The 115,343-nt window shown below is 58.1% G+C and carries 84 protein-coding genes, 4 pseudogenes and 1 riboswitch (2 of these 89 cut by a window edge); of the genes and pseudogenes, 48 read left to right on the top strand and 40 right to left on the bottom strand.

Translation table 11 applies throughout. The features are described 5' to 3' along the window. From ACYQ01_RS10765 to ACYQ01_RS10745, 5 genes are all read right to left on the bottom strand, one after another. Window positions 1–465, bottom strand: the 5' end (the start) of a protein-coding gene (locus ACYQ01_RS10765; RefSeq protein ID WP_459933842.1) for a DUF4910 domain-containing protein. The gene continues 1,638 nt to the left of window position 1, outside the view; only the first 465 of its 2,103 coding nucleotides appear in the window; its start codon is at window positions 463–465; its stop codon lies beyond the left edge, outside the window. Between the two features lie 3 nt (window positions 466–468). Beyond that, window positions 469–696 carry an acyl carrier protein gene (locus ACYQ01_RS10760; RefSeq protein ID WP_459933841.1) on the bottom strand — a complete coding sequence of 76 codons (228 nt, stop codon included), beginning with the start codon at window positions 694–696 and terminating at the stop codon, window positions 469–471. A 7-nt stretch (window positions 697–703) separates the two neighbouring features. Next, on the bottom strand, window positions 704–2,494 hold the full coding sequence (locus tag ACYQ01_RS10755; RefSeq protein WP_459933840.1) for an HAD-IIIC family phosphatase: 1,791 nt from the start codon (window positions 2,492–2,494) through the stop codon (window positions 704–706). A gap of 61 nt (window positions 2,495–2,555) precedes the next feature. Then, on the bottom strand, window positions 2,556–3,746 hold the full coding sequence (locus ACYQ01_RS10750) for an SDR family oxidoreductase (RefSeq protein WP_459933839.1): 1,191 nt from the start codon (window positions 3,744–3,746) through the stop codon (window positions 2,556–2,558). Between the two features lie 150 nt (window positions 3,747–3,896). After that, a complete protein-coding gene (locus tag ACYQ01_RS10745; protein ID WP_459933838.1) occupies window positions 3,897–4,802 on the bottom strand; it encodes a class I SAM-dependent methyltransferase in 906 nt (301 codons plus the stop codon). A gap of 444 nt (window positions 4,803–5,246) precedes the next feature. Here ACYQ01_RS10745 and ACYQ01_RS10740 point away from each other — a divergent pair, with 444 nt between their 5' ends. The 16 genes from ACYQ01_RS10740 to ACYQ01_RS10665 all read left to right on the top strand — a co-directional run bounded on the left by ACYQ01_RS10740 (window position 5,247) and on the right by ACYQ01_RS10665 (window position 25,033). Beyond that, on the top strand, window positions 5,247–6,854 hold the full coding sequence (locus ACYQ01_RS10740; RefSeq protein WP_459933837.1) for a sigma 54-interacting transcriptional regulator: 1,608 nt from the start codon (window positions 5,247–5,249) through the stop codon (window positions 6,852–6,854). A gap of 385 nt (window positions 6,855–7,239) precedes the next feature. Next, entirely contained in the window at window positions 7,240–8,082 is an 843-nt protein-coding gene (locus tag ACYQ01_RS10735; RefSeq protein WP_459933836.1) for an alpha/beta fold hydrolase, read from the top strand. Between the two features lie 511 nt (window positions 8,083–8,593). Continuing rightward, on the top strand, window positions 8,594–9,421 hold the full coding sequence (nifH, locus tag ACYQ01_RS10730) for a nitrogenase iron protein (RefSeq protein ID WP_459933835.1): 828 nt from the start codon (window positions 8,594–8,596) through the stop codon (window positions 9,419–9,421). A 25-nt stretch (window positions 9,422–9,446) separates the two neighbouring features. Further along, entirely contained in the window at window positions 9,447–9,764 is a 318-nt protein-coding gene (locus ACYQ01_RS10725; RefSeq protein ID WP_459933834.1) for a P-II family nitrogen regulator, read from the top strand. A 12-nt stretch (window positions 9,765–9,776) separates the two neighbouring features. Beyond that, window positions 9,777–10,142, top strand: coding sequence for a P-II family nitrogen regulator (locus tag ACYQ01_RS10720; protein ID WP_459933833.1), 366 nt, complete (start codon window positions 9,777–9,779; stop codon window positions 10,140–10,142). A gap of 19 nt (window positions 10,143–10,161) precedes the next feature. Next, a complete protein-coding gene (anfD, locus tag ACYQ01_RS10715; RefSeq protein WP_459933832.1) occupies window positions 10,162–11,730 on the top strand; it encodes a nitrogenase iron-iron protein, alpha chain in 1,569 nt (522 codons plus the stop codon). Between the two features lie 14 nt (window positions 11,731–11,744). Continuing rightward, window positions 11,745–12,095 carry a Fe-only nitrogenase subunit delta gene (gene anfG / locus ACYQ01_RS10710; RefSeq protein WP_459933831.1) on the top strand — a complete coding sequence of 117 codons (351 nt, stop codon included), beginning with the start codon at window positions 11,745–11,747 and terminating at the stop codon, window positions 12,093–12,095. A gap of 13 nt (window positions 12,096–12,108) precedes the next feature. Beyond that, the gene (gene anfK, locus ACYQ01_RS10705; RefSeq protein WP_459933830.1) at window positions 12,109–13,497 is read left to right on the top strand and encodes a Fe-only nitrogenase subunit beta; all 1,389 of its coding nucleotides are present in this window, start codon (window positions 12,109–12,111) and stop codon (window positions 13,495–13,497) included. 78 nt (window positions 13,498–13,575) lie between these two features. Beyond that, window positions 13,576–14,187, top strand: a complete 612-nt coding sequence (locus tag ACYQ01_RS10700; RefSeq protein WP_459933829.1) for a gamma-glutamylcyclotransferase family protein — start codon at window positions 13,576–13,578, stop codon at window positions 14,185–14,187. A gap of 219 nt (window positions 14,188–14,406) precedes the next feature. Continuing rightward, window positions 14,407–14,898 carry a pyridoxamine 5'-phosphate oxidase family protein gene (locus tag ACYQ01_RS10695; RefSeq protein ID WP_459933828.1) on the top strand — a complete coding sequence of 164 codons (492 nt, stop codon included), beginning with the start codon at window positions 14,407–14,409 and terminating at the stop codon, window positions 14,896–14,898. 131 nt (window positions 14,899–15,029) lie between these two features. Beyond that, window positions 15,030–15,782: a Fe-only nitrogenase accessory protein AnfO gene (gene anfO, locus ACYQ01_RS10690; RefSeq protein WP_459933827.1), complete on the top strand. Its 753-nt coding sequence runs from the start codon at window positions 15,030–15,032 to the stop codon at window positions 15,780–15,782. Between the two features lie 699 nt (window positions 15,783–16,481). Further along, a complete protein-coding gene (locus ACYQ01_RS10685; protein ID WP_459933826.1) occupies window positions 16,482–20,072 on the top strand; it encodes a response regulator in 3,591 nt (1,196 codons plus the stop codon). Further along, on the top strand, window positions 20,056–20,388 hold the full coding sequence (locus ACYQ01_RS10680; RefSeq protein ID WP_459933825.1) for an HD-GYP domain-containing protein: 333 nt from the start codon (window positions 20,056–20,058) through the stop codon (window positions 20,386–20,388). The genes ACYQ01_RS10685 and ACYQ01_RS10680 overlap by 17 nt, the downstream gene beginning before the upstream one ends. A gap of 11 nt (window positions 20,389–20,399) precedes the next feature. Beyond that, the gene (locus ACYQ01_RS10675) at window positions 20,400–21,602 is read left to right on the top strand and encodes a hybrid sensor histidine kinase/response regulator (RefSeq protein ID WP_459933824.1); all 1,203 of its coding nucleotides are present in this window, start codon (window positions 20,400–20,402) and stop codon (window positions 21,600–21,602) included. Window positions 21,603–22,283: 681 nt separating this feature from the next. Continuing rightward, the gene (locus ACYQ01_RS10670) at window positions 22,284–23,669 is read left to right on the top strand and encodes a diguanylate cyclase (RefSeq protein WP_459933823.1); all 1,386 of its coding nucleotides are present in this window, start codon (window positions 22,284–22,286) and stop codon (window positions 23,667–23,669) included. Between the two features lie 155 nt (window positions 23,670–23,824). Beyond that, complete coding sequence (locus tag ACYQ01_RS10665) at window positions 23,825–25,033, top strand: MFS transporter (protein ID WP_459933822.1); 1,209 nt, start codon at window positions 23,825–23,827, stop codon at window positions 25,031–25,033. A 225-nt stretch (window positions 25,034–25,258) separates the two neighbouring features. On the opposite strand, the gene ACYQ01_RS10660 is transcribed toward ACYQ01_RS10665, so the two are convergent. Then, a complete protein-coding gene (locus ACYQ01_RS10660) occupies window positions 25,259–25,795 on the bottom strand; it encodes a MotE family protein (RefSeq protein ID WP_459933821.1) in 537 nt (178 codons plus the stop codon). 619 nt (window positions 25,796–26,414) lie between these two features. Between ACYQ01_RS10660 and ACYQ01_RS10655 the strand changes: the two genes are divergently transcribed. From ACYQ01_RS10655 to ACYQ01_RS10610, 10 genes are all read left to right on the top strand, one after another. Beyond that, the gene (locus tag ACYQ01_RS10655; protein ID WP_459933820.1) at window positions 26,415–26,837 is read left to right on the top strand and encodes a hypothetical protein; all 423 of its coding nucleotides are present in this window, start codon (window positions 26,415–26,417) and stop codon (window positions 26,835–26,837) included. Window positions 26,838–26,940: 103 nt separating this feature from the next. After that, window positions 26,941–27,789: a hypothetical protein gene (locus ACYQ01_RS10650; RefSeq protein WP_459933819.1), complete on the top strand. Its 849-nt coding sequence runs from the start codon at window positions 26,941–26,943 to the stop codon at window positions 27,787–27,789. 61 nt (window positions 27,790–27,850) lie between these two features. Beyond that, a complete protein-coding gene (locus ACYQ01_RS10645; protein ID WP_459933818.1) occupies window positions 27,851–28,876 on the top strand; it encodes a hypothetical protein in 1,026 nt (341 codons plus the stop codon). A 38-nt stretch (window positions 28,877–28,914) separates the two neighbouring features. Then, window positions 28,915–29,553: a hypothetical protein gene (locus ACYQ01_RS10640; protein ID WP_459933817.1), complete on the top strand. Its 639-nt coding sequence runs from the start codon at window positions 28,915–28,917 to the stop codon at window positions 29,551–29,553. 63 nt (window positions 29,554–29,616) lie between these two features. Next, a complete protein-coding gene (locus ACYQ01_RS10635) occupies window positions 29,617–30,681 on the top strand; it encodes a hypothetical protein (protein ID WP_459933816.1) in 1,065 nt (354 codons plus the stop codon). After that, window positions 30,678–31,313 (top strand): hypothetical protein, encoded by a 636-nt coding sequence (locus ACYQ01_RS10630; protein WP_459933815.1) that lies wholly within the window; start codon window positions 30,678–30,680, stop codon window positions 31,311–31,313. The genes ACYQ01_RS10635 and ACYQ01_RS10630 overlap by 4 nt, the downstream gene beginning before the upstream one ends. Window positions 31,314–31,374: 61 nt before the next feature. Further along, on the top strand, window positions 31,375–32,436 hold the full coding sequence (locus ACYQ01_RS10625) for a hypothetical protein (protein ID WP_459933814.1): 1,062 nt from the start codon (window positions 31,375–31,377) through the stop codon (window positions 32,434–32,436). A gap of 149 nt (window positions 32,437–32,585) precedes the next feature. Further along, on the top strand, window positions 32,586–33,200 hold the full coding sequence (locus tag ACYQ01_RS10620) for a hypothetical protein (protein WP_459933813.1): 615 nt from the start codon (window positions 32,586–32,588) through the stop codon (window positions 33,198–33,200). 91 nt (window positions 33,201–33,291) lie between these two features. Next, window positions 33,292–34,314, top strand: coding sequence for a hypothetical protein (locus tag ACYQ01_RS10615; protein WP_459933812.1), 1,023 nt, complete (start codon window positions 33,292–33,294; stop codon window positions 34,312–34,314). A gap of 41 nt (window positions 34,315–34,355) precedes the next feature. Next, window positions 34,356–34,673 (top strand): hypothetical protein, encoded by a 318-nt coding sequence (locus ACYQ01_RS10610; protein ID WP_459933811.1) that lies wholly within the window; start codon window positions 34,356–34,358, stop codon window positions 34,671–34,673. A gap of 180 nt (window positions 34,674–34,853) precedes the next feature. On the opposite strand, the gene ACYQ01_RS10605 is transcribed toward ACYQ01_RS10610, so the two are convergent. Beyond that, entirely contained in the window at window positions 34,854–35,816 is a 963-nt protein-coding gene (locus tag ACYQ01_RS10605; protein WP_459933810.1) for a LysR family transcriptional regulator, read from the bottom strand. 78 nt (window positions 35,817–35,894) lie between these two features. Between ACYQ01_RS10605 and ACYQ01_RS10600 the strand changes: the two genes are divergently transcribed. After that, entirely contained in the window at window positions 35,895–36,740 is an 846-nt protein-coding gene (locus tag ACYQ01_RS10600) for a DUF169 domain-containing protein (protein WP_459933809.1), read from the top strand. 169 nt (window positions 36,741–36,909) lie between these two features. On the opposite strand, the gene ACYQ01_RS10595 is transcribed toward ACYQ01_RS10600, so the two are convergent. From ACYQ01_RS10595 to ACYQ01_RS10570, 6 genes are all read right to left on the bottom strand, one after another. Then, entirely contained in the window at window positions 36,910–37,371 is a 462-nt protein-coding gene (locus ACYQ01_RS10595; RefSeq protein WP_459933808.1) for a cyclophilin-like fold protein, read from the bottom strand. 10 nt (window positions 37,372–37,381) lie between these two features. Continuing rightward, window positions 37,382–37,609: a tautomerase family protein gene (locus ACYQ01_RS10590; protein ID WP_459933807.1), complete on the bottom strand. Its 228-nt coding sequence runs from the start codon at window positions 37,607–37,609 to the stop codon at window positions 37,382–37,384. Window positions 37,610–37,844: 235 nt separating this feature from the next. Beyond that, complete coding sequence (locus ACYQ01_RS10585) at window positions 37,845–38,258, bottom strand: cupin domain-containing protein (RefSeq protein ID WP_459933806.1); 414 nt, start codon at window positions 38,256–38,258, stop codon at window positions 37,845–37,847. A 41-nt stretch (window positions 38,259–38,299) separates the two neighbouring features. Next, on the bottom strand, window positions 38,300–38,836 hold the full coding sequence (locus ACYQ01_RS10580; RefSeq protein WP_459933805.1) for a flavodoxin family protein: 537 nt from the start codon (window positions 38,834–38,836) through the stop codon (window positions 38,300–38,302). Window positions 38,837–38,955: 119 nt separating this feature from the next. Continuing rightward, window positions 38,956–39,693 carry a carboxymuconolactone decarboxylase family protein gene (locus tag ACYQ01_RS10575; protein ID WP_459933804.1) on the bottom strand — a complete coding sequence of 246 codons (738 nt, stop codon included), beginning with the start codon at window positions 39,691–39,693 and terminating at the stop codon, window positions 38,956–38,958. A 328-nt stretch (window positions 39,694–40,021) separates the two neighbouring features. Beyond that, entirely contained in the window at window positions 40,022–41,044 is a 1,023-nt protein-coding gene (locus tag ACYQ01_RS10570; RefSeq protein ID WP_459933914.1) for an alpha/beta hydrolase, read from the bottom strand. Between the two features lie 172 nt (window positions 41,045–41,216). Here ACYQ01_RS10570 and ACYQ01_RS10565 point away from each other — a divergent pair, with 172 nt between their 5' ends. Then, window positions 41,217–41,717: an AraC family transcriptional regulator gene (locus ACYQ01_RS10565; protein WP_459933803.1), complete on the top strand. Its 501-nt coding sequence runs from the start codon at window positions 41,217–41,219 to the stop codon at window positions 41,715–41,717. Window positions 41,718–41,970: 253 nt separating this feature from the next. Here the strand turns inward: ACYQ01_RS10565 and ACYQ01_RS10560 are convergent, their stop codons facing one another. The 14 genes from ACYQ01_RS10560 to ACYQ01_RS10495 all read right to left on the bottom strand — a co-directional run bounded on the left by ACYQ01_RS10560 (window position 41,971) and on the right by ACYQ01_RS10495 (window position 64,422). Next, complete coding sequence (locus ACYQ01_RS10560; protein WP_459933802.1) at window positions 41,971–44,889, bottom strand: serine/threonine protein kinase; 2,919 nt, start codon at window positions 44,887–44,889, stop codon at window positions 41,971–41,973. Between the two features lie 49 nt (window positions 44,890–44,938). Then, window positions 44,939–45,694 (bottom strand): PP2C family protein-serine/threonine phosphatase, encoded by a 756-nt coding sequence (locus tag ACYQ01_RS10555; protein ID WP_459933801.1) that lies wholly within the window; start codon window positions 45,692–45,694, stop codon window positions 44,939–44,941. Beyond that, a complete protein-coding gene (locus tag ACYQ01_RS10550; protein ID WP_459933800.1) occupies window positions 45,691–46,224 on the bottom strand; it encodes an FHA domain-containing protein in 534 nt (177 codons plus the stop codon). Before ACYQ01_RS10550 ends, ACYQ01_RS10555 begins: the two co-directional genes overlap by 4 nt. Before the next feature lie 80 nt (window positions 46,225–46,304). Next, the gene (locus ACYQ01_RS10545; RefSeq protein WP_459933799.1) at window positions 46,305–46,949 is read right to left on the bottom strand and encodes a 4Fe-4S single cluster domain-containing protein; all 645 of its coding nucleotides are present in this window, start codon (window positions 46,947–46,949) and stop codon (window positions 46,305–46,307) included. Beyond that, entirely contained in the window at window positions 46,946–48,865 is a 1,920-nt protein-coding gene (locus tag ACYQ01_RS10540) for an AAA family ATPase (protein WP_459933798.1), read from the bottom strand. Before ACYQ01_RS10540 ends, ACYQ01_RS10545 begins: the two co-directional genes overlap by 4 nt. Before the next feature lie 24 nt (window positions 48,866–48,889). Beyond that, on the bottom strand, window positions 48,890–50,083 hold the full coding sequence (locus ACYQ01_RS10535; protein WP_459933797.1) for a hypothetical protein: 1,194 nt from the start codon (window positions 50,081–50,083) through the stop codon (window positions 48,890–48,892). A gap of 3 nt (window positions 50,084–50,086) precedes the next feature. Continuing rightward, a complete protein-coding gene (locus ACYQ01_RS10530) occupies window positions 50,087–53,398 on the bottom strand; it encodes an SEL1-like repeat-containing protein kinase family protein (protein ID WP_459933796.1) in 3,312 nt (1,103 codons plus the stop codon). A gap of 523 nt (window positions 53,399–53,921) precedes the next feature. Continuing rightward, entirely contained in the window at window positions 53,922–54,962 is a 1,041-nt protein-coding gene (locus ACYQ01_RS10525; protein ID WP_459933913.1) for an ABC transporter substrate-binding protein, read from the bottom strand. 121 nt (window positions 54,963–55,083) lie between these two features. Further along, the gene (locus ACYQ01_RS10520) at window positions 55,084–57,957 is read right to left on the bottom strand and encodes an NHLP bacteriocin export ABC transporter permease/ATPase subunit (RefSeq protein WP_459933795.1); all 2,874 of its coding nucleotides are present in this window, start codon (window positions 57,955–57,957) and stop codon (window positions 55,084–55,086) included. Between the two features lie 5 nt (window positions 57,958–57,962). Beyond that, window positions 57,963–60,140, bottom strand: a complete 2,178-nt coding sequence (locus ACYQ01_RS10515) for an NHLP family bacteriocin export ABC transporter peptidase/permease/ATPase subunit (protein ID WP_459933794.1) — start codon at window positions 60,138–60,140, stop codon at window positions 57,963–57,965. After that, a complete protein-coding gene (locus tag ACYQ01_RS10510) occupies window positions 60,137–61,426 on the bottom strand; it encodes an NHLP bacteriocin system secretion protein (RefSeq protein ID WP_459933793.1) in 1,290 nt (429 codons plus the stop codon). The genes ACYQ01_RS10515 and ACYQ01_RS10510 overlap by 4 nt, the downstream gene beginning before the upstream one ends. A 445-nt stretch (window positions 61,427–61,871) precedes the next feature. Then, a complete protein-coding gene (locus tag ACYQ01_RS10505; RefSeq protein ID WP_459933792.1) occupies window positions 61,872–62,210 on the bottom strand; it encodes an NHLP leader peptide family RiPP precursor in 339 nt (112 codons plus the stop codon). Between the two features lie 27 nt (window positions 62,211–62,237). Continuing rightward, a complete protein-coding gene (locus ACYQ01_RS10500; protein ID WP_459933791.1) occupies window positions 62,238–63,758 on the bottom strand; it encodes a radical SAM protein in 1,521 nt (506 codons plus the stop codon). Window positions 63,759–63,975: 217 nt separating this feature from the next. Continuing rightward, window positions 63,976–64,422 (bottom strand): sigma 54-interacting transcriptional regulator, encoded by a 447-nt coding sequence (locus ACYQ01_RS10495; protein ID WP_459933790.1) that lies wholly within the window; start codon window positions 64,420–64,422, stop codon window positions 63,976–63,978. Between the two features lie 173 nt (window positions 64,423–64,595). Between ACYQ01_RS10495 and ACYQ01_RS10490 the strand changes: the two are divergent. Then, a pseudogene (locus tag ACYQ01_RS10490) lies at window positions 64,596–65,159 on the top strand (transposase); the annotation flags it as partial. Between the two features lie 42 nt (window positions 65,160–65,201). Here ACYQ01_RS10490 and ACYQ01_RS10485 read toward each other — a convergent pair. Continuing rightward, the gene (locus tag ACYQ01_RS10485; protein ID WP_459933789.1) at window positions 65,202–66,548 is read right to left on the bottom strand and encodes an L-serine ammonia-lyase, iron-sulfur-dependent, subunit alpha; all 1,347 of its coding nucleotides are present in this window, start codon (window positions 66,546–66,548) and stop codon (window positions 65,202–65,204) included. Window positions 66,549–66,851: 303 nt separating this feature from the next. Here ACYQ01_RS10485 and ACYQ01_RS10480 point away from each other — a divergent pair, with 303 nt between their 5' ends. After that, window positions 66,852–67,124, top strand: coding sequence for a hypothetical protein (locus tag ACYQ01_RS10480; protein WP_459933788.1), 273 nt, complete (start codon window positions 66,852–66,854; stop codon window positions 67,122–67,124). A gap of 88 nt (window positions 67,125–67,212) precedes the next feature. On the opposite strand, the gene ACYQ01_RS10475 is transcribed toward ACYQ01_RS10480, so the two are convergent. After that, window positions 67,213–67,728: a DUF4405 domain-containing protein gene (locus ACYQ01_RS10475; RefSeq protein ID WP_459933787.1), complete on the bottom strand. Its 516-nt coding sequence runs from the start codon at window positions 67,726–67,728 to the stop codon at window positions 67,213–67,215. Between the two features lie 780 nt (window positions 67,729–68,508). Continuing rightward, window positions 68,509–68,638, top strand: a riboswitch (cyclic di-AMP (ydaO/yuaA leader). Window positions 68,639–68,683: 45 nt separating this feature from the next. Between ACYQ01_RS10475 and ACYQ01_RS10470 the strand changes: the two genes are divergently transcribed. Next, complete coding sequence (locus ACYQ01_RS10470; protein WP_459933786.1) at window positions 68,684–70,603, top strand: potassium transporter Kup; 1,920 nt, start codon at window positions 68,684–68,686, stop codon at window positions 70,601–70,603. A gap of 29 nt (window positions 70,604–70,632) precedes the next feature. Here the strand turns inward: ACYQ01_RS10470 and ACYQ01_RS10465 are convergent. Continuing rightward, window positions 70,633–71,277, bottom strand: a pseudogene (locus ACYQ01_RS10465) (IS630 family transposase); the annotation flags it as partial. Between the two features lie 558 nt (window positions 71,278–71,835). Here ACYQ01_RS10465 and ACYQ01_RS10460 point away from each other — a divergent pair. The 4 genes from ACYQ01_RS10460 to ACYQ01_RS10445 all read left to right on the top strand — a co-directional run bounded on the left by ACYQ01_RS10460 (window position 71,836) and on the right by ACYQ01_RS10445 (window position 83,343). Further along, on the top strand, window positions 71,836–77,508 hold the full coding sequence (locus ACYQ01_RS10460) for a transporter substrate-binding domain-containing protein (protein ID WP_459933785.1): 5,673 nt from the start codon (window positions 71,836–71,838) through the stop codon (window positions 77,506–77,508). A 104-nt stretch (window positions 77,509–77,612) separates the two neighbouring features. After that, window positions 77,613–78,467 carry a PhnD/SsuA/transferrin family substrate-binding protein gene (locus tag ACYQ01_RS10455; RefSeq protein ID WP_459933784.1) on the top strand — a complete coding sequence of 285 codons (855 nt, stop codon included), beginning with the start codon at window positions 77,613–77,615 and terminating at the stop codon, window positions 78,465–78,467. Continuing rightward, entirely contained in the window at window positions 78,467–82,300 is a 3,834-nt protein-coding gene (locus ACYQ01_RS10450; protein ID WP_459933783.1) for a response regulator, read from the top strand. Before ACYQ01_RS10455 ends, ACYQ01_RS10450 begins: the two co-directional genes overlap by 1 nt. A gap of 20 nt (window positions 82,301–82,320) precedes the next feature. Beyond that, the gene (locus ACYQ01_RS10445) at window positions 82,321–83,343 is read left to right on the top strand and encodes an HD domain-containing phosphohydrolase (RefSeq protein WP_459933782.1); all 1,023 of its coding nucleotides are present in this window, start codon (window positions 82,321–82,323) and stop codon (window positions 83,341–83,343) included. 578 nt (window positions 83,344–83,921) lie between these two features. Here ACYQ01_RS10445 and ACYQ01_RS10440 read toward each other — a convergent pair. The 5 genes and pseudogenes from ACYQ01_RS10440 to ACYQ01_RS10420 form a co-directional block, all read right to left on the bottom strand. Further along, window positions 83,922–85,109 (bottom strand): methyl-accepting chemotaxis protein, encoded by a 1,188-nt coding sequence (locus ACYQ01_RS10440; RefSeq protein WP_459933912.1) that lies wholly within the window; start codon window positions 85,107–85,109, stop codon window positions 83,922–83,924. Between the two features lie 123 nt (window positions 85,110–85,232). After that, window positions 85,233–85,499 (bottom strand): annotated as a pseudogene (locus ACYQ01_RS10435) (PAS domain-containing protein); the annotation flags it as partial. Window positions 85,500–85,952: 453 nt separating this feature from the next. Then, entirely contained in the window at window positions 85,953–86,636 is a 684-nt protein-coding gene (locus ACYQ01_RS10430; protein WP_459933781.1) for a 4'-phosphopantetheinyl transferase family protein, read from the bottom strand. A gap of 134 nt (window positions 86,637–86,770) precedes the next feature. Continuing rightward, on the bottom strand, window positions 86,771–90,721 hold the full coding sequence (locus ACYQ01_RS10425; protein ID WP_459933780.1) for a Pls/PosA family non-ribosomal peptide synthetase: 3,951 nt from the start codon (window positions 90,719–90,721) through the stop codon (window positions 86,771–86,773). Between the two features lie 660 nt (window positions 90,722–91,381). Beyond that, a complete protein-coding gene (locus tag ACYQ01_RS10420) occupies window positions 91,382–91,555 on the bottom strand; it encodes a hypothetical protein (protein ID WP_459933779.1) in 174 nt (57 codons plus the stop codon). A 659-nt stretch (window positions 91,556–92,214) separates the two neighbouring features. Between ACYQ01_RS10420 and ACYQ01_RS10415 the strand changes: the two genes are divergently transcribed. Further along, a complete protein-coding gene (locus ACYQ01_RS10415) occupies window positions 92,215–93,708 on the top strand; it encodes a GNAT family N-acetyltransferase (RefSeq protein ID WP_459933778.1) in 1,494 nt (497 codons plus the stop codon). Window positions 93,709–94,178: 470 nt separating this feature from the next. Further along, window positions 94,179–96,137 (top strand): DUF4387 family protein, encoded by a 1,959-nt coding sequence (locus ACYQ01_RS10410; RefSeq protein ID WP_459933777.1) that lies wholly within the window; start codon window positions 94,179–94,181, stop codon window positions 96,135–96,137. 420 nt (window positions 96,138–96,557) lie between these two features. Here the strand turns inward: ACYQ01_RS10410 and ACYQ01_RS10405 are convergent, their stop codons facing one another. The 3 genes from ACYQ01_RS10405 to ACYQ01_RS10395 all read right to left on the bottom strand — a co-directional run bounded on the left by ACYQ01_RS10405 (window position 96,558) and on the right by ACYQ01_RS10395 (window position 99,474). Then, window positions 96,558–97,862 carry a PAS domain-containing sensor histidine kinase gene (locus tag ACYQ01_RS10405; RefSeq protein WP_459933776.1) on the bottom strand — a complete coding sequence of 435 codons (1,305 nt, stop codon included), beginning with the start codon at window positions 97,860–97,862 and terminating at the stop codon, window positions 96,558–96,560. A gap of 648 nt (window positions 97,863–98,510) precedes the next feature. Continuing rightward, entirely contained in the window at window positions 98,511–98,837 is a 327-nt protein-coding gene (locus ACYQ01_RS10400; RefSeq protein WP_459933775.1) for a DUF1987 domain-containing protein, read from the bottom strand. A 346-nt stretch (window positions 98,838–99,183) separates the two neighbouring features. Continuing rightward, window positions 99,184–99,474 carry a hypothetical protein gene (locus tag ACYQ01_RS10395; RefSeq protein WP_459933774.1) on the bottom strand — a complete coding sequence of 97 codons (291 nt, stop codon included), beginning with the start codon at window positions 99,472–99,474 and terminating at the stop codon, window positions 99,184–99,186. A 671-nt stretch (window positions 99,475–100,145) separates the two neighbouring features. On the opposite strand from ACYQ01_RS10395, the pseudogene ACYQ01_RS10390 reads away from it, so the two are divergent. Continuing rightward, window positions 100,146–100,499: pseudogene (locus ACYQ01_RS10390) on the top strand (helix-turn-helix domain-containing protein); the annotation flags it as partial. Here ACYQ01_RS10390 and ACYQ01_RS10385 read toward each other — a convergent pair. Both ACYQ01_RS10385 and ACYQ01_RS10380 read right to left on the bottom strand, forming a co-directional pair. Continuing rightward, complete coding sequence (locus ACYQ01_RS10385) at window positions 100,496–100,894, bottom strand: nuclear transport factor 2 family protein (protein ID WP_459933773.1); 399 nt, start codon at window positions 100,892–100,894, stop codon at window positions 100,496–100,498. The pseudogene ACYQ01_RS10390 and the gene ACYQ01_RS10385 sit on opposite strands and share 4 nt — an antisense overlap. Continuing rightward, on the bottom strand, window positions 100,887–102,254 hold the full coding sequence (locus tag ACYQ01_RS10380) for an MmgE/PrpD family protein (RefSeq protein WP_459933772.1): 1,368 nt from the start codon (window positions 102,252–102,254) through the stop codon (window positions 100,887–100,889). Before ACYQ01_RS10380 ends, ACYQ01_RS10385 begins: the two co-directional genes overlap by 8 nt. Before the next feature lie 375 nt (window positions 102,255–102,629). Between ACYQ01_RS10380 and ACYQ01_RS10375 the strand changes: the two genes are divergently transcribed. The 10 genes from ACYQ01_RS10375 to yedE form a co-directional block, all read left to right on the top strand. Then, window positions 102,630–103,319 (top strand): isochorismatase family protein, encoded by a 690-nt coding sequence (locus ACYQ01_RS10375; protein WP_459933771.1) that lies wholly within the window; start codon window positions 102,630–102,632, stop codon window positions 103,317–103,319. A gap of 166 nt (window positions 103,320–103,485) precedes the next feature. Next, window positions 103,486–104,514, top strand: a complete 1,029-nt coding sequence (locus ACYQ01_RS10370; protein ID WP_459933770.1) for an ABC transporter substrate-binding protein — start codon at window positions 103,486–103,488, stop codon at window positions 104,512–104,514. A 482-nt stretch (window positions 104,515–104,996) separates the two neighbouring features. Beyond that, complete coding sequence (locus ACYQ01_RS10365; protein ID WP_459933769.1) at window positions 104,997–106,466, top strand: outer membrane homotrimeric porin; 1,470 nt, start codon at window positions 104,997–104,999, stop codon at window positions 106,464–106,466. Window positions 106,467–106,795: 329 nt separating this feature from the next. Further along, window positions 106,796–108,109 (top strand): hypothetical protein, encoded by a 1,314-nt coding sequence (locus tag ACYQ01_RS10360; protein WP_459933768.1) that lies wholly within the window; start codon window positions 106,796–106,798, stop codon window positions 108,107–108,109. After that, on the top strand, window positions 108,096–109,202 hold the full coding sequence (gene hisC / locus ACYQ01_RS10355) for a histidinol-phosphate transaminase (RefSeq protein ID WP_459933767.1): 1,107 nt from the start codon (window positions 108,096–108,098) through the stop codon (window positions 109,200–109,202). The genes ACYQ01_RS10360 and hisC overlap by 14 nt, the downstream gene beginning before the upstream one ends. A gap of 141 nt (window positions 109,203–109,343) precedes the next feature. Continuing rightward, window positions 109,344–110,816: an adenine nucleotide alpha hydrolase family protein gene (locus ACYQ01_RS10350; RefSeq protein ID WP_459933766.1), complete on the top strand. Its 1,473-nt coding sequence runs from the start codon at window positions 109,344–109,346 to the stop codon at window positions 110,814–110,816. Next, on the top strand, window positions 110,813–111,619 hold the full coding sequence (locus tag ACYQ01_RS10345) for a ThiF family adenylyltransferase (RefSeq protein ID WP_459933765.1): 807 nt from the start codon (window positions 110,813–110,815) through the stop codon (window positions 111,617–111,619). Before ACYQ01_RS10350 ends, ACYQ01_RS10345 begins: the two co-directional genes overlap by 4 nt. Window positions 111,620–111,764: 145 nt before the next feature. Further along, complete coding sequence (locus ACYQ01_RS10340; protein ID WP_459933911.1) at window positions 111,765–112,757, top strand: GNAT family N-acetyltransferase; 993 nt, start codon at window positions 111,765–111,767, stop codon at window positions 112,755–112,757. A gap of 45 nt (window positions 112,758–112,802) precedes the next feature. Next, window positions 112,803–114,017 (top strand): MFS transporter, encoded by a 1,215-nt coding sequence (locus tag ACYQ01_RS10335; protein WP_459933764.1) that lies wholly within the window; start codon window positions 112,803–112,805, stop codon window positions 114,015–114,017. A 445-nt stretch (window positions 114,018–114,462) separates the two neighbouring features. Then, a protein-coding gene (gene yedE / locus ACYQ01_RS10330; RefSeq protein ID WP_459933763.1) for a YedE family putative selenium transporter crosses the window boundary here: on the top strand, window positions 114,463–115,343 show its 5' portion. The gene runs 202 nt beyond the window's last position; 881 of the gene's 1,083 nt are visible here — the first part of the coding sequence; it begins with the start codon at window positions 114,463–114,465; its stop codon lies off the right edge, out of view.

Here is a 115,343-nt window from a genome sequence, read left to right as displayed (position 1 = left end):
ATATATGTCAAGCCCAATCTGGCACAACTTAGCGCCCGCCGTTTCCAAACGAGCGTATAGACAATCGGGCCCAAAACAGTCATTGGGAAGATCGCGAAAGAGCTCATCAACTGCAGGACCTATTCCGGCTACCGAAAATATTGGGTCCGATGAACGCTTCACACCCTGCAATTTACGGAAACGGTTGCCAAAAGGACCCACTTCAGACGGCGTGTTGACTGGATCATATGGGGCCCTTGCGCAGAAGCTGTACGAATATGTCGGCGTGAAAAACGATCCCTCCGGGCCAAGAACGTCAAGCATGGCTGAGAGGACTACATCAAAGGAGTCCTTCCCTTGATACGCTTCCTCGGGGATGCCAAGCGGGAGAAGCGATATGTGGCTGAAGACAATATCACCACGCTTGATACCACAACTCTGAAGAGCGCGAACAACGTCATGGTAAGTATAATGAAAGCGAGGCATTCGTTAGCCCAAAACTTCCTTGATATTTTCTACAATAAGCTCGACAGAAACCATGGTCGTAATCTGTTCGTCACTGAATTGGACATCAAATTCCTGTTCTAGAGCAAGAACTATATTGATATGTTTCAGTGAATCCCATGCCTCAATCGTATCGGGAGAAGAAGCCTCCGTAATCTGCTCGACAGGAATCTTGAGGACAGATGCAATAATTTCACGCACTTTATCAATCATGGCGTACTCAACCCTCGCTGGTAATATTTGACGTTATGGAGTTAAAAAAATCCGGTTTCCCTGGAATATCCCGCGTCAGGTCAAAAGCGAATGCCACCCCCCCAGGATCAAGGGTCATTGAAAGCCTATAAAATCCGTTGTTTTCATAAAAGCTCTCGACCTGCGCGTTTTTGCGGGTAGGGATATACACACCAACCGCTTTTGTAAATCCTTTCCCCTGAGCCAAAGCAAGAGCTTCGTGTAGCAAAACGCGCTCAACTCCCCGACCGAGGACCCTGCACGAGAGCAGAAACGAATCAAACACTGCGTAGTCTTCCGTATAGTTCAGCACACAAACGCCAACGATCCCCAACCCACCAAACCTATCTGCCAATTTGACACAAAAAACATCATGAGAACTTGCAGCGGAGAACCTCTCAATATCTACTTCGCTGTAGCGCCTCGTTGTAAGGTTAAACTGATTTGTCTTTTGTGTTAGCTGGGATATCCTCGGAATGGAAAACGCTTCCGCAAAAGTTATCTCGATATCCATACACAGAGACTTGTAGTAGGACTCCATGTCGACAGATTTTATATGCAGAGACTTTCTTTGAATATCTGCCCTATACATGGCCCCGCGCTGTTTGTCTTCTTCAGATATCGATAGCGAGTCGAAGAGACCGCATCCGGACAAAATCCTTTTATAAGATCCAGGAGTTGATTTCGGAAGGGGTATGGTTTCCACTTCCGGCAGAGCTGCCCGGACAAGATTGATTTCAAATTCGGAATCATCCACAAAGACCATACTCTCCAAACCAATGTTCAGAGTGTTGGCCAGACGCATTAGATTGGACGCCTTGTCCTCCCAATTAATTTCCCAGGCAGCTATATGCTCTCTCTTAAGCACCATATCCGTATGTTTATCGAAAACCTCCCACACATCCGCTTCATTGTTTTTTGAGCAAAGCGCCAAGATTATACCTCGGTTATACAAATTCACTATTTCATTTTGAAACTCAACATAATAAGATCCAGGAAATGTTTGGCCAAGTTTAATATTTTGGAGTTTATCTTCCCCAATGATCCCTCCCCAGAGGGTGTTGTCACAATCCAGAACCAGACATTTTTTATTTTTTCCCTTATACGCCCGGACAAAACGAAAGACTTCAAAGCCAATTTCCGTGAGCGCTGCTCGGCTGTAGGGAGCACGCCCCAAATGCCACAACCGCTGATCAAGATATGTTGACCACCCTAGACGTCCAGAGAGTACAGCTAGGTCAAAATAATAAGCATTCAAAGTACTTCGACATGCGTGACGAATCAGCTCGTTCAGATGACGGATTGTGTTTGCTTGCCCATGTTCGTTCTGGGCATCCCATATGCCCATCGCAGGATGGGGTGGAATTTCGAATCCGCAAAATAAAACAAGTCCATCTGTTTTTCCCCGAATCCCTGAAACCAACTCACGAAAATATTTCCCCAGACGCTCCACTTCGGCTTGCAAGGCCGCCTCGCCAAGAGAGGAAAACCGTAAAGCGATATCGGGCGACAATGTTTCGAGATATAAAAAGACCAGCACGCAATCTGTTTCATTATTAATCAGGGCAGTGCTTTCCCCGAACACTTCCTGATACACATTGTCATATTCACCAAAGACCACCTTCGTATCAAAGTGCATTTGCAAGCCATAAAACTGCAGGATCGGAACAATCGCTTCAATCGTTATATTTCGCAATACAGCAATGTTGAGCGGCGTAAATTCGCTAAAGTCAGTCGAATTGACGATCTTTTGCATCTCTGAATATGACGTGTTACTCATAAATTTCCTTCATTCGCTCCAAGTCCAGTCTCCCGCTTCTCCCCATTTCGAATTTGGCAGGCTACTCCATTACAGACCCACCGCTTACCCTAAAATTCTGACCGGTTAGGAATGACGCCCCGGGACTGAAGAGAAACGCTACAAGGCTTGCGATATCCTCAGGAACCGCAAGGCGACGCAACGGTGTTTGCATCTTTGCGACCATTTTGGCTTTTTCTGGCATCCCTGCAATCATTGTGGTCTGGGTCATGGAAGGTGAAACCGTCATGGCGCGAATTCCTTTGGGACCATACTCCACGGCAATGCATCGCGTAAAAGCGGCCAGGGCGGCCTTCGCTGAAGCGTAGTGAGCGAACTGCGTGGGTGGAACGCTATCTGCGGAAGTACTCCCTATGGTCAGGAACAATCCAGCTTTCCCCTCGACGAGGTAAGGCAACAGGCTTGAACACAGATTAAAGGCACCTTTTAGCATAATATCAAGGTGCGTCTGAATCTGATCCCATTTCATATCGGCGAACAAGGTCGGGATGATCCTGCTGGACGCATTATGAACACACCCCGCGAAATGATCATACCGGGCCTTGGTCTCTTCCACCATGGCCAATACCTGCTCCGGGTCACGAACATCCGCCTGGTACGCAATCGCTTCGCCACCGCCAGAGAGGATCTCGGAAACGACCTCCCGGGCCTGATCTATGCTCGAAGAGCAATTGACCACGATAGGGTGCCCCGCTTTGGCCAGCGCGAGCGCTATTGCCGCCCCGATGCCTCGACTGGCCCCGGTTACAATGACAGCCCCTTTTTCGATACCGTTCATTTTCCTCTCCTCCATGACTTTCGGCTTCAGCACCTTCACTTTTGCCTCGCCTTCCAGAACGCGATCCCCGGCTTCCCCGAGAATGATTGTCTCCAAGACAAGAATCCGCTGTGACAAGCTCTTTTGCAGAACGGTCACCCGTACAGTGATGACTTCATCAAGGCGCACCGGACGCAAAAAGTGAATAGACTGCTCAAACCACAAGGCCCCTTTGCCGGGGAGCTTCGTACCAATAATCGTTGAAAGGAAAGACGCGGTCAGCATCCCGTGCACCACTCGCTTGCCGAACCCCGTGTCCTGGGCAAAGGCGTCATCCATATGCAAAGGATTGTTGTCTCCCGTCAGATCGCAAAACGTCTGGACATCTTGAATAGAAATCTTATGGTTCAACTCCGCTTGGTCACCGACTTGAATAGTCTCGAAATCATCCACCATATATGTACTCTTTCACTTTTTGCTAGAAGAATTGACCGTTTCCGCAATTCATAAAATCCTGTCCATGAGGACAATTATCCATGCAATTTGCAAAAAACAAAAATAATTTATTATAGCATCCCACTACCAGCTGGAATTTTCAACGAGCAGCTAGCGGACAAGCACGGCTGCATAGTTGATCTCAGCCTTCTGCACATCCCACTCGGACTCCGGTATATCACCAACGCCAAGCACAAGCTCTCTCTCTATGGAAAAACCAGCAGCCCTGAGCTCATTGCGGATGTGCCCAACGCTGTCGTAAAGATAGGTATGGTCAACTGCAGGACAGTTTGCACATGTCGTTATGAAAACACGACCATTTTCAGCAGTCATTGAATACAATTTCTCAAGCAACGGGATAGTTTCGTCCAGGTGCTCCAGCACCTCGCACATGCATAGAAAGTCATACGCTTCCCCTGAAAAGTTCCGCACATCGTTCACGATGAAATCGCATTCTTTCCCCCGCGTAAAGTGGTCAACGACCTCCTTTGAAATACGCAGAGAGACAGGACTGATGTCCACAGCAGAAAAAGCTGTATTTTTGAAAATATTCATTGCTTCGGCAAGATAGACCCCATGTCCCGGGCCGATCTCAAGATACCGGGTCGCGTTTGAATGCAGCCGACACGTTTGCTTAAAGAACTTGAAAATTGCATAGTGATTTGGCCAGAGAAACTGCGAGAGGGCCAATCCGTACATGTACGACGCCATTTCCGTCTCGGAACTGTACACATTTTCAAAAGCATGCTTTGAATCTGTACAGCTATATACCCCGGCACGCTTGAAAAGCATCTGCTGACGCAACATGTCCTTGCATATTTTGAGGTAGGCATCGGCCACATACGCCGGAGACAATCCCTTCGCATCGAGAAGGGACAGCATGTTGTCTGCAAAAGCATTGGCATCCTGCCAATACGCCCGATCTTGCCGAGAAAGAAATGCATTTATGGCTTTTTTCTGAAGCGGACTTTGACCGGCCACGAGTTCAGCAAACACCATAAAGGTTTCATTTTCCAACGAAAATTACCTCATTTGTGGCAGGAAAGGCTTGATTTGACAATTCTTGATTGTTCCTGATCCGAGGATGTCTGGTCAGTTCCCTGTTGGTCTCTTTCAGGCCAAATCATTTCTTTTAATTATAGACTTCATGAGTGCGCACCCGCAACATATTTTCGACTCATCCGGCTGATCCTCCCGATGCGAGAACCGGGCCCTCTCTGCCCTCAAAGCGTTGCGCGATCGTCCCTTTGAGATGGCACAAACCTTGCTTGACACACACTCCGGAAGACTGGCCGAATTCCATGTCGGTCCGGCCGACCTCCCCTTCCAGGAAGCATGTAACCTGTCGAAGTCTCTGGTGTTCTTGTCCTTGAACCGCGCGAGCGAAAGCGACCGGCCAGTTACGGCGGCGCGCGTTGGTTGCCCTTTTGGGCCAAGCCCGCAGTCGCCTGGAGCATTACCGTGAACAAAATTGAAGACCAGATGACCTGCGAGGAAAGGCAGCGCTTTTCCCTGCCCAAAGAATGCCATGCCGGGGTGTGCCGGGGCAAGATCATCCCGTTGCTCGCCGCCATGGGGCAGGCTATTTCGGAGCAAAACGACCTGTCGCTGGCCCTGGATTGTCTGCTCGATTACATGAGCCTCCACATGGGATTCACCCGGGCCATGGTGAATCTGTACCACCGGGAAACCGGACGCATCTTCATCCATAAAAGCATGGGCCTCACCGATGAGGAGCAGGCGCGCGGGGTCTATTATCTGGGCGAAGGGGTTACCGGCAAGGTCGTGGAAGCGGCAAAGACATTTATCGTACCGCGTATCGGCAACGAACCGACATTTTTGAATCGCACCGGCAGCCTGTCCGCCAACGAAGACGCGGAAATGTCTTTCGTGTGCGTGCCCATTGCGCGCGCGACCAAGGTGCTTGGCACGATCAGCGCGGAACGTCTGTACGACAGCGACGCGCTTCTTTCCAAGCATGTCGACGCCCTCACGGTGGTTTCCTACATGTTGGCCCAGGCCGTCGAACTCTATCTTGTGGAAAACGTGGACAAGGTCCAGTGGGAACGCCAGACGCGCGAGCTCATGGGCAAGCTCAAGCCCCGGTTCAAACCGGCCAAGATCATCGGCGCTTCCAAGGTGATGGAGGAGGTCTTCGCCCTGATCACCAAGGTGGCCAAAACCAACACCACCGTGCTGTTGCTCGGCGAAAGCGGAGTCGGCAAGGAGATGATCGCCGACGCGATCCACGGCGAAGGCGTCGCGCCGGGTGGACCGATGGTCAAGTTCAACTGCGCCGCGCTCCCCGAGAGCATTCTGGAAAGCGAACTCTTCGGCCACGAGAAGGGCTCGTTCACCGGAGCGAGCCAGGCCCGCAAGGGACGCTTCGAAGAGGCCAACGGAGGCACCATTTTTCTCGACGAGGTGGGCGAGCTGTCGCTCGGCATGCAGGCCAAGATCCTGCGCGTGCTCCAGGAGCGCACCTTCGAACGCGTGGGCGGCAACAGGCCGATCAAGGTCGATATCCGCATCATCGCCGCCACCAACCGGGACCTCGCGGCCATGTGCGCCGAGGGGACGTTCCGCCAGGACCTCTACTACCGGCTCAACGTCTTTCCCCTGGTCATTCCGCCGCTGCGCGAACGCGGCAGCGACATCATCACCATCGCCGAGCATTTCGTCGCCCGCTTCGCCCGGGAGAACGGCAAGCGCATCGGCCGAATCAGCACGCCGGTGCTCAACATGCTCATGGCCTACCCCTGGCCGGGAAACGTGCGCGAGTTGGAAAACGTCATCCAGCGGGCGGTGATCCTGACCGAGGACGACACCATCCACGGCTACAACCTGCCTCTGTCCTTGCAGTCCACCGTGATTTCCGAACTCGACACCAGTAGCAAGCTGGACGCCAAGATGTCCTCGGTCGAATATGAAATGCTGGTCGAGGCGCTCCGCCTGCACCAGGGCAACATGAGCAGGGCCTCCAAGGAGTTGGGAATTACCCGGAGGACCCTGGGACTGCGCATCAAGAAATACGCCATTCCCTACAAGTCGTTTCGCGGTCCGAAATGACGGGCAGGGGACAACCCCGCCCCTGAAAAGGGGAAGGCGTCAGCAAGCGGCCCGGCCTGCCTGATGCGAACGGGCGATACCTTGCGCTCGGGCTTCCGAAACAATATTTTGCGCGTGTTCCCAAAGCGTGTCGACACGTGCGTGCTCCCATGCTATAGATTTGCATGCGAAAGCTGCAATGGCCATCCTCTTTACAACAAAAAAATTGCCTTGAGCGCAGGCACCGATACGACAAACAGGCGACATGCCCCTTGCATTCCTTCCTATTTCCTCATGCTCTACCGGACAATGGAAACGTGGCATCGCATAACACAGCGGAAGTACCACTTTTAACGCTCCAGGTATTTCCTGGAGCAACAATCGCCGTACCCGGCATGAGGAAACCATGACCTATCGTTCAAGATTCACAGGAGTCACTCTGTGCGTTTCGTGTCTCCTGGTTCTGCTTTTGGGGACCACCGCTTCTCTCGCCTTGGCCAAAGACATTGCGCCTGCGGGCGAAAAGATCGCCGTAGACTCCCAGGGACATGCTATCTATCAGGTAAACGCCAACGGAATCAAAATCGGGTACAAGTTGATAGGTTCTGGTGAGCCACTGCTGTTGCTTACCGGGCTCGGCGCCACCATGGAAAACTGGACGCCGGAATTTATTGAGGAGGCATCGCGGAAGTATCAATTGATCCTCATGGACAACCGGGGAATGGGGTATTCCACGGACAACGGCCAGCGATTCACGTATCGCCTTTTCGCGAAAGACGTTGTCTGCCTGCTGGATTCACTCGGTGTCCAAAAAACAAACGTGCTCGGCTATTCACAGTCTAGCGTGACAACACAAAATTTGCTCCTTTACTCTCCTGAGCGCTTCGGCAAAGCTATCCTCCATGCCACTTCCATCGATGGAAAAGCCGTTGCCGCCGTCTTTAAAAGCAGAGCCTTGCCTGATAACCCTACGATACAAAAACAAATCCAGGCGGCCATGGGTTGGAAGGCGCCCTTGAAAAAGATGACGCTGATCAAGAATCAGGTCATGTTGCTGGTCGGAACGGCGGATACGGTCGTGGGCACGAAGAGTTCAACGGTGCTGGCCAGCTTGATCCCTGGCGCTTGGCTGGTTCAGTTCAAAGGTGGAACGCACCATGTGCAATTTGAAGCGCCAGCCGCCTTTACCCGGATCGTCTTGACCTTCTTGGCGATGGACGAAACGGTTCCCGCCAAACACAATCCATAGCAGCCTGTTGACAAATCCTCGCTGGCTGCGTCGCTCCAAAAAACGCAAGCCCTCGACGGATGCCGACTCCGCTTCGGCTTGACTGTTTCTCGCGCCGTGCCAGCGAGCTTTTTGAACGGGCTGCGCGAATCGACTTTTGGGGCGGCCTTTTGAGCCCGGTGTGTACGTCCCGGTCACCGGCCCTGAAGTCCGGGACCACGGGGAGCGTCCGTCCCGCCTTCAACCTACTGGAAAAACACAAGAGAGTCCGAAGTGTTCCCCAGGGAACGCCCTTTTGGCGGGTTTGTACCGTCGCGTACGCATTCTCGTCCCGAAAACCGCTGTGTGCGCTTGCCCCTTGATGTCCAGCGCATGGTGTCCCTGAAAAAATTCAAATACTTCGACCCATTACAACAGGATTTTCCCCGAAACGCCACGCCGGCGCGGTTTTCGCCGTCGTTGGCACGGTCTATGCCTTTGCCCCTCTGAAACCGCACGCCGCGATTTCGACTTTTACCAAACGGAGAGAATCATGACGCGCAAGATCGCTATCTACGGCAAGGGCGGCATCGGCAAGTCCACCACGACCCAGAACACCGCCGCGGCCATGGCGCATTTCCACGACAAGAAGATCTTCATCCACGGCTGCGACCCCAAGGCCGACTCCACCCGCCTGATCCTGGGCGGCAAGCCCCAGGAAACCATCATGGACACCCTGCGCATTCTCGGCGCGGAGAAAGTCACCAACGATAAGGTCATCAAGCGGGGCTACATGGACATCCAGTGCGTGGAGTCCGGCGGACCCGAGCCGGGCGTGGGCTGCGCCGGGCGCGGGGTCATCACCGCCATCGACCTCATGGAGTCCAACGGCGCCTACACCGACGACCTGGACTTCGTGTTCTTCGACGTCCTGGGCGACGTGGTCTGCGGCGGCTTCGCCATGCCCATCCGCGACGGCAAGGCGCAGGAGGTCTACATCGTGGCCTCGGGCGAGATGATGGCCGTCTACGCCGCCAACAACATCTGCCGGGGCCTGGTGAAGTACGCCAAGCAGAGCGGCGTGCGTTTGGGCGGCGTGATCTGCAACAGCCGCAAGGTGGATCAGGAACGCGAGTTTCTGGAAGAGTTCACCGAGGCCATCGGCACCCAGATGATCCACTTCGTCCCCCGCGACAACATCGTGCAGAAGGCCGAATTCAACAAGAAGACCGTCACCGAATGGGACGACCAGCAGGACCAGGCCAAGGAATACAGCGAGCTGGCCCACAAGATCATCGTCAACGACAACTTCGTTATCCCCAAGCCGCTCAGCATGGACCAGTTGGAAGCCATGGTGGTCAAGTACGGCCTCGCGGACTGACGCCCGACACACAAGGAGCGACCCAATGAAGATGATCAAGGCCATCGTGCGCCCGGACGCGGCGGAAACCGTCACCGAGGGCCTGGCCGAGGCGGGCTTCTTCACCATGACCAAAATCCAGGCCTTCGGACGGGGCAAGCAAAAGGGCATCAAGGTGGGCGACATCCATTACGACGAGTTGCCCAAGGTGATGATCATGATGGTGGTGGACGACAAGGACGTGGACGAAGTGATGAAGCTCATCAAGTACAAGGCCTACACGGGCAACTTCGGCGACGGCAAGGTGTTCGTGCTCCCGGTGGACAAGGCCTTCACCGTCCGAACCGGCCAGTTGGGCCTGTAGGCGGAGGCGGCCATGAAAGAGATCATCGCCATCATCCGGCCCAAGAAGGTCAAGGCCACCAAGGACGCCCTGGAAGCGCTCGGCTACCCCAGCTTCATGGCCCTGTCCGTGCTCGGACGCGGCCATCAGCGCGGCATCGCCGCCGAAGTGGCCTGCGAGCTGCCCGCCGACCTGCTGGGGCGCTCCGGCGGCATGAAGTACGTCCCCAAGCGCATGATCTCCGTCGTCGTCCCCGACGCCGACGCGGACCAGATCGTCAACACCATCATCCAGGTCAACCAGACCGCCCAGATCGGGGACGGGAAGGTCTTCGTCCTCCCGGTCGAGGAAGCCATGCGCGTGCGCACCGACGAACACGGCGACGCGGCCATTCTGTAGCATTCAAGGGAGCCCACTCATGCCATATCACCTGTTCAAGTGCAGCGAATGCATTCCGGAAAGGGGGAAGCACGCGGTCATCAAGGGGCCCGGCGAAACCCTGACCGACGCCCTGCCGTTGGGCTATCTGAACACCATCCCGGGCACCATCTCCGAGCGCGGCTGCGCCTATTGCGGCGCCAAGCACGTGATCGGAACGCCCATGAAGGACGTCATCCACCTGAGCCACGGTCCCGTGGGATGCACCTACGACACCTGGCAGACCAAGCGCTACATAAGCGACAACGACAACTTTCAGATCAAGTACACCTTCGCCACGGACATGAAGGAAAAGCACATCGTGTTCGGGGCGGAGCAGATGCTCAAGCAGAGCATTCTCGACGCCTTCAAGGCCATGCCGCACATCAAGCGCATGAGCATTTACCAGACCTGCGCCTCGGCCCTCATCGGCGACGACATCGAGGCCGTGGCCCAGGAGGTCATGGAGGAGCTGCCCGATGTGGACATCTTCGTGTGCAACTCCCCGGGCTTCGGCGGCCCCAGCCAGTCCGGCGGGCACCACAAGATCAACATCGCCTGGCTCAAGCAGAAGGTGGGCACCTACGAACCGGAGATCAAAAGCGACTACGTGATCAACTACGTGGGGGAATACAACATCCAGGGCGACCAGGTGGTCATGGACGACTACTTCAAGCGCATGGGCATCCAGGTGCTCGCCACCTTCACGGGCAACGGCTCCTACGACGACCTGCGGGGCATGCACCGGGCGCACCTGAACGTGCTCGAATGCGCCCGCTCGGCCGAATACATCTGCAACGAACTCAAAAAGCGCTACGGAACCCCCCGCCTGGACATCGACGGCTTCGGGTTCAAGCCCCTGGGGGACTCCCTGCGCAAGGTGGCGCTCTTCTTCGGCATCGAGGACCGGGCCAAGGCCATCATCGAGGAGGAAACCGCCCGCTGGAAGCCCGAGCTGGACTGGTACGCGGCCAGGCTCAAGGGCAAGAAGGTCTGCCTGTGGCCCGGCGGCTCCAAGCTGTGGCACTGGGCCCACGTGATCCACGACGAGATGCATGTGGACGTGGTCTCGGTCTACACCAAGTTCGGCCACCAGGGCGATATGGAGAAGGGCATCGCCCGCTGCGAGGAGGGAGCCCTGGCCATCGACGACCCCAACGAGCTGGAAGGCCTGGAAGCCATGGACATGCTCGAGCCCGACATCATCTTCACCGGCAAGCGTCCGGGCGAGGTGGCCAAGAAGGTCCGGGTTCCCTACCTCAACGCCCACGCCTACCACAACGGCCCCTGGAAGGGCTGGGAAGGCTGGGTGCGCTTCGCCCGAGACGTCTACAACGCCATCTACTCGCCCATTCACGAGCTTTCCAAGCTCGACATCAGCAAGGACGAAATCCCCACGGACAAGGGGTTCGTGACCCGGCGCATGCTCTCGGACCCGGGCCTGCCCGAGGAAGTCCGCAACTCCGCGCTGATGCGTCCCTACACGGGCAAGTACGACTGCCTGCCCGGGTACCTTCGCGAGACGTACCCCTACATGGGGAGAAAGCCCGCCTCGTCCACGGCGGCCTGACCAGGGAGGACGCCATGGAAGAACCGCGCAAGGAACGCATCGAACTGCTTGTCGACTACATCATGAAAAAGTGCCTGTGGCAGTTCCACTCCAGGGCCTGGGACAGGCGCGACCAGAACGAAGGCGTGCTCACGAAAACACGCCAGATCCTCTGCGACGAGAAGGTGAGCCTCGAAACGCCGGCCGACCGCTGCTACTGGGTGGACGCCGTGCTCCTGGCCGAGGGGTTCCGGGAAAGATACCCCTGGCTGAAATCCCTGCCCAAAGAAGAGATCGCGGCCATGATGCAAGGCCTGCACGAGCGCATGGACTACCTGACCATAGACGGTTCGCTCAACCAGGAACTCACGGATCAGCACTACTAGAAGGAACACCCTTATGACTTGCGAACTCATGGAACGCTCGCGCCCGGGGATCATAAATCCCATCTTCACCTGCCAGCCGGCGGGGGCGCAGTTCGTCAGCATCGGCATCAAGGAGTGCATCGGCATCGTGCACGGCGGCCAGGGGTGCGTCATGTTCGTGCGTTTGCTCTTCTCCCAGCACTTCAAGGAGAGCTTCGAGCTGGCCTCGTCCTCGGTGCACGAGGACGGAGCGGTCTTCGGGGCCTGCGGACGAGTGGAGCAGGCCGTGGACGTGCTGCTCATGCGCTACCCCCACGTCAAGGTCGTTCCCATCATCTCCACCTGCTCCACAGAGGTCATCGGCGACGACATCGACGGCGTGGTCACCAAGCTCAACGAGGGTCTGCTAAAGGACAAGTACCCGGACCGCGAGGTACACCTGATCCCCATTCACACGCCCAGTTTCGTGGGCAGCATGGTCACCGGCTACGACGTGGCCATGCGCGACATTGTCAGCTATTTCGCTCGGCGCACGCAGCCAAGCGGCAAGCTCAACGTGTTCACCGGCTGGGTCAATCCCGGAGATGTCACGGCCATCAAGCACCTGCTCCAGGCAATGGACATCGACGCCACCGTGCTCTTCGAAATCGAGACGTTCGACTCGCCCATCATGCCCGAGGGCAACCACGTCTCCCACGGCGAAACCACCATCGCGGACCTGCGGGGCACGGGCGACGCCCTGGGCACCATCGCGCTCAACCGCTACGAGGGCGGCAAGGCGGCGCAGTACCTGGAAAAAGAGTTCGACATCCCCACCGTGATCGGTCCGACGCCCATCGGCATCCGCAACACCGACACGTTCCTGGCGAACCTCAAGAAGCTGACCGGCAAGCCCATCCCGGAATCGCTGGTTCGCGAACGCGGCATCGCCATAGACGCCCTCACCGATCTGACGCACATGTTCTTCGCGGACAAGCGCGTGGGCATCTTCGGCAATCCCGACATGGTGATCGGTCTCGCGGAGTTCTGCATCGACCTGGAAATGCAGCCCAAGATCCTGTTGCTTGGCGACGACAACCCCAACTACGTCAAAGACCCGCGCGTCAAGGCGCTTCAGGAAAACGTGGATTGGGACATGGAGATCGTCACCAACGCCGACTTCTGGGAGCTGGAAAACAGGATAAAGAACGGCGGGCTGGAGCTGGACCTGCTCCTTGGCCACTCCAAGGGCCGGTTTCTCTCCCTCGACCACAACATCCCCATGTTCCGGGTGGGGTTTCCCACCTACGACCGCGCCGGCATGCATCGCCATCCCATTGTGGGCTACGCCGGAGCCATCTGGCTGGCCGAGCAGATGGCCAACGTCCTGTTCACGGACATGGAATACAAGAGAGTCCGGGAGTGGAGCCTCATGATGTGGTGATCCCGGGGAGACGCCCCGGGGCGTCCCGGCCGCCGGCCCGGGACGGCCCGGGGTCCACGCCAACACAGGAGGTCGACCATGCCCGCCCCACGCCCCACCGACGCCAACACGGCGCCCTCGCGGGGATTTACCGCCACGCCGGCGGAACTTGGCACCTTTGTCTACGGATCCGACATGCACGAGAACCAGATCCGCTCCATCTGCTCCAACCCCGTGGTGGTGGGAATCGCCAGGCTGGCCAACCACCGCATGGCCTTCCACGGCTACACCCCGCTCTGGGACGGCGCGCTGGAAACCGTGGTCCCCTGCCCCGGGCGCGAGGTGTGGGGAGTCATCCATGCACTCGGCCCCCGCGACGCCCAGCGCCTGGACGCCTGGCATGACGCCCGCCTGGACGGCTCCGGGCCGTTCTTCCACTGGCCTGCGGAGGTGACGGACACGAACGGCGTCACGCACAAGGTGCTGCTCTACAAAAAGGACATCCTGGGCCAGGCCACCCTGCCCAGCCGGGAATACCTGGAATTCATCCTGGAAGCGGCGCGCCGGCGCGGCCTGCCCCGGGACCACGTGGCCGAGCTGGCGGCCATGGAATCGCGCGCGGCGTCCTATCCGGTTCCGATAAGGCCGCGTCTGCTCTCCCTCGACGCCAACGATTCCTGTGCCTCGTGCGGCGGGCTGACCACGGGCTGATTTGCGTGGGCGTCCAGGGAATCGGCGGGAGCGTCGGAGAGAATACAGGAGAATCGCAGGGTGTACCCGAAATGCGCAAGCACGAACACCCTGCGCAAGGCATCGTTTCGCAAGCCCCGGCGGCCAAAGGGCTCGCGCCCTCTGGACTCCCTTGCGGTTTCGCGACGTCAGCGGCGACCCCGAGGTCTTTCGGGGCGCCAAAGCAATAAAGGAGCACATGTGAACCAGGGATTGAACGGCCCCCATGGCCGGATGCGGCGCAAGGAACGCGAGATTGTCGACCTGGCGGAGATCGAAGCGATCCTCCGGGAGGGCAAGGTGATGCACCTGGCCCTGGCCGACGGCAACGTTCCCTTCGTGGTTCCGGTGTTCTACGCCTACGACGGCGCGGCGATCTACTTTCACTCCGCCCGGGCCGGGGCGAAAATAGCAATCCTCAAGCGAAACCCCCTGGCCTGCTTCGAGATCACCCTGGACCACGCGGTGGTGGAAAGCGGCAAGGCCTGCGACTTCGAAGCCAGGCACCGCACGGTTATCGGCCTTGGCCGGGCGTCGTTTGTTGAAGATACGGACGCCAAGACCGACGTGCTGGACATGATCGTGGCGAAGTTCACGGACCAGAAGTTCGAGTACGCCAGCGCGGAAGTGCAACGCGTGCTGGTCGTGAAAATCAACATCGAATCCATCAAGGGGAAAAAGCACGGGGTGTAACCGGCCGTTGCAACCGTCGACTCTTGCGGCCAGTTGTCGCGCGAGGCCAGCCGCGCGTGCGCGCGGAAAGCGGTCGGGACGTGCGGACGAGAAAACCGCGGCGCTTTGCCGCGCAACGAGAAGGCGGGAACATGCGCATCGCAACCTCTGTCGATGACCAGGAACGGGTGGCCTCGGTGTACGAAGTCGGCCGCCTGCTTCTCTACGACAACGCGGACGGGGCCTGGGCGGCGGTCAGGGAGATCGCTTTCGCGATCCGCCCCGACATGGGCCTGGCCGAGGCCAAGGCGAGCGTACGGGCGGCGGCCGCCCAGTTGGAGGGATGCTCGGTCTTTTTGTCGTCGGAAGCGCGGGGGTTTGTTCCCGCCATCCTGCAGGAGGACTTCGGCTTCCATATCTGGAAGTCCGAAGGCCCGCTCCGCGACCAGTTGGACTTCGTCGCGGCCAAGGAGGCCGAACGGACCGCCGCCCCTCCTCCGCCGGTCCGCCTGGAGGAGGGATGGGGTTGCGCATGCCAGGGAGGCCGGGGGGGCGGACCGCGCCTCAAGCGGACACGGCCCCCGGAGGAAACCGTGTCCTGCCCGGCGATCGACCGGGTGGGCGAAGGCCATTACCGCATCGACCTGGCAAGCGCCCTGGACAAGGACCCAAGGCTCAATTCCAGGATGGTGCTGGTCCCCATCCTGGAAGGCAGCCGGTTCGCAAGGCTGGAGATCGTATGCGATCACGTTCCCCGCTGGTTGCCGGCAGCCGTGGCCGACCTGAACCTCAAGGCGGAGTACACGGACACGGAACAGGGCGTCACCGTGGACGTTTCTTTCCCTCCCTGCGACCCGGCGACGCAACGCGCGAAACCGTGCGGTGGCGACGACACGGACGCGTGAGCACGGAGCAACCTGTTACAAGGCCCCCACTGGGGGCGTCGCTTCGCAGCACGCATCCTCCCCGCGCATGAGCGGTCCGGGCTTTCCGGCCGGCGCTTGGTTCATGCAGCCCGCCTTGCCGACCGCCGCCTAGCAGCCCGCCCAAAAAGCACGATTCGTGCAGCCTGTTCAAAAAAACGTGCTGGCAAGGCGCGCAAAAAAGTCAAGTCTGATGAGGAGTTGGCATCCGTTGAGGGGTTGCGTTTTTCGCAGCAACGCAGCCAGCAAGGATTAACAGGCTGCTAGCCGCTCGTCTGCCCCTCTCGGAGGTCAGAGCGCGTCATAGCTGTATGGAATACTCTATTTTCCATTGAGGACTACCACCCGAAAAAGCCTGGGCCACGCAGCCCATGCCGCGCTCCAACCCTGCATACAAATTACGAATCGTAAAATATGCAAACAATTCAACCAATACGGTTGTAGTTGCTCCTTAATTCTCCTATAAAAGAAACAGTATCCCTCATGCTTTGTGTCGACTGGCTGGAAGGAAGGGAGAAAACGACTGCCGCGTGGCAGAAATTCCCAATCTGGAGGCAGGTCACAATGGGAACAACGCGAAGGAATTTCAGACCATTTTTGGTGCGCTTCTTTCCGCTGTCTTTGATATTGGTTTCTATAATATCATTTGTCGCATACATCGACGCCTCGAATAGAGTCAGGTTGCTCACCGACATCGAGCGGGTCAAACTCGAATTTGTCACCAACCTCGTTTCCCTCGAAATAAGCACAGTCTTCAAGGATCTCTATGACCTGATGCACAGGCGCAGCCTGATCGGCTTCTTGAAAAAGGACACGCCCGGCGCCCTGGAGGAGGTGAAAAAATCCTATCTCAAATTCAGCGAGGACAACCACCAGTACGACCAAATTCGATTGCTCAGCAAACAAGGCCAAGAGATGCTGCGCATCAACTCCAAGGATGGACGCGCCTGGGCGGTTCCTCCGGCGGAGCTTCAGTCCAAGGCCGATCGGTACTACTTTGTCGACTCCGTCGACCTTCCTCCCGGTGGAATCTATACCTCGCCCCTGGATCTCAATATCGAGTACGGGCAACTGGAAATCCCGCACAAACCCATGTTGCGCGTGGCCACGCCGCTGCGCAACGACTCGGGCGAGGTCGTCGCCGTCTTGGTTCTCAACTACCTGGGCGACGTGCTCCTCAAAACGCTGCACAACCGGCTGGAGTTTGCGGACCAGACCGTGATGCTGCTCAACGCCGACGGCTATTGGCTCGATGGCGGCGACGAACACGATTGGGCTTTCATGTTCCCTGAACGGGGCGGACAGACCTTCGCCGCCCTGCACCCGGACCTCTGGCGGAGCATCAGCTCCACGCCCGCGGGGCAGGTGACGGGGCCGGACGGCCTGTACACTTTCGCCACCATAGACCTCACGCCGGACAAGCTGCCGGGGGGCAATCACCACCGGGGTTCGGTCCCGCCCGCGTTCCGGCAGACCTGGAAGGTCGTGTCCCTGACGCCGAACGCCGTTCTGTCCCGGGTGCGCTGGAAGCAGTGGCCCCTGTACTGCACCGGGGTGAGCCTGATTCTGCTGCTGTCCGCGCTCGGGGCCCATCTGCACGCCAGCCGCATGCTGGAGCGCCAGGCGGCCGAAAGGGCTCTGCGCGCGAGCGAGGCGCGCTTTCGCGGCCTGGTCGAGACCTCGCCGGATTTGATATGGGAAACGGACACGACCGGGGTCTTCACCTACGCGAGCCCCCGCTCGACAAGCCTGCTCGGGCTCCCGCCGGAACGGCTGGTGGGGATGTCGGTATGCCCGTTCCTTCCCCCGGCGGGCGACGCGCCGGACGGCAACTCCCCGTTGACCTGGGAGATGTCGTGTTCCGGCGAGTCGAAAATCCAGAAGGAACTCGAAATCAACAGCGTGCCCATGCTGGACGAGAACGGGTTCGCCATCGGCCGCCGGGGCGTGGCCCGCGACGTAACCGAGCGCAAGAACGCCCAGCGCCTGCTTGACGACGCGCGGCGGGAGGCGGTTCGGGCCAACCAGGCCAAAAGCGAATTTCTGGCCCGCATGAGCCACGAGATCCGCACGCCCCTGAACGCCGTCATCGGCATGGCCTATCTGGCGCTCAAAACCGAACTGACGGCCAAGCAGGCGGACTACGTCAACAAGATCCGCGTCTCCGCGGACTCCCTGCTCGCGGTGATCAACGACATTCTGGACTATTCCAAGATCGAGGCCGGCCGGTTCTCCATCGAGCGTATTCCCTTCGATCTGGATGCCGTCCTCGGAAACGTGGTCGACATCATGGGGCCCGGGGCCGAGGAAAAACATCTGGAATTACTGCTGTCCGTGGGCGGCGACGTGCCTTCCGGGCTGGTGGGCGACCCGTTGCGCCTGGGCCAAGTGCTGCTCAATCTTGTCGGCAACGCGATCAAGTTCACCGATTCCGGCGAGGTGCTTCTGGCGGTGTCCCTGGAGGAGGCCAAGGAAGAGAGCGTGCGGCTGCGCCTCGCCGTGCGCGACACGGGCATAGGCCTGACGCCGGAGCAGAAGGAGCACCTCTTCAGCCCCTTTTCCCAGGCCGATGAATCGATTTCCCGACGCTACGGCGGCACGGGCCTGGGGCTGAGCATCTGCTTCCGGCTGGTGGAGCTCATGGGCGGCACCCTCGAAGTGCAAAGCGTCGCCGGGCAGGGGAGCGAATTCTTCTACAGCCTGGAATTCCCGCTGTCCCCGAAGGCAACGCCCCTCTGCCAGGAAAATACGGAAAACCTGGCCGGCATGGGGGTGCTGGTGGTAGACGACAACATCACCTCGCGCCAGATTCTCAAGGACCTTTTGCTGTCGATGCGGTTCACCGTGACCACGGCGGAAAGCGGCGCGGCGGCCTTGCGCGTGCTTGAACAGGGGGAAACGGACATCAGGATCGTGCTGCTCGACTGGAAGATGCCGGGCATGGACGGCGCAACCTGCGCCAGACACATACGGTCCATGCCGCTGTCGCGCCGGCCGGCCATAATCATGGTCACGGCCTTTGGGCGCGAGGAGGTGCGACGCGACGCCGAAAACGTCGGCGTGGACGGCTTTCTGCTCAAGCCCGTGGGGCGCTCCGTGCTTTTCAACGCCATAGCCTCCGCGGTGGGCCTCGCCTCCAAGGCCCAGCCCTGCACGCCCCGCCCAGACGACGCGTTTGCGGACGAAGCCGAACGGCTCTTTGCGGTTCGCGGCGCCCGGATACTGCTGGTGGAAGACAACGAAATAAACCAACAGGTCGCGCTCGAGCTGCTGGACGGAGCCGGGCTGAGCGTGGCGGTGGCCGACGACGGCGCCAAGGCCCTGGACATGCTTGAGACGGAGCCCTTCGCGGCCGTGCTCATGGACGTGCAGATGCCCGTGATGGACGGCCTGGAAGCCACGCGCCGCATCCGCGAAAACCCACGCTTCGCCGCTTTGCCGATCATCGCCATGACCGCCCACGCCATGGAGCAGGACCGCAAGGAAAGCCTGCAGGCGGGCATGAACGACCACATCGGCAAGCCCATAAACCCCGGGGAGCTCTACACCACCCTGGCCCGCTGGCTGCTGCCGCGAGGCGCGGAACCTGTTCCGCCCGCCCGGGAGGAAGCGGAAGAACCGCACGTCCCCGCCCCAGAGGCAACGCCGGAAATGCCGTACCTCGACACGCGTCTGGGCCTTTCGCGCATTCGCGGCAACCACGCCTTGTACCGCAAGCTGCTGAGCGAGTTTCCCGAAAAATTCAGCGAGATCGCCACGACGATCACCGAACGCCTGACCGAGGGCGATACCACGGGGGCGCGCCGGCTGGCCCACACCCTCAAGGGCGTGGCCGGCAACATCGGGGCCATGGCCCTTTACGCGACCAGCGCGGAAGTCGAGACCTGCATCGTCGACAGGCCGAATCACTGCGCCGTGCTGATCGGTCGGCTCGGCCGGGAATTGGCCACCACGCAGGAGGCCATCGCGGCCCACCTGGAGGCTTCCGCCCAACCCCAGCCCGAACCCGGCGCGGGCAACGCGCTCTCGGCGGACGCGCTGATCGACCTGGTGGATGCGCTGCTGGCCCTTTTGGCCCAAAACGACACCAAGGCCCTGGACGTATTCGAAACTTTGGCTCCGGGGAGCCGTCGGATCGCTCCGGAGCTTGTCGAGGCGGTTTCGCAGTCCCTGCGGAAATTCAACTTCACCGCGGCCAAAACCGACACCTTCAAGCTGCGGGAACGCCTTGCCGCACACGCCCCCGGGGGAGACGATGCGCGTAACGCCTGAAAACGCCTTCTCTCGGAGCGACGGCGCGGGCTACCCCCAGGGGCTCGTCGGCGAGGACATTCCCGTGGCCGGACGCATCATGGCCGTGGTGGACGTCTACGACGCGTTGATCAGCAAACGCGTCTACAAGATGCTCCTTCCGCACCCCCAGGCCCTGGGAATCATCGCTCAGGGCCGGGGAACGCATTTCGATCCGACCATCGTGGATATTTTTCTCGCCCATGCGGAGCGGGTACGAGAAATATCCCTGGCCTTCGCCGACTTCGACGTCGAACGCCAAGCCCTTGCCCCGGCAAGGGACGAGGAACATCCGTAGGGAGACGCGACATGCCAGAGAAGCAGTTTCGGGTTCTTGTTGTGGACGACGAAGAACACAACCTCATGATGCTCAGCGAAATCCTGCGCGCGGAACACGACGTGAGCATCGCCCGGGGCGGGCTCGACGCGCTCGCGCTGCTGCAGACCGACCTGGACGTGGACCTCATCCTCCTCGACGTCCTAATGCCGGACCTCGACGGCTACGATGTCTGCCGGCGCATCAAGCGGGACCCTCGCCGCAAGGATACGCCCATCGTTTTCGTCACGGCCCTCAACGCCGGTGAGGACGAGGAAATGGGCCTGCGACTCGGGGCGTCGGACTACATCACCAAGCCGTTCAAGCCGTCGGTGGTGGCGGCTCGGGTCATGGCCCACCTCAAGCTGCACCGGCAACAGCAAATCCTGGAAATCATGGTCGCCGCGCGCACCGCCGACCTGCAGCGGGCCAAGGAGGAGGCCGAAAAGGCCAATCAGGCCAAGACCGCGTTTCTGGCCAACATGAGCCACGAGTTGCGCACGCCGCTCAACGGCATTTACGGCATGATCGCGCTGCTCACCGAAAGCGGTCTTGACGACGAGCAGTTGGAGTTCGCTTCCTACATCAACAAATCCGCCGCCCGGCTGCTGACGCTTTTGACCGCCCTGCTGGAATTGTCCCAACTGGACGCCGGCAAGCTTGTTCTGACGCCCCAACGGTATGACCTGCCTGAAACCCTGCATCGTCTTGCGCACCTGTTTTCGCGCAAGGCGGCGGCCAAGCGCCTCACCTTGCGCACCGACATCCAACCGAATCTGCCGCACGCGGTCGTCGGCGACAAGGCGGTGTTTCTCCAGGCCCTGGTCAACCTCCTGAACAACGCGATCACCTTCACAAGCGCGGGCGAAGTGGTCCTGGAGGCGTCGCTGATGGACACACCGGACAACGCCCGCCCCCCTTCCGACGAACGCCAGACCGGAATCCAGTGGATTCGTTTTGGCGTACGCGACACCGGGATAGGGATCGCCCAGGAAAAATTGTCCGAGATTTTCCGCAGCTTCGTGATCGCCGAGGATTTCTTGAGCAAGGAATTCGGCGGAGCCGGCCTTGGCCTCAGCATCGCGCGGGAATTGGCCACGCTGCACGGAGGTCGGATCACGGTGGAAAGCACGCCCAAGGTCGGCAGCCTGTTCCGCCTGGAACTGCCCTTCGAAACCGACCGGGAAACATCCTGACGAGCGCTGCCACGCGGCGACGCCACGCCGGACGATTGCGCAGGCGCGAGGATGCGGGTCAAGACGCCGGTCGTCCGGCAATCCCTCGGGAAAACGCAGACGCTCCTGAAATCTTGCGTCACCTGGATATCGCACACCCCGCGTGTGCGGAGCGGACCGTTGAAAAAGCCCCGTCGCGCAGTCTGTTCAAAACAACGCGCAGCAACGCGGCCAGCGCGGCTTGTCCTACAGGCCGGGAGCGGACCACGGGTTGGCCGGGTGTCCAACTTGCCGCGAGCCGTTCCACCTTTTACGCGTTTTCCGGGGCGTAGAATTGGACATTTGAATGCTTCTGGTGCAATTTATTGTAAATTTAGATGATTTTTGCCGATCAATGCAAAGGAGTTCGCCATCATTTTCTTGAACGAACGCTGGCGCGGGTTGCGGAGCGGATACAACCGGAGAACGCGGCGGGGCCCGGTGGCGTCGGCCTGCCCGGCGCGGCTTCCTCAGCTTGCTTCGCGTGCCCCCGCGGACGCTCGCCTGCTTGGGACAGACGGGTCCGTCCCCGAGGCCTCCCCCGGGAACGGGGCAGCGCCTCCCGGCCTCGGTGCGTTCCGCGACGGGATCCATCGGCCCCTCGGCTTCCGGCCGGGGGGGTGTCCAGTGCCGTTTCATACCTGAAGCGCAGAGGACAAGCGGATGTCAGCGAAAACAGGAGCGGCGCTGCTCATTATTTTTTTCCTTCTCGCCGGGAGGGAGTGTTGCGCCGGGCAAAAAGCGCCGCTTACCGACCTTGAGAGATATTATGTCGAAAGGGATGGCGTTGTGACGCTTTGCGTCGATCCCGACTGGATTCCCTTCGAGTCAATCAACGAGTCCGGAGAGTACGAAGGCATTGCCGCTGATCTCATCAAACTGATTTCCGAGCGAACGGGGATCACATTCATTCTCGTCCCCACGAAGACCTGGGGGGAAAGCATTGCCCTGTCAAAAGACGGCAAGTGCCAAGCCCTCAGCTTTCTTAACGAGACTCCAAGCAGGAAGGAGTGGCTCTCCTTTAGCGATCCCATTTTTACTGACGTCAATGTTTTTATAACCCGGGAAGAACACCACTACATATCCGATCCGGGAGGCCTTGTTGGCGAGACGCTGGTCCTGCCCAAGGGGACTTCTATAGAAGAGATGGTGAAAGACACCTACCCGAATCTTCACGTCATCACGGTGGAGTCTGAAGCGGACGCCTTGAAGATGGTCTCCGAACGCAAGGCGGACATGACCCTGCGTTCCCTTATTGTCGCGGCGTATACCATAAAGAAAGAGGGGTGGTTCAACCTGAAGATATCCGGGCAATTGCCCGGGTATGAGAACAAGCTGCGAATCGGCTTGAGAAAGGAAAAAGAACCCCTGCTCGGCATCATCAACCGGGGCATCAAGTCGATCACCGGCCAGGATAGAGGCGTCATAGTAAACAGGCACGTCTCGATCAACATTCAAAGCATCACGGACTATTCCTTGCTCTACAAAGTGTCCGGCGGGTTTCTCGGCATTCTCATGATCGCGTCCGCGTGGGTTTGGCAGTTGCGCAGGCACAACAGGGAATTGGCGAAGATATCCCAAACCGACACCTTGACCGGACTGGCCAACAGGACACGGCTGAACGACGTGTTGAGTTCCGAATACAAAAGGTCCGGGCGGAACCTTCGCCCGCTCTCCGTCCTGCTTGTGGATGTCGACCATTTCAAGAGAGTGAACGACGACCTTGGGCACCTAGTCGGCGATATGGTCCTGAAAGAGCTTGGCTCCATCCTCCGGTCGAGCGTCCGGGACATGGATGTCGTGGGACGTTGGGGGGGAGAAGAGTTCCTGATTATTTGCCCAGAAACGGATACGGACAATGCGGCAAAGGTCGCCGGGCGTATAGTGTCCACGGTCGCGGATGCGCCTTTTTCCAGCCAACGGCAGCAAACCGTGAGCGTGGGCGTGGCTTCGCTTGCGGAGAACGACTCCACAGACGCCCTGTTGTCTCGCGCCGACACCGCGTTGTACAGCGCCAAGAAGTCCGGGAGAAACCGCTACCGTCACTGAGCCAAACCCGGCCGCCGCCGATGCCCCCGCGGAGGCGTTGTTGAAGGTCCAGCGCCACGTAAACGTCATGCCACCGAACCACGCCATGCGCGTGGTTTTTATGCTGCGGCGCCGGCTGGCCCGGGACACAATGTTCATTCAATATTGGAGATGCCATGAAATCGACCACTCACAACCGCTGGAAACTGCCCGAAGCCGTGGTGAAGCTCGGCTGGATCAGCTTTTTCACCGACGTGGCGTCGGAAATGATCTATCCGGTCGTGCCCCTGTTCCTGACTTCGGCCCTGGGCGCTCCCGTGGCCATTCTGGGCCTCATCGAGGGCATTGCCGAAGCCATCGTGTGCGTCATGAAGGGCGTCTCCGGATGGAGCTCCGACAGGCTTGGCCGCCGGGTTCCGTACATCCGCTGGGGCTACGGCATGGCGGCCGTGTCCAAGCCCCTTCTGGCCCTGGCCTTTTCCTGGCCCATGGTCTTTTTCGCCAGATCCCTGGACCGGCTCGGCAAAGGACTGCGCACCACCGCCCGGGACGCGCTCATCGCGGACGCGGTCGATTCATCGCATGGCGGAAAGGCCTACGGCTTTCACCGCATGCTGGATACGTCCGGCGCCGTGATCGGCGTGCTCATCGCCACGGGGCTTCTGGCGCTTTTGCCCGGGCAATACCGCACCATATTCCTCATCGCCGCCCTGCCCGGACTGCTTGCCGTCCGCCTCGCCTTCAAGCTGCGCGACGTCTCGTCGCCCACGCCGGTCCAGGCCGCGGCCCCTCCCTCTCGGCCCGGTTCGTCCTTGGGCGAAAAACCCTGGTCGGGACTCCCCAAGGCCTTCTGGGTGACCCTGGGCCTGCTTCTGCTCTTCGCTTTCGCCAACTCCAGCGACACCCTGCTCATCCTGCGGGCCAAAAACCTGGGTCTTTCCGACGTGCAGTGCATTCTCGCCTACACGCTCTTCAACCTGCTCTACGCCCTGAGCGCCTATCCCTTGGGCGCTCTGAGCGACCGCATGGGCCGCTGGCCCATGGTCATAGGCGGCTGGTCCCTGTATGCCGCCGTGTATTTCGGCTTCGCCTTCGCCGACAAGGCGGGGGTCTGGTGGCTCTTTCCCCTGTACGGCCTGTACATGGGGTTGACCGACGGCGTCGGACGGGCGCTCATTCGCGACAAGATCCCGGAGGAGAAAAAAGGGACCGCCATGGGCATCTTCCAGATGTCCCTGGGTTTCACGGCCCTGGCCGGCAGCGTGGTCGCGGGCCTGCTTTGGGACGCCTTCGGACCGCAGGCCCCCTTTCTGCTCGACGCGACGGTCGCCGCGGCGGCGGTGGCGATGGCCCTGCTGGTTATCCCGAAGATCAAGACCGCCTGAGGCGTGCGGCAACGCGTCGTCGAGAGCCGCCTCCGTGAGCGGTGTCCGGCTGTCTTTTCCAGGAGAAAACCACGCGCTCCAACGGCACGCCGAGAACCACGCGCAGCCTGTCCGCCCGTCCATGCCGGATCGCGCTCCGCACTCCTTGAGCGCCCGACACGGGCAAGGCTTCCGGCGTCGCCTTGGAGTCGCACCGTTTTCCTGGCGCATCTTCGCCGCAGCCTCCTACGGCTTGGCGGGCAGGTCCGGCCCCATCTGGAGCCTGGTCAACGCGTTGGACAAGGCGGCCGCCTTCTTGGCCGAGACAGTGGACAGGATATCCCCGGCCTGACGTCCCTTCATCCCGGCCAGGATCTTGACCGCGGTGGGAACGTCCAGGGCTTCCAGCGCCGCCCCGGCCTGCCTGGGCTTCATGTTGGAATACACGTCGATCAGGTGGGCCAGGCGCGCATCCTTGATGGACTTCGCCTCGTCCAGCATGGAGGTGAGCGTGGCTTCGAGCTGCTTCAACTGCGCCATGCGGGCGTTCATTTGATCTTCCAGGCTCTTGAGGGCCTGCTCCCGGCGATCCAGGTCCGCGCACCTGTTCAGGTCCGCAGACGTTGCTGTCTGGGCCTGCGCCGCTCCTGCGGACAGAAGGGTCACCGCCAGCACCGCCAGCAAGGCCAAGCCCGCGAGCGGGCCAGACAGCCGAATCGAAAGGGGAAAAGAGCGCCACGACCTGTCGACACGTTCCCGTCCCGAGATTTTTCCTGTGTCCACGCGTGCCTCCGATGTTTCAGGTTGCCACGACGAGGCTCCGCCATCACGGAACCGCGCTGCTTTTTGTGCGTACGCAAGGAGGGTGACGCCAGCCGTCGTGGTCCTTCTTCCTCACCTGCCTTGGACCAGCCTGACGACAGCGCCCGAACGGCGTTTATGATGGTTTCGTACGCGATGGTACCCTTTGCCACGGATATTTCAAAGCGAATCGCCCCCCTGTTTGCTTTCGTAACGTCGCCATGACAGCCCGCCCAAAAAGTCGATTCTTGCAGCCTGTTCAAAAAAACGTGCTGGCAAGGTGCGAGAAAAAGTCAATCCCGAAGGGTAGTTGGCATCAGTTGCGGGTTTGCGTTTTTCGCAGCAACGCAGCCCGCAAGGATTTCTCAACAGGCTGCTAACGCCCCAGCGCCGCTCGTATTCATTCGGTCGCGTCCGAGGAGGCGGCCCGCCTCTCCCCAAGCGGGAATCAGGCAAAGGTGTGCGGTCTGGTCCTTTATTTTCGGGAAGGAGGTGGAAGAAAACTTTTTGTTTCTTCCCAGATAGCCCTATATAGATTGCAAAGAATTTTCCTTCGTGGAGAGTGCGCATGGTCCCTGGCGCACGACCCACGGAGGTTCTCATGCTGCATTTCCCCCCGATCCGCAGGAAGCAATTTCGCCTGCCCCACGTCCGCCCGCACAACGCGGACCTTCTCAGCGGCATTCACGGCCAGCCGGATTTCGACTGGCTGCTGATCGAATCTGGCATTGAGCCCGTTGTTTCGAATCTTGTCAATCCGTCGGCCTCGCATCACGCGCGGCTTCAGCACGCCCAGAGACGCCGCGACACGTCCGGTCGTCTGGTGGCTTGGCTCGAAGCTCATGACCCGCTCTTTGCGGCCACGATGAACATGCTTTTCGACGTGACCGAGAGTTGGCCGTCCAAGATGGAACACCTCTTCTGGAAAACGATCAACGGCAAGCCCATTCGATTTCTCGACGTCTATCTGGAGGTTCGAGACATCGTCGACGCCATGGTCGAAGAGCGCGCCGGGCAGGGCTGACCGGCCAGGCTTCTTTTCGCGGCATGGGGCGGTCACGCTTTCGTCTTGTGGCTTGAGGCGTGCGGCTGCCTTCCCAAGAACTTCGATAGGACAAGGAGAATCCATGTCCCAGAATGAAATTGACAACAAAGGCGGCCTGCTGGCAAATCAGAGGACGCCTATTTGGCAAGCGCAACAGGCTACTGGAGAATCCGATGCACCGGACATTTCGTCGACCTACGGGGGAGGGTTCGACGCCGGCCGGCATCCCTCTGGCCGGCCTGAATTTCCCGCCCTGTCGCCGGTCCGGTTGCGCCAGGAACGCCAGGAGAAAATGACGGCCCTTCTGTCCGGGAGCTACAACCCGCCCGCAAGTCCGTCCGACCCGGAATACCACAGCGTCATGGACCCGACCCCTGCGAAGCCAAAGCCCTGGATCGGCCCGGACGGCGGCCCGATCGGGCGGGGCATCAAGGCCGCCGGCGATTGGTACATGGACTACATCAACAAAAGGCGCGACGGGATCATCAGCACCATGAACGCCGAGCTCAAGGACATGTTCAGGCCACAACTCATCGACGGAATCAACACCTGGGCGCACGGCATGCTCACGCTGTATACCGGAATCGACACAGGGTTCGAGCCGCAGTTCGGGTTGAACAAATTGATTATCCCGGGCGCGTTGTTCAATACCGGTTCCGGTATGCTTCCGAGCGGTCTGACCAGGGTGAACCCCTTGGTTCCCTTGCTCGTCACCGGCGCTCGTGTGGCCGGCGGCCAGGATCTGAAGCCCTCGGAAGTCTGGAACGCGGGAAAGGCGGCAGCAATGTTTGGTGCGGGGCTCGGCAAGAGCCCTGCGGACCAACTGGCGCAGAGAGAATCGGAAGGGATGGACAATATGTTCACAGCCACTGAAAAGACATACGAATATGGAAATCCGTATGTAAATAAGGCTTTGTCGCCTAGGGACTAAAATCGACGGCCGGGGCCGGATGGCCTCGGCCTTTTTCAATGCTTAGAGATTGGAGTTAGGTATGAACAAAAGGTATTATATTACAGCGCTAGTTATCGTGGCGATTCTGTCCGTGATTTATCTTGCAAGGAGAGAGTTGAACGGGATTCCAACAGCTTCCGATGTGAGCGCTATAGAAGGTCAGGCCGAGTCGCTATATAAAAAAGTAAACGAAATTGGAATGCATATGGATAGGTTTATGGGCGCATACAGGCAGAGGATGGTTGGCGTTACACAATTGTCCGAGCCCGTGGTAGATGCCTATGATGCCATGCTTAGGGTGCGATATATGTATAGGCTGTGCTCACTCATGGTTTCAATTACTCAACTTGAAGAACTAAAGATGAGAGTAGCTAAAGTAAATTTCAGGAAGTTTTCTTGCAGACAAAATGTTGAATTGATGAAGTCGATGTTGAATGAGTCAAATGGCATAATAAATAAAGTTGAAGAAAAACTGAATTGCAAAGATAATGAAATATTACAAAAAGAGTTTAGGCCCGTCGCTGCTCGTTTTCAAGAACTGAGTTCTGGTTGGCCATTGGGTGTGTTTCAAAAATTCAGCGGTTCAGATGGTGATGAGAGTGATGTATCACTTCCTCAGAAGTATGTTTTATTTAATGATAGTTCTAAATTGTTCTGCAAGGAAATATTTTCGTATATGATGGAGTCCGCTTCGTGTATGAAAAAATATAAGGAAGATATTACTAATTATAAATATTCAGTGTGGTCGTTTGGCAACTATAATATGGCCCTTCTCAAAGTATATGAGTGTGAGATGTGGGCCTCTGCATGCCACTTGACAAAGCAGTATTCCACGCGCCCCGGCTTCGACAATTGGAACAAATATGCTCTGAAGCACCTTGCGGAAGGGGTGCAGGCGTTCAACACCTGGAAGCGGGACATCGACGAGGAGTCGGCCAAGCCAAACAGCTTTTTCCCCCCTCAAGTCGCCCAGGACTACACCCGCGCATTCGACGCCTGGCGCAAGGCGCTGGTCGAGGCCCTGGCTTCGGACGGGCTGACCCTGCCCGAGATCGCGGGCAAGTAGGCGCGACCAGCGATTGAAGGCCGAACGGGGAGCGCCAGATGACGGCCCTTCTGTCCGGGAGCTACAACCCGCCCGCAAGTCCGTCCGACCCGGAATACCACAGCGTCATGGACCCGACCCCTGCGAAGCCAAAGCCCTGGATCGGCCCGGACGGCGGCCCGATCGGGCGGGGCATCAAGGCCGCCGGCGATTGGTACATGGACTACATCAACAAAAGGCGCGACGGGATCATCAGCACCATGAACGCCGAGCTCAAGGACATGTTCAGGCCACAACTCATCGACGGAATAAACACCTGGGCGCACGGCATGCTCACGCTGTATACCGGAATCGATACGGGGTTCGAGCCGCAGTTTGGGTTGAATAAATTGATTATCCCGGGCGCGTTGTTCAATACCGGTTCCGGTATGCTTCCGAGCGGTCTGAACAGGGTGAACCCCTTGGTTCCCTTGCTCGTCATCGGCGCTCGTGTGGCCGGCGGCCAGGATCTGAAGCCCTCGGAAGTCTGGAACGCGGGAAAGGCGGCAGCAATGTTTGGTGCGGGTCTCGGCAAGAGCCCTGCGGACCAACTGGCGCAGAGAGAATTGGAAGGGATGGACAAGGAGTTAAATGCTGCAGAATCGACTTATAACACAGCCAAAAGCAACGCGGCTCATTTTGGCTTGATCGGAGATTGATAATGGCGGCCGGGGCCACATGGCCTCGGCCTTTTCTTAACTCGGACCCCCAAGGACAAGAAGATGCCTGGCAAATTCCAAACAGCAGCGCTCATAATCGCCGCAATGTTGTGGCTTTTCCCATCGTACGGATATGCCGCCAGCAGTGTTCCAACAGAATCGGATTTGAAAATGTTGGTTGTTGAAGCTGACAAGTTGTATACTACAACAGATACGCTCGGACAGGATGTGGACCGCTATCATACTCATTACAAGAAAAGACTTGAGGGAACTACAGAATATACAAGTTCGATAGCGCATGCGCAGAATGCCATGTACGCGTTACGAAATCTTCAGAAAATATTATATCTTGTTGTGGCGGAGTGTGAGTTTGAAAAGGCAATGATGAAGGTGTCTATAGAAAACAAACAAATATTTAATTCAAACAGACGAATAATTTACATAAAGTCGATGCTCGCTGAATCAGAAAAAGTTATCGCTGGCATGCCAAAAGAGTTGAGAGACGAGAGCAATGGCAGCCTTGTTCCTTTGTTGAATGATATTATTCCACAGATACAAAGTTTGAACAAGTCTTGGCCATTGCCCGTTTTGGAAAAATTCAGCGATTCGAATACGGATAGCAACCTTCAACTTCCGCCGGCTTATGTTCAATTGAGAAAAAGCGCCGAGGCCTTTGCCACAGTTGTAGCAAGTTATTGTATGGCGTCAGAAAAAGCGTTGCGCAAGTACGAATCGGATATGTCAAACCTGCCCCTCTCAATATGGTCTGCCTGGAAATTCCAGATGGCCCTCACAAAAGTCTATGAAAGCGACGTCTGGGCCTCTGCCTGCCACCTGACCAAGCAGTATTCGACGCTTGCCGGTTTCGAGAAAATGAACGCAAACGCTCTGCGGCATCTTGCTGAAAACCTTCAATACCTCAACACTTGGAAGCAGGACATCGACGAGGAGTCGGCCAAGCCAAGCAGCTTTTTCCCCCCTCAAGTATCCCAGGACTACACCCGTGCATTCGACGCTTGGCGCAAGGCCTTAGTCGAGGCCTTGGCTTCCGACGGGCTGGCCCTGCCCGAGGTGGCGGGCAAGCAGGCGGGACCGGCGACTGAAAGCCAAACGGGGAGCGCCAGATGACGGCCCTTCTGTCCGGGAGCTACACCCCGCCGGCCCGTCCGTCCGACCCGGAATACCACAGCGTCATGGACCCGACCCCTGCGAAGCCAAAGCCCTGGATCGGCCCGGACGGCGGCCCGATCGGGCGGGGCATCAAGGCCGCCGGCGATTGGTACATGGACTCCATCAACAAAAGGCGCGACGGGATCATCAGCACCATGAACGCCGAGCTCAAGGACATGTTCAGGCCACAACTCATCGACGGAATCAACACCTGGGCGCACGGCATGCTCACGCTGTATACCGGTATCGATACCGGGTTCGAGCCGCAGTTCGGGTTGAACAAATTGATTATCCCGAATGCATTGTTCAATACTGGCTCTGGCATGTTTCCGGGCGGCCAGACCAGGGCGAACCCCTTGGTCCCCTTGTTCGTCACGGGAGCACGGTTGCTTGGCGGTGAACAGCTCAAACCTGCCGAGATATGGAACACGCTCAAGGCCGCAACGATTGGGGCCGCAGGTTTCGCCAAAAGTCCCGCAGACCAGCAGGCACAGCGAGCGGTGAAAGGCGTGAGTGATCGCCTCAACGCGACCCAAGAATCATTCAATTTCGGTAAAGACCAACTCGAGAATTTTTCTTCTCAGAACTAACACATGGGACGGGGCTCATTGGAGCCCCGTCTTACTCCAACAATATAGCACGGAGGTTCCTATGCCTCGCACGTCTTGTATGCAAATCGTTTTCTTTGTCACCATATTCTGTTTTTTGTTGCAAACAACACCGCACTGTGCTGTTGCGACAGAGAACGAAACTATGCTTTTATTAGAAGACAATAAAAAAATGATTATTTATGGGAAATTAATTTTCCGCGCAGCAGATAACCTGATAAATAAAATAAAAAACGATAATAAAGACAATTCTTTAATTACAAAAGAGCAAATTTTTTCAATAAACGCCATGTTAATGCTTGTTTCAATAAAATCGACAATATCATACTGTAGATCTGTGTATGACATGGCAAGGGTAAATGTGACTATTTCTTTATATAAATCAACGGATTATAAACAAAGCAAGAGTATGTCAAGCGCAAAGGAAATGATAATCTCTGCTGAAAATTTGTTAACACAAGTCATACAAGATTCAAGATCATTCAGCCATACACACTATGAATCTGATTTCAAAACAATACTCATGCATCTTAACGAGATAAAAAAATATTTTCCCCCACCATCTTTAGGAAAATGTTATACTACACAACAACAAACACATCAAAACCTCTCTTTGCCATATCACACGCTTGGCAGGCAAACAGATTCGCTTTCTAGTATGACAAGCTTGATATCAACAACAATAGCCAAGACTTCAGTTTCGCAACGTCTAGCGCTAGGCGATATAAGTGATGCACTTGTATCCTCCTGGGATTTTCAGATATCATTTATAAAGATACATGAATCTTTTGAATGGGCAGCCATCTGTCATCTGACGCACACACACCCTTCCATTGCGGGATTTGACAAGAGCGAAGCAAACGCCCTGCAAAACTTGGCGATCTGCGTTCAATCTTTGACCAATCTGAAGGAGCTTATCCGTGCCCAGGCCAGTGACAACACGCCATGGTTCAAGTCCTCCGACGCCGAGCGCTACACCCGCGCATTCGACGCTTGGCGCAAGGCCTTAGTCGAGGCCTTGGCTTCGGACGGGCTGGCCCTGCCCGAGGTGGCGGGCAAGCAGGCGGGACCGGCGACTGAAAGCCAAACGGGGAGCGCCAAATGATGCATAATGATCACACAGTGTTGTGCATTGCCAAGATGACAACAGCACAGCCAAAGCACCTTTGGCAACCCGTTGGCTGACTCACCACAGCCTCACCACCAGCGCAAGCCCTGTCACCGGACCGGTTGCGCCAGGAACGCCAGAAGAAGATGACGGCCCTTCTGTCCGGCAGCTACACCCCGCCGGCCCGTCCGTCCGACCCGGAATACCACAGCGTCATGGACCCGACCCCGAAGAAATCCGAACCCCGGATCGGCCCGGACGGCGGCCCGATCGGACGAGGCATCAAGGCAGCCGGCGATTGGTACATGGACTCCATCAACAAAAGGCGCGACGGGATCATCAGCACCATGAACGCCGAGCTCAAGGACATGTTCAGGCCACAACTCATCGACGGAATCAACACCTGGGCGCACGGCATGCTCACGCTGTATACCGGCATCGACACCGGGTTCGAGCCGCAGTTCGGGTTGAACAAGCTCTTCATGCCCAATGCCTGGTTCAATACCGGTTCCGGAACGCCGCCGGTCATGGGATTTCAGTATAGAGTGAACCCTTTGCTTCCCTTGCTCGTTGCCGGAGCACGTTGGTGGGGCGACCAGGATCTGAAACCTTCGGAAATCTGGAACGGAGCAAAAGCGGCAATGGTGGACGCTGCGGGTGGCGGCAAGAGTTCAGCGAATCAGGAGTCGCAGAGGCGTATGGAGTTTATGAGCAAAGGATTAAACGCAGCAGAGACGACCCAGCAATTGCCTAACCTTTGAGCGTTCGACGCGTCTTGCACTGACATCTGAAATCGACGGCCGGGGCCGTATGGCCCCGGATTTTTCTTCACGCGCAGTAAAGGAGATGGTGATGCACAGAAGAATGCATACAACAGTGCTCATATTTGCCACGATATTGTGGATCTTTCCTTCACACGGTTATGCCGAAGGAAGTGTTCCAGCCGAATCAGATTTGAAAATATTGCGTACCGAGTCTAGTTATATATACTCATTAATAGATAAAATTGGAGTAAATGTAGACAACTATTACAATGTTTACAAAGAAAGACTTAGCATTGAGAAAGACGTTACAGTGTCTTTGGAGCACGCGTATAACGCCGTGTACGCGCTGCGCAATCTTCAAAAGATACAATATCTTGCTGTGGCAGAATGCGAGTTTGAAAAAGCAATGATGATAATATCAATAGAAAATAAGAAAATATTTACAGCAGACAAACGCATTGCTTACATAAAGGCAATGCTCACGGAATCGGAAAGAGTTCTAGGTGGCATGCCAAAAAAGTTGAGTGATAAGAGCAATGGCAGCCTTCTTCCATTGCTGAATGATATTCTTCAACAGATACAGGCCTTGAACAAGGCTTGGCCCTTGCCGATACTGGAAAAGTTCAACGATTCCAACAATGGCGGCAATATTCAGCTTCCGGCGGCTTATGCTCAATTGGGAAAAGGCGCTGAGGCCTTTTCTACGGTCATAGCGAATTATTGCATGGCGTCAGAAAAGGCATTGCGCAAGTACGAGTCGGATATGTCAAACCTTCCCCTCGCAATTTGGTCAGCATGGAAATTCCAGATGGCCCTGACAAAAGTCTATGAAAGCGACGTCTGGGCATCCACCTGCCACTTGACCAAGCAGTATGTAACCCTTTCCGGTTTCGAAAAAATGAATGCAAGCGCTCTGCAGCATCTTGCTGAAAACCTTCAATACCTCAACACCTGGAAGCAGGACATCGACGAGGAGTCGGCCAAGCCAAGCAGCTTTTTCCCCCCTCAAGTATCCCAGGACTACACCCGTGCATTCGACGCTTGGCGCAAGGCCTTAGTCGAGGCCTTGGCTTCCGACGGGCTGGCCCTGCCCGAGATCGCGGGCAAGTAGGCGCGACCAGCGACTGAAAGCCGAACGGGGAGCGCAAATTGATGCATCCTGATGACGAGATGTTGTGCGTCACCAAGATAGGCAAACAGCTCGCCAAAGCACCGTTGGCGAGCCTTTGGCTGACTCACCACAGCCTCACCACCAGCGCAAGCCCTGTCGCCAACGCGCCGTTGGCAGACCCGCCACCGAAAGCCACAATTCCTTTGGCGGAAGCCAAAAAGGCACGTTGGCAATCATTAGTTTTTCCGCAAAAGCTCAATGATTTCAAAATGTTGTCAGTATGGCATTCAAGAGATCGTCGGTTCAATTCCGTCCAGCTCCACCAAAGACCTCAAGGGGTTATCCATGAAATTGGGTAACCTTTTTTTACATTGGCTCCTTCCGCCAACACTTTTGTTAGCGTTCCCGGACACCGAAACCTCGGTGAAGCAGCATTCCCCTGTATGAGCATCTGTAGCGGTCCAAGAAACCCTGGACCGCTACATAACTCCCAGACTCCTGGACCTTGCGCCCCTGCGTTAGAAACGTTCCCCCAATTTTCAAAACTTCCCTGGTGGCGATAACCGGGAAATATGGAACACCACGTGATCGACGAACAGGCGCACCCTTCGAGGAAGCTGGCTGGCCCCAACGACCAGACAGACGTCGTGCACGAATCCTCCGCTCCAATCCGGCAGCAGGCGCACCAAGCGCCCCGCCTTTTCGTCCGGCCCGGCCCTCAACTCCCGCAGCATGGCCACGCCATGCCCGGCCAGAACGAAATCGCGACACATCTCCACAGAACTGAAGCTGTACCGGGGCTGCACTTCGACGGTGACATGCCGGTCGCCGTTGTGCATGGGCCACCGCCATCCGAAACGCTGAAGCACAATGCAGGGCAGTTTGTGCAGGTCGCCGGGCTCCTCGGGCATGGGATAGCGTTCGAACAACTTGGGCGAAGCGTAGAGAAAGGGCTCGATGGTCAGCAGCTTCCTGGCGATCAACGACGGCGCGATGAACGGCCCGATGAGGAAGGCCACGTCATAAGGATCGGTACGCATGTCCACGGAATGTTCAACGAAGGTCAAATCGATTTGTATTTCCGGCCACTTTGTGGCGAAATCCATCAACGTCTCTTTGAGCAGCCCGTCGTACACGTCGCGAAACATGCACACCCGAATCAACCCGGAGGGTTTTTGCATGTTCATCACGACGGAATCATACGCCTTTTGCACCTCGTCGAGGATGAACCCGCAACGATCCAGCAGAGAGGCCCCGTTGTCCGTGAGTTCGACATGGCGGGTGTCCCGGTAAAACAGGAGCACTCCCATCCGCTCTTCCAGCAGCTTGATACGCCTGGACAGCGTTGACGCGCCAATCCCCAAGATCTCCGCGGCGTTGGTGAAGCTTTTCTGTCTGGCCACTTCGACCAGCAACGGGATATCCTTGAGAAATTCCTGCACACTCTGCTCGTAAATGGAAAAGAGTTTTTTGTTTAGCTCATTTATTTCATTTATTGGCATGGTATTGAATGTCCTGGCAGAAAGCAACACGCTCGCTCGGCTTCAAACTTCCGACGAACAACCAAGGGAGTACACAGTATGACCATGCAAACCATTCTTGAGGGAACCGCCGCCTTCATGAATCATCTCGGCTTGGCTGAAGAGCCCATGGGGGTCTACTACTCCGACACCAAACCGGAAAACGCATACGGCCCGAAGAAGGGAATCCCCATTTCGCGCGAATTGGAGGAACAGGGCAAATTAGACATGCAGGAGGTCATGAAGACCTTCTCCTGTGTGATGGGCAATATCTGGCTGGCCAGAAAGAAGCGTGGCGCGGCCTTCATCTCTGCGGAAGAATACGGTTGCCCCGGAGGCGTGTACTACTGTTCGATGATGAAGCCCCACCTCAGGTTCATCGAACATTACGTCTCGACGGGATTTCCCGGAACCCCTCTGCACGGCGAACGCTACATGCCCAACCCCGACGCCATGCGCGAATTCATGCTCAAGGTGAATCCCCGCAAGGCTCCGGCCAAGTATTGCATCTTTAAGCCACTATCCCAGTTCACAGACGGCGACGAACCGGAATTCGTCATCTTCTTCGCCCGGCCCGAGGTGTTGACCGGGCTCTTCACGCAAACGGTCTTCACAACCGGCGATATGGAATGCGTGGTTTCCCCCTTTGGCGCAGGATGCACCGGCATACTCGGCTGGCCGCTCTACTACAAAGAGTTGGGGGTGGAGAAAGCCGTCCTCGGCGGCATGGACCCCTCGGCCAGGAAATTCATGAAAACCGACGAACTGACGTTCACGGTTCCCTTGAGCCTGTATGAGAAAATGCTGGCCGCCTTGCCGGAGTCCATGTTCACCCACGAAACCGACTGGAAAAGCGTACGCACAAAGGTGGCCCGCAGCGCCAAGGCCTGGGGGGAGGAGAAGTAAGCAAACGATTTGCAATACCGGGAAGAGCAGTCCATACATCCCGACGCTTCTGGCAGGCGGTGGAGCGGTCCCCTCTCGCGGGCTCTCCGCCGCCTTGCACAGTGTTCAAGGACCATGAGCAAACGCTGACAACCACACTTTCGGCATTGTACGTTTTCACAAAATACCGTCACCGTACGATCGTGATCGTTCCCGACAAGGCCTGTATGCAATCGCCGCCCGTGGCGGCATGGCCCAATTCATACAGGCCCGCCGCGGAGCCGAAGCTGCCGTAGAACATCACCACGTTTCCCCAGGGGGCGTAGTACGCCAGGGTCCCCGTTCTGGCCGATCTGACCAGCGGCGTGTTGTCGGTCTTCAGCTTCTTCGGGGGGGAGAATATTTTTTCGTTGCTGCTGTAGTTTTCCACCCCGATGGTCAACGGCAGTTGGACGAGCAGGTCTTTTGCTGCCTGGCTGTCGTTCAGTTCAAAGACGATTTCATTACCGTTTGCGTTCACTGTCATCTTCATGAAGGCTCTCTCTTTTGAAGCAGTCTGTTCCTTCGCGCTGCAGACACAGAAGGCAGAAACCGCGAAGGCAGCAACAACGGACATGAACAAGTACATATGACGGCTTATGGAAGCCACCATAGCCGCATCCTCACAGAGAATACCCGGGTTTCTTGTAAAGTTGGTCTTTCTTTGCTCGAACATCGGGCTCATAGACCTTCTCTTTCCAAGCGCCGGAGGAAATTTCTTCAATGGTGAGTGAAGCAGAGGCCTCGTCGCATCCGACAATCTCGATGACATCCTTCACAAGGGCGTCCGCAAGGCGTTGTTTGACGGCCTCAGACCTTCCCGGAAAGAGCTTGACGCTGATATGCGGCATAGTTTTCTCCCTTGTCTCTTTCAAGGCTCATGCTTCAACAACCGACATACCACTGACGCCACCGGCCATTTCGCACAGAAGCGCCGCCCCCATGGCAACGGTCTCCTTGGCCAGGAAGGCGCGGCGCGAGTAGTTGTATTTCATAGTGCCCTCAGACGTTGGATGGTGCCGCCGGAATTGCCTTAACTCCCCGTTGAAAAAGTCGATTCTTGCAGGCTGTTAAGGATTTTTCAGGCTAGCCGAGGGCGGCGTATTCTTCGTCCGACACGGGTTCCAGCCATGCATTGCTCTTGTTTCCCCCGGGGACTTCGACGGCCAAGTGCGTGAACCAGCTATCCTTGGCGGCTCCATGCCAGTGCTTGACGCCGGGAGGTATATTGACGACATCGCCAGGCCGCAGGGTGCGGGCCGGCTTTTGCCACTCCTGATACCAACCACGCCCGGACGTACACAGCAGGATCTGGCCACCGCCGGTGTCGGCATTGTGCATGTGCCAGTTGTTCCGGCACTTCGGCTCAAAGGTGACGTTGGCTATGAACACCCCCTCGGTGGAGAGAATGTTCAGGAAGCTCTGTCCCACGAAGTACTTGGCATATGCCGTATTTTCCTCTCCACGCCCAAAGACATCGGTATTGACGGTGTCAGACATGATCTTTTCTCCTTTTGTAACGAGAACGACTTTTAGGCATGTCAGGCATTCAAGCCTGCCGCGTAGGCCTGCTTCATGGCCGTTGTCCCCCTGACGCCGCCCTCGTCCCAGACGCCGGTTATGGAGATGGTTTCCTTCTCCCTTATGCCGCTCAGGCAACCGGTGAACACCCTGAAGCCCTGGACAGTGCTCTCCACGGGGAGTCTGCCCCCGGCAGCGGAGACGATGAAGTAGACATCCTTGTCACGGATCATCGAGGAGATGGGGCAGAGCCTGTCGATGAACGTCTTCATCTGGCCATTGAACGTCCGGAAGTAGACTGGGCTCGCCAGGACGAGAACATCCGCGGCAAGCAGCTGTTCATGAATCCCGGACATGTCGTCCCGCTGGACGCATCTGCCCTTGCCGCCAACGCAGGAACAGCATCCTGTGCAGTAGTTGATCTCTTTTTCGGACAGCCGGACCTTTTCCGCATGATGTCCAGCCGCCAGGGCTCCCCGCATGAACGCATCGCAAAGGATGTCGGAGTTGCCCTGCTTCCTGGGACTCGAAGATATGAGGAGTATCTTTTTGCTCATGACTCACCACTAAACAAATAGCGCCCCAAAGTGTTTATCCGTCACCCCCGTCCCCGCAGGTTTGCAATCCCGCTAAGGAAGGGGAGGCATAATCGGTTTGTATCGCCTGTGGCGCACCTTTACAGCTTCCGCTTGGCCAACACTTCTGAAAGAACCATTTGGGCGGCCTCGGCCCGCCTCCCATCCACCTTTGCGCCGAGCGTCTCGATGAAGCCGTTCATCTGAGTTATTGTCAGGCCGGTATGCATGGCCGCGCCCAGGTGGAAGGCCAACTGGCCCGCTGTGCCGCTCATATTGGCGAGCGCCGCGATGGTCGCCAGTTCGCGCTCCTGACGCGTGAGGACATCCCGCGCGAAAATATCCGCAAATAAATGCTGCTTGAGGAAGTCGTCGACAACCGGGGAGAACTTCTGCCAGGCAGCCGGCGGGGGGATTTCCTCCAAGCCGGACAGGTCGGCGCGCACCCGGGCGCCGTACGCGTCGCGGTCACGATCAGGCGGCACGGGACTGGCGTCGCGGCCTACCTTGTCAGTGACGCCCTTGGCCTTTCGTTCGCCCAGCACCTCCATGAAGGTCGCCATGCCATTCAGGCTGCGCGGGAAACCGGCGTACGCATACATCTGCACCAGGATTTCCTTGATCTCATTGACGGTCAGCCCGGAGTCCAGCCCTTCGTTCAGGGCCGGCTTGAGCCGTTCGAGCTCGCCGCTCGCGGTAAAGGCGGAAATGGTGACGATCGACTGCTGTCTGGCGTCGAGCGATGCATCATCCTTCATTGTTTGCGTATCCGCTGTGGTTGCAAGTCCAAAGGCAAGCCCCATGGCGATCAGGACTGGGATGGAAGTCCGGATACGCATGTCATCGCCTCCTGTCAGCCTGTTGAAAAATCCTCGCTGGCTGCGTTGCTGCGAAAAACTCAAACCCCCTTGCATGCGAAAGGCGCTTCTGACTTGAATTTCTCTCGTTCCTTGCTAGCAAGTTGTTTGAACAGGCTGCAAGAATTGCTTTTTCAACGGACTGCTGAACGAATCTTAAAAACGAGGAGACATTCTCGCGTGGAAATTTATGTATCTTGTGGCCATGGGCTGCATATACTCTTACGCAGTCCCTCTGACGAATGATGCGGAGGAACTGCATACTGGTTCTTGAGACGGTCGCTGAACGCCTACCCCTTATGCGCAAGGACTACTTGAGCGCGGCGCTGAAGAACTTGCCCATCTTGTCAAAGGGGATCATGTCCACCCGGTCGTACAAGTCGATGTGACGCGCTCCGGGGACGATGACGAGCTCCTTGGGCTCTTTGGCCATCTTGTAGGCGTCCTCGGTGAAGTAGCGGGAGTGCGCCTTCTCGCCCATGATGAACAGAATCGGCCGGGGCGATATCGTGTCGATGAAGTTCAGCAGGGGAAAGTTCATGAACGCCATGTCGCTTGTCGCCGTGAACGGACCGTGGGACCGGGGATGATGGCCGCGTTCCATGGCGTAGTATTCCCAGAATTCGCTGCTGATGGGGTCCAGACCTTGCGGGATCGAAGTGGTCGGCTTGTTCGGGAAGCCCTCGGGGAGCATGGGGGCTTTGTGTGCAAAGTCCTTCCAGCGCTGCTCTGAGAGTTCGACGAGCCTGTCGGTGCGCTCTTCGGCAGTCATCGCATCTTGCCAACCGTTGCGAATCACGCGGCTCATGTCATACATGCTTGTGGTGGCCACGGCCTTGATGCGCTGGTCGACCTGCGCGGCCTTGAGGGCGAACGCGCCGCTGCCGCAGATGCCGATGGCGCCGACCTTGTTCCTGTCCACAAAGGGGCGTGTTCCCAGAAAGTCCACGCCCGCGCTGAAGTCCTCGGAAAAGATCTCCGGGGACGAGACATGTCGGGGCTCTCCGCCGCTTTCACCGTTGAACGATTCGTCGAAGGCGATGGCCACGAAACCGCGTTCCGCCATGGCCTGCGCATAGATGCCCGCGCCCTGCTCCTTGACGCCGCCGTAGGGAGTACCAACGACCAGAGCCGGATACTTTTTCGATTTATCCATGTCATTCGGCAAGTACATGTCGGCGGACAGCGTGATCCCATACCGATTAAGGTACGACACCTTTTCGTGGGTTACCTTGTCGCTCAACGTGAATGTTTTGTCCCAGTTCATATTGTCCCCCGCATAAGACGTGTTTGTTGTCAGCGCCATCGTCAGAATCGACAGCACGGTCATCATCTTGATCACAAAAGCGTTGTTCTTCATTGACAACCAGTTAAGCAGACACAGGCTCGACGTGAACACACATTTCTCTCTAAATCTTGCCTGTTTCTCTTTGTCCAGGAATTTTGTGTTGAATGATGCCGGGGAATGGTGTCCATAATCTCCTTGAACAGATAAGGGGGGTGTCATGAACAACATGCTGAAATTACTAAAAGAAATTTCTCCGATAGAAAGCGGGGTCGTTGAGTCCAGGCTGGAAGGAGTACGTTTTTTCAAGGAAACCCAACCCATCTGCCGCCGGCCGATGCTGTACAATCCTGGAATATGCATTATCGCCTCCGGCCACAAAATCGGCCACCTTGCAGGGCAGACATTTCGCTATGACGCCGAAAACTATCTCGTCACCTCTGTCGCCATGCCCTTTGAGACCGAAACCCATCCTGACAAGGATGAGCCGCTTCTTGGCATGTTTATCGACATCAACATGGTGCAATTGGCCGATCTGATCAGCCAGATGGACCTTCAGGCCGAAGTCGCCAAGGTAACCGAGAACGATTTTCCGCTCGGCGTCGGACCGTCTGTCATGGATGAAGATATGAAGGACGCGGCGCTGAAACTGCTGAAAGCGCTCCAGACGGAAAGAGAGACTAAGGGCTTATCCATAAATAATTTACGGACTAGAGCTTAACTTCGCCGCAACACTGTCCAACAAACCGGGACCACCTTACCCAAGCCAGGCCAGCTGGTGTCAGGTGATAACCGTTGCTGTACAGTCAGCAAAAGGGACGCCAATAGTGCTTTTGTTATATCAAATTTGCTGGTGTTTATAATCCTCAAACAATAAGAGCTACTGTGTCCGCGCAGTTTTACGAGCAACTGAACGAATACATTTAAGAATAACCATATATCGCAATCTTATAAGACGCAAAACACGGTGTTTACTACCTTGCTTTATCTGGAGAAGCATTACCAAGTGTTCCAATAAGCTTTGTTCGAGAGCTATCCGTCCAGACATAAGCCGAAACAATATCTGCCTCAACTTGTTTGAGACCGTTCCCCCGGCCGGGATTAATATCGGCTACAACATCCACAAAAACTTCCCCAAGTGTATTAGTATGTCTACAGTTTGTTTTATGCAATTTCTCAACAAGCTGACCAACTTCTTCTGGAGACAAATGGATAGTCTTTGGCGGCTTCAGATTAAATCCAGTGCGAATAGTAATTTTAGGCCGTTCAGTACTTCGACGTGGATCTTTATAGCAATTTGGATCAGACTTCGGGGTATAGTGCAAATAATAAATTGGGTTATTACTGTTGACAGACCAAGAGCGTTCGGAATCGCATGGACTTATAAAAAGCTCTTGCTTTTGTAAATCGTATGAAACAGCGTCCATATACGCTGAAGCTCTTACCCGGGTCTTATACCTGTATGAAAATAGTTTTTTCTCTGCGTCCTGACGAAGCATCAATTTTTTAATTGGATTCGTTGTTTCCAACCACTCTTGGCAATTGGTAATCCCAATCCACCAATCGACAAGGCTGTCATCAATTTTTCTATCTCTATAAAATGCATTCGCTTTCATCGAAATTACGTCTTTCCAGTCAATGAAAGGGACGGCTGATAAATATACGTTGTCTTTTAAGTATTGAAGTTTTTCTGTTGCCTCATCCTTATGCCGTCTTAAACCAAATTCGTTAATATATTTATTAAAACCTCCTATTGTATTATCTGCCAACGTAAGCTCCCATTTTAAATCGTCAGCAATCTTCCTCGCCTCGTCAACATAAGCCCCCCTAGGGTGCGCGACAACATACTCTTCATACGAATGCACAGAGTTTTCCTTCAGACATCTTGCCCAATCCAACCTATCAATCCTTTCGCGCACATTTATGGCAAAGTCACTCTTCAGATGATCTCGCAAGTAACCTTTTAGCACTTCAACATCTTCACCGTCCCTTATCTTTGCCCATTCCAGCCCATCCAGAGCCTTTTTCACATGCAGTCCTTCAGGAAACTCCGCCAGATAGTCACTAAAAGACTTTTCAGTTTGCGTTTTTTTTGCAAATTCCCAAGCCGACGCTTCTTTGACTTTGATTCTATGTCGCACCCATATTACGGAAGTTGTAATAACAGCAAAAGCTACAACTACAACGGCCAAGCACACTATCAATTTTTTTCTTCGCTTACGCCTAATGGATGCCTTCCCACAGGCATACGCTTCTTTTTCAATGAGAGGAAAAACAACAAGCCAAGGGATTGAAGCCTCTTGAAGAAGCGGCAGCCTGTTAATCCATGGGCAAGCCTCAATAACTGGACTACTCCAGGCTGGTTTCAATTTGGACCGACGTACATCTTGCCATCCCAAGACCGACGCTGCAGTAAGCAGCGCCCCACAGAGCATGCTATGTTCTGGCAACAAATTCCTTGTAAACTGAATAGAATCAATAACTTTGTATACATGTTGAAGTGAGTCCACTGTTGATTTCCACTGCATTGCTATATCTGAATATTCTTTGTTTCCACTAATTTCTGCAAATATTGCCAGTAAGTCTAGTGCATACAAATTATCAACTACCATCATGCTATGTTCATCGCCTTCGTATGCCATTCTACCCAACTCGCACAAAATCTCTCGTGAGCATTCTTTTCCTTCTAACAATAGTGGCAAAGAAGGGTCCAGGACCGACACAAGCATAGACAGCTTGAAATCAACTGGTATCGCATTGTTTTCCGTAAGATCTTGAAAAAAATTTATTAAATCATGATCCGCCAGTTCAGTTTGAAACCAACGCAACAAATCGCTCACTCGACCAACCCGTTTCAGGGCTTCGTTCCAGTTCTGTCTCATCGCCTGGGCTAATTCTGCCTTTGTGCTACAGGCGACTCCGCCGAGAATATAAGGCTGGACCTTTCTGGTCTGACCAACAGGTGATTCGTCACCGAGAAGAGGCAGATGGGGATCGTTATCAAGCCACCGTGCGACCTCCGCCTCGCCCCATCGTTCTTTCACGTTATAGCGTAACAGACCTCTAAAAAGCTTCTCCCAGTTCTCATCGTTTACAAGAGAAAAATCGATAGGCCGGTGTTCGTACAAGGCGTTGTTAATTGCCTGTTCTGGCATACCATCAAACGGATGTTTCCCCGTGAGTGCCTCGATAAGTATCATGCCTAGAGACCACCAGTCGGTCGCCGAAGAAATGGCCCCTACCATTAATTCCGGGGAGGAGTACTTGAGTGTCCTATGCGCCGAAGTGAATCTCTGCGAAAATTCCAACTCAGAGGCTATGCCGAAATCAGTCAGAGCCAAATCCAAGGGCGTCAAAGACCTAACAAGAACGTTTTCTGGTTTTATATCGCGATGGATAACATTTGGGGACTGAGATAATAGGTAAGCTATTGCTTGAGTCAACTTGCAAAGAATCTCTTTAACGCGATCAGGTGGAAGGGAAGCTTTCTCTCGGTTGAGAAGGTTACGCAAAGAACCGAACGGGGCATACTCCATTACCTCAAAACATCTTCCGTTGGATTCACCGTTTTCAATTTGACGAATAACAAATTTTGGATCGGCCTTTTTTAGCCAATCAAGGACTTCCGCCTTAGGCCTAATTCCAGACCTGTAGATCTTTGCAACATACACGATATTATCAGACAAGCACCGTACAAGCGATATATCGGCTTCAGCACCTCTCGCCTGCATTTCTTTTTCTATTCTATACCGTCCTGCTAAAGCCTCCGGGAGGGACATGAAAATATGTTCTGTTTCATCTTGAACATCGACATATATGTCACGTTTAGTTTTCTCCGAGCTATTATTGTTGTCTCGCATCGTCACGTTGTTGTCTTTTTCCTGGGAACTCACGCTTTGCCTATTGCCTGTTATGGTCTATGTTTTGCTATTCCGTTTCGGCTCAAAACAACTTCACGTCCAACAGCACAAGTGACACGTTGTCATGTCCTCCTTGGGCCAGCGCTTGCTCGTGCAGGGCAGAGACCGTACTTTCCGCGTCATCTGTCAAGCAGGCTTCCATGGTGTCTTGATCGAGCATGTCCGTCAGCCCGTCCGTACACAGAAGAAACCTCTCCGAACCTTCCAGTGGTCGTGACCAAACGTGTGCAACGACCTCGGTCCGCTCCGGCATCCCCCCTAGGGACTGGGTTATCACGTGCGAGGCCAGACCGGTTCGCTCAGCTGTTGACGCCTGGGAAAAGCCCACGGTGTCGTCAGTACTCAGAAGCTGCATGTACCCGTGGCGAACCCGGTATATCCTGCTGTCGCCGACATTGAATCCAATCAGCTTTTCCTGGTGTACGACAATACCGGCCACAGTAGCGCCCATTCCCCGAAACTCAGGATTGGCGAGCATCAGGTCATAAAGACAATCATTTGCTGCCGTAAGTATTTTTGAGACCGCCTCTTCATCCGCGCCACTCAGAGCTTCGGTCAGAATTCGCGAAACAGACAGGCGGCTCGCTGTTTCCCCATGCGCATGTCCGCCGATTCCGTCCGCGACCAGGCAGGCAAGCGGCTCCCACACGCCAAGCTGTAAAACGACGGGACCGCGCATGGGACGCTGGCGAAGAAAATCACCCATCCCGATACAGTCTTCGTTGCGCTTTCGAACCTTGCCTGCGCACGTTATGCCTGCAGCGGTCAGCCGCGTCATGATCGCCCTCGTATTTCCAACACATCCGCCTCGACTTGGCTTGAAAATTTCAACTTGTCGCCTGGACGAAGCTCCACCGCCTCTCCCGGCGTCAATTGCCGGCCATTGACAGAGGTGTGATTCAGTGAGCCCAAGTCGTTGATCATAACTCGACTTTCTTCCCAGTAAATTTCGGCATGTCGACGGGAAACGCAACGAAGGTCCCCCAACTGGGGGGCAAGCGGCGAATGGTCAACCGCCCTGCCGATGCCCAATCGTCCGTCCACCACCACGTCCCCCCAGGCAAAGCGTACGACCGCCCGGGGCGACTCCTCGCGTCGCGTGGCGTTTTCCGATTCAGGCGGCTTTTCCATGGAAGGCTCACCCGCAAGGGAAGATTGCCGTGTCAGCGGCAGGCTGCAACGGATGCAGGTGGTCGCTCCGGAAGTATTTCTTGTTTTACAGTACGGACATTCTATCGTGTCACGTTGACTCTCGGTCTCCGACTTTTCTTCAATCTGCTGGTCTTCCACCTGCGTGATGGGGGTCATGACCAAGCTCGTCTTGCATGCCGTACAGGAGGGGTCTTGAGGGCTATTGTTATATCCGCACGCTGGACATTGCTTTACAGTTACCACGACGTACCTCCGAAAAGAAGTCCTTGCTCACTTGCCAACTCTTGCATCCGCTGCATATCTCCCCTGTCTGGCAAGCCGATGAGCCAGATGGACTGGCCATCCACTCCAATTTGAAAGGAGCCTTTTTTCCCTGGAGGCAAATGCACATAGTTGGAATACACTTTTCGACCCAAGTCACTGACAGTGAAAAGTGGCTGATTATCTGAACCGCGCCAGCAGGCGCCCAACGGACGACTTTTCAGGAACGGTTCGGGGATCAACGCATCAAACATCTCCAGGATGTCCGAAAAAGCACTCCGCAGCCTCGACATGGACATCCCGCTATAGCCAAGAATATCGAAAGGCTTGGCACGTTGTGATCGCCAGAGGGCCAGTCCTTTGAGAAGCGCGCGCAGGGCATCCGGCTGCTCGAAAGGCTCTCCACCGGAAATGGTCACCCCGTCCAGGTCTTGCGCCAAGTCACGGCACAGGGCGAGAAGCGTGTGCACTGCAATTTCTTGCCCCGCGTCCTTGGGCCAAGTGTCACGCGAGACACACCCTGGGCAGCCCATGGAACACCCCTGGAACCACACCCCGAGCCTGCGTCCCGGTCCCAGCACCGTGACTGGGAAATGCACCCGGCTCAAACGCAGTTTCATGAAACCTCGATGCAGTACACACCGTCCTCAATCTTGAGCGATGTCGCGGTGATTTTTTCCCGCCCCTCCAGGTTCAGGGCAAACATGGCCCGCGACAAGGGATTGATAAAGCAGGTTTCGAGCCGGTTACCTATGCCGCGCCCTCCGTTGCCCAGATCGGAAAGCACAAAATCTTCCAGCAACGTCATGACATCCCGGGATACTTCCAGACGGACGTGGTGGACATCGAAAACTCGCTGTGCAACATTGCTCAACATCTTTTCAAAAATCTGGCGCGCAACGCCTTTCTCGATAAAACTGAAGACGACGATATTGTCCCCGATACGATTCAATATCTCCGGGCGACTGAGTTTGTACTTGAAATAGTCTTCGATGGCATGACGAATTTTATTCTCCACCTCGTCGTACGACATCTCCGGGGTGGCATTCAACTGTCGCCGGCCGGTTTCGTCTTCTACATAGATGCCCAGATTGGATGTAAAAATGATGATCGATTCAGAGAAGTACACCGTGTCGCCACGACTGTCCGTGAGGCGACCATCTTCAAGAATTTGCAGAAACTTGTCCAAAATTCTGGGATGGGCCTTCTCAATCTCGTCAAAGAGAATCACGCTGAAGGGTTTTTCACGTACAGCCTTGGTCAGCTCCCCTCCCGCATCGAACCCGATATAGCCTGGAGGGGCTCCAATGAGTCTTGCTTCCGTGTGTTCCTGGGCAAACTCGCTCATGTCGAACCGGATATAGGCCCGGTCGTCGTCGAAGAGGAGCTCGGTGATGGCCTTGGCCAACTCCGTTTTACCCACGCCGGTGGGGCCGGCGAAAAAAAGCACCCCGCGAGGTCGGCCGGACATGGAGGACGAAGAACTCTGCGAACCGCTCAACCCCATGACGGAACGCCGCAGGATGTCCAGAGTCTTGGTTATCGCCTGTCGCTGCCCCTTTACACGCTTGCCTATGTTCACATCGCCAGACTCTATTCGCTGCCGCATATTCTGTTTTTTCCATGGGTTATCCGTAACCCCAAGCTTGTAGGCCCGCACGGAATCCGCAATCTCTTTAAACGACTCCCCCCGGTCGTTCGCCATTTGCACAATGGACTGCATCGCCAAAAGTGTCATACCCTCGGTCATGGCCGCGAAGGTAGCCAGTAATTCCAGACGCTTTTCCTCGGAAGTTCCCTCGTAGCCGGCCAGGGCTGAAGCCAACACGGCCGCAGCACGCTCACGCGTTTCGTAGTCCGGCTTCTGTATGGCCTGCTGACGGATGCGTTCGTTGCCCACTACCAGCCAACTCGGCAGTTCGTTGACATTCTCCAGCAGCCAGAAAATCGGATTGTAGCGAACCTTTTCGTCCGCGCCCAAGACGGGCGTGGCCGAGCGGGAAAGCTTGAGCATGCTTCCGAAGAAGATGTTGTCGTTGTCGCTCAGGGACTGGGGATTGGCGACCAGACGGGAAGCGTAATCGAAGACGACAGCCACGCGGTCTTTGCGCAAGCCCAGGATGCGTTTGATGGTTTCGGGTACGGTCGTGAGGTGTCTCTCGCAGGTGCCGTCTTCCTTGAAATCCAAACCCGTGGCGGCACGCGCGGCTTGTACCGCCTCCCGGGTGGCGGGGTGAACCCCAAAATTGTCAAACCGATCGTAGGTGATCATGGCCTGGAAGCCGTTCACCTCCAGCAAGGTCCATAGGGCGTCCCTGAGACTCAGGGGAGCGAAACCGTTCTGACAGGGCACAAGATAGAAGTCATTGATGTTGCCGGTCAGTACGAACTGGGGTCGAATGGGCAAAAAACGGGCTATATCTTGCAGCCAAACCGGAGACTGCGTGGACAGGGGAGTAAAACCGGTCTTGGTGGTCGGAACATGTTGCATCGGCGGACTCTGGGCCTGGGAGGTCTGTTCAAGAATCGCTGTCAATTGACGTCACTCCTGAAATGGCTTTTAAGGTTGCCGCATTTGCCGGGCGTTTGCGGAAGCGACATTCGTCCGTCTGGATTCCAACCGGGCATCCGTCACCCTTTGCACGGACAAAGCGCCGGGAGCCAAGGCCCTGAGGGGCTGATATTCCAGCCCTTCTGCCCTCAGCTCGTTGAGAAGTTCCGGAAAAACCGAGCACCATTGGCGTTCTATTTCTTGATCCTCAAGGGTCTCGTCACGCGAGGAATGCTCCCCTTCGCCCAGGCGAACGATGTCGAAATTCATGATCTTGTCGGTGGGGTTGACGCTCAATCGGCAGTAGTGATCCGTCCAGTTGGGATGCTGGAAGTAGCCGTTGCCCCCGGAAACAAAAAAGGTGGAGAAGTCCTCCTCCACGCCGTAGCCAAGCCTGATCAGGGACTGGCGCATGATATCCGCCGCCTTGCGTCGATCCTTCGCCTGCCGAGCCTTTTCCGCCTCGGTCTTGGCCCTTGAGCGCAAGTCCTCGTCCAGTGGAAGCTCGCCGTTTTCCACCCGGCGCAACGCCTGGGTAATGGCCTGAGACTCGGCGCTCTCCACACCCAGAAGTTCCGTCATGAGCCGCGCGGCTTCCTTGGCGTGGATTTCCTGTCGGCGTTTGGACTCTCTCACCGAAGCGTTGGCCCGATCCACAAGGATGCGCAGGGAGTCCACCATGGTCTGAAGCCGGGAGTCCGACACCCCCTTTTCGGTCATGATGTCTCGCACCAGGTTGTTGATTTCCGCCATATCCCGCTCCCGAAGACCGGGAGCCACGCGTCCGGCCACGCGCAAGGCCGTCTGGCGCAACTCTTCCGTACTGTCGCCGGATTCTTCTTTTCGAGAACGTCTGGCCGCCGCCTTGTTTCCCACGGACTTGGCCATGGCCAACAGCGAACGGCGCACGTCGATGATACCCTCGATGCGTTGAATTTCTCCGCGCAGCCTCCGGTAGATATCCAGACGATTGTTCATTTCGTCCACGACGACCTGCCCAGATCCCGGCACATCGGTGCGCATGTCCTCCACGCCGTAGTGGATGACCAGCTCCGGGTGACGCTTCTGCAGGGCGATCAACTGGTCGCGCAGACTCATGATTTTCGCCAGATATTCGCGCAGGATGTTCTGGGCTTCGGCCCAGGTGATGTGCGGCTCGCTTGCGTCTACGAGACGCCAACCGCCGGTCTTTGGTCCGCTCATGCCTTAAAACCAGCCTTTTACCGCTTTGATCAAGGTTTTCGATTCCTCGTCGCCCTGTTCCATGGCCTTCTCGTACCAGTATCTGGCCTGCTTTTTGCTCTTTTCAACGCCCTTGCCCTTGGCGTACAGCGTCCCCAACCATCTCTGGGCGTCAACATGCCCCTGCTCCGCCGCCTTACTATACCACTGCGCGGCCTGGGCAGAGTCCTGCACCACACCGCGACCATCGGCATAGGCCACGCCCAGGTTGGTCTGGGCCAACGCATGCCCCTGTTCCGCCGCCTTGCGGAACCACTCCACGGCCTGGGCAGAGTCCTGATCCACACCGGCACCATGGGCATAGGCCACGCCAAGACTGTTCTGAGCCGGAGCATACCCTTGCTCCGCGGCCTTGCGATACCACTCCACAGCCTGGGCAGAGTCCTGCACCACACCGCGACCATTGTTATAGGCCACGCCCAGGTTGGTCTGGGCCCACTTGTTACCCTGCTCCGCAGCTTTGCTGAACCACTGCGCGGCCTGGGCAGAGTCCTGCACCACACCGTCACCATTGGCATAGGCCATGCCCAGGTTGAACTGAGCGTTGGCGTCCCCCTGCTCCGCGGCCTTGCGATACCACTCCGCAGCCTGGGCAGAGTCTTGCACCACACCGTCACCATTGGCATAGGTCAGGCCCAGGTTGAACTGAGCGTCGACATTGCCCTGCTCCGCCGCCTTGCGATACCACTCCGCAGCCTGGGCAGAGTTTTGCGCCACGCCGTAACCATTGGCATAGGACACGCCCAGGTTGAACTGAGCGGTGGCGTGCCCCTGCTCCGCGGCCTTGCGAAACCACTCCGCAGCCTGGGCAGAGTCCTGCGCCACGCCGCGACCATTGGCATAGGCTTGGCCCAGGCGGTTCTGAGCCCACGCATCCCCCTGCTCCGCCGCCTTGCGATACCACTCCACGGCCTGGGCAGAGTCCTGCACCACGCCGCGACCATTGGCATAGGCCTGGCCCAGACGATTCTGGGCTTCAGCATCCCCTTGCTCCGCCGCCTTGCGATACCACTCCACGGCCTGGGCAGAGTCCTGCACCACGCCGCGACCATTGGCATAGGCCTGGCCCAGACGATTCTGGGCTTCAGCATCCCCTTGCTCCGCCGCCTTGCGATACCACTGCGCAGCCTGGGCAGGGTCCTGCGCAACACCGCGCCCATTCGCGTAGACCCAACCCAGGTTGTACTGGGCGGCGGCAAGCCCCTGCTCCGCGGCCTTTTGATACCACTGCGCAGCCTGGGCAGGGTCCTGCGGCACGCCACGCCCATTGGCAAAGGCCAGGCCCAGATTGCGCTGAGCGCTGGCCTGCCCCTGCTCCGCGGCCTTTTGATACCACTGCGCGGCCTGGACAGGGTCCTGCGGCACACCGAGACCAGATTCATAGGCCACGCCCAGGTTGGTCTGGGCGACCGCATTCCCCTGCTCCGCAGCCTTTTGATACCACTGCGCGGCCTGGGCAGGGTCCTGCGGCACGCCGCGCCCATAGTCGTAGGCCAGGCCCAGATTGCACTGCGCGTTGGCGTGCCCCTGCTCCGCGGCCTTTTGATACCACTCCACGGCCTGGGCATAGTCCTGCGTCACGCCGCAACCATGCTCATAGTCCCAGCCCAGGTTGTTCTGAGCCCAGGCATTGCCCTGCTCCGCAGCCTTTTGATACCACTGCGCGGCCTGGGCAGGGTCCTGAGTAACACCGCGGCCACAGTCGTAGGCCAGGCCCAGATTATTTTGGGCCGTGGCATGCCCCTGTTCCGCCGCCTTTTGATACCACTGCGCAGCCTGGGCATAGTCCAGGGGCACACCGCGACCATACTCATAGGCCAGACCCAAATTATTTTGGGCCGTGGCATGCCCTTGCTCCGCCGCTTTGCGATACCATTCCGCTGCCTGAACAAAGTCTTTCACAACACCTGCGCCATTGGCGTACATTTTCCCAACCGAGTAACAACTCTCGATATCGCCGGCCTCAGCTTTGGGCAGGGTTTCCCGGAACTGGACAAAATTCCGGCAAGCTTCCTGAGCCTCGGAGTCGCCTTGGGATGCGGCCCTGGCCAACCATGTCTCGGCCTGGTCCACGTCAGCAGTCAGAACTTCCCCTGCGAGCAACATCCCGCCCAGCAGGCGTTGGGATTGGGCCAAGCCAGCCGCGGCCTGCAGGCATATTTGCAGGGTTTCCGTCTCGACTTGCGCCGGGTCCAGCCCCTCCGGAAGCGATTCCGGCATCAGGGCCAAGAGCAGGGACTTCAGCTGGGTCAACGGATCGGCGTCCTGAACGTCCACGATATCCAAAAACGTATTGTAGGCGTCTTGATCCTGCAGATCGTTGAGCAGCCAGCGTTCCATGTCCGTGCGTCGGGCCACGCGTTTGAGGGCCTCGTCCCAGTTGCGGGCCAGAGCCTTGAGAAATTCGTCGAGGGTCCAGCAATCCTCACCGGCTATGCGGTAGGGGCGCAAAGCCCTGGGGCCTTGGGATTGTTGCTTGGGGTCCTGTTCCCGGGGAAGCTCCAGGGTTCGGTCGCCGGCCAGCCAGCGACCGATTTCGGCCGCTCCCCAGCGTTTTTTGGCGTCGAAGCAGAGCAGCCCCTTGCACAGCATCTGCCAATCGGCCTCCGCCACCCCCAAAAGGTCGATGGGACGGCGCTCATACAGGGCGTTGCGCACCACCCCTTCAGCCAGGTCGGCGAACGGATGGCGACCGGACAACATCTCGACCAGCATGATGCCCAAGGACCACCAGTCCGTGGCGGAGGACACCGAACCGGCCATGGCTTCGGGCGCGGCGTAGCGAATGCTGCGGTTGGTGGAGGTAAACCGCACGGATTGTTCCAGCAGGGAGGAGATACCGAAGTCGGTGAGCACCATGTCCAGAGGATCGCGACTGCGAATCAGGATGTTCTCCGGTTTCAAGTCCCGATGCACCACCCGGGGGGTCAAGCCGTGCAGGTAGCTCAGCGCCGCAGTCAGGTCGCCAAGAATTGTACGAACAAGATCGGTATCCAGACTCCGCCCCTCTTTTTCCAAAAGGTCGCGCAGAGACCCCGAGGCGGCGTATTCCATGATTTCGTACCAGCGCCCCCCCAACTCTCCATATTCCAACTGCCGAACCACATGACGAGTGTCTGCCTGGTGAAGACACTCAAGCACTTCGGCCTTGGGCTTTATGCTGGAACGATACAGTTTGATCACGACCTGCTCGCCGGCGTGGCCCCTGGCCAAGACCAGATCCGCCTCGCCGCCCTTGGCCGGAAGTTCATCGATCAGAGTGTAGCGTTCACTCAACCCTTCAGGCAGTTTGATCAGGCTGTGGGAGGCGGGGTTGGATTGCCGGAGAGGTTCCAGACGCGTCACGTTCGGTTGCGCGTCTTCACGGATCGTCGGGCCGGACCGAGAAGAAGTTGTTGTCTCAATGCAAGTTGCATCTTCCATCGCTTTCTCTTCCTTTCGTTGGTGAAATCCGTGAGCCGCAGGACTTTCAGCCGAGAAATCGCACCATAAGTATTGCATAACATATCACGTTGTCGGACAGATAAAAACGCGACCCAAAACGTGACTTGGTGACCCATATCTGTCCAAAGAGCCATAGCTGAAAACTCAACGAATCCTTTCGTTTCCAGGCAGCCTTCCCCTTGTCCATTCCGGCAATCTTATACCCATCGTCCTGGCGAACTCGCATACCACAGAAAAAAAAAGCGGACCAGACCGCACCACCGGCCTGGTCCCCAAACCCGTATCTACTATTCCAACTTACATTTCTTGCCAGCCTCCGCCTGACAGCCGTAGTCAGCCGTCCACAAAACCAGTTTCAGGAGCCGCCGTTCTTCCGCTCAAAGTCGATCGTCTGGGCAACCCCATGCTCAAAGTGGTTGATATACAGGGCGGTGGCCTTGAGCTCGCCGCTCTTATTGAACCGCATTTCACCGAATGGGCCGTCCCAACGCTCCGTGTTCGTCAAATCGAATGCCACCCTGCCCGGATTCACGGAACCGGCACGGTTCGCCGCCTGGGCGTAAAGGCGCAAAGAACTGTAGGCGATTGCCGCCTGATCGTCCGGGGGCTCGCCGTATGCCTGACGATAGGCGGCAACAAACCGTTGGGCCGCGTTGTCTTTACGTTCGGGAGAAAACTGGGTGACAAGATATGCCGAGATCTTGGCCGAAGCGGCAACCCTGGCCAGTCCGGGGGTGTCCCACTGGGACCCGCCCAGGAAGGGCTGTTCCATCTTCAAGTCCGCCGCCGCCTTCATGAGCTTCTCTGCCAAGTCTGGCGGCCCGCAGAAAAAGATGGCGTCGAAGGGGTGATTTTTCTTGAGAGCAGCCAATTCCCGCGTAAATTCCTCTTCGCGAGTGAGCATGTCACATTCCACGCGGGGCGCGAGTTCTATTCCCTTGGTTTTGGCCTCGATTTCAAACGTGTTGGCGCGAATTCTGGCGAAATCGCTATTGAAGACAAATAGTGCGGCACGCTTGATCCCCACATGAACGCAAAACCTGGCGAGGTAGTTCATCTCGTCCGCGTCGGTGGGGCTCATGCGGAACAAAAGAGGCAGATTGATTGCGTCCATAGGCGCGGTCACCCTGGTGAGCATGGTCAGCACCCCGTAGTAGGCGAGCACCGTGGCCGCCGGTACAGCCACTTTCCGTCTGGATGCGAGGATGGTCATGGCCGTTTTCGGATTGTTGGCGATGACCTGGGCCTGCTGTATGCCCTGGTGGGGATCGTCGGCCACGTCGTTTCGCCACAAGCGGATGGGTTTGCCTCCAATGCCGCCTGATTGATTGATTTCTCCGGCCGCCAGCTCAAGCCCCCTCCAGCCCGGCCGGTTGGTTCCCTCCCAATCGCCCATGGCCGCCACCACCACCTCCTTGCCGGAATCGACGCGCCTGGAGTCCGGGCCGGCGCTCGTACGGTCGCTATCCTGGCAACTCGTCGCCGCGGCGAGGAAAGCACAGAAAAGCAGGGCCGCGCTAAGCGATCTGACGCTTGGCCAATTCATAAAAATATCCTTTCTTCGCCATGAGTTCCCCGTACGTGCCCACCTCGGCCACCTGGCCATGGCGCAAGACGTAAATTGTGTCCGCACCCATGACCGTGGAGAGACGGTGGGCGATGACCAGGCGCGTGACCTTGAGGGACGCGATGCTTCGAGAAACCACGGCCTGGGTAACATTGTCCAGAGCGCTGGTGGCTTCGTCGAACAGCAGGATCCCCGGCCGCCTGACAAGGGCCCGGGCGATAAGCAGACGTTGGATCTGCCCGCCCGAGAAGCTGGCCCCGCCCGGTGGAACCACCGTCTGCATGCCCATGGGCATGGCCTTGATGTCCTCTTCCAGCCCGACCATCCTGGCCGCTTCCCAGACCTCCTCGATGCCCAGGTTGGCAGAGCCCACGATGTTGTCGAACAGGCTGCCGGCCATGGGTTTGTCGTCTTGAAGCACCACCCCGATCCGTTGGCGCAGGGCCCGCACGTCAAGTTCGCGAAGGTCCTGGCCGTCGTAGTAGACCGTTCCGGACTGCGGCGTCTCAAATCCGAGCAACAGGCGCAGCACTGTGGATTTTCCGGCCCCTGAGTCCCCTGCCAGAGCCACGAATTCGCCAGGAGCGATGTGGATGGACAGGTCGTTCAGGACTGGACGACCCTCGGGTTGGTAGCGGAACACCACATGGTTGATCTCGATTTCGCCCCGCAGTTTCCCCGGCTTGGGTATTGAAGCGTTCGCCTCGGGAAAGGCGCTCAGTATCGGCTTGGCCCGTTCGTACAGGGGGACTACCGCCAGGGACTTGGAAAGAAGGGAAGTGAACTGGATCATGGCAACCTGGAAGGCGGCGAAGGCGGCGGAAAAGGCCAGAAATCCTCCCAGACCGAGCAGATCCAGCCGGGATTGGAAGAACCAGAAGAACAAGGCCATCGAGGCCAGGGTTGGGAACGCCGCGTTGACCGCGCTGACCAGATTGAAGGACCTGCCGCACTGGTAGCTCAAGGTCGAAGCCTTGGCGTACACGTCGGCCCATGCGCCGAAAGCCCGCGACTCCGAACCTGTCAGGCGCAGCTTGCAGATGCCGGTCAGATACTCCAACTCCATGCCCTGCTTGCGACCCTGCAAATCCATGAGGACGCGCTGTTTTTTCAGAACGATGATGCTGACCAGCCCGACCAGAACCATGTTGGCCGCCACGAAGGCGTTGGCCAACACGGCGAGTTGCCAATCGTAATAGAAGAGCAGGGCCAGGTTGAAAAGCGAGAACACCACGGTCAACAACGCGTTGATGACCAATCCGGACAAGATGGTGTGGATGGCGTTTATCCCCAGGCAGCGGGAGGCCAGATCCCCCGCCGTATACGCCTTGAAAAACGCGGCCGGCAGGCTGAGCAGCCGGTCGATGACGGCTGACTGGACGTGAGCGTCCAGCTTCCCTTCCACGCGCAGGATGGCGATGCCCTTGGTGATCGAGAACACGCCCGAAGCCAGGGTGCATACCAGCAGCAAGGCGCCGATCTGAGTCAACATGCCGGTTGCGGCGTCAGGGATGGCGGTGCTGATCACGGCCTCGGTCATGATCGGGGTGAGCAGCCCGAGCAGGGCCGCGAGTGCGCCCATGGCCAGGATCATCAGGAGGTCCCCGCGCTGTCCGCGCAGGGCGAACGCCAGCAGGTCCCGGCCGCTTAGGGGGCGGTCCGGGAAGGGGGCATAGAACATGCACGCCTCGGGGGAGAGACCGTCGGCCACGCCTTTGTCGATGCCGACCACGCATTTGCTGGTCGGATCGTAGAGGTCGTAGCGCCCGGCCTTGCGCGGCAGGGCCGCCGCCGGAGCGCCGGTCGCGGCATAAAAGACCAGGAGCGGGCCGCAGTCGCTTTCGTACCAATCCTTGTCCAGGGTGGTCCGGCGGACCCGGAAGCCCGAGGCCACGGCAAAGGCGTTCACCCGCTCCAGGGCGTTCGCTCCCGGCTCGATGACGGCATTCGCGTCCAGGTCGACATGCGCGGCCTTGGCCACGAGCCTGCAGGCGGCGAGCAAAGGATCCTGCGTGTCGGCGGCCAGCAGAAGGTTTCGCTTGTCGGGCCGCAGGACCGAAACCACCTTGGACAGGGCTTGGGAGATGGCCGCATGGTCGCGGCGGCTCCGCTCCTCCAGCCGTTTCCGCTCGCACTCTTGCTTGGCCGCGATCTCGGCCGCCAGGGCCGCGACCAGACGGCGATGAAAAGCGAGCAGGGCCCCGTCGAGCATTCCCCTGGCGGCGAGTCCGGCGCTGTCGGTGGCGCTGATCCTCGCATCCTCGACCACGCTGATCCAGGCGCGCCCGGATACCGGGACCGGACTATCCGCCTCGATCGGGCCGAAACCAGGTCCTTCGTCCAGAAAGTTGGCCTTGCCCGCCTCCAGGCTTGCCCAGACGACTCCTGTGTCGGCAACGAGCCGTGCGCCGGCCGATGCGTCCACGGTGGCGCCGGACAGGAGCGGCCCGGTCTTGGCGGCCAGGATTGGCTGGCCGATCAGGGCCGCGGTCAGGTTGGCCAGCCAGTTGTCCACGGCCGGTCCGGAAGCGGCCCTGGCGGCTTGCTCAGAAGGATTGCCGAGCAGAACGACCCGGGTCTCCGGGGGTCCCATGGCCAGGAAACGCCAGGTTCCGGTCGCCTCGGAGGGGACGCCGCACAGGATGTCTCCGGTGGTCGCCGTGAACAGGAAATGCCTTGCCCCGGCCCCGTTTCCGGCCTGAACCAGAAAGACGTCCAGATCGCCCCCGGTCACCCGGTAGCAGGCCCGCCCATCGTCGAGATCGAGCCGGTTGCCGGGCAAGCCGCGGTCCGCAGCGGAGGTGTCGTTGGCGGTTTTTCGCATGCCGGTCACTGATTGCGGATGAGTTCCCTGTAGGGGCCATCCACGTTGGAAAGTTCCTCATGAGTGCCCCGTTGGAGCACTTTGCCCCGGTCGAGCAGGATGATCGCGTCGCAGTCCCGGATGGCGGAAAGCCGGTGGGCGCTGACGACGCAGGCGCATCCCCGCCGGCGGATGGAATCCCCCACCCGCCTTTCGGTTATCGAGTCCAGGGCGCTCGTGGCCTCGTCCAGAAACAGCAGCGACGGGTTGACGGCCAGTGCCCGGGCGATCTCCAGGCGCTGGCGCTGCCCTCCGCTGAAGTTGGCGCCGTTTTCCTCCACCCGGCTCTGATAGCCCCCGGGCCTGGCGGCCACATCGTCATGGATGCAGGCGTCCCTGGCGGCCGCCAACATGTCCGTGTCGGCGAGGGTGGTGTCCCACATGGTCATGTTTTCCCGGACCGTGCCTGCGAAAAGGAAAACGCTCTGGTCCACGCTGGACACGGAATTGGTTATGACCCGCTTGGGAATGTCGCGCAGGGGCTTGCCGTCGTAGAGGATCTCCCCGGACCAGGGGGCGTAGAGACCCGCGCCGAGCTTGGCGATGGTGGATTTTCCCGAACCGCTGGCCCCGACCAGGGCCACCCTGGCCCCTGGCTCGAGGATCAGGTTGAAGTCCTCGATGAGCGGCGGATCGAGCGGGCTGTAGCCAAAGGTCACGTTGCGCATTTCGAAGCGTCCTGAAAGTTTGGCCGGGCACTCGTCAGGCAGGTCGCCTTGCGTGTCGGCGGCTTCCAAGGCGGGATCGATGGGGTTGTCGATCACGTCTTCCAGCCGTTCCAGATCGGCCCGCACGGTCTGGAACTGTCCGCCCAGGCCGACCAGTTGGTTCACCGGCTCCATGAAGTTGCCCATGAGCCCCTGAAAGGCGGTCAACATGCCGATGGTCATGTTCCCTTTGATGATGAACAGGCCGCCCAGGCACAATAGCGCCATCTGGTTGATGCCGGTCAGGATGACCGGGACCACCGACAGCATTTGGGATGCGTAGTTCAGCTCCTGCCCGGCGTTGACGACCTTGGCCTGGTAACCGGCCCACTTGGCGAAGTAGTCTGACTCCGTGCCTGTGGCCTTGAGGGTCTCGATGATCTGGAGGCCGTTCATGGTCACGCCGATGAGCTTGCCGTTTTCCTGCTTGAGCCGCCTGTTGGCGTCGGTGCGCCGGGCGGAAACCAGGCGCAAGGCCGCGAGGTTGGCGGCGGCCAGGATCAGGCCGATGGCGGTGAGCCACACATTGTAGCAGAGCATGACCAGGGCGAAGAGGACCATGTTCATGACGCCGACCGTAGCGTTGGCCAACGGGCCGGTGAGGAGGCCGGCCACGCTGTCGTTGATGCGGACCCGGCTGCCGATGTCGCCTGCAAACCGCTGGCTGAAAAAATCCACGGGCAGGCGCAGGACGTGCCAGAAAAACCTGCCGGAGCCCGCCAGGGCCATCCCCAGGTGCAGGCGCAACAGCTCGCCCGCCTGGATGAAGCGCAGCACTCCCGAGGCCGCCGCCGTCAGGCCCATGGCCCAAAGCAGCGGGGGCATCCACTCCGCCATGTTGCGGCCGATAACGTGGTCAAGAAAGACGATGTTGAAGGCAGGGCCGAGAATTCCGGTGAGGGCGAGCAGAGTCCCGGCCAGGAGGATACAGGCCAGGGGCCTGCCGGAAGAGGCGAGACGCCGCCCCAGGTTGGCGAAGAGGTCGGGCTTTTCGCCTCCGGGCTGAAAACCCGGGCCGGGTACGACGGTCAGCACGATGCCGGTGAACCAGGTGTCGAACTCGGCAAGAGGCAGCCGTCTCGGCCCGGTGGCCGGATCGTTCAGATAGGCCGTTTTGTTCTTGATCCCTTCGAGGACCACGAAATGGTCGAACCCCCAATGCAGGATCATGGGCAGGGGGTATTGGTTCAGGTCCTCGGTCTCCGCGCGGTACCCGGCGGCCTCGAAGCCATAGTGCCGGGCCGCCTTGAGCAGATTGCTGGCCTTGCTCCCGTCGCGGGAGACGCCCGTCTCGTGTCGCAGCGCCTCCAGAGGCACGTAGCGGCCGTGGTGGGCCATAACCATGGCCAGGGAGGCGCAGCCGCACTCCGTAGCTTCCATCTGGAGGATGGTGGGGGTCTTGACCCGCGTTTCGCTCCAGGGGGCGCTTGGGGTCACTGCTGTCCAACCGGATGCCGGACTCCGCGGCCCAGGACGTATTCGTTGAACAGGGGGACGACCAGGGAGATGGGCCGTTGCCGTTTGACGATGACCGAGGCGGCGCACATGGTGCCTGGATCGATGGCGAAATCCGGTCCGGCGGATGAGGACCACTTGTAGCCGCTGACGGTGGAGCCGTCCGGCACGAGTACGCAGTGGACCTCGATCTTGACCCCTTTGTCCGCGAGTTGCCCAACGAGTTCCGAGTTTTGAAGCACCCGGCTCATCTCGGCCTTGGTGGCGGGAAAGACGATGACCTTGGTCACCAGGGCCAGCATGCCGCCGAAACGCTCCTGCCGGGCCGTGTCCGGGAAAACCTGGACGACCATGCCCTCCTTGATGCGCTGCCCCTGTTCCGGAGTGAAGTAGAGAACCGCCTCCAGAGTGGCGGCCTCGGCCCCCAAGAGCTCCAGGGTGGCGATGGGCGAGCCGGAGCTGACCAGGGAACCCACGCTGACCCCCGCCTCGACCACGCGGCCGCTATAGGGGCTGACGACCACGGCGTTCGTGTTCAGGCTGGACATGGCGGTGAGAAGCCCGTCCTTGGCGGCGGCGATCTGGTTTTCCAGGTCCAGGAGTTGCTGCTGGACCCGATTTTTTTGTTCAAGGATCCGGGATGCGATGCCGTTGCGTTGGTATTCCTGCTGGGCCAGGCGCTCCTGGGCGTTGGCCAGGTCGCGCTGGTACTCGAACAACTTCATCTTCGAGATGAGCCCCTGGGCCACGAACGGGGTCACGTCCTTGACGATGTGGGCATACTTGTCGACCTCGGCGCGCAGGTTGACGACGTTCAGATCCAGATTTTTCTTGTTCTTTTCCAGGGTTTCCAGGGTGAGCCGGGTGTCCTCGCCGCCAAACTGCTTGGTCAGCCGGTATTTCTGCTCCAGCCCGTCCAGAGCGGAGCGGGCGGCCGCCACCTTGTCCTGGAGCACGGGCTGGGAGATCACCGCCAGGTTCTGCCCCAGATCGACGGTTGCGCCTCTTTCGAAAGAGAGATTGGTGACCTTGCCCTCGCTTTGGGCTGTGACCGTGAACATGCCGGCGTTGCGCAACAGGATGCCCCGCCCTTGCACTTTGGTCGAGAGCGAGCCGAAGAATCCCCAGACCAAAAGCGCGGCGAAAAGGCCGACGCCGGCCAGAAGCGCCAGGCGTCCGACTGGAGAGGAGAGCCGCAAAAGCTGGTCCAGCTGCTCCGGCGAGGAAATGCGCGCGAGGGCCTTGGCCCTGAAGAGTCCGGACGGCACACCATGCTCCTCGTGTTGAACGCTCCCTGTGGTGCGGCGGCATCACCACCCCGGAAGCGTCTCGTCTGTTGGGCCGCTGCATGCCGAAACGGCGAGCCTTTTCGGCCGCGCTTTTCTTCCCCGCGCAAGCCCACGTCCGGGATGCCGCAAGGCGCCGCCCTGATCCGTCGGACAGCTTCCCTCGGGCATTCTAAAGGGCCAAATTCCCGGAAGGCAGCGCCCCCCCCCATACGCGGGTGTACTCCACACCGCAAAATATCCTATCTCCTAACCGCCCGTTGAAAAAGTCGATTCTTGCAACCTGATCAAAAAAACGTGCTGGCAAGGCGCGAGAAAAAGTCAAGCCCGCAGTGGAGTTGACCTATATGAGAGTTTGGCTTTTCTGCACCGCAGCCAGCAAGGTTTTTCCAAGAGGCTCCAAGGGATTAGCTCACCCGGAGGCCCCTCAGGCTGAATACTCCAAGCATTCCGACATACCACAGTCGCAAGCGTCTCTTGGGCAGTTATTTATATGTCCTGACTGGCTGGACAGTCCTCCGCCACCAGAAACGCTATCCAAAAAATTCTCATCCAACTCGTCTGCATTGCGTTTCTGCGGTATGACAAAATAATATACTTTTTCAGTATTCTCCACGACCTTTACCTCAAGCCCCCCTGGAACTGCCAGCCCATGCTCTTTGAAAACGGATGTGGCGTCGGCGAGCAAGCGCTGCTTGAATGATTCATCTTCCCAAGCCTTCTTGACGATCTGTCCCATCTTCTTGCTCTGTTCTTCTTTGGACATGACTCGCTCCTTCGGTTTTCGACACGGTTACAGGTGCTGTTCCTTCAATGCGCAAGAGGGAACGCTCTCGGACTCCGTCAGTGCTCCCGGCCCCAGGCTTTCGGTCTTGCACTCTTTGAAGAAGGCCTTGACGTATTCCTTGTCGGCATCGTCCAGCTGGCAGTACAGCTTGACGACGGCCTCGAAATCCGCCTTTCTTTCCTGACAATACAGCTCCTCAGGTCTGTGAATATCCCCGGTTGTGGACTTGTTGTGGTAGAAGCAGCCGCCTCCGCAATCGTTGCGGGCGTAGCAGCTCCGGCACGCCGGAAGGGTGTTCACGACCGCCCGATGGTAGTCGTTTATTTCACCGGCCACGTAGTCCACGATGTTTCCCAGGCGCATATCCGGCAGACCCGTAAAGCGGTGACATGGATAGATGTCCCCATTCACGGAGATTGCCAGACACGTCTTGCCGACCGTGCAGCAGTAATACCGCTTTCGTCCAAAGACGAGAGCGGCCAGACTCTGCAAGGCTATGCCGAAGCCGTACTCGGCCATGCGGCGCTCCCGGATGGCGACGAGCAGTTCCTCGGCCTCCCGGCGGCGAAATGTCACCATCCGTTCTTGCCGGGCCTTGCCCGCCCCCTCGGCGGCAGGTTCGGCAGGGCAAGCAGACAGAAGGACCGGCGAGGCAGGGTACATTTTAAATGAGGTAAACCCGGCTTGCAGCACGCCTTCCTTGACAGCGAAGGGGTCGGCGTCATCCAGGAGCGTCGCCCTGGCCATCACAGAGGGATAAATTCCCCGCAGCTTTTGAACATTGGCCCTGACACGGTCGTAGGAACCGGAGCCGTCCTTGAATGGGCGCTGGCGGTTCTGGTAGTCCGGCGGGCCATCGAAACTGATCAGGGGATTGATTTTTTCCTCCTTGAGGAAGGCGATGACTTCGTCGGTGAGGAGCGACCCGTTGGTGGTCAGGCCGAAGGTGATCTCCTTGCCCTTGTCCGCCGCCTTCTGCTTTGCATAGGCGACGACCTTGCGCAGGAGGGGAAAATTCAGAAGCGGTTCTCCTCCGAAAAAAGTGATGTGCAGCTTTAAGGCGCTCCCGGAATTCGCCACGAGCCACTCCACCGCCTTGAACGCGGTGGATTCGTCCATCATCCCCCTGTCCGCGTATTCGCCGGCCTGGCCATAGCAATAGACGCAACGCATATTGCATTCCTGGGCGAGGAAAAGAGAAATGGACACCACCGGAAATTCGGGCTTTCGGGAGGGGGACTGCGCTTCGTCGGCGGGCTTGGGAGCCGCAGGCTGGTCCTCGTCTTCGCCGGCGACGAGACCCAGGCCGCGCAACTGAGCCATGAGGGGTTCGGGAATCAGAACGCCAGGGTCAAGCGCCAGCCGACGGATCGCGGCAGCCAGCCGGGGCGTGAGGGGATGGGCTGCGGGGCGCTCGACATCCACGATGCAAGTATTCGCGGGATCGTCAATAATGTGAAATTCCCGCAGGGCGACATTGCCGAAAAACGTGCGACCTTCGATTTCGATCTCGTATGGGCCGAGCACAACTCCCCCTGGAAATTTTAAGTCTCTGTATCTCTTGTTGGTTCTTTAAACAACCAGATCCCTTGTATCCTTCCGGTGCGATGTGCGTGGTCGCACAAAGGGATGGCGTTGAGTCCTCAGTCTGCCGTCGTCTCGGGTGGACGCGTTGGGGTAAAAAATTCCTCCAACTCGACAATTGCAAATTGCATGCAATTCCCAGTCCGCGACCAGCTCAATTTCAGGGGCGGGGTTGTCCCCTGCCCGTCATTTCGGACCGCGAAACGACTTGTAGGGAATGGCGTATTTCTTGATGCGCAGTCCCAGGGGCCTTCGGGTAATTCCTCACCTCGTCGAGAAAAATGGTGCCCCCGTTGGCCTCTTCGAAGCGTCCCTTGCGGGCCTGGCTCGCTCCGGTGAACGAGCCCTTCTCGTGGCCGAAGAGTTCGCTTTCCAGAATGCTCTCGGGGAGCGCGGCGCAGTTGAATTTGACCATCGGTCCACCCGGCGCGACGCCTTCGCCGTGGATCGCGTCGGCGATCATCTCCTTGCCGACTCCGCTTTCGCCGAGCAACAGCACGGTGGTGTTGGTTTTGGCCACCTTGGTGATCAGGGCGAAGACCTCCTCCATCACCTTGGGAGCGCCGATGATCTTGGCCGGTTTGAACCGGGGCTTGAGCTTGCCCATGAGCTCGCGCGTCTGGCGTTCCCACTGGACCTTGAACTCGTCAGCCGCGAGCTTGGCGTCAGGGCGACGGAACTCAGAGAGTGGCGCGATACGTTCCTTGAAAGCGGTGAAAGCGGATTGAAACCTCGTCCCGCCAAGGAAAGCGTCGAGGTTGCCCGGCTCCAGTCCAAGATCGGCGACCCAAGGCCCATACCGGCACGATCAGAACCGGGCGCGTGGACGAAATGTGGGGCACGGACATGACCACAACCATGGCCCTTGCGGAAGGCAATGCCTCGATATTTTTCGCCATCGATCATTGCTCGCTGGAGTTGGTCAGCATTCATGCCGCCAAGCGGGGGACCCGGCTGGAAGCCCTGGAGCCGATCCAGCAGGGCGTGCGCCGAAACTTCGGAGCATTCGGAAAGAATGTGGCGGCCGGGCTGACCCTGCGCCATGACCACGGCAGCCAATTCCTCTCGGAGGACTTTCAGCGGGAGATCGCCTTCCTGGGGATCAAGGACTCGCCGTCCTCCGTGCGCGAGCCCCAGGGCAATGGCATCGCCGAGCGTTTCGTGCGCATCCTCAAGGAGAATCTGCTCTGGGTGCGAGGCTTTCAGACCGTCGAAAACCTGCGCCAAGGCCTTCTAGCCTTCAAGGAAACCTACAACACCCGCTGGCGGGTCGGACGGCATGGCTACAGGACGCCCGAGCAGTACCGGCAGAAGCTCATGGCAGCGGTCGAAAAGGCCGCATGAATTTGGGGAAAAATTGTCCAAGAAACCCGGGAACGCTACAAATTACAGAAGAGTCTGCGCCGCGTACTTCTTGTTGAGCATCACGTCCAGGACCGCCGGGTCCAGGCCGGTCAGGCCTTCACGAACCACCTTGCCCAGGTTGCGCATGGTCTGCTCGGGACTTTGGTCCACGATCCCGTCGGTGGCGCGCACCACGCAACCGCTGATGGCCAGCAGCCCGTTCTTTACGGCGGAACCTGCCAACTCGGCCACCTTCAGAGCGCAGCTGGTCTTGGCCCCGTCGCAGCAGACCGGGGTGAAACAGGCTATGTGGTTTTTCACAGCCCCGCCCACGGCCTCGGCCGAGCCTCCCAGCAAGTAAGCCGTGGCCGCAGCCACGCCTGCACCGGCGGCCACGCCGCTCCCACACAAACAGGAGAGCCTGCCCACCCCAGCCTTGATGCAGCAGGTGACCAAATAGGAGAGCATCACCGCCTTCATGGTCAGGCTTTCGTCCTCCAGGGTGGCGTAGCGGGCCACGGACACCACCGGGACGCCTGCCGCGATGCATTGATTGCCCGACCCAGCCAGGGTCATGGCCGGCAGCGGCACGCCTCCCATGCGCGAGTCGATCCCCGCCGCCGTGCGGATGGAGGCCCACAAGGCCATATCCTCCTTGAGAAGCCCGCGGCGCATGAGGCTCAGTTGCGTGCGGCCCACGGCAATGCCCGGCCCGCGTGACAAGCCGTACTCCACCAAGGCCAGGTTCAGGTCGATTCCCTCGCGAACATAGCGGATGTCCGAGGCGTCCATTTCGTCCAGCAGGTACGTGAGCTCGGTGATGGTCATGCCCAGCAGCCACTCCTGAAGCTCGGGCAGAAGCTGGTCACCTGTCTTTCTTTCGGAGGCCGCGTCGCAAGGCAGTTCCTGACCGTCCACGCTGCGGTACGTGATCGTGTCATGGCAGCCGGATACCACTGCCGTGGCCGTGCGGCCGCCTGACACCACGGTGGCCTTCACGTACAGGCCCGTGGCGCCCGTGGCGATGGTTGCCGTGGCTTTGCCCTGGTGCAGAAGCTCTCGGGCCTTTTCAAGGCCCCTTGGCTCCACCCCGGAGAAGACCTCCAGTTTTTTCGCGGGATCGCCGGCCACCGCTCCCATGGCCGCGGCCAGGGCCACCCCGGCAGAAAACCCTGAGTGGGGGATGATCACGCCCATGGCGTTCTTGTAGATGTTGGGATCGGTCTCTACCGTGACGGAGTCGATCTCGCCCGGCTTGAGTAGGGCGGCGGCCACGGCTGCGCACAGGCCGATGGCTGCAGGCTCGGTGCAGCCCAGGCCCGGATCGGTTTCCAGAAGCAGAATCTGGCGGGCGTTGTTGTGCAGGATGTCCTTGATAGAGAGTCCCATTGTTACCTCCGGGTATGTGCGGAAGGGCGCGTTGCAACGCTTGAATGTATATGGCGCCGTTCGTGGCGGAGCTTGTCCATGTGGTTGCTGATATGGTGACGTGGCTATCAGTCTGTTGAAAAATCTTTGCTGGCTGCGTTGCTGCGGAAAACGCAATCCCTCAACGGATGCCAACTCCGCTTCGGGCTTGACTTTTTTGCGCGCCTTGCCAGCACGTTTTTTAAACAGGCTGCACGAATCGACTTTTTGGGCGGGCTGCTATCCCTTTCACGAGGGGCGTCCTTCCCTGTCCCGGAGCAGCCCATGCCTGACAGCTCAAATTCCCCTGTCATTTCCAGCGACGCGCGCGTCGACGGACTGGCTGACGGCGTCCTGATCGACATCACTTGTTATATTGCGAAATCCTACGGCCTCCAACGGCCCTTCGCCGTCTCGGATGCGCTCTATCACGGGTATGTCGAGCCTCCTGCTGACCTGGAAGCCCTGGGACAGTCGCTGAAAGGACGCTTTCATGACCTTCTGCCCCTGGCAAACGTCGCCGATAGAAGGGGGATGGGCGAAAGCAGGGCCTCCTGAAGGTCATGTTTCTCATGTGTCCGAGAAGACGGAGGCGGCGCACGTCCGTACTCTGCGGTCTACCGTCAATAGTGTCGGCTTCCGTATTCTATTGCAAGAGCCGGCGCCACCGTCTCGCCACATGAATGACCGAGCCGATCAGGAACGCGATCCCCAGCCAATTATGTATGTCGATCCAGGCATGGTAACTCCTGCTCCTCAACGGCGCTCCAGGCATCGTGATCCACGGATAGAACCCGGCAAATATCACGCATGCCCCAACGACAAAGAGCAATGCCTGCTCAAGGCTTCTTTTTTTAATCTTCTCTGGCAGGTTGGATGGCCAGCGCCCAATAATCGACACTATATATCGTCTATTGTTGAAGACATGAATCCCAAAGCCGACAAGAAACGCCAGGGCGGCCATCTGGTGGATGGTCAGCCAAAAACATTTCCCCAGCCCGAGCAATGCGTTTCTGCCGGATCCAGCCCCTGCATGAAACTTGAAAAACAAAATCAGCCCTGTCCCAAAAACCAAAACAGAGATAGAAGCGTTGATTTTGTTTACAGTTTTTCTGTCAAGTTTAGCGAGTGCAGTTCCAAGCGTTTGAAGATGAAGACTCATACAGTGCCTCTCCTGGCGGTTAACCTAGATTTTTGCTTTTCACGATGGAAAGAAGTATATGGTTTTCCAACAAAAATGCAACACGCTCCCGCCGGACTCAATGCGTGTATGATCGAGCGGTTTCGCGAGCAGCCTGTTGATAAATCCTTGCTGGCTGCGTTGCTGCGAAAAACAAGCAAACCCACAACGGATGCCAACTCCGCTTCGGGCTTGACGTTTTTGCGCGCCTTGCCAGTAAGTATTTTGAACAGGCTGCAACAATCGCCTGTTTCAACGGGCTGCTAGCCTGGCAGGAGCTTGGACCTCGGCCCCAAAGGCTTCCCGAACTGGGCCTATTTGCTTGGACAGGTTGGCGGCCTGGCAAAGCTCTCGTCCTGTGGGTGCGTCTGACGCCTTGGAGGCCGAGTGGCCCTCCCGGTATACGTCCATGGGGCGGCGACCGTCAAAAGCCGTATGCGATCGCTGCCCATTGAAGAAGCGGAACCAGGCTCCAAGCGCCTGGCGGGCCTGGCCGCCGATTTCGAATTCCCGCAGGGAGACGCACTCCCCGACCGCCCGCCGATGCGGACAGAGGCGATATCGGCGCACCACATCGGATCCGGCCGTTTGATCGCAAGACAACGCAGTAAACACGGATAGATTTTGTGTCCTGGATGCGACGGACTGCTCTTGGTCTTCTGGGAGTTCGCCGTCAGCCCCTCCCCCTTGAGCGCCGCCCAGCGGACCGCCTCCACGGACGCAGCACCTCTTGTTGACACCTGCCGGTCGCAAGCGTAATTTTTCGAAACATCGCTGAGTTCCGCGAAGAGCGGAAGCGGGGGACCCACACTTTGGGGCGTATCGCATTCGCGTAGGGCACCTTTCGGCCCGAGCCCGTCAGCTAACCTCGTAAGCGTCGAAGGGAGACCTCCGTATGGATGGGGGCATCCCACATCCTTTGACCGGAGGTCTTTCCATGGTTTCGTCATGCCTTCCCAGGCTCAACGAGTCTGGCGACGTTCACGTTCAATCGTCCAGCCCTCGGACCGCCTCCCTCGCACTCGCGGCGCTTGGAGTTGTCTACGGAGACATCGGCACAAGCCCCCTCTACACGCTCAAGGAATGCTTCCATGGCATGCATGCCGTGGCTCCTTCCCAGGCCAACGTGCTGGGCGTGCTCTCCATGGTTTTTTGGTCGCTCACCATGGTGGTGAGCTTCAAGTATGTGATGTTTATCCTGCGTGCGGATAACAAGGGCGAGGGGGGCATCTTCGCGCTTCTGGCCATGTTGCGATCCGGGCCCGCCACCAAAAGAAAAAGCTGGCCCTTCATGATCCTTATGGCCGCGTTCGGGGCGTCACTGCTGTATGGAGACGGGGTCATCACTCCGGCCATCTCGGTCCTCTCGGCCGTGGAGGGGCTGGAGGTGGCCACAGAGGCGGCGCGTCACTTCGTGGTTCCCATCACCTGCTTGGTGCTTGTGGGGCTGTTTGCTCTCCAGAAGCAAGGTACTGCGGTCATTGGAAGGGTGTTCGGCCCGGTGATGATCCTCTGGTTCGTGGTGATCGGCGGACTCGGTTTCATGGAAATACTGGACCGCCCCGTGGTGCTGACGGCGATCAACCCCCTGTACGCGATCGAGTTCTTCAAGCTCAACCATCTGCATGGCATTGTAGCGCTTGCCTCGGTGGTCCTGTGCATCACCGGTGGGGAAGCGCTGTACGCGGACATGGGCCATTTCGGAAGAAAACCCATCCGGCTCTCCTGGTACGCGGTGGTGCTGCCGGGCCTCTTGCTGAACTATTTTGGCCAGGGCGCGCTTATCCTCTCGGAGCCTTCAAAGTCCGCGAATCCCTTTTACGGCCTGGTTCCCGAATTTTTTCTCTACCCCATGGTGGGCTTGGCCACGGTGGCCACGATCATCGCCTCCCAGGCGCTTATCGCCGGGGTATACTCGCTCACCCAGCAGGCCATCCAACTCGGGTTCATGCCGCGCATGCGCATCGTGCATACTTCCGCGCGCGCTTACGGGCAGATCTACATGCCCTCGGTAAACTGGATGCTCATGGTCGCCTGCATCGGACTTGTGCTGGCCTTTCAGGAGTCCAGTCGTCTGGCGGCTGCCTACGGTATCGCGGTGACGGCCACCATGGCCATCACCTCGGGCCTCTATTTCGAGGTGGCGCGTTTGAATTGGCGTTGGCCCTTGTGGAAGGCCTCGTCGCTTCTGGTGATTTTTCTTTTTTTCGATATTTCGTTTTTAGGTGCGAACTTGCTCAAGATCGTGGACGGGGGCTGGTTCACGCTGAGCATGGCGTTGGTCGTGCTGACGGTGATGATCACATGGCGCGACGGGCGAGAACTCATGGCCAGGCATTATGCCATCATGCGCCTTCCCATGGATATCTTTCTGCATGACCTGGAGGAATACAAGCCGCAACGCACTGAAGGGACCGCCGTCTTCATGTCGATCTCACCGACGGGCGTTCCGCACACGCTGTTGCATTATTTCACACACAATGACACCCTGCACGGACGGATCATTTTGCTTTCCGTGGTCAGTGCGGAAACCCCAAAGGTCGATCCGCAGAACAGGCTTGATATCAAGGACCTTGGTCAGGGCTTCTACCGCATAGTCGCCCACTATGGATTCATGGAGACGCCAAGCGTGCCGGAAATTTTCGAGCTCGCAAGCCAGGCTGGCTTGCAGTTGGATATCTACTCCACCTCGTTTTTCCTCGGTCGAGAAACGATTCTTGCAACAGGAACATCAAAGATTTCCCAATGGCGCAAAGTCATTTTCGCGTTTATGTCACGGAATGCATGGAACGCCACATCGTTCTTCCATATCCCCCCCGGGCGGGTGGTGGAGCTGGGCAACCAATTAGAGTTGTAAGAGGTGTTCGGAGGGAGATAGCGGCCGCACAGAGTCTTCAGGAATTTCAAGAATTCCTCATGGTTCGAGCTCTCGACGCAACGGCCTTCGATTGTCCCGGAGTGCATGGCGAGGGCGGCCAGGAGGCATGTCGTTCCGTTGCGTTTGTGGGTGGCCGTCAGGCGTTTCGGGTTGCCGGGCCGCATGGGTAAGAGCGGCTGGGTTCGGTCAAGCGCCTGAATTTGCGACTTTTCGTCCACGCAGAGCACCAAGGCCTTTTCAGGTGGATTCAGGTACAGACCCAGGATGGCCGCCTGTTTTTCTTGAAACTCCGGATCCGGACTTTTGCCGCACCAATACTTGGTTTTGTGAGGTTTGATGGCCCCCACGGCCAGGATTCTCTGGATGGCGGATTTGCTGTGACCGGTGGCCTCGGCCAGTTTGCGCACGCTCCAACGACTGCTCCCATCGGGCGGAGTCGTGCAAGCCAGAGCCACCAAGGCGACTCGCTCTTCGGGCGAGATGGAAAGCGCCCGCCCACGCCCAGGCTTGTCCTGGAGTCCCTCCAGTCTCAGCTCCAGGAACCGTTTGCACCACTTGTGACAAATTCTGAAGCTCAGCCCGGTTTCGCTTGCAATCTCTTTGAGGCTCAAGCCGCTTGCGGCGAGAAGAATCACCCTGGCCCGAAGCGCCATGCGCTGCTCGCTTTTCCTTGAACCTGCCCACATCTTGAGCGTCACGGACTGCCCAGAAGTCAAATCCACCCGAATGCGTGCGCCCATACGCTCTTTTACGTGGAAACCATTGTATATACGTTCTTGAGGGACGCAACACTGGCTAACTAATTGGAATGAGTTCGAACTCAAGCAGAAGCGGGACAGATTCTCACTTCGAGTTAGTTCTGAACTGGCCGCTGCGCACGACAAACGTGTAGCCATTCCAATGGGGCAAATCGAAGAACCGTTGAACTTTCTTGCTCGCTGTGTTCAGAATGATGGAGTCTTGCGTTCCGCGAAATAGCTGTCTCGCTGCCCGATAAGATATGCAAAGAATTACAATTAGCCGTTGACTGGTTCCTTCAAGGTAACTTATGCAAATAAATTCCTGATGTCCTATGGATATATTTTAAGGCTAGGATACGCCGCAGAAACGCATTTTGGCCATCTGGCCGATGAAGAGAGCTTGAAAGCCTTACCGCCCAAAAGTTTGGAGGCACGATCATGAGGCCCTGTACCCGCAAGAGGCTTGCTCTGTTGTTCAGCACATTGCTTGCCTGCCTCATATCGTTCGCACCCTGGTTTCCGTCAAGCGTAAACGATACATTTGCCAGCCCTCCCGAACAGCATCGTTTGGCGTTCATCAAGAAGCTCACTGCGGAAGAAAAAGCGTGGCTCCAGAATCATCCCGAGATTTCTTTCGGCATCTTGAACGCGTGGCCACCCATGGATTTTGTGAATGGCGAGAAAAAACCGTGTGGGATCGGAGTGGACTATATCAACGCCATGAATCAAAGACTCGGGGGGATCATCAAGGTGGTTCCCGGGTCTTTCAAGGCCAATCTGGCGGCGGCGAAAGAAAAGACACTTGATGCTCTCATGGATATCACTCCCACACCCGATCGAAAGAAGTATCTCGATTTCACCCGTCCCTACCTTGATATTCCGCACGTGATCGTGACCCGCTCAACGGGATCGACGTACAAGAGCGAAAAGGACCTGAAGGGCAAAACGCTGGCGCTGGAACATGGATTCGGCAACGCCAGGCACTTCCGGGAAAAGTATCCGCATATAAACGTGGTGGAGTACCCCGACACCACCGCCTGCCTGGTCGCCGTTTCCAAGGGCGAGGCGGACGCCTATGTCGGAAACCGCGCCGTGGCGACCTCTCTCATTGCCCAGGAATTGTTGCCCAACCTTCATGTGCAGGGGGAGTTGCGCAAGGAAAGGGCGATTCTGTGCATCGGCGTACGCCGGGACTGGCCCGTGCTCGCCTCTCTTCTTGACAAGGCGCTTGCCGATCTCACCGTGGACGAAGTGAATGCGATTCATAGACGATGGACAGGGGGTGCTCCAGACACCGCCAAAGCGGCGACGATACCACTTACGCAGGAAGAACATGCTTGGCTCGCCGAACACCCGGTCATTACAATTGGCATTGAGGAGAGTTGGGCGCCTTTTGTCAACAGGAAAAGCGATGGAAGCCTGGAAGGATACGATGTTGATTTTCTGGACAGGATCAACACGTTGACAGGCGCTCACCTGCAATTGGCGGCTGGGCAATGGAAGGATGTTGTCGAACAGGCGACAAGGAGAGAAATAGACGGACTGGCGGAGTCTGCCGTCATCGAAAGCCGACGCAAGCATTTTCAGTTCACCGCTCCATACAACGTTGTGGAATACGCCCTTGCCACAACTCCTGAGAAAGCCGCCCTGATTCATACGACATCCGACCTGCGGGGAAAGCGGATCGCACATCTTAAAGGGAACATCTGGACAGGAAAAATACTTGCTTCAATAGGAGAGGTGCGGACAGTCGATGCGGTATCCGCAGAAGAGGCTTTTCGGTTGGTCCTCGAAGGCAAGGCGGATTTCGCGCTTGTCCCTGTCCATCAATACTTCTCTTTGAGGAGCGTATACCATCAATCGTTTGTTTTTGCACACGTGTTCAGAGAGGAACAGCATGTTCTTCATCCCGTATATTCTATTCGGAGCGACTGGCCGGAGCTTGTCTCCATTATCAATAAAGCACTTGCCGCAATTGGTGAGAGTGGAAAAAATGCTATTTTTGAGAAGTGGGTGCCCGCTGGGGGGGGATATTCAGCCCTGCCTTTGCGGGAAAAGAACCATTATTATACAGCGAAATACATACTCTCGGCTTTGGGCTCCATTTTTCTGGGCATGGCTGCGATTATCGCCATGGCTTGGCTTGTAAAAGGGCGGCCCAGACAGCTCACCATCAGAGATTCCATTCTTCTGATTTCCTTTGTGTATGGGGCGCTGATCGCCGCCTCTTCCGCCTTCGTCATTTTGCTCATGCAAACTCATGAACACGAAGACTCCGTCAATGCCTTGAATATCGAATCCCTCAATCTGGCTTGGGAGCTCAAACAATCTTCGGATGATTTGACGCGCCTTGCCCGCACATACGCCGTGACGGGAGATCCGAAGTACGAACAGTACTTTCGGGACATCATGGCCATGCGCGATGGCAGGCAGCCTCACCCGAAGCATTACAGTCCCTTCTACTGGGACTACGTGACCGGAGGCAGTGTCGAACCGGACCAAGGCGGTGAAACATACAGCATCGAAAAAAGGATGACCGGGCTCAAACTTTCCTCAGAAGAAGTCTCAAAACTGACTGAGGCCAAAAAAGAGTCCGATGATCTGATCAATCTGGAAGACATCGCGATGAACGCTGTCAAAGGATTGTATAAGGATGAGAATGGCCGGTTCACGGTCAAAGGCCATCCTGACATGGCGATGGCGCGCAATATATTGCATGGAGAGGAGTACCACAAGGCAAAAGCCAAAATCATGCAGTTGATCGAGCAGTTTCATGCCCTGCTAAAGATGAGAATCGCAGACGAAAAGGATCATTTGCGTATACAGAATGAAACTATCAGTCTTGCGATTACGATACTTATCGTTGTGACGTTTGGATTTTCCATCTATGTGTTTTTCCTGGTGAGACGCCGTATCATCTCTCCTCTTGCCTTGCTCGAGAAAGGGACGCAAGCCATTAAAGACGGGGACTACTCCTACCATCTTGACATCAACTCAAAGGATGAGATCGGCTCTCTGGCCACAGCCTTCAATTCCATGGCAAGCGGCATAGAACAAAACTCGTCCCGCCTGCACGCTATAATTGAGTCCATAACGGATGGGATTCTCGTGGTCTCCACCGACAAGAGGGTAACCGCCTACAATTTGCAGTTCCTTAATATTTGGCAGCTTGACCAGGAGCTCGTTGAAACAGGAGATGACAACATCCTTTTACAGGCGGTCTTGGACAGGCTGGATGACCAAGAATCTTTTCTGGAGCGTATCCAGTATCTCTATGTCAATCCGGAGGAAGAAGACTTCTGCACAATCCTGTTGCGCGACGGCCGGGTTTTGGAGCGGTATTCCAGGCCGCAACGGCTGGGCGACCAGATTCTCGGCCGGGTCTGGAGCTTTCGGGACATCACGGAGCGCCGCCAAGCCGAGCAGGCACTCAAGGAGAGCGAAGAGCGGCTGCGCGTCATTGTCGACAACCTTCCCAGTTCTGTCATCCTCAAGGATCGCAACGGCCGCCATCTCATGGTCAACACCTTTTTTGAACAGGCCACCGGAATTTCCTCGGAAAAAGCGCTTGGCCGTACGGATGTCGAACTCTTCCCGCCGGGATTTGGCCAGGCCCTCATGGACAAGGACCGGGAGATTATTGAAAGCCGCACGGCGGCAAGTTTCGAGTGGCAATTTTCGCATCCCGACGGGACGAAGCACTCCTACCTGACCACCAAAGTGCCGCTACAAGACAAGCAGGGGGAAGTCTTTGCCCTGGCCGTGCTTTCCACGGACATAACCGAGCGCAAGTTGGCCGAGGAGAAGGTAAAGAAAAACGAAGCGCAGCTGCGCACCATCTTTGAGAACTCTCCCATCGGCGTGTTGCATTTCAGCCAGGAAGGGACTGTCATCAACTGCAATGCGCAAGCCGCCACGATCCTTGGAGTCACGCGCGAGCAGCTTTTCGGTTTCAGCGCCGCGAGCAAGTTTACCAACAGTGAAATTGCCGTCGCCCTGCATGAAGCCATGGGAGGAAAAAGGGCAAGCGTTGAGGGCGAATATGCCCCGGTAGTGGGGAGCAAGCCGACATGGCTGCATTTGATCTTTTCGCCAGTGACTCCCGGCGCAGCCTCAAGCGAAGTCATTTGCATCGCGCAAGATATCACGGGACGCAAGAAAATAGAAATGGAGCTCCTGCGCGCCAAGGAGGCCGCCGAAGTAGCCAGCACGGCCAAAAGCAGTTTTCTTGCCAACATGAGTCATGAAATTCGTACCCCGCTCAATGGCGTGATCAGCATGTTGAACCTGCTCGAAGAAACGCGCCTGACCAACGAGCAGCACGAATTCCTCAATATGGCGGGCACTTCCGCGGAATCCCTTCTCGCGGTCATCAACGACATTCTCGACTTTTCCAAAATCGAAGCCGGCCACCTGGAGCTCATGCCCCATCCCTTTGACCTCGAACAGGAAACACATCGCCTGGTGTCGTTGTTCGCTTCCCGGGCGAATGAAAAAAAGATTGAGCTGCTTGAACGCTTCGATCCCTCGGCCCCGCGCATGGTCGTGGGGGATAAGCTCAGAATCCGCCAAGTGCTGTCCAACCTTGTCTCCAATGCGATCAAATTCACGGATCACGGGCATGTGTTCTTGGACGTGCGGAAGGTGTTCCTGGATCAATCCCGCCTGGGGCTGCGATTCGTGGTGGAGGACACGGGCATCGGCATCCCAGAAGAGAAGCAAGGGAACATTTTTGACCAGTTCACCCAAGTGGATGAATCCGCAGCCCGGCGGTTTGGCGGCACCGGCTTGGGCCTTGCGATCTGCCGCCATCTGGTCGAAATGATGGGCGGGACCCTGCAAGTGACAAGCACCCGCGGAGAGGGGTCCACGTTTTTCTTCGAGATCACGCTGCCATTGGGCGACGAAGAACAGAGCAGGTCCGGTGAACTGTCTTGTCTGCAGGGAAGACGAATCCTGGTGGTGGACGCGAGTCCTGTCACTCGTCGGATTTGCTCGGAGTTTCTCAATACATGGGGGCTGACCCATGACTTGGCCGATGGAGTCGGTCCCACTTCGAAACATATCGAAGGCTTCCCGCAAGATTCTTCGCCCTATGACTGCATTTTGATAGACTGCGTTCCAGACGATCTGAACACGTTTCATTTCTTGCGGGGCCTTCAGGAAGACAGTCGCTTCTCGCAAACGCGCTTTCTTCTCATGACCACGCTCGCAGACCACGAACAAATACCATGCCAAGATATTCCCGGAGTTTGCGGGGTGTTAACAAAGCCGTTCTCCGCCAGTGATCTCTATAACGCCTTGTGCGGTTGTATGACTGATGTGGCCGCACTCGATGAGCAAGCGGCCTCGACGGAACAGGATACCGAGGAGGCATTCCCTATTGCCCGGCAGCAAGCCGCCCTTCCGGTGCTGCTGGTGGACGACCATCCCATCAACCGCCGGGCCGGCTCCCTGCTCCTGGCCCGTCTGGGGTGCGCCGTGACCATGGCGGAAGATGGGAGGAAAGCCCTGGAACTCTTGCGCGAACACCATTTCGCCATGGTCTTTATGGATGTGCAGATGCCGGTCATGGATGGATTTGAGGCCACCCGGGCCATCCGTCAGCTTGGGGGACGATTCGCCACATTGCCCATTATTGCGCTCACAGCAAATGCTATGGAAGGCGATAGAGAACGCTGCCTGCGTGCCGGAATGAGCGATTATTTACCCAAGCCCATGCAGAAGCAGGCTCTTGTGGAGATACTGGAAGCCTATCGGGCAAGCTTCGCAATCCCGGACGCGCAAGGCAATCCCCCGACACCCTTTTCTCCATTTGATCCGGAGAAGTTGATTTCTCGGTATGATAACGACACAGATATGGCAAAAGAGTTGCTCGACATATTCCACAAGGAAACGCCGCAGGAGTTGCTCCGGCTGAAGACGGCAATATCCAACAGAAGCATGGATGCCAATACCATAATACACCGCCTGAAAAGCCCATGCGCCTACGTTGCGGCCGAGGATATGGAACGAATTTGCAAAGACCTGATGCATGCCGTTGACAATGGGCGATGGGAACAGGCTGACACGCTTTACCAGGACCTTGTTGAAGCATGGAAGGGGTTTGAAGTGGACAGCTTGTCCTGGCTGAAAACCTTGTAAAAAGTGCATAAGACGAACGGCACATGTGAGCGCGTCAACAAGGCGGTTCTGATTGGCTGGAGTATCAAGCCGAAACGACTCGGATTCGAACTGGACAAGTACATATGGCGAGATTGATAATACTATTTATTGCGAGTATGTTTCTGTTCATAACGCAAAGCAACGTTTATGCTCAAGCGGTTGTGTTCGCTCCACTGCCAATGGAAAACAAGGAAACGGTGATCAAGGAATTTGCTCCACTGGTTGCGTTCCTTTCCACGGTTCTTGGCAGTGAGGTCGTTATCGACTACAGCGAGTGTTACGCGGATATACTCGACAAGTTTCGCCGGAATCAAATCGATATCGCCTATCTCGGACCATTGCCCTACGTGTCCTTGAAGGCGGCTGCTCCACAGGCTGTTCCCTTGGTGGGGTTCAAGGAAAAGTCAGGCAATACCACGTATACGTGTTGCCTTGTGGCCATGGCCGACGCCGTCCCGGACCTGAACAAGATGACGGGGAAAAACGTCGCATTGACCCAGCCGTTGTCCACGTGCGGCTTTCTTTCCGTCAACGGACTTCTGGCCAAGCACGGAAGCACGTTGTCCAACAACTTCTATAGGTATCTCAAGAAGCACGACGAGGCCGCATTGTCCGTCGTGCGCGGCGAATACATCCTTGGCGGGCTCAAAACAGCCATAGCGCGCAAGTATGCCCATCTCGGCCTTGTTGTCGTCGACGAAACAGAGCCCATGCCTTCGTTCGCCTTGATCGCCAACGCCAACCGGCTTTCCCCCCAGGCAATGGAACGCATACGGGATGCGCTGGTGCGGTTGGACCCGTCCGGCAAGGACAAGGTCACGCTGCAACGGTGGGGGGAGAACACGCGTTACGGAGCCGTCCCCATCAAGGATGCAGATTATGATTCGGTGCGCAAACTTTTGAAAAATACCGTAATCCCGCAAAAAGGGAACTTCTGATGATGGAGCGATTGCGTCGGACAGCCTCTCGTCACGTAGTGATTACGTTCTTCGTCATCATGTGCGGGATCATAGCCTTTTTGCTGTACAGTAATAAGACGCAGAAAGAAAGGGCGCACTTCTCCGAGCAGTTAAGCAACCTTGATATCGCCTACCGCGCCAGCGTGCGTATGTATCGTTTGGCCATGGACGGATTGTTCGCCAACAGAATCAATCAGCCGGACGTTCTGGATTTGGTCGCACGGGCCGAGGATGCAACGCCTAGCGAGAGAAATCTCATTCGAGGAAAGCTGTACCGTCGTCTCGAGCCGGCCTATCGATCCATGCAGGCCCAGAACCTGCGGCAAATGCATTTTCATTTGGCAGACGGATCAAGCTTTCTGCGGTTTTACTTGCCGGATCGCTATGGCGACACCCCAACCGATGACCGCCCTTTGATTCTGCTCTCCAACGCCTCACACAACGTGTTGTTCGGATTTGAGATCGGCCGGACAACCGGCGGCTTTCGTTACGTGTATCCTCTTTGGAGCCAGGGCAGGTTCCTGGGCAGCGTCGAGATGGTGATGACATCCAAGGCCATACGGGACGCCATGGCCGAACTTGACCCCTCGCGGGAATTTCTTTTTCTTTTGTCTCGCCCGTTGGCGGACCGATTGCTTCTCCCAGAGCAACGAGAGCTTTATGCTGACGCAACGTTGCATCCTGGGTATCTTGTGGAAGCCAATAACGAAAACCTTGAGAACAGCCCGCCGTCTTTATCGGAAGCGGTTTCCTCGCTCAACAATAAGCTGCGCACCAGCCAAAGCGTGCAAAACGCCATGGCTCAAGGTCTTTCTGTGGCCACCTCTGCCGAGACCAACGGCGTTTCGTATTCCATTGTGATTTTGCCCTTGAAAGATGTGAAGGGTCACATCTCGGGGTACATAGTCAGCTACGCTCCCGACCCTGTGGTGAAGAATTTCACTGTGGAGTTTTACCTTTTTCTCTCCGGCTCCCTGATCGCGCTGGCGCTCATCAGCATTCTGCTGGCCCGCCTGCGGGAACGGTCCCAGGCGTTGAAAAGCGAGCAGTCGCGCAAGACCGCCATGTTCAACGCCCTGGCCGAGGGGGCGTACGTGCAGGACGACCAGGGCGTGATCACCGAGGTCAACCCGGCGGCCAGCCATATCCTGGGCTATTCCTACGACGAATTTATCGGCCAATCGGCGCACGAACTGTTGCACCGCCACGAAGACAACGACTGTCTTCCTCGGGAACAGTGCCCTTTTTATCTCAAAATACACGCCGGCGAACCGTACGATTCAACGGAAACCTTCCGGCATAAAGACGGACGCCTGTTGTTGGTGGAGGTCGCCAGTCGGCCTATTCTCAAGGAAGGCGAGGCCACGTATTCCATTTCGGCCTTTCACGACGTCACCCATCGCATGGAGATCGAACGGGAACTGCGCGAAAGCGAAGAACTGCAACGCTCCGTGATGGAAAGCCTGCCCATCGGCATGGTCATCATCGATCCGAAGACACGCGTCATTGAACAGGTGAACTCCGCGGCGGCCTTCATGTTCGGCGCGCCGCCCGAAGCCATCTGCGGCCATCGCTGTCATCAGTTTCTTTGCCCGGCCAACGAATATGCCTGTCCCATCGGCGACCTCGGGCAAACGGTGGACAACTCCGACCGACTGATGATTCGCGCGGACGGCTCCGAAATCCCCGTGCTCAAGACCGTGACGGTCATCTCTTTACGCGGAGAACCCAAGTATCTTGAGTGTCTTGTGGACATCAGCGCACGCAAGGACGCCGAGGACAACCTCATCAAGGTCAACAAGGAGTTGGAGCTGGCCATCGCCAAGGCGGAACGGCTGGCCGAAAAAGCCGCCGCCGCCAGCACGGCAAAAAGCAATTTTCTGGCGAACATGAGTCACGAAATTCGCACGCCCCTCAATGGTGTGATCAGCATGCTCAACCTGCTCGAAGAAACACGCCTGACCAACGAGCAGCACGAATTTCTCAACATGGCGGGTACTTCCGCCGAATCTCTCCTCGCGGTCATCAACGATATCCTGGACTTTTCCAAAATCGAGGCGGGACATCTGGAACTCCTGTCCCAACCCTTTGACCTTGAACTGGAAACACACCGCTTGATGGCCTTGTTCGCTTCACGAGCGAACGAAAAAGATCTTGAGCTGCTCGAACGCTTCGATCCCGCGGCCCCGCGCACGGTTGTGGGAGACAAGCTTCGCCTTCGCCAAGTGCTTTCCAACCTGCTGTCCAACGCGATCAAATTCACGGAATATGGGCATGTGTTTTTGGACGTGCAGAAGATATTTTTGGATGAAGCCCGCCTCGGCTTGCGCTTCGTGGTGGAAGATACGGGCATCGGTATTCCCGAAGAAAAGCTTGGAGACATTTTCGACCAGTTCACCCAAGTGGACGAATCCGCCGCGCGCCGCTTCGGCGGGACGGGGTTGGGGCTGGCAATTTGTCGTCACCTCGTTGAAATGATGGGCGGGACTCTGCAAGTAAAAAGTACATACGGCGAAGGGACCACCTTCTTTTTTGATATCACGCTGCCGCTGGGCGAGGAAAAACGAGAGCGCTCGGCCGAGTTGCCCTTCCTTCACGGCATACGCATTCTGGTCGTGGATCCCAGTCCGATCAACCGCCGCATCTGTTCCGACCTGTTCAACACCTGGGGAGTGGCGCACGATTTGACCGACGGGGTCAGCTCGGCCTGGAAACAGATTGAAGCTTCCCTGGAGAGCGCTTCCACCTATGACTGCGTTTTGCTCGATCACTCCCCAGGCCATTTAAGCGATTTTGATTTCATAAAAGCGTTTCAACAGGATGCCCGATTCCTGCAGACACGCATCATCCTCATCGCCTCCCTTGGAGTCCACGAGGAAGCGCCGTGGATCGATCATCCCGGCGTTTGCACTGTTTTGACAAAACCCTTTTCCGCCAGCGACCTCTACAATGCCTTGCGCAGTTGCATCGCGGAGATTGCCGATCATGAGGAGTGGACTGGCGTCGGCGAACAGGACGCGGGCATGGCCTTTTTGGATTCTCAGGATGCCCCGCGCCTCCAAGTGCTGTTGGTGGATGATCATCCCATCAATCGCAAGGCCGGTTCCCTGCTTCTGACCCGCCTGGGCTGTGACGTGACCATGGCGGACAACGGCGCGAAAGCGTTGGAGCTGGTGCGGGAGCGTTCCTTCGACATGGTGTTCATGGACGTGCAGATGCCGGTCATGGACGGCTTTGAGGCCACGCGGGCCATTCGCCGACTTGGCGGTCGTTTTTCCTCGTTGCCCATCATAGCGCTCACGGCAAACGCCCTGGAGGGCGACAAGGAACGTTGCCTGCGGGCTGGAATGACGGACTATCTGTGCAAGCCCATGCAGAAGCAGGATCTTGTGGAGCTGCTCGAAAACTACAAGAAGCAGCCCGGAGTCAATGGGGAGCATGCTGGAGCCAGTCCCGTCGGACAACGTTCCGTCTTCGATCCGGATGCCCTTGTTGCGCGCTATGAAAACGACCTGGACATGGCCCGAGAGCTTCTTGCGCTGTTTCGGGAAGAAACTCCGGGAGAAATTCAAAAGCTGCATCACGCCATAAAATGTCATGATGCAGAAGCGGACACCGTTGCGCACCGACTGAAAAGCCCGTGTGCGTACATCACCGCGTATCGGATGGAACAGCTCTGTAAAGAGGTTATGCACGCTGTTGGCAGTGCCCGTTGGGATCAAGCCGAAATGCTGTATGACGAGCTTTCTCTTGCATGGAAGGATTTTGAAAAGGCGAGTTCCGATTGGCTGGAAGCTCCAAGCACTCTGTAATGCAGAATCCAGAGGCCGCAATGAAAGTACTCATCGTCGATGACGAACCGATCAGCCGTAAAACCATGTGCATATATTTGGAGAAGTTCGGTTACGAGGCCTTGCAGGCGGAAAACGGCGCCCAGGCGTTTGCAATATGGAACGCCCAGTCCCCGCGCATCGTGTTGACGGATTGGAACATGCCCACCATGAACGGTCTTGAACTCTGCCAGCGGATACGCTCCTCCGAACGAGACGATTACACATACCTCATCATGGTCACCTCGCGCGACGAATCCAAGGACCTCATTTCCGGCTTCGAGGCGGGCGTGGACGACTACGTGACCAAACCGGTCAATAAGCATGAGCTTTTCGTCAGGCTCAAGGCGAGTGAACGTATTTTTGCCTTGCAGGACAAGGATACGGTCATCTTCGCCTTGGCGAAACTCGCCGAGACCCGAGACCCGGAAACAGGCGGCCATTTGGAGCGTATTCAGATGTACTGCCGGGTTTTGGCGGAACAATTGTCTTTGACCACGGAATTTCCCGAAATCAACCGGACATTCATTGAGACGCTGTTCGCCACCAGTCCGCTGCACGACGTGGGCAAAGTCGGCATCCCCGACCACATCCTCCTCAAGCCTGGCCGGCTTGACGCCGAAGAGTTCGAGGTGATGAAGACCCACACCACTATCGGCCATGCGACCCTGCACAGCGCCTCTTTAAAGAAGCCGCGCGCTGAATATTTGCGCATGTCGGCGGAAATCGCCAGGTCGCACCATGAGAAATGGGATGGCTCCGGTTATCCTGATGGTCTCCGGGGCGAAGCCATCCCCCTCTCCGCCAGGATAGTCGCCGTGGCCGATGTCTATGATGCATTAATTTCAAAGCGTGTCTATAAGCCCGCGTTTTCGCACGAGCAGGCCTTTTCCATCATTGTCGAGGAGGGGGGATCGCATTTCGATCCGCGTATTGTTGACGCCTTTGTAAAGATCCAGGGCACGGTCAAAGAGATATCCCTCAGCTTTCAGGCCTCCGCATACCAAGAGCACAAAGCGACATGAGAGAGGGGCGCCAGAGCGTACAGAGAGCAAGCAGGGGAACTACACTCCTTTGTGCTCGAAGGGCTCTGGCGCTGGTTGCAAGACGCGTGCGTGTATTTGCGGACCTTCGCAACGGGAAGCGAAGCGAGAAGGACATGGGCGAGTGGGGCGGCTGCACGCCTTGTTGTCGGCGGCCATATGGAGCCAACGCGGGGGCGGCCATATCAGCCTGTTGAAAATTCTTGCTGGCCGCGTTGCTGCGAAAAACGCAAACCCTCAACGGATGTCAACTCCGCCTCAGGCTTGACTTTTTTGCGCGCCTTGCCAGCACGTTTTTTGAACAGGCTGCACGAATCGACTGTTTGGGCGGGCTGTTATGGGTCGGAGCAAGACGGCCTGAATGCGACGAGAAACTGCCCAAGACCCCCAGGGCCGCTCCAGGACAAGGCGTTGTTCGGTTTTACCCGGTGCTTCCCACAAGCGCATGGTTGCCAAATCCTCCGGGGTCCTTCAAGCCAGCTTGGTTGGCCCCCCTCTCGCTCCTTCTGGAGCGAGAGTAGACGTACGTATTTGAGGAACGCTCCACGAGGAAAGACCCGTTACGCTTTGTGAGCTTTCATGTCGGCGACGAGGGTATTCATGATGCTTGCTTGATTTGCCAGTTCACCAACAGCTTGAGCTGATTGTCTCATGGCCTCAGCGTTCTCCATGGAAAGCCGGTTGACGTCTTCAATACTGCGGGTAATTTCTTCGCTGGCAGAAGACATTTCTTCTGAAGCAGTTGCTATGGAACTGATTTGATCCGTTGTGGCCTCAGCGAGAGAAACGATTTCCAGCAAAGACTCGCCGGATGTATTGGCAAGTCCTATCACCTCGTCAATACTTTCCCTGGAATACTCGACATTGTCTATGTTTTTCTTTGTTCCGTCTTGGATGCCTCGAATCGCTACATCAACTTCTTTGGTGGCTGTCATTGTTTTTTCAGCCAATTTGCGGACCTCATCCGCGACAACTGCGAAACCGCGTCCAGCTTCTCCGGCACGGGCCGCCTCGATAGCTGCATTGAGGGCCAGGAGATTCGTCTGGTCAGCGATGTCCGAAATAACATTCAGGATTTGGCCGATCCCTTGTGCCTGCTTGCCCAGGTTGTCCATGTCATTTTTCATCTCTTGGGATTGTTTCTGGACGCGTCCAACCCCCTGGGTAAGCTGGGTAACGAGCTTGGCGCCATTTTCGGCTTTAATTTTTGTATCCTCGGCCGAGATGGCAGCATTGGAAGCATTTTTGGAAATTTCAATAACAGTTGCATTCATTTCTTCCATTGAAGTCCCGGTTTCGGCTATGCGATTTGCCTGCTCTTCAGAACCTCGACTCGATTGTTCAATCTGAGCAGAAAGCTCTTCGGATGCAGACGTGACTGTTGCAACCACTCCTTCGAGTTGCTCGGCTGCTTGTCGGTAACCATTTGCAACCGCATCCTTTGAATCCTGAATATCGACAAGCGAACCACATGCCCGGGTTGCTTTCCCGCTCTTGTCCCGCGTCACTCCACCTGTTCCCCTGAACCAGCGGTACGAGTTGTCGCGCATACGCAGTCGGTAGGTTATATCATAGCCTTCCGTCTTGCCTTCCAAAGCCGCTCCGAAAACGGCGAATGTATGGGGACGGTCTTCGGGGTGCAAGCGGTCGCTCCACGAGCCGACAACATCCGGAAATTCCTCCTTGCTCGAGAATCCCAAGAGGCGACGGAATTCAGACGACCACGTCCAACGACTTTTCGGATCCATGGGGTCACCGTTTGTAAGCACCACTTCCCAAAGGCCTATTCCGGCGGTTGTCCCCAATATCGCTAAGAGCTCTTCGCGTTGATACCCCTCATGAATATCGACAAGCGAACCGCATGCCCGGGTTGCTTTCCCGCTCCTGTCCCGCGTCACTCCACCTGTCGCCCTGAACCAGCGGTACGAGTTGTCGCGCATGCGCAGTCGATAGGTGACATCGTAGCGTTCCGTTTTGCCTTCCAAGGCCGCTCCAAAAACGGTGAATGTCCGGGAACTATCTTCCGGGTGTAAGCGGTCGCTCCACGAGCCGACTACATCTGGGAATTCCTCCTTGCTCGAGAATCCCAAAAGGCGACGGAATTCAGACGACCACGTCCAATGACTTTTCGGATCCATGGGGTCACCGTTTGAAAGCACCACATCCCAAAGGCCTACTCCAGCGGTTGAACTCCATAATTCTACGAGCTTGGCATTTCGACGCATGTTTTTGAAAAATATTGTATCGAACATTCGACTCTCCTGTTCGCCTGGATGAGTGTGTTGCCAGTTGCGCGCTGCAAGAATCGACTTTTGGGGCGGGCAGTTAGCCGGACGGCATGGACCGTGTAGGCCTGTAATATCCCGGATATATGAAAAATGGATACCCCATTCGGACAAATCCAACCGACCGGAAGCCCTATTTAATTCTATACACAAATTCAAAATGTCTTGCAACATGGGGGGCCGTCCGGGTTTTTCGTGGGGTGGGGCCGGCACTGGTCTTCCCAGGAGGGCGAACAGGAAGGATACGGACCTGTATGTGCGGATTCTGGGGTTGAGAGAACCGCGGTGTATGAAGTTGCTTGGGAGTCAGCCGCCGAGCAGGGCGGCGAGGTCCGTACGGAGTATCTTCACCGCTGGCGCTGACAGGTTCGTGGCCAGGGCGCACAGCCAGCCTGGGGTCAATTCAGGACGAAATATCCTCCAGACCTCCCCGTCCAGGGGAATGGTTTCCCCCCGGGCGTCGATGCGACTTGGATCCAAAAACATCCCCCGTCCGTCGGCCTTGAGAACCGCCTCCTTGCCCGTCCATACTTCGAGAGCCCGCCTGGATGGATTCCCGGCCGACCGGATATCGGCCATTTCTCCGGAACCGAAAGCCGCATCGAGCGCTTCGATAGGGAGTTGCGCCAAGACCTCCACGTCCACCCCCACCCGACCAGGCAAGCTCACCGCCGCCGCGACAAGGCCGCCGGAGTGGCTCACGCTGCAATCCGCTGCGCAGCCCGACAGGGAGGGGCGTCCAAACCGATCCAAGCTCCACCGCATCAAGTCGACGGGGGCCACACCCAGGGTCTCCAGCGCCAGCCGGACAAGCAACCGCCCCAGGACTCGGGTTTGGCGATCCACCAGATTGCGCCAGCGCGCTATTTCCCGGCCCATGTGGGGAGGCAGTCGATTCAGTGCGGCGGCCATAGAGCCATCCGGCCATGGCTCCCGGGCCTGCGCCCAGACCAGGATGACCCGTCCTACCGGGTGCGAATGGTTGGGCATGCGCCTCCAGGCCCATCGGCCGTCGCAGGGAGGAATCCTCTGCGGGCAATGCGCGACTTCGTCCCGCAAGGAGTCTTTCCGAACAAGGTCACCGCGCGCTCACTTGTCCAGTTCAAAGAACCGCAGGCGGCCTCTCAACCAACGCGCCTCGCCGGCGCCCCCTGCCATTTGGTGCCCTGAGGCAGGGTCTCGCCCTTCATCAAAAGGGACAGATCCCCCAGGGACACATTGTCCTCAAGGTACGTGTTGTAGAGGACCGTGGCCTTCATGCCCACTGTGCAGCGTTTGCCGATGATCACCTTGCCCACTTTCATGACCCGGTCCTCGAAGAGGTGGGTCTGCAGGTTGGCGTCCTCGTTCAAGGCTGCCTCCTCACCGATCTCCACAAGATCGAATTCCGTGAACCAGGTGGAATCGATGTAGCAGCGCGGCCCTACCCGCATGCCAAGCAAACGCAAGGGCCAGCGGATGAACGGCGTCCCCCGTAAGAGATCGAGCAGAAACAGGGTCCCAAAGTTCTCATACACTCCCGTGACCAACTCCGTGCGCCAGACAAAGCCGCACCAAAGGGGGTGGTTGCTTTCGCGGTAGCGGCCAACCACCAGCCATTTGAGCCCGGCCACCAGCAGCAGAGCCACCGCGCCCGCGGCCAGATACAGAAACGGCAGCGATGCGATCTGGAGCCACAAGGGCAGCCAGTCCTGGTACATGTCCACCACGTTCATGATCATGGTGGCCAGCAGCACGAAAAGCGTCAACGGCAGGGTGACGCGGAAGAACTCGATGACGTAGCGCAACAGCACCAGATGCCATGGCGGAGAATAGGTTTGCTTTTCCGAAAAGTGTTCGGCCTCCTGCCGCCTTGGCAAATGAATGGCCGGAGACCCGAACCAGGAGGTTCCCGTGGGCACGGGATTGACGACCGGCGTGGTGGACAGACAGCCGACCAAGGCCCCGTCGCCCAAGACCATGCCCCCTGGCACCAGGGCGCTGTTGCCCACAAAGGTTCTGTCGCCCACGTGCACATATCCGATACTGATGAACCCGCCGCGCACGCTGGGCGCGCCGACCATGGCGTCGTCGGCCAGGAAGCAGGCCTTGCCGGCCACCAGAAATTCGGGGTTCACATGGCGCACCGTGGAGATCTCCGACCCCTTGCCCAGGCGCGCCCCCAGTACGAAAAACCAGGGCTTGAGGTAAAGCGTGGAATACAGTGTGCCCAAGATTTCCAGGCTCACCTGCATAAGCTGCGTAAGAAACCACTTGCGCCAGTAGAACCAGCCGCGCAACGGGTAGCGTCCTTCCTTGATACGGGGAAGGAAGAGCCATTTGAAAACAACTACCTCCAGACATATCAGCAGAATGAAGGATATGCCGACCACTGGCGCGTAGAGCAGCCACCAGTAATAGGGATCAATGTTGTCAAGGACCTCCATGAAGATCAAACCCGGGAAGATCGCGCCTTCCACAAGCAGGGGGAAGAGAAACACTCCCAGAAGGAAAAGCAGCCCATAGCCGAAAGACCAGGTCCTGGGGGGAGGGACATCCTCGAAAGTCCCCGCCGACACGGCCGGCGTACCGCTATACAAGTGGCCGGAAGGAATCACTCCGCCTTCCGGCAACATGGACAGGTCCGCCAGGCCGGAATTGTCCTGCATGACGGTGTTGGGGCCGAGCACCGAACGGTTCCCCACGAAGCAGTTCTTGCCGATGGTTACGGGCGCCAAGTGCAGTTGGCCGTCTTCCACCCAGGATCCGTCCACGCTGCTGTCGTAGCCGATGCTCGCGCCGTCGCCCACGGTCAAGAGGTCGAAGGTCATCAGCCCCGCTGTGCCGAAAAAGACGTCCTTGCCCACCTTTGCCCCGAGCAGGCGGTAATACAGGCAGATCAGGGGCGAGCCCGCGAGGTATTTCACGGCCACGGCCCGGGACAGTTGGCGTACGAACCAAAACCGGAAATAATACCACCCCCACAGCGGATGCCGGCCGGCCTTGATGCGCCCAAGAAGCAGCCACTTGGTCAGCGCCACCACGCCCAGCAGCAGGGGATAGGACACGGCATAGACCAACAAGCCCGCCAACAGGGACGGACCAAGTTCCCAGTGGTCCAAAACCAGATACGCCGAGGTGAAAAAAGGCCCCAACCACTGCCAGGCATAGACCCCGGCCAGCACCACCACGGCCAGGAGCTGGCCACACGCGCAGGCGAAGTGGCGCGAAGGGGAGATTTTCCGGAAGACTTGGCCTGGAGCCGGTTTCGGCGCCGTTGCGCTTTGGTCGCGGATTGTGGCCAGGGATTCTATGGTCGGGTGCTGGTAGACATCGCCGACGGATACGCCGGCGAACCCGGGCACATGGCGCAGCTTGGAGACCATGACCGCCGCAAACAGCGAATGTCCGCCCAGATCCAGAAAGAAGTCGTCCGTGACCGAAAGGCCCTTGCGTTTGAACACCTCCTCCCACACGCCGGCCACGTCGCGCTCGACTGGACTGCGTGGGGCGGTCACCTGGCGGTCCCGATCCTCGAAGGGGTCCTCCGGGGCGGGCAGGGCCTTGCGGTTGACCTTGCCGCTGGTCAGCAGGGGCAACGCAGCGATCACGTCCAGGGTCGCGGGCATCATGTAGGGCGGCAAGCGTTTGGCCACAGTCTCCCGCATGAAGCCCACGTTCAGGTTCGAGCCCTGGCGGGCCACCACGTAGGCGGCCAACGCGCCGGTTTCCCGCCACATGGTCACCGCGGCGCACTGCACTCCCGGGCATTGCATGAGCACGGCCTCGATCTCGGTAAGCTCAATACGGTAGCCCCGGACTTTGACCTGATCGTCTGCCCGGCCCAGATAGTCGATATCCCCGTCTTCGGTGAAGCGGGCCAAGTCCCCGGTGCGGTACAGGCGTACCGGTTCGCCGGTAACCCGCTCCGTCGTGATGAAGCGGTCCCGCGTGAGGTCGTCACGGTTCAAATACCCCCGGGCCACGCCCGGACCGCCGATGAAGAGTTCCCCCTCGGCTCCCGGCGGCACGGGGTCGAGCTTTTCGTCCAGGATGTAACAGCGGTAATTGGGCAGCGCTTGGCCTATGGTCACCGGCCGGTTGGGAACGAGCACGCCGTAGGTGGCCGCAACGGTGGTTTCCGTGGGGCCGTAGGAGTTGAATATGGTCCGGGTGGGGTGGTGCCAACGCGCGGCGAGGTCCTTGGGGCAGGCCTCGCCACCCACGATGAGAATCCGCATGGTGTCGATGTCGCCCTCGATCATGGAGAGAAGCGTGGGCACGCAGGACAGCACGGTCACGCCGCGTTGGCTCAAGGCTTGGCCCAGCATGGGCCCGGTGCGCATGATCTCCTTCGTGCCGGCCACAAGGGTGGCTCCGTGCAGGAACGCCATCCAGATTTCTTCCAAGGAGGCGTCAAAGGCCGTGGAAGCGCATTGAAAAACGCGGTCCCCGGCATTGATGCCGTAGACCTTGGCCTCGGAGCGCACCAGGCTGCAGATGTTGCGGTGTTCAATCAGGCAACCCTTGGGGCGGCCAGTGGTGCCGGAGGTGTAGATCACGTAGCACAAGCTCTGCCGGTCAAGCCCTGTCTGCTCCCGGCTCAGGGGCGTGTCCGGCTGCTCCACCAGGCCAGGGCCGTCGCGGTCAGCCAAATAAACCGGCGTCTCCCCAACTTCCTGGCCCAGGGCCTTAAAGAGCGCCGCATCCGTTATGCAGAGCTTGGCAGCGCAATCCTCCAAAATAAACCCAACGCGGTCAGGAGGATAGGCCGGGTCCAGGGGGACATAAGCGGCGCCGGCCTTGAGCACGCCCAGCATTGCCACGTAAACAAATTCAGTCTTGGGCAAAAGCAGAGCCACCCTGTCTTCAGGACCGATGCCAAGAGCTCGTAGATAATGCGCCAGTTGGTTCGCTCTGCGATTCAAGTCATGGTACGTTATGGTTACAGCGTCACTCTCTACGGCTATCTTTTCGGAGAAGTGCTTGACTGTTTCCTCGAAAATCTCATGAAGGAGCTCGTCCCTGTCCAAATCAGCATCGTACGGAAGACCGCTAAGCTTTTGCAACAACCCTTCGCATTGGACGTCTTGCATGTGTAATGGCCCTTAAAGAATGTATGTAGGTACAGAAAACAACCGAGACACGCTTCTATCTCGGCCTACTTGGAAAATCATTACGAACTTATGAATGCATGTTGTTGCTCACAATCGGAAAAACCAATTGGCAAGTTGTATTCAATATCAAAGATGCGACTTCGACAATTCCATGGCGTGTACCCCAGGCCACAAATTTCGCCATCGCGTTATTTGTGTGCGGCGCACGAACGGCGCACAAACAATGCATCTGAAATGATCGAAAGTCCAATGAGAAGCCGCCGACCGGGACGGACCCATCCCCTTCAGTCATCCCGGTGTAGGGGAGGCTGGTACTGAGCGAAAAGGTTTCATATCGCCTGCGGGGCCATCCCATCACTGCTAAAGGAGCACGCAAATCAATGCCGAATCGTGCGCAGTCTTATATTTCCTTAAGGGGGCGGCTTCTGGATGTTCACACAGGGGATGCTGCTTCACCGCGACTTCGGTGTTCGGGAGCGCCAACAAAAGTGTTGGCGGAAGTAGCCAATGTAAAAAAAGGAGGGGTTACCCAATTTCTTGGATAACCCCGCCGAAGGCGAAGCCGGAAAGGCTGGACAAGAACGCGCCCATGCACGAGCCGGGCAGCATGACCGCGACGCTCATGCCTGCCGAGGCACCTTACAGCCGGTAGCGTATTTCGTTGAACAGGAAGATGATCCAGAAACCCACGGCGATCACGCTGGCGAAGAGGAGCGCCGTTCCCCAGCCGATCACCGCCGGGCTCCCGTAGGCGCCCCTGGCTCCCTCCCAAAAATAGTAGGCCACGGCGGAAGAAATAGCGGCGATGATCACGTTCCGCTTGTTGTGCCACAACGCCAGCGGCTTGTTGTCGCCGCAGTAGGGACACGGGTGGGAATAGTCGTTGTACGATGCCCATTTTGTGGAGCCTTCCGATATGTAACTGTAGGAATGCTCCGTTACGTGCTCACTGACGACCAACTCCTTCCCGCACGACCGGCACCGCGCCATTTTGACGCTTGTCGGGTGGAGTGCCGTCTTGCATTTTGGACAATTCACCGCCCTGCGGCTGACACTCAAGCCGCAGTTTGGGCAGTTGATCATGTTCCCCATGCCACCCTCGCGCAGTGTTCTGAAATCATGCAACGATGCATACATGAACCATATGGATTCTCCGTGCCACTGGCAAGGGTTACCCTCCCGCATCCAGGCCAGCCGGGCCACCGAGTGGGCACACCATGGCCTCCATGGGACTTCGGCGTCTGCCCCATCGGACTCACGGGGTTGATGCGTGAGGTACGCGCGCCGCAGGTCGAGACTCTCGGTCGCGCTCGGTACTGTCTCAGCCCTTGGAGTCGAAAAAGGCCGCATCCGACTCTTCATTCCTTTTTGCGAGGAGTTCCTTGGCGATACAAGACGGCCCGCCCTTCACGGTGGCGCCATCTCGACCGAGAAGGATTGGCTGTCGGGCGACATTCGGATAGAGTCGCAGCATGTTACAGCCCTTGCGCACCCGCGCGAGCGTGCCTGCTGACGGCCGGTTTCTGGCCATTCTCCAGGGGCATGTCCGCGAACTCGCCGTGATCGCTGGCTTCTCCTCCAAGGACGCCACCGCCCTGGAACTGGCCACGGAAGAGGCCTTCCTGAATATCCTGCAGCATGCCTTTCCAGATGGCTCGCCCGGGGAGGTCTTTCTGGAAGGGAACATCCTGGAAACAGAGTTGTGGCTGACGTTTCGGGATGAGGGGATGCCGTTCGACCCCTCCCTGCTCCACGTGCCCGATCCGGCTGCGGACGCCGACGCTGCCGGCTCGGGCCTCGGCTTAAAACTCATCCGCTACGCCGTCGATGAAGTGCACTGGGTCAATTGCGGGCGCCAGGGGAAGGAACTGCGCCTGATTAAACGCCTGCCCCAGGCCGTAGACGCCGTTGCGTCCGCCGAGACCGAAAAGGTGCAACAGGCGGACCCCCAGCCCTACGACATCCGGCCCATGCGGCCCGATGAAGCCCTCCAGGTGGCGAGGATCTTCTGGCTGGCCTACGGCTATTCCTATAAAAACGACAATTTTTATCGGCCCGAGGGACTGCTGCATCTCGTTGGGAGCGGCAGACTCATCAGCTATGTGGCCGTCACGCGAAAGGGCGAGGTCGTGGGGCATGCCGGCCTCCTCCGGTCCGAACCCCTGGCCATGGCCGAAGCCGCCCTGCTGGTGGTGTCGCCGTCCCACCGGGGGCGGGGCCTCATGAATGCCCTGACGGACGCTCTTACCGCCAAAGCTCGGGAACTGGCGCTGTTCGGCCTGTCGCTCAATCCGGTCACGAGCCACCCGGCCAGCCAGCGGGAGGTGATCCAGATCGGCGGACGGCCGTGCGGACTGGATTTGGCCGCCTGTCCCCCCCGGCGGTTCAAGGGCATGCACCTGGACCAGATCGTGCCCCAACGGGAATCCTACCTCCACTGCTTCCAGTATCTGATGCCGCCGCCTAAAGCCGTGGCCCATGTGCCGTCGCGCCACAGGGACATGGTGGGAAGCATCTACGACCAGTTGCAGCGTCCCCTCACCTTGGGTCCCCTTGGTCCGGCCTCTTTGCCTGGAGATTATCGGGTCTCGTTCGACCGGGAACTCCAGAAAGGGGTGATCCGGGTTGTGCGCGCCTATGCCCGGCAGTGGCCGGAAATCCTGCGGGCGGCCGTCGATCTGGTCGAGATCGCCGGGGCCGCTGTGGTGGATCTCGATTTGCCCCTGGCCCAGCCGGCCACGGCCTTGGTGTGCGAGCAGGCCGAGGCGGCAGGCTTTTTTTTCGCCGGCGTCTGGCCCCACGAGGCGGCGGATGGCGACGTGTTGCGGTTGACCCGGCTGGCAGCGCCCCTGGACCTCGACCGCCTGCGTTTCTCTGCGCCCTTCAGTCGCGAGGTTGCCGCCTACGTGGGCAAGGAGATGGAACGGGCAAGCCGAACGACGGGAGTCGGTGACGCCACCCCCTGATCCTTTCTCCTCGCGGCGTTCTGCCGCGCCGAGTGTCGCGCCCTTGAAGAGGGATTGTCTTGGGGCAATCCACGGCTCTATGCATGGAATCCACTCAAGAACGCCTGCGTTTGAACCGCATGAAAAACAATGGATTCTGGTCGGGCTTCGTACGGTGGTCCGCCGTGGGCGCGACTGTACGGGAGTTGCCGAGGAAACGAGGAAAATTTTTGGCGGATTGTGTATGACATCCTGCTCCGCTTGCGATAACAAGAAACCCATACTCGGTTTCCCGAAGCCCGCCCCGTGGCAGGCTCGGGCCTTCTCGTTTCTGAATCCGTTTGCCTTTCCCTGCCTCTGATTTGACCAAGGAGGTGACGGGAGGAGCAAATACCACTGGACTTCGCGGAATGCTGGAGGGCTCCATGGCTTACCGCATACTCGCCTCGAAATTGGGTTATAGCTGTCCGCAATCGTCATGGGACGAGGCCATGAAATGGAAGCTGGACTGCATAGGCGCCGATGCCGGCTCCATGGACTTCGGCCCCTATTATCTCGGTTCGGGGGCCTGCTATTTTCCCCCCCAATCCCTGCGTCATGATTTTTCCATGCTCCTGGCGGCCGCGCTACGCCAGGACTGTCCTCTCCTTATCGGCACCCTGGGGACCACCGGCGCCAGACGCCAAGTGGAGGCCATGCTGGTCATCATCAAGGATGTCCTGGCCGAGCACGGAGTCCGGGACCTGCCGGTAGCCGTCATTTCCAGCGACGTGGACGCCTCGTTGCTGCTGGGACGGGTCGACGCCCTGAGGCCCCTCGGCCGAATGCCCCGGCTGACCGAGGAAGCCGTGGCCAAGAGCGTCATGGTTTCCCAGATGGGCGTGGCCCCCTACATCACGGCTTTGGAGGAAGGCGCGCGCATCGTCCTCGGCGGCCGATCCTGCGATGTGGCCATTTTCGCCTCCGATCCCATCCGGCGCGGAATCGATCCCGGCCTGGCCTTCCAGGCCGCCCATATCCTGGAATGCGGGGCCATCGCCTGTGATCCCGGTTCGGCCAGCGATTATCTCATCGCGGAATTCCGGGACAACGGCGACGTGGTGTTCACCCCGCCCAACAAGGAGCGCAAGGCCACCATCTACTCCATCTCCGCCCATGCCCTGTATGAAGAGAACCACCCCTCCCTCCAGTTCTATCCGGAAGGGGTGCTCGACATGCGCTCCACCCGCTATTTCCAGGACGGAGAACGTTCGGCCGGCTTTCGCGAGCCCGCCTTTTACACCAGCCCGCTTTCCGTGAAGATCGAAGGTTCCATGCCCGTGGGCAAGCGCCGGCTTTCCCTGTTCGCCCTGGCCGCGGACCCGGCCACCTTGCCGGCTCGCTTGCGGGAGGGGCGGCTCATCTACGGCTACAATGCCGTGGAGACCACGCCGGTGCCGTCCGGAGAACGGGAGATCGGCATCGTCATCCGGGTGACGGCCAAGGAGGAGGGCCAGGCCGCGGCCCTGGCCTCGATCCTCAAGGGGTTCCTGCTCCACCTGGGCTATCCCGGGCGCATCACAACGGCCGGCAATTTGGCCTTTCCCCTGTCCCCCGGAGAGTTCTCGCCCGAAAGCACGGACGGCGCCCACACCACTCTGGTGGTGGCCGGCTCCCGGGAACCGCTTTTCATCGACCAGACCGACACCCTGTTCACCATGATCCGCGACTTGGCCCAGATGGACTATCCCGAACTCGCCGCCGCCTGCCAGGCCGAGTTCCTGGTCTTTGACGCGACAAACCCGCTCATGCTCGTGGAAACCATCGCCGACACCGACGAGGAGGCGATCCGACTGCACGCTCTGGCCTTGGAGGAGCTTGCGACGTACCGGGACAAGAGTGGTTTCGCCGCCCTGAACGTGTCCTTGGGGGAGACCTATGTCTGGAGCGTCTATCACTTGTGGCACGACCAGGCCGCCATCGAGGCCTCGCTGTTTCCGATTCGGCTCCACTCCGTGACCGGGCGGGACTGGACCCTGACCAAGGAGTGCCAGCCGCGCTACGCCCCCATGGGCACCCCGCCCCCCGGTCCCATCGACGAGCGGACCATCGACGTCATCGAGGACCGGCCGCCTGCCGGCCAGCCGCGCGGCACACGCCCCCTGCGCGAGATGGTCAAGGTGTTGCGCTCCAAGGATGCGGGCATCAACACCATTACCTACGACATCTTCTTCAAGTCGCCCGAGGACTACGCCCAGGCCCTGGCCTCCAATGTCTTTCACAAGAAGGCCGTAGCCGCCCTGCTCGGGATTTCGGAAGAGGACATGCTCGGCACCTACCGGGCGGACGCCTGCTACGCTATCAAGATCGCCCGGTTCCGGGCCATGGTTTCGGGAACACCGGGCAGTCCCGATGTTTTTGGCGCCCAGCAGCACATGCGCATCGAAACCATGCTCGTGCCGGTGTATTGAGCCGGCTGCGCCTGGAAAAGCAAAACACAGGGCTTCCGTTGCGGCGGAAGCCCTTTTCGTTTCCCGGCGCGGCCAAGGCGCGGGCGGAAACCAGACAGGGACACGCTGGCGAGCGGCTCGGCTTTTCGCGTGCGCGCGGGGGCTTGCCGGGGAGTCGCCTGTGTTGGGACCGGTACGCAAGGCCTGAACACGTTCCAGGCGCCTATCAGCCCGCCCAAAAAGTCGATTCGTGCAGCCTGCTTAAAAAATGTGCTGGCAAGGCGCGCAAAAAAGTCAAGCCCGAAGCGGAGTTGGCATCCGTTGTGAGGGTTTGAGCTTTTCGCGGCAACGCAGCCAGCAAGGATTTTTCAACAGACTGCTCTGCCGCGCGTCATGCCTTCCTCCCTGCAGGAGGCCCTGTTGTAATGTGGCGGCTGTGCTTCAATACCGGGGGAGACTGAAGATCACGCTGGTTCCCTTGGTATCATCGGAGACAACGTCCAGGTCGCAGGACTGGGTCTTGGCCATCAGATAGGCGCTATAGGTTCCAAGCCCCGTGCCGTCTTTTTTCCCAGAAGTAACATATTTATTGAAGAAAACCGGCAAAATCTGCGCAGGAACCGGCTTGGTGTTGTGCACGGCAAGCAAAATGCGTTCGCCCTCTTCAAGGCTGATGCGCACAGTCTCGCCGGCTTGCGAAGCCTCAAGGGCGTTTTTCACGATATTGCCCAACATCACACTGCTGAGCAGTTCATCAACCGCGGCCACCAGACGGTCCTCGGGCTTTATTGCCCGGCCGCCATACAGGGCGAGAAGCCCGACACCGAGATCGGTCGCCATACCGTGATATTCTTGCATGACCTTGCGCACCACGGCGACCATGTCGACCGGACGCGGATAAAACACGTAGCTCCCGGTTTCCATTCTGTAGATGTCGCGGGAGAGCTCGATCTGCATGAGCATCTTGCGCCCCGCCGAGGCGATCAACTCAAGCAATTCCGTTTGTTGCGTGGTAAGATTGTCATCGCTGGCAATGATTTCCGGAAGGTTGATGATGCCGTTGAGAGGGCCCTTCAGATCATGCTGCATGATTCGTTGCACGTCAGCCTGCAGTTTTTCCAATTCCTTGCGGCTGGTTATGTCGTCGATCAGCCAGATGACCTTCGCTTCCTTATGGTGAGGATCCAAGGACTTGCCGGAAAGCTCGGCAACAAACACACGCCCACCGCCGGTTTTGACCCTGCTCTCCAGCTGCAGAATTTCCCCTGGCTCAGGACAGGGCAGCCCCACCTCTTCACCGTTGCCGTTCCCGAAATCGAGCAAATAGTCTTTAAGCTTGCGCTCTTTCAACGAGTTGGGCAACTCCTCCAGAAGCTCGCAAAGTCGTTTATTGAAGCGGTCAAACGAACCGTCAGGTTCGAGCAGGGCGATGCCCATGGCGCTATTGTTGAAGATGGCTTCGAACTCATTGATCTTCATCTCGAGCTGAAGATTTCGATTGGAAAGATCATCATGGGCCTCGACGAGTTCCTTGCCCTGCTGACTAATGGTTCGATTGGCGTCCTTGAGGTATTTTTCCATACGGTCGCTGATGGCCACAAGCCGCCGCAGCAACCTGTAAAGCTTGGCGTACGACCTGTGCATCACGCGGTATTCTTTCTCGAAATCAACGCCCTCCGGCTTGGCCAGGATGGTGTCTGCATGATCGAGTACCGCTTTTTCTTTTTGATAGGCGTCAAAGGCCATTGCAGTATCCATGGGGTTAAGAGTGACGCGAAGGCCTAAGAGCCGCCAACTTCGCTGGCTAGGCCCAGGTGCGCAGGAACTACGCGTCGGCCTTAGCCGCCTGTTGAAAAATCCTTGCTGGCTGTGTTGCCGCGAAAAACGCAAACCCTCACGGATGCCAACTCCGCTTCGGGCTTGACTTTTTCTCGCGCCTTGCCAGCACATTTTTTGAACAGGCTGCACGAGTCGACTTTTTGGGCGGGCTGTTAGTCGATTTGTCCAAAGGCTATGCTACGTCGACCTCCTCAATTTGATTCGGCGGATGCATTGCTTCACGAATTCGCATCAGACATGCTTGTTAGACAAAGAGCAAACGTTTCAGGCAGCGAGCGTGTTTTTTCACGGAAGAGTTCCTAACCGATAAGGCATTGTCGGGGACTTGACTTGCTTGTAAGATCCATCGGAATTGGCCAGGGACAAGCTGGTTTGGTACACATGTCGAGAAACATCAGGCTCTCCAGCCCCATCCGCCAATGCAAAGCCGTTCAACGCGGTAGGGACAGGCTTGACGGTTCAGCTTTGGAGACCTAAAAGTTCATAGCTACGCCACGGCTTCAAACGTGTAAGTGGCGTGCTTAAGCTCCTCGCAAAAGTCTTCCCCGAGTTCTTTCATGTTCTCATCATCTTCTCATCATCTTCTTGGTAGACCCAAATGACTTCGACAGTGTTCCCTCTCCCGGCAGCCTCATCCAACAGTTCGAAAAGGCTCATCAAAACCTTCGCCGTGCTGCTATTGAAATACACGAGTTCAAATGTGAATCTTACGGTTGCGCCCGAAAAAGCTTCAAGGTGCTTCTCTAGCCTGCCCAGCATCTCGCCATAAAATTCATTCACATCTTCCGGGTAGGATTCGCCCTTCAAGCTGTAAACATTGGTGGTGAAATCAAAAGATACCTCAGGAGACCTTGGCCCTGCTTCAAGAGTAAGAGTATTCATTTTTGACATCCTTTGTCAGATATATACCTTTACACGGAAAGATGTTTTTCATCGTCCGGCTTTGTAAGATCGAAGGCGAGTCCATCGCTCGCTTGTTGCGTCATACGAAGAGACCCCGCATACGCACATTTACTGACTTGTAGAGCGTTATTCTTGGGCGTTTGGTCCCACAAGGCCTTTGGTGCTTCCTTGTTGAGAGTCTTTATTATGTCCAATGGAGACTTGAAATTTTTTGGTATCAGCCTTGTTCACCGTGTTGCCGCAACTCATGAAAATAGTATCCGCCGATTCGTCTACGCTCAAAATTCAATCCCGTATGGGTTAATTCTCGTTCCGTGACGTTTTCTCAGCGCAATAGTAAATATCTTCTGTGCTTGCTCGACAAAAAACGCAACCTCAGCTTGAATGACATTACGGTCAGCTTCCTCAAAATCAAGCTTTTTTTCAATGCATTGCCTGTCTGGCCGCCCAAAAAGTCGATTCTTGCAGCCTGTTCAAAAAATGTGCTGGCAAGGCGCGAGAAAAAGTCAAGCCCGAAGCGGAGTTGGCATCCGTTGGGGGGGGGCGATTTCCGCAGCAACGCACCCAGAAAGGATTTTTCAACAGGGTGTATGGCAAGCAGAATGTCCTCTGTCATGCCACGCTAGAACAAATAATAATCCCATTTTCCCCAGGATACTTCTTGAAATCCAACATGTTCAAGGCCAGCAGGAGTAACCCTCGGGACATAGACGTTTTCCGCCAACGCGTTCTGTTGGCGAGCCCTGTCGCACAGTCGCGCATGGGCGTCGGAGTGCTTTCAGGTCGTCACAGGCGTGTTGCCAAATTCGGCAATGTTGCAGAATTTCAAACGGTTCTGGCGTCTGCCGCAAGCGCGCAGGAAGGCAAGCGTTCCCCAACAGCCACCAGAACCATTGTTCCATAAACAAAAGTGAGACAAATAGCTTATATTACAACGGTCATTTATGTCATACTGTTTTTGTTCGGAATGTTCTTCAAATATACGCACATGCAAACAAAATGCGCCATCCATGTGTGGCGGTAATCAAAATCTTTTTGCGCTGGGGGTATTGCCTCAAGAGAATTTCGTCCTGCGGTAACCCCTTGCCCGAAAGAAACTCCTGCTCGGGTTAATCAATCTGACCCAGTCGAAATAATTCAAAATACTCGATAGCCATTCCCTCCCTCCGCTCAAGCCGGCGAGGGTCTTGCTTCTCATGGTTCGTCAACGCTCGCCGTGAACCGGCTCGCTTGACCGCACTGGCTCCGCGCCGCCAGCCTCGGGCCTTCCGCCTGAGGTATCCGCCCGTGAACGCCAACGATCTCCTGCCTCTCGGCCTTGGTCTGACGCCCTCGTGGCAGGTGGTGGGGCCGGTGCAGGATGTTGTGACAAGTCGCCAAGCGAGCTCCACTCGCAGTGGCGGGCCGTCTTGGCGAACGCCCTCCATGCCCGGAGTGCGGATTTCCCCTGCTTTTCGCAACAAACGGTCCTGCTTTTCGCCCAGGCGATGCCGGTCAACGCCGTGGCTTGCCGCGTCGGCGTCGCGGACAAGCGGATATGGCGGGTGGTGACGCACGACGTCATCAAGGCCATGGCCGGTTTGAGCGCAGCCGATTGACGGCGTCGGCCTGGACACAACCGCGACCAGGCGCGGCCATCACTCGTTGAATTTCGTGTACACGCGGCATTCCTTGATGGTGCCGTCCTCGGCGAAGGTATAGGCGTCGGCGCACCAGAAGCGGATGACGCTTCCCTTGGCATAGGCCTTGCCGAAGAAAGCGCCATCTTCAAGGAATTCCATCGTGATGGGCACCTGGAGATAGGCCGCGTTTTCGCCGAAGACCACCTGCTGCGGCGTACCGAGGGTCTCCTTGATGGCCTTGTGACAATCGAGCCAATACGCTTCCATGGCCTGGCGGCCTTGCACGCGCTGCTCCGAGGCGTTCCACACGCAGTCGTCGCTGACGTATTGGAACAAGGCATCCCAGTTCCTGGTGTTGTAGGCCGCGAAAAACGCCTCGAAATCCGCAACGCTCCTGATCGGTTTCTTACTCACGACGCACCTCCTGCTGCAATGGGGCCAACAGCCAGCCGAGTTCCTGTTCCTCTTCAATGGCCCAAAGACGGTCAACCATGCTCCGGGCTGTCTGCGGATCCACCAGCCGCGCCAGATATCGCGCCGTCTTGGTTTCGATGTCGGCATCGGACAGCGGCGCGCGAGGATCGCCCTTGGGGTACTCCAGCCTGGCTTCCAAGGAGGAAGATCCGGCCACATGTATGACGATGCGACACGGGGACTTGTCCGGGTAGGCCTCGGTCATGGCCGGATCGTCATGGAGAACGATCTTGGCCATGAGGGCCGTCAGCTCAGGGGACCGGGCCGCCTGGTCGCCGAAGGTGTCGTAATCGATGACGCCGCGCAGCAGCGCCGCGGCCACGCAATAGGACAGCGAATGGGTCCTGCCAGCCCGGCTGACCGGGTTGGCCGCGTCGGCCGTGCCGGCCTGGACCATGGCCATGTGGTATGTCCAAACATCCACCCGCGATACGCTTGCGGCGTCGAGTCTGTGAAACGCCGGATGCAGCATCAGGGCCGTGTCGATGGCGGTCTGGCAGAAGACCAGGGCCTGCCAACGCTTGAACACCACGCGTCCGAGATCGGGTGGTTCCTGCATAAAGGCCGTGGCATGGGGCAGGAATCGGTCCAGGCCCGCCGCGCCCTTGTAGATATCCACCGGCCCCTGAAAACCGGCCTGGGCCATGACCGCCGCGCTGACCCCGCGCATGGCGCAGGAGGCGTACGTGCAGTGCTTCCAGTCCGTGATGACGCCTTCCCCTCCCTGGTTGGGATTGAGCCCCATGGCTCCGGCCATGCGCTGCGCCTCCACCAGCTCCCGATGTCCGAGGCCCAGGACATGGCCGGTGATCAGGGCGGTGTAGACCCCGGCGACGGCGTCGTGGTCAAAGCCGCCGCCTTCCGGGTCGTAGTAGTCTGAAAAGGCGCAGGAAAGCATGTATGCCACGTACAGGCCGCGCAGAAGCTGCGCTCCGGTCAGGCCGCGCCAATCCGCCAGGGTCAGCAGCAGGGAGAGATTGTCCGAGGGGTGGCTGCCGCCCATGTGGTCGGGCGAAAGGTAGGTGTTGACCAGATCGCTCCGCCTGCCCAGGATGGTGTTCAAGAACGTTCCATGCACTATGTGGGCCGTGCTGCCGATGCCCCAGACGCCCACGCCGTCCGCGTCGGGAAAAGCGGCCGCGTAGCGCTTGAATTTTTCCAACAGGGGAACGTCCTGCAACGAGGCGCAGATACCGCTGAACGCATCCAGAACGTTGCGCTTGAGCAGCCGGGTCATGTCCGTTGACAGCGTTTGCCCGCCCAGTGCTTCGACCTTGGTGGCGATGCGTTCTTCCAGCATGGCGCGTCCCTTATTTCTCGGCACTTTTTGATACTGGAATTTCTAGCGTGCGCGCAACCATGTGTCAACAATGGTTGTATACCTGTGCTGATTTCAGAGAAGTTTTTATATAATTTTGAATAGCAATTGACATGCAACGTCGTGCGGGCAGTTTCTCCTGTCCAAGAGTAACGGTACGGGTAAATCTCTTGCCACAGACAGGATCCTTCCCATACACTGCAATGCAAAGCGAACGGGACATTGCGGAATCGCGCTTTGCGCGCGCCATGAGCCCGGCGCGTTTCCCCTGCCGTAATTGTAGCGCTTTCCTTGTTATCTCGTGTCACTGGCTCCAAAAATGTACCAGTGCCTTTGTACAAGCAACGGGGGACAACAATGAACTCCACTTCCGCGCTGGAATCCTTTGAGCAGCAAGTTCAGGCTTTTTTTACGTCTCTGGGGCGACCGGCCCATGTCTTTCCCCTCCGTCCCGAAAAGGCCGCGTTGCTCGTGATCGACATGCAGCAGTTTTCCTGCGCCCCGAGCCACGGAGCGCCGTTTCCCGGGCTGGCCGAGACTGTCGATCACATGAACCGCCTCGTGGATGCCTGCCACGAACAACGGATTCCGGTTATCTGGGTGCGACACAGTTTTCACACCAGTGAAACAGGCGACGATGCCGGTCTGTATCCATGCTTCCACAAGCAGCCTTTGTCACGGGGCATGTTCGATGAAGGACCGGATACCGCACTCTACCATGCGATGCATTATGACGCCGCCGTGGATTATGTGGTTTTCAAGAACCGCTACAGCGCGTTTGCCTCGACGCGTTCCGAACTCCCCGATCTCTTGCGGCGTCTCGCTCTTGAGCAGCTTTGGGTGGCCGGCGTGGTCACCAACGTCTGCGTGGAAAGTACGGCGCGCGACGCCATGCAGCGCGATTACGAAGTCATTCTGGTGGCTGACGCCGTGACCTCGCCGTTTGCGCTGGCCCATGCCGTTGCCTTGCTGAACTTCCGCGTCTTTTTTGGGGATGTGCGCACTGTGGACGACGTTGTCTCCGCTCTGGGGACAAGCCGCGAGTAAGGGCACCGCCTGTCTTCGAGAATACAGCGGTGAAAAACAGAGCGGGCGTACGCGAAAGCAATCGGATCGCGTTCCCGTGATGCGACCGTTCGGGAGGACTTTCGCCATGCGGAAATATAGGGCTTGGTCTATCGGAAGGGTGTTTTCGATACTGTTGTGTGCTGTCATGAGCGCGCACTCTCCGGCGATGGCGGCCGCGACCCTTGACTTCTTGTGCTGGGCTGGCGTCGATGAGCCCGCTTTGCTCGAAGCGTTTGAAAACGATACAGGCATCAAGGTGCAATGCAAAACTTTTGTTGGCGGGGATTCGATGTATTCCCTGCTGACAAACTCGAAGCGTCAATATGATGTCGTTATGGTCGGATCAGAATACATTGCAAAACTTTATGCGGATGGTCGTCTTGCGACGCTTGATCCGGCTGACTATGATTTGAGTCAGTACATTCCGACATTCAAAAGATTGCCGCCATGTTATGTAAAAGACACGATGATAGCCCTCCCGATAGAATTCGGCGCAAACGGATTGGCCTACAACACCAGCGTAATCTCCGCGAGCGAAGCTTCGTCCTATGCAATTCTTCAGTCTGACAAAGTAAAAGGAAAAGTCGGCGTTTGGGACAGGTATCTGCCAATCATGGGTGTTTTGAGCAAAAGTCTCGGGAATGCGGCGGCCTATGACATTTCGGATGAACAGTTCATGGCGCTGAAGAAGGCTCTGTTCGGCATGCGTCAGCAGATGTCTGTGATAGCGCCAAATTTTCCTGTTTTGATAGCGTCTCTTGCACGAGGCGAGACGGTTGTTGTCCCTGGCGGGGCGGCATTCTTTGCGACAGCTCTGCACCGCCAGGGCGTGCCAATCGACTGGATAATACCCAAAGAGGGGGGAGTCATGTGGGTTGACAGTCTGGTCGTCCCTACGGACGCTCCTCATCCAGACTTGGCTAAAATATTCTTGCAATGGATGTGTTCATCAAAAGCGCAAGCGTTGCTGGCAAATAAGAAAGCATTTTCAGCAAGCGTTCCCAATGCCGCTGCCTATTCGATGATAGACCCTGGCGTACGGAAGCTTTTGAAGACAGAAAATGGCGAAGAAGCAGAGGCATTGGCCAAGAAACTCGCCGTGCGCACATTTCCTGTGCAACAAACTGAGCAGATATGGCAAAATGCATGGGAGGAATTCAAGACAGGGAAGTAGTGCGTTTGTTGGGGGAAAAAGGCACTTTCGTCGGCTCTGTCCCGGCCTTGGCCCAAACTCCCATAGAAAACGAACAGCGATATCCAGCCTGGTGGATAACAATGACCAGTTTGCCCATACCTTCTCTGGCTACCAGTGTTGTCCAGTTGTGAACACAAGACTTGGCAAAGTGGTAGAGGGCAGCAAAATTGTTCTGGAGTGGCCCCCAATTTGACCGGACACCCTGGCCAACCGGAGCGGTAGGGCGAGTGTTTTGTCCCTCAAGAAAGAGCAGACGCTGTCTCCCTGAAGGAGGCCGCACGGGCGCAGGCATTCGGGAACGGCAGGAGCCGAAAACGACCTCTTCCAACGGGCTCACAGGCTCCGCTTGAACTCGCTTGGGTATTCCTTTAGGGAATGGTCCCACTTTTGGCAAAATGGGAGTCTTCGACGGGCGAGGGCTTCCTTTTCGGCGCGTGGGGAATACTCGGGGAGAAAATGGCGTGCGTTCCACCATTCTGGCCTTTATCGTTGTCGTCATATGCTGCTGGGCGGGCCTGGCTCTCGCGGAAACGGAAGTCAAAATGACGGGCGACGCCCGCATACACGCCAACTGGTGGTCGCAGCGAAACTACACCGGCTGGACCTCTTCCACCGCAACCGGCACCCGTACCTACGATCCCCTCACGATCTTTCAGCGCTTTCGCCTGCGCTCCGACTTTATCGCCAATGAATCCCTGAAATTTCGCCTGGGCATGCGCGTCGACAACACGGCCTGGGGAAACGGCACCTTTACCGTGGACAACCCGGCCGTGGCCATTGAAGTGTACCTGGCCTATCTGCAATTCAAATGGCCAGGCAGCGACGTCACGTTCACGGTCGGGCTTCAGAACATGGACCTGCCCATCTCCAGCGGCGCGCTCTTCAACGCCAATCCGGTGTTTGGCGGCACACGCTCCGCCGCCGCCCTGGTGAACATTCCCGTCAACGATCAAATCAAAGTCGTCACCGGTTTTACCCGACTCATCGACGGCAACTCCCTTTTCGATCCCACAACCACACAGGTTGCCGACCAGCTCGACGGCTACCTGTTGACCCTGCCCGTCACCCTGGAAGGGGTCCGCGTCTCTCCCTGGGGCATGCTCGCGGTGGCCGGCAAGGACAACAACTTCACCCTGGCGGTTGACAACGAAAACGCCCCCCTGGCGTCCAATCTGCTGGCCCTGAACGGCTCCCGGACGTCACGGCTGCGCCTTGCCCAGAACATGTACTGGTGGGTGGGCTCCTCGTTGGCGATAACCGCACTGGATCCGTTCCACTTCTACGCCGACGTGATGTACGGCTCGGGCAACGGCGCGGAAGCCGCCCGCAATCGGCGTTCGGGCCTGTTTTTCGATGTGGGCGCGCAATACACGGGCTTTGCCATGCTCACTCCCCAACTGAGTTTCTGGTATTCCACCGGGGAAGACGACTCCCTGCGGAACGGGTCCGAGCGCTTGCCGGCCCTGGTGGGGTATTGGGGGCCTTCCATCTCCTTTCTTTTCGACTCCAGCCAGGACTTCGTGGGCGGGGGCCATTGCATGAACGTCAATCCCATCGGTTCCTGGGGCGTGGTGGCGTCCTTGAACGACATTTCCTTTCTTCGCGACCTTACCCACCGCATCACCGTTTCCTACGCCCGCGGCACCAACTCCTCCCGGGCCATCCGTTCCGGCGCGGCGATCACCGCCGCAGGATTCTATCCCGCCCCGATCACCTTCGTTCAGATGGGCCGGGACCTGACCGTCAACGAGTCCGTGGTGGGCATCAACTTCGACCACCAGTACAACATCTTCCAAAATCTGGCGGCCATCGTCGAAACCGGGTGGGCGCACGGCAATTTCGAGCGCTCCGTGTGGGGGCGGCGCCTGGTCAACCAGGCCGAGAGCGGAGACGCCTGGAAGTTCTCCGTGGGCCTCAAGTACAAATTTTAGCAATTTCCCGCGCGATCCTTGCGATACGGGGCTTCTCCACAGCCATTCCAGCGGAAAGGCCTGGATGTCCATGCGTGAACACGCTATAAGTCTTCTTTCAGGTTTATAGCGTAACGTTGGTATAGCAGCCCGTTGAAAATGACGATTCTTGCAGCCTGTTCAAAAAGCTTGCTGGCAAGGCGCGAGAAAAAGTCAAGCCCGAAGCGGAGTTGGCATCCGTTGAGGGTTTGCTTGTTTTTCGCAGCAACGAAGCCCGCAAGGATTTTTTCAACAGGCTGATAGCGTATGGAGTCCGCCGGGACGTCGAACGCATTCCAGCAGGAGACCCTATGCCGGATGCCCTGTGTCTCTCCATGGAGATCCCGCCGGATGTCGGCTTTGTCGGCCCGGTGGTGGACGCCGCCAAGACGCTGGCGGAGCGTATGGGCATTGGCAAGCGGGAAAGTTTTCGGTTCCAGCTCACCGTCGAGGAGTTTTGTCTGTGTCTCATCGGCCTGATCAAGGCTGACGAACCCCTGCGCATCGGCCTGACCGGCAAACGGCGTTCGCTGCGCGCCGTGTTCACGTTTAACACGACCAATCTGTCCTTGGCCGGACTCAACCTCACGGCCTGTCCCCCCGTGCGGATGGACGGCGAGCAAACCCGCGACCTGGGGCTGCTGCTGGCCGCCAAAGCCGCGGACCGCTTTCATCTGGATCCTCTGAGCAATGACGGTTTTCGGATCGTGGCCGAAGTGGACAGGCTCTATCCCGAACTCCCCCCCGTACAGGCTCCCGAAAACCCTCGTCCGCCGTTTCGGTTGGTCCAGCGCCCGGACACGACGCGTATTTCCCAGGCCGTCGCCATGGCCATGACCGTCTATTCGGCCAAACGGTGTCCGGCCAGCTTCCAAACGCCCGCCAAGTTCGCGGAGCTGGTGGACGATAGCGAAGCCTCCTGCGTGATGGTCCAGGACTCGTCCGGGCAAACGGTGGGGCTTCTCAACTGGGCTGCCGGAAGCGACCGGGCCGTGTATTTTTCCGGTCCTTTCGTCTTCACGCCCGAGACGATGCGCGGCGAAGTCTCCAGGCTGCTTCTCGACGGCTTTCTGGAAGCCGTGGCCCGGGAGCGCTTCCTTATCGTGTTGAATTTCCAAGCCAACGACGACCTGCTGCCGGGATATTTCGAAACGCTCGGCTTCCTGCGGGGCAACGCCGCGGCCGGGCGGGAACGCCAGACGGTGGTCTCCCGGCATCTGCGGGAGGACGCCGGGCTTGCGGTGTGGTGCGCAGCCAGGATCGAACCCTTCCTGCGCCAGACCTATGGCCGGTTGGCCCTGTTTCGGGACATCCTGCCGGTCGAGGACCCGGTCAGCCGGCCTCGGCGCGAATCGCTCCTGGGCGCCACCCTGGATAGCTGTCGGGGCCTGGCGGAACTGCGACCGTTTCTCGACGGCGAGGACATGGCGGAGAACCTGGCCGCCCACGTGCAGGCGATTCGCGAAAAAGGAATCGACAACATTCTGTTCTTTATGGATTTGTCCCGGCCCTGGGAGGCGGCCCTGGCCGAAGACTTGACTCGGGCGGGATTCACGGCGCAAATCGTGCTCCCCCACGGGGGCCAGGCAGACGTTGTCGTTTGGCAGCACGATGAAGCTCCTTGAGCGCGTTCCGAGCTATGTTCGGGACTTCGAAAGCTACGTCCCCAGCCGGCCCGACCCGATCCTCATGCGCCAATTCGGCGTAACGCACCTGTATCGGCTCAATAACAACGAAAACGCCCAGGGCCCGCCCCGTCTGGCGCAGGAGGCCATAGCCGCCTTTGCCTCCGAGCGGGCCGCTATCTATCCCAGCGGGGACGCCTACGACCTGCGTCAGGCCCTGGCCGCCAAGTTCGGCAAACTGCCGGAGCAGTTCCTGGTGGGCAACGGGTCATGCGAGGTGATCAGTTCCGTGGTCCGCGCCTTTTGCGGCCCGGGCGACGCCATCGTCACCGCGGACAAGACTTTCGCCGTGTACGAATGGGTGGCCAGATTCTCCGGGGTCCAGACCCTGCTGGTCCCGCTCGTCCAGCACGCCCTGGACCCGGCGGCCATGCTGGCGGCCGTGACGGACACGACCAAGATCGTTTTCGTGTGCAATCCCAACAACCCCACCGGTTCGTGGTGGAACCGGGCGACGCTGGACCGTTTTCTGTCCGGCCTGGGCGACCGAGCCCTGGTGGTGCTCGACGAAGCGTACCGCGAATACCTGGACGACCCGGATTTCCCGGACGGGCTTGAGCTCATGGCCCGCCACGCCAACGTCATAGTCTTTCGCACCTTCTCCAAGATGTACGGCCTGGCGGGATTTCGGGTGGGCTATTTGTGCGGTTCCCCGGAGGTGGTGGACCTCGTGCGGCGGACGCACATCGCCTATTCCGTCAACATTCTCGGCCAGATCGCGGCCAAGGCCGCTCTGGTCGAGGACGAAGGCCACATTGCGTCCACCCGCCGCATGGTGGACGAGGCCAAGGCCTATTTGCAAGATTTTTTCGAAACCCTGGGGCTGGAGTACGTCAGCGGTGCGGGCAATTTCATGATGGTGCGCACGCCCATTTCCGACACCCTGCTCTACAGGCGGCTCATGCAGCAAGGCGTGATGGTGCGCACCATGACCGCCTTTCGCTATCCCAACTGGATTCGCATCTCCATGGCCAAGGCCCAGGCCATGGAAGCTTTCGCCAAGGCTTTGCGCATGATCCTGGAAAAGCCTTGACCGGGCCACGCCCGCCGAAAAAAGCGTGATCGTTGACGCGGTGGGCTCCTTGGGAGAAAATGGTTGGGTTTCGTCGTCGCCCGGGTTTCCGGACGCGGCGGGACATCGCGTCGCGGTCAGGGAAACGCAACGGAGGTCATCATGAAAATGCCCGAGCATCCGGTCCTTCAAGCCCGTTGGGCCGTGCGGGATAACGCGGAAGGCAAGGTCCTGGTCTATTACGGACTGCGCAATCCCCCGCATCATCTCGAAGCGGTCATACCGATCCCCGCCTTCCTGGCCGAGGCCCTGGCGGGGCTGACCGGCGCGGCCTCCCTGGACGATTTGCCCGGGGCCGTGCGGGAAAGCGAGGACTTCCGCCGCCTCGTGGGGCAAAAGATCGTGGTGGACGCGTCGGCGCGGCGCCTGGCCTCCTCGGCCGAACACAAGCAAACCTGCACCCGGTGCGTGGCCGACGACCACCTCCTGCCGGGGCTGGAGTTCGACGAGCGCGGCGTGTGCGCCTTTTGTCAATGCTACGAGCGAGCCGCGAGCGAAGGCGGATCGTCCGGGCCGCGCAACGAAGTGGATGACGCCGAGCTGCTGGCCATTGCCGCCGAAAACACGGAGTCCCGGTTCGATGTCATGGTCTTGTGCACCGGCGGCAAGGACTCCACCTATCTGCTGTGGTATCTGGCCGGGAAGCTGGGGCTTCGCGTGCTCGCCGCCTCCTGGAACATGCCGTACACCAACGAAACCTGCCGGGGAAACCTGCGTCGCGCTCTTGAGCTGTTGCCGCAGGTGGAAATGGTGGAGCGGACCCTGTCCTGGAACGACTGTCGATCCGCCATGCGCGCCCAGTTCGGCAATGTGGGGGTGCCGTGCCTGTGCCCGGTGGTGGCCCACGTGCTGTTTTTTCCCCTGGCCGCGCAGGAGCGCATTCCGGTGGTCATGCAGGGGGTGGAGGAAGTGCAACTGGCGGTCATGAGCTATGTCCTGCGCGGCCTCCAGTCCGGCAAGGCGCCGTCCCGGGCCGCGGCCGCGCCCATTCGCGAGCAGACCCTGCAATTCCTGGAAATGGCGACCAACGCCCCCGAGCCGTCCAATCCCTATTCCTTGACCGCGGAGTACATGAACTATCAGCGCTCCATCCGCAGTCTTCTCGGTCCGATCTACGCGCCTTTCGACCGCATGCTGCAAAAGGCCCGGGAAGACGAATCCACATTTCTGCCCCAACTGCGACGCCTCAGGACAAACGACCTGTACGGTTCCTGGGCCGAGGTGGCGGACCTGGTGAAAAGGGAGATGGACTGGAAAATGCCTCCCGGCCAAAAGGGGTTGCTGCACACCAGTTGCCGCATCGAAAAGGTCAAGGACTACTGCCAGTTCATGCGCTTTCGCAACATGCGCACCACGTCCTTTCCGCAATCCATCGTGGAGGTGAGCGCCGGGGTCCACTTCGGGCTGCTTTCCCGGGAGGATGGCCTGCGGGAAGTGGCGGAGCTGGGCTATCACCGCGAGCCGGAAGTCATGGCCGAGTTGCTCGGCGACCTGCGCATAAGCGACGACGACCGCCAAACCCACGGCGAAACCGTGTACTCCCTGTGCGACCGCGTGGCGGAACGGGGGAGATGAGCATGGTCCAGGGATTTCTCCATCGGTCCGGGCCCATCTTCACGGAAGAAGGGTTCGCGGTCCTGCGCGGCAAGCTCGTGGCCCTGTCCGGGTTGGGCGGGGTGGGCGGCGGGGCGTTTCTGACCCTGGTTCGCAGTGGAGTGACCCGTTTCCGTCTGGCGGAAAACGGCGTGTTCGATCCGCCGGACATGAACCGGCAGGCCGGGGCTTTCGGCCACACCATGGGGCGGCCCAAGCTGGACGTGTATGTGGAGTTGGCCCGGTCCATCAATCCCGCCGTGGAGCTCGACCTGTTCCCGGAAGGGGTGGACGCGGACAACCTGGAACGGTTTCTGACCGGCGCGGACGCGTATATCGGGGTTATCGACGTGGAAAAAGGGCACGATGTCAAGGCCATGACCCCGGCCCTGCTCGAAAAGCTCGGTCTGCCCCTGTTCACCTGCGGGGCCATCGGCTTCGGCTCCATTCTGGTGGCCCACGAGCCGGGCGGCATGATGCCGGAAGAATTCTGGCGGCTGGTGAAGGAAAAGTCCCACGGCGCCGGTCCGTTGCCTTCGTTTCTTGGCGAGTATTTCGACCATGCGGTCATGGAGCGCATCGCCGAGGGCTGCAAGAGCGGCATTCTGCCCACCACGGCCATCGGCGCGGTGGCGGCGAGCGGCCTTCTGGCCTGCGAAGTGCTTGTCCACCTCTTGCGGGGGACCGGCCTGGCGGACCGCGAACCGGTCTTTGCCCCGAGGTTCGCCCTGGTGGATTTCCTCAACCAGAAACTGGTGGTGGACGACGTGAGCCGTGGAGCATGACGGCGCGTCGGCTGCCGCAATCCTGACGTCGTTTCCGGCCCGAACGCCGTGAAACGCGGAGCCGCAGATGGGACGCGAGACGCTGATTCAAAGACTTCGGGAGGCGCACCGGGCGATCGAGCCAGGCCAGGAGGTCGTGATCGACATGTTCCGGCCCGAAGACGCCCTGGGCGTCGCCCTGGCGTATTACGAAACATATGACGAAACGTATCCGCTGGAATACGTCTACGACCCCGAGGAAATCGTCCGCCGCAACGCCGCGGACAACCAATACACCGTGGTCGCCCGAACCGCGCGCGGGGAGGTCGTCGGCCTGTTCGGCCTGTTTCGCCAGGCCCCCAATCCCGAGGTGTACGAAGCCGGCCAGCTCATGGTCCTTTCGAGTTATCGGAAAACAAGCCTCAGTACGGAATTCAGCAAGGTGGCCCTGGACAGTTTGCCCAGGCGGCTGGGAATCTCCGTGGTCTTCCTGGAGGCCGTGAGCAACCATACGGTTTCCCAGCTTATCGCCCTCCCCAGGGGGTTGGTGTTCACCGGGCTCGAGGTGGAATGCATGCCCCCCCCCGTCCACGCCGGGCCGGACGATGCGGGCCGCAAGGTCTCGCTTTTCACCATGTTCAGGTCGTTCAAGAACGTCTCCCGGGAGGTGTATTTGCCCAAGCCGTACCAGGCGTTTTGCCAGGGCATGTACGCGAAGATGGCGCTCTCCCGTGTGCCTTCTCCCGGGGCGGGGCTCACGGGAGACACCCAGGCGAACCCTTTCCTTCTTCAGCAGATCGGCCTGCTGCGCCTGACCGTCACCCGGGCCGGCAGGGATTTTGCCGAGACCGTTTCCACCGCCGAGGCCACGGTGGGCCCCCAAGGGGTGGTCCAGATATTTCTCAACCTTGGCGACGCGGCAGCCCCCTCGGCCGTGGAGTTGCTGCGGGACAGGGGATATTTTCTTGCCGGGTTGCTGCCGTCCTGGTTCGGCGCGGACGGCCTGCTCATGCAGAAGCTCGGCCTGAAGCCGGACTGGAACGCCATTCACGGCGTTGACCTCGATGCCGCCGCAATACGCGACATGGTGCACGAAGACTTCAACCGCGCCTGGAAGCCCGACCACCGAAGCCTCGGCGACGACCGCTTCCCATCGTGACGCCTTGCGTCGACGCAGACGCAGCCAACCCCCAGGGATACCCCCATGACCGACACGGCCCAGACCGTCCCCGCACGCCTTTTTTCCTACGAGTTCATCGTCTTGACCTCGGGGGCCACCCTGGGCTTCTGCAACGTGGCCGTGCTGTACGGCTTCGCCACCTTTCTGGAACGCCTGGGCGTGGACCCGGCCTGGCGCGGCTTTCTGCTGGGGGCCGAACCGCTGGCCGCTTTCTGTCTGCGTCCAGTGCTTACGCTTCTCGTCACCCCGCAAAACGCCCTCACGCTGGCCCGGCTCTCCCTGGTCGGCATGGGCCTGTCCCTTTATTCCTACCAGTTCGCGCAGGGCGTTGGCGCTCTTTTGGCGGCGCAGATCGTGTGCGGCGTTTCCTTCGTCTTCCTGGTCAGCGCCATCACCGTCATGCTTGTCCAGATCATCCCCAAAGCGCTGGCCGGTCGGGCCTTCGGGTATTTTTCCCTCTCCTCCCTCATCCCCTATGCGATCATGCCGCCGTTGACCGAGTGGCTGTTGACGCGCGTGGGCGACGAAGGCCGAGCCTACGCCGTCTGCGCGTGGCTGGTCCTGCCGGCCCTGGTCCTGTTCATTCCCCTGGGGCGCAGGCTGGGCCGCCGGGCCATGAGCGGAATCGGCGCGGACCGGCCGAGCCTGGCCGACGTGCGCCAAACCCTGGCCCTGCCGGCGGTCCGGTTGGTCTTGCTGAGCAACCTGACCTTTTTCCTGTGCACCGCCCTGGTCTATTTCTTTTTCAAGCCCTTTGTCCTTGGCCTGGGGATGAACAATCCCGGCCTGTTCTTTACCGTGTCCACGGTCGCGTCCATCGCCGTGCGCCTCTTGGCCGGGCCGCTCTACGACCGGCTGCCCAGGGAATTGGTCCTGGCCGTGGCCTTCATGTGTCTGGCGGTCTGCATGGCCGGCTTCGCGGCCACGACCAGCTCCAGGCAGGTGCTGGTTCTGGCCATCGTCTACGGCCTCTGTCTGGGCGCGATCATGCCGGTGCTCAATGCGGTTATGTTCAGCCATTCGCCTCCGGCCATGCGCGGCGTCACCATGAACCTGATGCTGTTCATGATGGATACGGGCTATGTGTTCGGACCCATGGTGGGCGGGAGTCTCCTGGCGGCCGAGGTCGGTTTTCCCACCCTGTTCCATACGGCGGCCGCGTTGGCCGTGGTCGGGAGCCTGTTCGTGGTCCCGCTGATCCCCGAAGCCTGGCGGGCATGGCGAAATCCTGAAGCCTAGCCGCCTGGTGAAACCGTTTTTTTCTCCCGACCTGTCCAAACGACTCCCCCCAGCCGTTCCCGGCTCGAACTTCCGATGATCTCCCGAAGGCCTTGAGCCCAAACCACGGATTTTGCCGCCGGGCGTGACGGGCCAAGCGCCCGGGGCTTAGGCTCGGGTCCGTCGTCCTCCGATGGCTTCCCCGAAAGCGTATTTGGAATTCCGATTTTACCTGCCCCGGCGGTTGATGTAGATTCCCTGGGTTTCGTGAGGGTTTCCAATAGACTGAATTCTTACGAAAAAAGAAAAGTCCGTAGGCTTTTTCAAGGCCCTCGCCGGGTGCGGTTCGTCCGCCGCGCGACACGAACGCCAACGGCGACTGCAACGCCGGCCTCCCGGGAGGCGACAGGGCGCGTGGGTTTTGAAAAAAGGCGGCCTCCAGTAGCACCTCAACAAAGGCGACCTCATGGCAAACTTTTTTTCCAGCAAGACCGGCATCATCGTCACCGGCCTGGCCATCGGCCTGATTGCCCCGTTCCTGCAAAAACTCGGCAATCCCGGCAATATGGGCATTTGCGTGGCCTGTTTCGAGCGTGACCTGGCAGGAGCCATCGGGTTGCACAGAGCCGCCGTGGTGCAATACCTGCGCCCGGAAATCATCGGATTCGTCCTGGGATCGCTCGCCGCCGCTCTGGCCACCCGCGACTTCAGGCCCCGGGCCGGTTCCGCGCCGGTGGTCCGCTTCGTGCTGGGCATGTTCGCCATGATCGGCGCACTGGTCTTTCTCGGCTGCCCGTGGCGTACCGTCCTGCGCCTCGCCGGCGGAGACCTTAACGCCATCGCGGGACTTCTGGGCCTCGTGACGGGCATCGGCCTGGGCACCCTCTTTTTTCGCCAGGGCTACAACCTGGGGCGCAGTCAGAAAACCTATTCCTCGGTCGGCTTCATCATGCCCCTGTGCATGGTCGGGCTGTTGGCCTTGCTGCTTCTTTTTCCGCAGATCCAGGGACAGGGACAGAGCGGCATTCTCTTTTACAGCGTGAAAGGCCCGGGTTCGATGCACGCGCCGCTCTTGGTGTCGCTGGCGGCCGGCCTTGCGGTCGGAGTGTTGGCCCAGCGCAGCCGGTTCTGCACCATGGGGGCGTTTCGCGACCTCATCTTGTTTCGACAGGCCCACCTGTTTCTGGGGGTCTTGGCGTTTTTCGCGGCGGCCCTGGTGGTGAATATCGCGCTGGGCCAGTTCAAGCTCGGCTTCGAGGGGCAACCCGTGGCGCATACCCAGCAGCTGTGGAACTTCCTGGGCATGCTCTTGGCCGGACTATGCTTCGCCCTGGCCGGAGGCTGTCC

It is taken from the genome of Fundidesulfovibrio butyratiphilus (genome assembly GCF_054657235.1).
Note: the sequence above shows the minus strand (reverse complement) of the source record. Positions and strands in the feature narration are given on the sequence as shown.

Bases quoted from the DNA above. Each gene is read 5' to 3' on its own strand.
- ACYQ01_RS10575 (WP_459933804.1), bottom strand. From the start codon at position 39,693: ATGCGTATCCGGACTTCCATCCCAGTCCTGATCGCCATGGGGCTTGCC.
- ACYQ01_RS10405 (WP_459933776.1), bottom strand. From the start codon at position 97,862: ATGGCCTTTGACGCCTATCAAAAAGAAAAAGCGGTACTCGATCATGCA.
- ACYQ01_RS10445 (WP_459933782.1), top strand. From the start codon at position 82,321: ATGAAAGTACTCATCGTCGATGACGAACCGATCAGCCGTAAAACCATG.
- ACYQ01_RS10565 (WP_459933803.1), top strand. From the start codon at position 41,217: ATGAACAACATGCTGAAATTACTAAAAGAAATTTCTCCGATAGAAAGC.
- ACYQ01_RS10620 (WP_459933813.1), top strand. From the start codon at position 32,586: ATGACGGCCCTTCTGTCCGGCAGCTACACCCCGCCGGCCCGTCCGTCC.
- ACYQ01_RS10555 (WP_459933801.1), bottom strand. From the start codon at position 45,694: ATGACGCGGCTGACCGCTGCAGGCATAACGTGCGCAGGCAAGGTTCGA.
- anfG (WP_459933831.1), top strand. From the start codon at position 11,745: ATGGAAGAACCGCGCAAGGAACGCATCGAACTGCTTGTCGACTACATC.
- nifH (WP_459933835.1), top strand. From the start codon at position 8,594: ATGACGCGCAAGATCGCTATCTACGGCAAGGGCGGCATCGGCAAGTCC.
- ACYQ01_RS10680 (WP_459933825.1), top strand. From the start codon at position 20,056: ATGCGCGTAACGCCTGAAAACGCCTTCTCTCGGAGCGACGGCGCGGGC.
- ACYQ01_RS10535 (WP_459933797.1), bottom strand. From the start codon at position 50,083: ATGAGCGGACCAAAGACCGGCGGTTGGCGTCTCGTAGACGCAAGCGAG.
- ACYQ01_RS10590 (WP_459933807.1), bottom strand. From the start codon at position 37,609: ATGCCGCATATCAGCGTCAAGCTCTTTCCGGGAAGGTCTGAGGCCGTC.
- ACYQ01_RS10475 (WP_459933787.1), bottom strand. From the start codon at position 67,728: ATGAGTCTTCATCTTCAAACGCTTGGAACTGCACTCGCTAAACTTGAC.
- hisC (WP_459933767.1), top strand. From the start codon at position 108,096: ATGAAGCTCCTTGAGCGCGTTCCGAGCTATGTTCGGGACTTCGAAAGC.
- ACYQ01_RS10550 (WP_459933800.1), bottom strand. From the start codon at position 46,224: ATGACCCCCATCACGCAGGTGGAAGACCAGCAGATTGAAGAAAAGTCG.
- ACYQ01_RS10600 (WP_459933809.1), top strand. From the start codon at position 35,895: ATGACCATGCAAACCATTCTTGAGGGAACCGCCGCCTTCATGAATCAT.
- ACYQ01_RS10700 (WP_459933829.1), top strand. From the start codon at position 13,576: ATGCCCGCCCCACGCCCCACCGACGCCAACACGGCGCCCTCGCGGGGA.
- ACYQ01_RS10525 (WP_459933913.1), bottom strand. From the start codon at position 54,962: ATGGGCGATTGGGAGGGAACCAACCGGCCGGGCTGGAGGGGGCTTGAG.
- ACYQ01_RS10430 (WP_459933781.1), bottom strand. From the start codon at position 86,636: ATGCCCAACCATTCGCACCCGGTAGGACGGGTCATCCTGGTCTGGGCG.
- ACYQ01_RS10485 (WP_459933789.1), bottom strand. From the start codon at position 66,548: ATGGGACTCTCTATCAAGGACATCCTGCACAACAACGCCCGCCAGATT.
- ACYQ01_RS10375 (WP_459933771.1), top strand. From the start codon at position 102,630: ATGAACTCCACTTCCGCGCTGGAATCCTTTGAGCAGCAAGTTCAGGCT.
- ACYQ01_RS10625 (WP_459933814.1), top strand. From the start codon at position 31,375: ATGCCTCGCACGTCTTGTATGCAAATCGTTTTCTTTGTCACCATATTC.
- ACYQ01_RS10425 (WP_459933780.1), bottom strand. From the start codon at position 90,721: ATGCAAGACGTCCAATGCGAAGGGTTGTTGCAAAAGCTTAGCGGTCTT.
- ACYQ01_RS10400 (WP_459933775.1), bottom strand. From the start codon at position 98,837: ATGAATACTCTTACTCTTGAAGCAGGGCCAAGGTCTCCTGAGGTATCT.
- ACYQ01_RS10665 (WP_459933822.1), top strand. From the start codon at position 23,825: ATGAAATCGACCACTCACAACCGCTGGAAACTGCCCGAAGCCGTGGTG.
- ACYQ01_RS10545 (WP_459933799.1), bottom strand. From the start codon at position 46,949: ATGAAACTGCGTTTGAGCCGGGTGCATTTCCCAGTCACGGTGCTGGGA.
- ACYQ01_RS10370 (WP_459933770.1), top strand. From the start codon at position 103,486: ATGAGCGCGCACTCTCCGGCGATGGCGGCCGCGACCCTTGACTTCTTG.
- ACYQ01_RS10410 (WP_459933777.1), top strand. From the start codon at position 94,179: ATGAAATGGAAGCTGGACTGCATAGGCGCCGATGCCGGCTCCATGGAC.
- ACYQ01_RS10480 (WP_459933788.1), top strand. From the start codon at position 66,852: ATGCCTGACAGCTCAAATTCCCCTGTCATTTCCAGCGACGCGCGCGTC.
- ACYQ01_RS10580 (WP_459933805.1), bottom strand. From the start codon at position 38,836: ATGAGCAAAAAGATACTCCTCATATCTTCGAGTCCCAGGAAGCAGGGC.
- ACYQ01_RS10725 (WP_459933834.1), top strand. From the start codon at position 9,447: ATGAAGATGATCAAGGCCATCGTGCGCCCGGACGCGGCGGAAACCGTC.
- ACYQ01_RS10395 (WP_459933774.1), bottom strand. From the start codon at position 99,474: ATGACAGAGGACATTCTGCTTGCCATACACCCTGTTGAAAAATCCTTT.
- ACYQ01_RS10520 (WP_459933795.1), bottom strand. From the start codon at position 57,957: ATGCGAAAAACCGCCAACGACACCTCCGCTGCGGACCGCGGCTTGCCC.
- ACYQ01_RS10655 (WP_459933820.1), top strand. From the start codon at position 26,415: ATGCTGCATTTCCCCCCGATCCGCAGGAAGCAATTTCGCCTGCCCCAC.
- ACYQ01_RS10415 (WP_459933778.1), top strand. From the start codon at position 92,215: ATGTTACAGCCCTTGCGCACCCGCGCGAGCGTGCCTGCTGACGGCCGG.
- ACYQ01_RS10350 (WP_459933766.1), top strand. From the start codon at position 109,344: ATGAAAATGCCCGAGCATCCGGTCCTTCAAGCCCGTTGGGCCGTGCGG.
- ACYQ01_RS10495 (WP_459933790.1), bottom strand. From the start codon at position 64,422: ATGGGCAAGCTCAAGCCCCGGTTCAAACCGGCCAAGATCATCGGCGCT.
- ACYQ01_RS10570 (WP_459933914.1), bottom strand. From the start codon at position 41,044: ATGATGACCGTGCTGTCGATTCTGACGATGGCGCTGACAACAAACACG.
- anfO (WP_459933827.1), top strand. From the start codon at position 15,030: ATGCGCATCGCAACCTCTGTCGATGACCAGGAACGGGTGGCCTCGGTG.
- ACYQ01_RS10605 (WP_459933810.1), bottom strand. From the start codon at position 35,816: ATGCCAATAAATGAAATAAATGAGCTAAACAAAAAACTCTTTTCCATT.
- ACYQ01_RS10340 (WP_459933911.1), top strand. From the start codon at position 111,765: ATGTTCCGGCCCGAAGACGCCCTGGGCGTCGCCCTGGCGTATTACGAA.
- anfK (WP_459933830.1), top strand. From the start codon at position 12,109: ATGACTTGCGAACTCATGGAACGCTCGCGCCCGGGGATCATAAATCCC.
- ACYQ01_RS10450 (WP_459933783.1), top strand. From the start codon at position 78,467: ATGATGGAGCGATTGCGTCGGACAGCCTCTCGTCACGTAGTGATTACG.
- ACYQ01_RS10735 (WP_459933836.1), top strand. From the start codon at position 7,240: ATGACCTATCGTTCAAGATTCACAGGAGTCACTCTGTGCGTTTCGTGT.
- ACYQ01_RS10635 (WP_459933816.1), top strand. From the start codon at position 29,617: ATGCCTGGCAAATTCCAAACAGCAGCGCTCATAATCGCCGCAATGTTG.
- ACYQ01_RS10595 (WP_459933808.1), bottom strand. From the start codon at position 37,371: ATGGTGGCTTCCATAAGCCGTCATATGTACTTGTTCATGTCCGTTGTT.
- ACYQ01_RS10650 (WP_459933819.1), top strand. From the start codon at position 26,941: ATGTCCCAGAATGAAATTGACAACAAAGGCGGCCTGCTGGCAAATCAG.
- ACYQ01_RS10335 (WP_459933764.1), top strand. From the start codon at position 112,803: ATGACCGACACGGCCCAGACCGTCCCCGCACGCCTTTTTTCCTACGAG.
- ACYQ01_RS10630 (WP_459933815.1), top strand. From the start codon at position 30,678: ATGACGGCCCTTCTGTCCGGGAGCTACACCCCGCCGGCCCGTCCGTCC.
- ACYQ01_RS10610 (WP_459933811.1), top strand. From the start codon at position 34,356: ATGCATCCTGATGACGAGATGTTGTGCGTCACCAAGATAGGCAAACAG.
- ACYQ01_RS10360 (WP_459933768.1), top strand. From the start codon at position 106,796: ATGCCGGATGCCCTGTGTCTCTCCATGGAGATCCCGCCGGATGTCGGC.
- ACYQ01_RS10755 (WP_459933840.1), bottom strand. From the start codon at position 2,494: ATGAGTAACACGTCATATTCAGAGATGCAAAAGATCGTCAATTCGACT.
- anfD (WP_459933832.1), top strand. From the start codon at position 10,162: ATGCCATATCACCTGTTCAAGTGCAGCGAATGCATTCCGGAAAGGGGG.
- ACYQ01_RS10675 (WP_459933824.1), top strand. From the start codon at position 20,400: ATGCCAGAGAAGCAGTTTCGGGTTCTTGTTGTGGACGACGAAGAACAC.
- ACYQ01_RS10470 (WP_459933786.1), top strand. From the start codon at position 68,684: ATGGTTTCGTCATGCCTTCCCAGGCTCAACGAGTCTGGCGACGTTCAC.
- ACYQ01_RS10380 (WP_459933772.1), bottom strand. From the start codon at position 102,254: ATGCTGGAAGAACGCATCGCCACCAAGGTCGAAGCACTGGGCGGGCAA.
- ACYQ01_RS10440 (WP_459933912.1), bottom strand. From the start codon at position 85,109: ATGGATCCGAAAAGTCGTTGGACGTGGTCGTCTGAATTCCGTCGCCTC.
- ACYQ01_RS10585 (WP_459933806.1), bottom strand. From the start codon at position 38,258: ATGTCTGACACCGTCAATACCGATGTCTTTGGGCGTGGAGAGGAAAAT.
- ACYQ01_RS10455 (WP_459933784.1), top strand. From the start codon at position 77,613: ATGGCGAGATTGATAATACTATTTATTGCGAGTATGTTTCTGTTCATA.
- ACYQ01_RS10750 (WP_459933839.1), bottom strand. From the start codon at position 3,746: ATGGTGGATGATTTCGAGACTATTCAAGTCGGTGACCAAGCGGAGTTG.
- ACYQ01_RS10645 (WP_459933818.1), top strand. From the start codon at position 27,851: ATGAACAAAAGGTATTATATTACAGCGCTAGTTATCGTGGCGATTCTG.
- ACYQ01_RS10670 (WP_459933823.1), top strand. From the start codon at position 22,284: ATGTCAGCGAAAACAGGAGCGGCGCTGCTCATTATTTTTTTCCTTCTC.
- ACYQ01_RS10615 (WP_459933812.1), top strand. From the start codon at position 33,292: ATGCACAGAAGAATGCATACAACAGTGCTCATATTTGCCACGATATTG.
- ACYQ01_RS10760 (WP_459933841.1), bottom strand. From the start codon at position 696: ATGATTGATAAAGTGCGTGAAATTATTGCATCTGTCCTCAAGATTCCT.
- ACYQ01_RS10720 (WP_459933833.1), top strand. From the start codon at position 9,777: ATGAAAGAGATCATCGCCATCATCCGGCCCAAGAAGGTCAAGGCCACC.
- ACYQ01_RS10345 (WP_459933765.1), top strand. From the start codon at position 110,813: ATGAGCATGGTCCAGGGATTTCTCCATCGGTCCGGGCCCATCTTCACG.
- ACYQ01_RS10640 (WP_459933817.1), top strand. From the start codon at position 28,915: ATGACGGCCCTTCTGTCCGGGAGCTACAACCCGCCCGCAAGTCCGTCC.
- ACYQ01_RS10505 (WP_459933792.1), bottom strand. From the start codon at position 62,210: ATGTCCAAAGAAGAACAGAGCAAGAAGATGGGACAGATCGTCAAGAAG.